This is a genomic window from Serratia sp. LSHTC3, from assembly GCF_057197125.1.
The window spans coordinates 284,635-398,172 of the sequence record NZ_JBXUNP010000004.1 but is presented as its reverse complement, the minus strand read 5'-3'; the positions used below and the strand labels follow the sequence as shown (position 1 = coordinate 398,172).

Annotated in this window: 103 protein-coding genes, 1 tRNA gene, 1 other RNA gene and 1 riboswitch (1 of these 106 only partly in view); of the genes, 49 read left to right on the top strand and 56 right to left on the bottom strand. The window is 60.4% G+C overall.

Annotated features, from left to right (window positions below):
• Positions 1-177 precede the first annotated feature (177 nt).
• The 4 genes from rplM to sspB all read left to right on the top strand — a co-directional run bounded on the left by rplM (position 178) and on the right by sspB (position 2,487).
• Positions 178-606, top strand: a complete 429-nt coding sequence (rplM, locus tag AC2CGI_RS17485; protein WP_004937079.1) for a 50S ribosomal protein L13 — start codon at positions 178-180, stop codon at positions 604-606.
• A 15-nt stretch (positions 607-621) separates the two neighbouring features.
• Positions 622-1,014 (top strand): 30S ribosomal protein S9, encoded by a 393-nt coding sequence (rpsI, locus tag AC2CGI_RS17480; RefSeq protein WP_004937080.1) that lies wholly within the window; start codon positions 622-624, stop codon positions 1,012-1,014.
• Between the two features lie 325 nt (positions 1,015-1,339).
• Complete coding sequence (gene sspA / locus AC2CGI_RS17475; protein WP_004937082.1) at positions 1,340-1,981, top strand: stringent starvation protein SspA; 642 nt, start codon at positions 1,340-1,342, stop codon at positions 1,979-1,981.
• A gap of 5 nt (positions 1,982-1,986) precedes the next feature.
• Entirely contained in the window at positions 1,987-2,487 is a 501-nt protein-coding gene (sspB, locus tag AC2CGI_RS17470; protein ID WP_004937084.1) for a ClpXP protease specificity-enhancing factor, read from the top strand.
• Between the two features lie 65 nt (positions 2,488-2,552).
• Here the strand turns inward: sspB and AC2CGI_RS17465 are convergent, their stop codons facing one another.
• From AC2CGI_RS17465 to gltB, 3 genes are all read right to left on the bottom strand, one after another.
• A complete protein-coding gene (locus tag AC2CGI_RS17465; protein WP_015379171.1) occupies positions 2,553-3,032 on the bottom strand; it encodes a hypothetical protein in 480 nt (159 codons plus the stop codon).
• A gap of 165 nt (positions 3,033-3,197) precedes the next feature.
• A complete protein-coding gene (locus tag AC2CGI_RS17460; RefSeq protein ID WP_015379170.1) occupies positions 3,198-4,616 on the bottom strand; it encodes a glutamate synthase small subunit in 1,419 nt (472 codons plus the stop codon).
• A 14-nt stretch (positions 4,617-4,630) separates the two neighbouring features.
• Positions 4,631-9,091, bottom strand: coding sequence for a glutamate synthase large subunit (gene gltB, locus AC2CGI_RS17455; protein WP_015379169.1), 4,461 nt, complete (start codon positions 9,089-9,091; stop codon positions 4,631-4,633).
• Between the two features lie 691 nt (positions 9,092-9,782).
• On the opposite strand from gltB, the gene mnmL reads away from it, so the two are divergent.
• From mnmL to mtgA, 4 genes are all read left to right on the top strand, one after another.
• Entirely contained in the window at positions 9,783-10,721 is a 939-nt protein-coding gene (gene mnmL, locus AC2CGI_RS17450) for a tRNA modification radical SAM protein MnmL/YtqA (RefSeq protein WP_076741015.1), read from the top strand.
• Positions 10,722-10,813: 92 nt separating this feature from the next.
• Positions 10,814-13,153, top strand: coding sequence for an aerobic respiration two-component sensor histidine kinase ArcB (gene arcB / locus AC2CGI_RS17445; RefSeq protein WP_076741014.1), 2,340 nt, complete (start codon positions 10,814-10,816; stop codon positions 13,151-13,153).
• Positions 13,154-13,390: 237 nt separating this feature from the next.
• Positions 13,391-14,044, top strand: coding sequence for an isoprenoid biosynthesis glyoxalase ElbB (elbB, locus tag AC2CGI_RS17440; protein ID WP_015379166.1), 654 nt, complete (start codon positions 13,391-13,393; stop codon positions 14,042-14,044).
• The gene (mtgA, locus tag AC2CGI_RS17435) at positions 14,041-14,772 is read left to right on the top strand and encodes a monofunctional biosynthetic peptidoglycan transglycosylase (RefSeq protein ID WP_484593961.1); all 732 of its coding nucleotides are present in this window, start codon (positions 14,041-14,043) and stop codon (positions 14,770-14,772) included. Before elbB ends, mtgA begins: the two co-directional genes overlap by 4 nt.
• Before the next feature lie 39 nt (positions 14,773-14,811).
• Here the strand turns inward: mtgA and dolP are convergent, their stop codons facing one another.
• From dolP to AC2CGI_RS17415, 4 genes are read right to left on the bottom strand one after another with little or no spacing between them, the layout of a single operon-like run.
• Positions 14,812-15,387 carry a division/outer membrane stress-associated lipid-binding lipoprotein gene (gene dolP, locus AC2CGI_RS17430; protein WP_004937101.1) on the bottom strand — a complete coding sequence of 192 codons (576 nt, stop codon included), beginning with the start codon at positions 15,385-15,387 and terminating at the stop codon, positions 14,812-14,814.
• Between the two features lie 9 nt (positions 15,388-15,396).
• Positions 15,397-15,987: a DnaA initiator-associating protein DiaA gene (gene diaA, locus AC2CGI_RS17425; protein WP_004937103.1), complete on the bottom strand. Its 591-nt coding sequence runs from the start codon at positions 15,985-15,987 to the stop codon at positions 15,397-15,399.
• Between the two features lie 51 nt (positions 15,988-16,038).
• A complete protein-coding gene (locus AC2CGI_RS17420) occupies positions 16,039-16,392 on the bottom strand; it encodes a YraN family protein (protein WP_015379164.1) in 354 nt (117 codons plus the stop codon).
• A complete protein-coding gene (locus AC2CGI_RS17415; protein WP_076741013.1) occupies positions 16,389-18,428 on the bottom strand; it encodes a penicillin-binding protein activator in 2,040 nt (679 codons plus the stop codon). The genes AC2CGI_RS17420 and AC2CGI_RS17415 overlap by 4 nt, the downstream gene beginning before the upstream one ends.
• A 62-nt stretch (positions 18,429-18,490) precedes the next feature.
• On the opposite strand from AC2CGI_RS17415, the gene rsmI reads away from it, so the two are divergent.
• Together rsmI and rnpB are read left to right on the top strand one after the other, a co-directional pair.
• The gene (gene rsmI / locus AC2CGI_RS17410) at positions 18,491-19,354 is read left to right on the top strand and encodes a 16S rRNA (cytidine(1402)-2'-O)-methyltransferase (RefSeq protein ID WP_015379162.1); all 864 of its coding nucleotides are present in this window, start codon (positions 18,491-18,493) and stop codon (positions 19,352-19,354) included.
• 41 nt (positions 19,355-19,395) lie between these two features.
• Positions 19,396-19,773: RNase P RNA component class A (gene rnpB / locus AC2CGI_RS17405), an RNA gene on the top strand.
• 57 nt (positions 19,774-19,830) lie between these two features.
• On the opposite strand, the gene AC2CGI_RS17400 is transcribed toward rnpB, so the two are convergent.
• Positions 19,831-20,532, bottom strand: coding sequence for a pirin family protein (locus AC2CGI_RS17400; protein WP_076741012.1), 702 nt, complete (start codon positions 20,530-20,532; stop codon positions 19,831-19,833).
• Positions 20,533-20,639: 107 nt separating this feature from the next.
• Here AC2CGI_RS17400 and AC2CGI_RS17395 point away from each other — a divergent pair, with 107 nt between their 5' ends.
• Complete coding sequence (locus tag AC2CGI_RS17395; RefSeq protein WP_004937113.1) at positions 20,640-21,536, top strand: LysR family transcriptional regulator; 897 nt, start codon at positions 20,640-20,642, stop codon at positions 21,534-21,536.
• A gap of 51 nt (positions 21,537-21,587) precedes the next feature.
• On the opposite strand, the gene AC2CGI_RS17390 is transcribed toward AC2CGI_RS17395, so the two are convergent.
• From AC2CGI_RS17390 to AC2CGI_RS17340, 11 genes are all read right to left on the bottom strand, one after another.
• A complete protein-coding gene (locus AC2CGI_RS17390; protein WP_004937116.1) occupies positions 21,588-22,574 on the bottom strand; it encodes a glutathione S-transferase family protein in 987 nt (328 codons plus the stop codon).
• Between the two features lie 70 nt (positions 22,575-22,644).
• Positions 22,645-23,040 (bottom strand): DoxX family protein, encoded by a 396-nt coding sequence (locus AC2CGI_RS17385; protein ID WP_004937119.1) that lies wholly within the window; start codon positions 23,038-23,040, stop codon positions 22,645-22,647.
• 294 nt (positions 23,041-23,334) lie between these two features.
• Entirely contained in the window at positions 23,335-23,622 is a 288-nt protein-coding gene (locus AC2CGI_RS17380; protein WP_004937121.1) for a YqjK-like family protein, read from the bottom strand.
• On the bottom strand, positions 23,619-24,020 hold the full coding sequence (locus AC2CGI_RS17375) for a phage holin family protein (RefSeq protein ID WP_015379160.1): 402 nt from the start codon (positions 24,018-24,020) through the stop codon (positions 23,619-23,621). Before AC2CGI_RS17375 ends, AC2CGI_RS17380 begins: the two co-directional genes overlap by 4 nt.
• Before the next feature lie 2 nt (positions 24,021-24,022).
• Positions 24,023-24,328 carry an ElaB/YgaM/YqjD family protein gene (locus AC2CGI_RS17370; protein WP_004937125.1) on the bottom strand — a complete coding sequence of 102 codons (306 nt, stop codon included), beginning with the start codon at positions 24,326-24,328 and terminating at the stop codon, positions 24,023-24,025.
• Between the two features lie 164 nt (positions 24,329-24,492).
• Complete coding sequence (locus AC2CGI_RS17365; RefSeq protein WP_015379159.1) at positions 24,493-24,864, bottom strand: DUF1090 domain-containing protein; 372 nt, start codon at positions 24,862-24,864, stop codon at positions 24,493-24,495.
• A gap of 243 nt (positions 24,865-25,107) precedes the next feature.
• Positions 25,108-25,482 carry an EnvZ/OmpR regulon moderator MzrA gene (gene mzrA, locus AC2CGI_RS17360; RefSeq protein WP_004937130.1) on the bottom strand — a complete coding sequence of 125 codons (375 nt, stop codon included), beginning with the start codon at positions 25,480-25,482 and terminating at the stop codon, positions 25,108-25,110.
• Positions 25,479-26,159: a DedA family protein gene (locus AC2CGI_RS17355; RefSeq protein WP_004937132.1), complete on the bottom strand. Its 681-nt coding sequence runs from the start codon at positions 26,157-26,159 to the stop codon at positions 25,479-25,481. Before AC2CGI_RS17355 ends, mzrA begins: the two co-directional genes overlap by 4 nt.
• 136 nt (positions 26,160-26,295) lie before the next feature.
• Positions 26,296-26,742, bottom strand: a complete 447-nt coding sequence (locus AC2CGI_RS17350) for a hypothetical protein (RefSeq protein ID WP_021505097.1) — start codon at positions 26,740-26,742, stop codon at positions 26,296-26,298.
• Positions 26,743-26,928: 186 nt separating this feature from the next.
• On the bottom strand, positions 26,929-27,705 hold the full coding sequence (gene exuR, locus AC2CGI_RS17345) for a transcriptional regulator ExuR (RefSeq protein WP_004937137.1): 777 nt from the start codon (positions 27,703-27,705) through the stop codon (positions 26,929-26,931).
• Between the two features lie 119 nt (positions 27,706-27,824).
• Complete coding sequence (locus AC2CGI_RS17340; RefSeq protein WP_015379157.1) at positions 27,825-29,123, bottom strand: MFS transporter; 1,299 nt, start codon at positions 29,121-29,123, stop codon at positions 27,825-27,827.
• 294 nt (positions 29,124-29,417) lie between these two features.
• Between AC2CGI_RS17340 and uxaC the strand changes: the two genes are divergently transcribed.
• Both uxaC and AC2CGI_RS17330 read left to right on the top strand, forming a co-directional pair.
• Positions 29,418-30,830, top strand: a complete 1,413-nt coding sequence (gene uxaC / locus AC2CGI_RS17335) for a glucuronate isomerase (protein WP_076741011.1) — start codon at positions 29,418-29,420, stop codon at positions 30,828-30,830.
• A gap of 20 nt (positions 30,831-30,850) precedes the next feature.
• Complete coding sequence (locus AC2CGI_RS17330) at positions 30,851-32,338, top strand: UxaA family hydrolase (RefSeq protein WP_021505094.1); 1,488 nt, start codon at positions 30,851-30,853, stop codon at positions 32,336-32,338.
• Between the two features lie 53 nt (positions 32,339-32,391).
• Here AC2CGI_RS17330 and sstT read toward each other — a convergent pair whose 3' ends face one another.
• The 7 genes from sstT to AC2CGI_RS17295 all read right to left on the bottom strand — a co-directional run bounded on the left by sstT (position 32,392) and on the right by AC2CGI_RS17295 (position 38,008).
• Positions 32,392-33,627 carry a serine/threonine transporter SstT gene (gene sstT / locus AC2CGI_RS17325; RefSeq protein WP_015379154.1) on the bottom strand — a complete coding sequence of 412 codons (1,236 nt, stop codon included), beginning with the start codon at positions 33,625-33,627 and terminating at the stop codon, positions 32,392-32,394.
• A gap of 262 nt (positions 33,628-33,889) precedes the next feature.
• Complete coding sequence (locus AC2CGI_RS17320; protein ID WP_015379153.1) at positions 33,890-34,858, bottom strand: TerC family protein; 969 nt, start codon at positions 34,856-34,858, stop codon at positions 33,890-33,892.
• A gap of 252 nt (positions 34,859-35,110) precedes the next feature.
• Complete coding sequence (locus AC2CGI_RS17315; RefSeq protein WP_075685007.1) at positions 35,111-35,842, bottom strand: glutamine amidotransferase; 732 nt, start codon at positions 35,840-35,842, stop codon at positions 35,111-35,113.
• Between the two features lies 1 nt (position 35,843).
• Positions 35,844-36,824 (bottom strand): Gfo/Idh/MocA family protein, encoded by a 981-nt coding sequence (locus AC2CGI_RS17310; protein WP_076741010.1) that lies wholly within the window; start codon positions 36,822-36,824, stop codon positions 35,844-35,846.
• 50 nt (positions 36,825-36,874) lie between these two features.
• Complete coding sequence (locus AC2CGI_RS17305; protein WP_016930176.1) at positions 36,875-37,387, bottom strand: M48 metallopeptidase family protein; 513 nt, start codon at positions 37,385-37,387, stop codon at positions 36,875-36,877.
• A complete protein-coding gene (locus AC2CGI_RS17300; protein ID WP_015379150.1) occupies positions 37,380-37,703 on the bottom strand; it encodes a HigA family addiction module antitoxin in 324 nt (107 codons plus the stop codon). The genes AC2CGI_RS17305 and AC2CGI_RS17300 overlap by 8 nt, the downstream gene beginning before the upstream one ends.
• Positions 37,704-37,717: 14 nt before the next feature.
• Positions 37,718-38,008: a type II toxin-antitoxin system RelE/ParE family toxin gene (locus AC2CGI_RS17295; RefSeq protein WP_041922289.1), complete on the bottom strand. Its 291-nt coding sequence runs from the start codon at positions 38,006-38,008 to the stop codon at positions 37,718-37,720.
• Positions 38,009-38,238: 230 nt separating this feature from the next.
• Between AC2CGI_RS17295 and rlmG the strand changes: the two genes are divergently transcribed.
• Positions 38,239-39,378, top strand: coding sequence for a 23S rRNA (guanine(1835)-N(2))-methyltransferase RlmG (rlmG, locus tag AC2CGI_RS17290; protein ID WP_015379148.1), 1,140 nt, complete (start codon positions 38,239-38,241; stop codon positions 39,376-39,378).
• A gap of 194 nt (positions 39,379-39,572) precedes the next feature.
• Here the strand turns inward: rlmG and AC2CGI_RS17285 are convergent, their stop codons facing one another.
• Positions 39,573-41,594 carry an oxidoreductase gene (locus AC2CGI_RS17285; RefSeq protein WP_484593960.1) on the bottom strand — a complete coding sequence of 674 codons (2,022 nt, stop codon included), beginning with the start codon at positions 41,592-41,594 and terminating at the stop codon, positions 39,573-39,575.
• Positions 41,595-41,901: 307 nt separating this feature from the next.
• Here AC2CGI_RS17285 and AC2CGI_RS17280 point away from each other — a divergent pair, with 307 nt between their 5' ends.
• Positions 41,902-43,521 (top strand): ABC-F family ATP-binding cassette domain-containing protein, encoded by a 1,620-nt coding sequence (locus AC2CGI_RS17280; RefSeq protein WP_044030407.1) that lies wholly within the window; start codon positions 41,902-41,904, stop codon positions 43,519-43,521.
• Between the two features lie 22 nt (positions 43,522-43,543).
• Here AC2CGI_RS17280 and pdxR read toward each other — a convergent pair whose 3' ends face one another.
• The gene (gene pdxR / locus AC2CGI_RS17275; protein ID WP_044030408.1) at positions 43,544-45,016 is read right to left on the bottom strand and encodes a MocR-like pyridoxine biosynthesis transcription factor PdxR; all 1,473 of its coding nucleotides are present in this window, start codon (positions 45,014-45,016) and stop codon (positions 43,544-43,546) included.
• Between the two features lie 121 nt (positions 45,017-45,137).
• On the opposite strand from pdxR, the gene AC2CGI_RS17270 reads away from it, so the two are divergent.
• Genes AC2CGI_RS17270 through AC2CGI_RS17260 form a run of 3 tightly spaced genes read left to right on the top strand, consistent with a single transcriptional unit; the run spans position 45,138 to position 49,170 of the window.
• The gene (locus tag AC2CGI_RS17270) at positions 45,138-46,403 is read left to right on the top strand and encodes a 4-aminobutyrate--2-oxoglutarate transaminase (RefSeq protein WP_004937164.1); all 1,266 of its coding nucleotides are present in this window, start codon (positions 45,138-45,140) and stop codon (positions 46,401-46,403) included.
• Between the two features lie 12 nt (positions 46,404-46,415).
• Entirely contained in the window at positions 46,416-47,870 is a 1,455-nt protein-coding gene (locus AC2CGI_RS17265) for an NAD-dependent succinate-semialdehyde dehydrogenase (RefSeq protein WP_021505087.1), read from the top strand.
• Between the two features lie 58 nt (positions 47,871-47,928).
• Entirely contained in the window at positions 47,929-49,170 is a 1,242-nt protein-coding gene (locus AC2CGI_RS17260) for an aromatic amino acid transport family protein (protein ID WP_004937169.1), read from the top strand.
• A 74-nt stretch (positions 49,171-49,244) separates the two neighbouring features.
• Here the strand turns inward: AC2CGI_RS17260 and yfcF are convergent, their stop codons facing one another.
• A complete protein-coding gene (gene yfcF, locus AC2CGI_RS17255) occupies positions 49,245-49,880 on the bottom strand; it encodes a glutathione transferase (RefSeq protein ID WP_004937171.1) in 636 nt (211 codons plus the stop codon).
• Between the two features lie 171 nt (positions 49,881-50,051).
• Between yfcF and AC2CGI_RS17250 the strand changes: the two genes are divergently transcribed.
• Positions 50,052-50,768 (top strand): HPP family protein, encoded by a 717-nt coding sequence (locus AC2CGI_RS17250; RefSeq protein ID WP_015379141.1) that lies wholly within the window; start codon positions 50,052-50,054, stop codon positions 50,766-50,768.
• On the opposite strand, the gene aac(6') is transcribed toward AC2CGI_RS17250, so the two are convergent.
• Positions 50,769-51,209: an aminoglycoside 6'-N-acetyltransferase gene (gene aac(6') / locus AC2CGI_RS17245; RefSeq protein ID WP_076741008.1), complete on the bottom strand. Its 441-nt coding sequence runs from the start codon at positions 51,207-51,209 to the stop codon at positions 50,769-50,771.
• 550 nt (positions 51,210-51,759) lie between these two features.
• Between aac(6') and AC2CGI_RS17240 the strand changes: the two genes are divergently transcribed.
• Entirely contained in the window at positions 51,760-52,368 is a 609-nt protein-coding gene (locus AC2CGI_RS17240) for a sce7726 family protein (RefSeq protein WP_076741007.1), read from the top strand.
• Here AC2CGI_RS17240 and AC2CGI_RS17235 read toward each other — a convergent pair.
• The 4 genes from AC2CGI_RS17235 to AC2CGI_RS17220 form a co-directional block, all read right to left on the bottom strand.
• The gene (locus AC2CGI_RS17235) at positions 52,360-53,400 is read right to left on the bottom strand and encodes a beta family protein (RefSeq protein WP_076741006.1); all 1,041 of its coding nucleotides are present in this window, start codon (positions 53,398-53,400) and stop codon (positions 52,360-52,362) included. The genes AC2CGI_RS17240 and AC2CGI_RS17235 overlap by 9 nt on opposite strands.
• A complete protein-coding gene (locus tag AC2CGI_RS17230) occupies positions 53,397-53,939 on the bottom strand; it encodes an ImmA/IrrE family metallo-endopeptidase (RefSeq protein ID WP_076741005.1) in 543 nt (180 codons plus the stop codon). The genes AC2CGI_RS17235 and AC2CGI_RS17230 overlap by 4 nt, the downstream gene beginning before the upstream one ends.
• 1 nt (position 53,940) lies before the next feature.
• Positions 53,941-54,474: a transmembrane HD family hydrolase gene (locus AC2CGI_RS17225; RefSeq protein ID WP_242517218.1), complete on the bottom strand. Its 534-nt coding sequence runs from the start codon at positions 54,472-54,474 to the stop codon at positions 53,941-53,943.
• Positions 54,475-55,050: 576 nt separating this feature from the next.
• Positions 55,051-55,126: transfer RNA gene (locus AC2CGI_RS17220), tRNA-Ile, on the bottom strand.
• Between the two features lie 146 nt (positions 55,127-55,272).
• Between AC2CGI_RS17220 and mug the strand changes: the two genes are divergently transcribed.
• Together mug and AC2CGI_RS17210 are read left to right on the top strand one after the other, a co-directional pair.
• On the top strand, positions 55,273-55,761 hold the full coding sequence (mug, locus tag AC2CGI_RS17215) for a G/U mismatch-specific DNA glycosylase (protein WP_076741003.1): 489 nt from the start codon (positions 55,273-55,275) through the stop codon (positions 55,759-55,761).
• A 15-nt stretch (positions 55,762-55,776) separates the two neighbouring features.
• Positions 55,777-56,229 (top strand): nuclear transport factor 2 family protein, encoded by a 453-nt coding sequence (locus AC2CGI_RS17210; RefSeq protein WP_015379099.1) that lies wholly within the window; start codon positions 55,777-55,779, stop codon positions 56,227-56,229.
• Positions 56,230-56,284: 55 nt separating this feature from the next.
• On the opposite strand, the gene rpoD is transcribed toward AC2CGI_RS17210, so the two are convergent.
• The 3 genes from rpoD to rpsU form a co-directional block, all read right to left on the bottom strand.
• Positions 56,285-58,126 carry an RNA polymerase sigma factor RpoD gene (gene rpoD, locus AC2CGI_RS17205; RefSeq protein WP_004937194.1) on the bottom strand — a complete coding sequence of 614 codons (1,842 nt, stop codon included), beginning with the start codon at positions 58,124-58,126 and terminating at the stop codon, positions 56,285-56,287.
• 157 nt (positions 58,127-58,283) lie between these two features.
• Positions 58,284-60,032, bottom strand: a complete 1,749-nt coding sequence (gene dnaG, locus AC2CGI_RS17200; protein WP_015379098.1) for a DNA primase — start codon at positions 60,030-60,032, stop codon at positions 58,284-58,286.
• Positions 60,033-60,168: 136 nt separating this feature from the next.
• Positions 60,169-60,384 (bottom strand): 30S ribosomal protein S21, encoded by a 216-nt coding sequence (rpsU, locus tag AC2CGI_RS17195; protein ID WP_001144069.1) that lies wholly within the window; start codon positions 60,382-60,384, stop codon positions 60,169-60,171.
• A gap of 325 nt (positions 60,385-60,709) precedes the next feature.
• Here rpsU and tsaD point away from each other — a divergent pair, with 325 nt between their 5' ends.
• Complete coding sequence (tsaD, locus tag AC2CGI_RS17190; protein WP_015379097.1) at positions 60,710-61,723, top strand: tRNA (adenosine(37)-N6)-threonylcarbamoyltransferase complex transferase subunit TsaD; 1,014 nt, start codon at positions 60,710-60,712, stop codon at positions 61,721-61,723.
• 30 nt (positions 61,724-61,753) lie between these two features.
• Here tsaD and plsY read toward each other — a convergent pair whose 3' ends face one another.
• Positions 61,754-62,392 carry a glycerol-3-phosphate 1-O-acyltransferase PlsY gene (gene plsY / locus AC2CGI_RS17185; protein ID WP_004937201.1) on the bottom strand — a complete coding sequence of 213 codons (639 nt, stop codon included), beginning with the start codon at positions 62,390-62,392 and terminating at the stop codon, positions 61,754-61,756.
• 107 nt (positions 62,393-62,499) lie between these two features.
• Between plsY and folB the strand changes: the two genes are divergently transcribed.
• Both folB and bacA read left to right on the top strand, forming a co-directional pair.
• Entirely contained in the window at positions 62,500-62,859 is a 360-nt protein-coding gene (folB, locus tag AC2CGI_RS17180; protein WP_015379095.1) for a bifunctional dihydroneopterin aldolase/7,8-dihydroneopterin epimerase, read from the top strand.
• Positions 62,860-62,992: 133 nt separating this feature from the next.
• Entirely contained in the window at positions 62,993-63,817 is an 825-nt protein-coding gene (bacA, locus tag AC2CGI_RS17175) for an undecaprenyl-diphosphate phosphatase (protein WP_015379094.1), read from the top strand.
• Positions 63,818-63,856: 39 nt separating this feature from the next.
• Here bacA and AC2CGI_RS17170 read toward each other — a convergent pair whose 3' ends face one another.
• Positions 63,857-65,101 (bottom strand): multifunctional CCA addition/repair protein, encoded by a 1,245-nt coding sequence (locus AC2CGI_RS17170; protein ID WP_004937206.1) that lies wholly within the window; start codon positions 65,099-65,101, stop codon positions 63,857-63,859.
• 122 nt (positions 65,102-65,223) lie between these two features.
• Positions 65,224-65,844, bottom strand: a complete 621-nt coding sequence (locus AC2CGI_RS17165; RefSeq protein WP_004937209.1) for a TIGR04211 family SH3 domain-containing protein — start codon at positions 65,842-65,844, stop codon at positions 65,224-65,226.
• Positions 65,845-66,122: 278 nt separating this feature from the next.
• Between AC2CGI_RS17165 and AC2CGI_RS17160 the strand changes: the two genes are divergently transcribed.
• From AC2CGI_RS17160 to hldE, 3 genes are all read left to right on the top strand, one after another.
• Positions 66,123-67,430: a CYTH domain-containing protein gene (locus AC2CGI_RS17160; protein WP_021505075.1), complete on the top strand. Its 1,308-nt coding sequence runs from the start codon at positions 66,123-66,125 to the stop codon at positions 67,428-67,430.
• Between the two features lie 45 nt (positions 67,431-67,475).
• The gene (glnE, locus tag AC2CGI_RS17155) at positions 67,476-70,313 is read left to right on the top strand and encodes a bifunctional [glutamate--ammonia ligase]-adenylyl-L-tyrosine phosphorylase/[glutamate--ammonia-ligase] adenylyltransferase (protein ID WP_076741002.1); all 2,838 of its coding nucleotides are present in this window, start codon (positions 67,476-67,478) and stop codon (positions 70,311-70,313) included.
• 77 nt (positions 70,314-70,390) lie between these two features.
• A complete protein-coding gene (hldE, locus tag AC2CGI_RS17150; RefSeq protein WP_076741001.1) occupies positions 70,391-71,821 on the top strand; it encodes a bifunctional D-glycero-beta-D-manno-heptose-7-phosphate kinase/D-glycero-beta-D-manno-heptose 1-phosphate adenylyltransferase HldE in 1,431 nt (476 codons plus the stop codon).
• 51 nt (positions 71,822-71,872) lie between these two features.
• Here hldE and ubiK read toward each other — a convergent pair whose 3' ends face one another.
• Positions 71,873-72,148, bottom strand: a complete 276-nt coding sequence (gene ubiK / locus AC2CGI_RS17145) for a ubiquinone biosynthesis accessory factor UbiK (protein WP_004937216.1) — start codon at positions 72,146-72,148, stop codon at positions 71,873-71,875.
• Positions 72,149-72,293: 145 nt separating this feature from the next.
• Positions 72,294-72,454, top strand: a riboswitch (FMN riboswitch).
• A gap of 109 nt (positions 72,455-72,563) precedes the next feature.
• Between ubiK and ribB the strand changes: the two genes are divergently transcribed.
• A complete protein-coding gene (ribB, locus tag AC2CGI_RS17140; RefSeq protein ID WP_004937218.1) occupies positions 72,564-73,217 on the top strand; it encodes a 3,4-dihydroxy-2-butanone-4-phosphate synthase in 654 nt (217 codons plus the stop codon).
• 53 nt (positions 73,218-73,270) lie between these two features.
• Here the strand turns inward: ribB and AC2CGI_RS17135 are convergent, their stop codons facing one another.
• Entirely contained in the window at positions 73,271-74,794 is a 1,524-nt protein-coding gene (locus AC2CGI_RS17135; RefSeq protein WP_076741000.1) for an alkaline phosphatase family protein, read from the bottom strand.
• 325 nt (positions 74,795-75,119) lie between these two features.
• On the opposite strand from AC2CGI_RS17135, the gene ygiD reads away from it, so the two are divergent.
• Positions 75,120-75,902, top strand: coding sequence for a 4,5-DOPA-extradiol-dioxygenase (ygiD, locus tag AC2CGI_RS17130; protein WP_076740999.1), 783 nt, complete (start codon positions 75,120-75,122; stop codon positions 75,900-75,902).
• Positions 75,903-75,950: 48 nt separating this feature from the next.
• Here ygiD and AC2CGI_RS17125 read toward each other — a convergent pair whose 3' ends face one another.
• Both AC2CGI_RS17125 and AC2CGI_RS17120 read right to left on the bottom strand, forming a co-directional pair.
• Positions 75,951-77,111 carry a glutathionylspermidine synthase family protein gene (locus AC2CGI_RS17125; protein WP_021505070.1) on the bottom strand — a complete coding sequence of 387 codons (1,161 nt, stop codon included), beginning with the start codon at positions 77,109-77,111 and terminating at the stop codon, positions 75,951-75,953.
• A 3-nt stretch (positions 77,112-77,114) separates the two neighbouring features.
• Complete coding sequence (locus AC2CGI_RS17120) at positions 77,115-77,777, bottom strand: DUF1190 family protein (RefSeq protein ID WP_015379087.1); 663 nt, start codon at positions 77,775-77,777, stop codon at positions 77,115-77,117.
• A 353-nt stretch (positions 77,778-78,130) separates the two neighbouring features.
• On the opposite strand from AC2CGI_RS17120, the gene AC2CGI_RS17115 reads away from it, so the two are divergent.
• Genes AC2CGI_RS17115 through dhaM form a run of 4 tightly spaced genes read left to right on the top strand, consistent with a single transcriptional unit; the run spans position 78,131 to position 82,436 of the window.
• Positions 78,131-79,231 carry a glycerol dehydrogenase gene (locus tag AC2CGI_RS17115; protein ID WP_075685414.1) on the top strand — a complete coding sequence of 367 codons (1,101 nt, stop codon included), beginning with the start codon at positions 78,131-78,133 and terminating at the stop codon, positions 79,229-79,231.
• Between the two features lie 50 nt (positions 79,232-79,281).
• Positions 79,282-80,352, top strand: coding sequence for a dihydroxyacetone kinase subunit DhaK (gene dhaK / locus AC2CGI_RS17110; RefSeq protein WP_015379086.1), 1,071 nt, complete (start codon positions 79,282-79,284; stop codon positions 80,350-80,352).
• A gap of 9 nt (positions 80,353-80,361) precedes the next feature.
• Positions 80,362-80,994 (top strand): dihydroxyacetone kinase subunit DhaL, encoded by a 633-nt coding sequence (gene dhaL, locus AC2CGI_RS17105; protein WP_015379085.1) that lies wholly within the window; start codon positions 80,362-80,364, stop codon positions 80,992-80,994.
• 11 nt (positions 80,995-81,005) lie between these two features.
• Entirely contained in the window at positions 81,006-82,436 is a 1,431-nt protein-coding gene (gene dhaM / locus AC2CGI_RS17100; RefSeq protein ID WP_015379084.1) for a dihydroxyacetone kinase phosphoryl donor subunit DhaM, read from the top strand.
• Here the strand turns inward: dhaM and dhaR are convergent.
• Together dhaR and hasF are read right to left on the bottom strand one after the other, a co-directional pair.
• Positions 82,433-84,382 (bottom strand): dihydroxyacetone kinase operon transcriptional regulator DhaR, encoded by a 1,950-nt coding sequence (gene dhaR, locus AC2CGI_RS17095; protein ID WP_075685412.1) that lies wholly within the window; start codon positions 84,380-84,382, stop codon positions 82,433-82,435. The genes dhaM and dhaR overlap by 4 nt on opposite strands.
• A gap of 150 nt (positions 84,383-84,532) precedes the next feature.
• A complete protein-coding gene (hasF, locus tag AC2CGI_RS17090; RefSeq protein WP_075685410.1) occupies positions 84,533-86,050 on the bottom strand; it encodes a multidrug efflux transporter outer membrane subunit HasF in 1,518 nt (505 codons plus the stop codon).
• A 347-nt stretch (positions 86,051-86,397) separates the two neighbouring features.
• Between hasF and nudF the strand changes: the two genes are divergently transcribed.
• The 6 genes from nudF (at position 86,398) to AC2CGI_RS17060 (ending at position 91,814) form a co-directional block, all read left to right on the top strand.
• Complete coding sequence (nudF, locus tag AC2CGI_RS17085) at positions 86,398-87,030, top strand: ADP-ribose diphosphatase (protein ID WP_004937242.1); 633 nt, start codon at positions 86,398-86,400, stop codon at positions 87,028-87,030.
• Complete coding sequence (locus AC2CGI_RS17080; RefSeq protein ID WP_004937244.1) at positions 87,030-87,455, top strand: DUF1249 family protein; 426 nt, start codon at positions 87,030-87,032, stop codon at positions 87,453-87,455. The genes nudF and AC2CGI_RS17080 overlap by 1 nt, the downstream gene beginning before the upstream one ends.
• Positions 87,456-87,482: 27 nt before the next feature.
• Complete coding sequence (gene cpdA / locus AC2CGI_RS17075; RefSeq protein ID WP_004937250.1) at positions 87,483-88,310, top strand: 3',5'-cyclic-AMP phosphodiesterase; 828 nt, start codon at positions 87,483-87,485, stop codon at positions 88,308-88,310.
• Entirely contained in the window at positions 88,310-88,894 is a 585-nt protein-coding gene (gene yqiA, locus AC2CGI_RS17070) for an esterase YqiA (RefSeq protein ID WP_015379081.1), read from the top strand. The genes cpdA and yqiA overlap by 1 nt, the downstream gene beginning before the upstream one ends.
• A 46-nt stretch (positions 88,895-88,940) precedes the next feature.
• The gene (parE, locus tag AC2CGI_RS17065; RefSeq protein ID WP_004937254.1) at positions 88,941-90,836 is read left to right on the top strand and encodes a DNA topoisomerase IV subunit B; all 1,896 of its coding nucleotides are present in this window, start codon (positions 88,941-88,943) and stop codon (positions 90,834-90,836) included.
• 81 nt (positions 90,837-90,917) lie between these two features.
• A complete protein-coding gene (locus AC2CGI_RS17060; protein ID WP_015379080.1) occupies positions 90,918-91,814 on the top strand; it encodes a LysR substrate-binding domain-containing protein in 897 nt (298 codons plus the stop codon).
• A gap of 8 nt (positions 91,815-91,822) precedes the next feature.
• Here AC2CGI_RS17060 and AC2CGI_RS17055 read toward each other — a convergent pair whose 3' ends face one another.
• Both AC2CGI_RS17055 and AC2CGI_RS17050 read right to left on the bottom strand, forming a co-directional pair.
• Positions 91,823-92,131, bottom strand: a complete 309-nt coding sequence (locus AC2CGI_RS17055) for a putative quinol monooxygenase (RefSeq protein WP_076740998.1) — start codon at positions 92,129-92,131, stop codon at positions 91,823-91,825.
• A gap of 33 nt (positions 92,132-92,164) precedes the next feature.
• Positions 92,165-92,746: an NAD(P)H-dependent oxidoreductase gene (locus tag AC2CGI_RS17050; RefSeq protein ID WP_049189070.1), complete on the bottom strand. Its 582-nt coding sequence runs from the start codon at positions 92,744-92,746 to the stop codon at positions 92,165-92,167.
• A gap of 325 nt (positions 92,747-93,071) precedes the next feature.
• Between AC2CGI_RS17050 and parC the strand changes: the two genes are divergently transcribed.
• The 3 genes from parC to ftsP all read left to right on the top strand — a co-directional run bounded on the left by parC (position 93,072) and on the right by ftsP (position 97,874).
• A complete protein-coding gene (gene parC, locus AC2CGI_RS17045) occupies positions 93,072-95,345 on the top strand; it encodes a DNA topoisomerase IV subunit A (RefSeq protein ID WP_004937261.1) in 2,274 nt (757 codons plus the stop codon).
• A 246-nt stretch (positions 95,346-95,591) separates the two neighbouring features.
• Positions 95,592-96,326: a 1-acylglycerol-3-phosphate O-acyltransferase gene (locus AC2CGI_RS17040; protein ID WP_004937266.1), complete on the top strand. Its 735-nt coding sequence runs from the start codon at positions 95,592-95,594 to the stop codon at positions 96,324-96,326.
• A gap of 132 nt (positions 96,327-96,458) precedes the next feature.
• Positions 96,459-97,874, top strand: coding sequence for a cell division protein FtsP (ftsP, locus tag AC2CGI_RS17035; protein ID WP_004937270.1), 1,416 nt, complete (start codon positions 96,459-96,461; stop codon positions 97,872-97,874).
• Positions 97,875-97,891: 17 nt separating this feature from the next.
• Here ftsP and AC2CGI_RS17030 read toward each other — a convergent pair whose 3' ends face one another.
• Positions 97,892-98,803 (bottom strand): LysR family transcriptional regulator, encoded by a 912-nt coding sequence (locus AC2CGI_RS17030; RefSeq protein WP_049278926.1) that lies wholly within the window; start codon positions 98,801-98,803, stop codon positions 97,892-97,894.
• 137 nt (positions 98,804-98,940) lie between these two features.
• Here AC2CGI_RS17030 and xapA point away from each other — a divergent pair, with 137 nt between their 5' ends.
• Positions 98,941-99,762, top strand: a complete 822-nt coding sequence (gene xapA / locus AC2CGI_RS17025) for a xanthosine phosphorylase (protein WP_004937273.1) — start codon at positions 98,941-98,943, stop codon at positions 99,760-99,762.
• Positions 99,763-99,843: 81 nt separating this feature from the next.
• Positions 99,844-101,094 (top strand): nucleoside permease, encoded by a 1,251-nt coding sequence (locus AC2CGI_RS17020; RefSeq protein ID WP_015379077.1) that lies wholly within the window; start codon positions 99,844-99,846, stop codon positions 101,092-101,094.
• Positions 101,095-101,128: 34 nt separating this feature from the next.
• On the opposite strand, the gene AC2CGI_RS17015 is transcribed toward AC2CGI_RS17020, so the two are convergent.
• The gene (locus AC2CGI_RS17015; RefSeq protein ID WP_033632069.1) at positions 101,129-102,061 is read right to left on the bottom strand and encodes a PfkB family carbohydrate kinase; all 933 of its coding nucleotides are present in this window, start codon (positions 102,059-102,061) and stop codon (positions 101,129-101,131) included.
• Positions 102,058-103,455: a purine-cytosine permease family protein gene (locus AC2CGI_RS17010; protein WP_004937281.1), complete on the bottom strand. Its 1,398-nt coding sequence runs from the start codon at positions 103,453-103,455 to the stop codon at positions 102,058-102,060. The genes AC2CGI_RS17015 and AC2CGI_RS17010 overlap by 4 nt, the downstream gene beginning before the upstream one ends.
• Positions 103,456-104,112: 657 nt before the next feature.
• Between AC2CGI_RS17010 and AC2CGI_RS17005 the strand changes: the two genes are divergently transcribed.
• Complete coding sequence (locus AC2CGI_RS17005) at positions 104,113-104,847, top strand: GntR family transcriptional regulator (RefSeq protein WP_004937283.1); 735 nt, start codon at positions 104,113-104,115, stop codon at positions 104,845-104,847.
• An 80-nt stretch (positions 104,848-104,927) separates the two neighbouring features.
• Positions 104,928-107,096 (top strand): YgiQ family radical SAM protein, encoded by a 2,169-nt coding sequence (locus AC2CGI_RS17000; RefSeq protein ID WP_004937285.1) that lies wholly within the window; start codon positions 104,928-104,930, stop codon positions 107,094-107,096.
• A 63-nt stretch (positions 107,097-107,159) separates the two neighbouring features.
• Here AC2CGI_RS17000 and AC2CGI_RS16995 read toward each other — a convergent pair whose 3' ends face one another.
• From AC2CGI_RS16995 to yqhD, 3 genes are all read right to left on the bottom strand, one after another.
• Positions 107,160-107,765, bottom strand: a complete 606-nt coding sequence (locus AC2CGI_RS16995) for a transglycosylase SLT domain-containing protein (RefSeq protein ID WP_004937286.1) — start codon at positions 107,763-107,765, stop codon at positions 107,160-107,162.
• A 141-nt stretch (positions 107,766-107,906) separates the two neighbouring features.
• The gene (dkgA, locus tag AC2CGI_RS16990) at positions 107,907-108,731 is read right to left on the bottom strand and encodes a 2,5-didehydrogluconate reductase DkgA (RefSeq protein ID WP_004937289.1); all 825 of its coding nucleotides are present in this window, start codon (positions 108,729-108,731) and stop codon (positions 107,907-107,909) included.
• 283 nt (positions 108,732-109,014) lie between these two features.
• Complete coding sequence (yqhD, locus tag AC2CGI_RS16985) at positions 109,015-110,178, bottom strand: alcohol dehydrogenase (protein ID WP_015379073.1); 1,164 nt, start codon at positions 110,176-110,178, stop codon at positions 109,015-109,017.
• Positions 110,179-110,404: 226 nt separating this feature from the next.
• On the opposite strand from yqhD, the gene AC2CGI_RS16980 reads away from it, so the two are divergent.
• Positions 110,405-111,292: an AraC family transcriptional regulator gene (locus AC2CGI_RS16980; RefSeq protein WP_370456137.1), complete on the top strand. Its 888-nt coding sequence runs from the start codon at positions 110,405-110,407 to the stop codon at positions 111,290-111,292.
• Between the two features lie 7 nt (positions 111,293-111,299).
• Here the strand turns inward: AC2CGI_RS16980 and AC2CGI_RS16975 are convergent, their stop codons facing one another.
• A complete protein-coding gene (locus tag AC2CGI_RS16975) occupies positions 111,300-112,328 on the bottom strand; it encodes a zinc-dependent alcohol dehydrogenase family protein (protein WP_076740996.1) in 1,029 nt (342 codons plus the stop codon).
• A gap of 108 nt (positions 112,329-112,436) precedes the next feature.
• Here AC2CGI_RS16975 and AC2CGI_RS16970 point away from each other — a divergent pair, with 108 nt between their 5' ends.
• Entirely contained in the window at positions 112,437-113,357 is a 921-nt protein-coding gene (locus tag AC2CGI_RS16970) for a LysR family transcriptional regulator (protein WP_076740995.1), read from the top strand.
• Positions 113,358-113,367: 10 nt separating this feature from the next.
• Here the strand turns inward: AC2CGI_RS16970 and AC2CGI_RS16965 are convergent, their stop codons facing one another.
• A protein-coding gene (locus AC2CGI_RS16965; RefSeq protein ID WP_004937300.1) for a DedA family protein crosses the window boundary here: on the bottom strand, positions 113,368-113,538 show its 3' end. 492 nt of this gene lie beyond the right edge of the window; the window shows 171 of its 663 coding nt (coding positions 493-663); its start codon lies beyond the right edge, outside the window; the stop codon is at positions 113,368-113,370.

The window sequence follows — 113,538 nt, the reverse complement described above, 5'->3', positions numbered from 1 at the left end:
CTATAATCTTGCGACCCCACGTTACAACAAAGTTTTTTTTCCCAAAAACTTTATAGTGCCGGCAATGGCTATTCGAAGGGGTAGGTTTGCTGGACTTGTATGGTCGTGTGAGCCTCAACTGTTTTCGAGCGTTTGGGTGTTCACCAACGTGTAACTAATTATTGGGTAAGCTTTCTAATGAAAACTTTTACAGCTAAACCAGAAACCGTAAAACGCGACTGGTACGTTGTTGATGCAGATGGTAAAACTTTAGGCCGTCTCGCTACTGAACTGGCTCGTCGCCTGCGCGGCAAGCATAAAGCGGAATACACCCCGCACGTGGATACCGGTGATTACATCATCGTTCTGAACGCTGACAAAGTTGCTGTAACCGGCAACAAGCGTACAGACAAAGTGTACTACCACCACACCGGCCACATCGGTGGTATCAAGCAAGCGACCTTTGAAGAGATGATTGCCCGCCGTCCTGAGCGCGTGATTGAAATCGCGGTTAAAGGCATGCTGCCAAAGGGCCCGCTGGGTCGTGCTATGTTCCGTAAACTGAAAGTTTACGCGGGCACCGAGCACAATCACGCGGCACAGCAACCGCAAGTTCTGGACATTTAATCGGGATTAATGGCAATGGCTGAAAATCAATACTACGGCACTGGTCGCCGCAAAAGCTCCGCCGCTCGCGTCTTCATCAAGCCGGGCAACGGTAACATCGTTATCAACCAGCGCAGCCTGGAACAGTACTTCGGTCGCGAAACTGCCCGCATGGTAGTTCGTCAGCCGCTGGAACTGGTCGACATGGTTGGCAAACTGGACCTGTACATCACCGTTAAAGGTGGTGGTATCTCCGGTCAAGCTGGCGCTATCCGTCACGGTATCACCCGTGCACTGATGGAATACGATGAGACTCTGCGTTCTGAACTGCGTAAAGCTGGCTTCGTCACCCGTGACGCTCGTCAGGTTGAACGTAAGAAAGTCGGTCTGCGTAAAGCACGTCGTCGTCCGCAGTTCTCCAAGCGTTAATTTTCGCTGCTTCGGCAGTGCGATTTACGCAAAAAACCCGGTGCTTCACCGGGTTTTTTTACGCCTGAAATCCGCCGTCCCCGACTAAAATCTGTGGCATATCAGACAATTCAACATGAATTCGCCGCACCGCCCCCACAAAACAAGCAGAATCTGGTAAACTATCATCCACTTTTGCGCCTGTTCGCCGTGCAGTTGACCTCCTGGGCCGGTTTTTTATGGGCTCGGGTCGCGCTGCGTGCTGCCGGCCTGCGGCAAGATTATTCAGGATAGCAGCCTGTCAGTTGGCTATTCGCAGTATTTTCTAGATAACTTGGAGGTTTTCATGGCTGTCGCTGCCAACAAACGTTCGGTAATGACGCTGTTCTCTGGCCCGACCGACATTTTTAGCCATCAAGTACGTATCGTACTGGCGGAGAAAGGTGTCAGCGTCGAGATCGAGCAGGTCGAAATGGATAACCTGCCGCAAGATCTGATTGACCTCAACCCTTACCAGACGGTGCCTACGCTGGTCGATCGCGAACTGACCCTGTATGAATCCCGCATCATCATGGAATACCTGGATGAGCGCTTCCCGCACCCGCCGCTGATGCCGGTTTACCCGGTTGCCCGTGGTGAGAGCCGTCTGATGATGCTGCGCATCGAGAAGAACTGGTACTCGCTGATGGACAAGATCGAGAAGAGCAGCGGCCAGGAAGCGGAATCCGCCCGTCGCCAACTGCGCGAAGAGTTGCTGGCGATCGCGCCTATCTTCGGTCAGGCGCCGTATTTCATGAGCGAAGAGTTCAGCCTGGTGGATTGCTACCTGGCGCCGTTGTTGTGGCGTCTGCCGCAGTTGGGCATCGAATTGAGCGGTGCCGGTTCCAAAGAGCTGAAAGGCTACATGACCCGCGTCTTCGAACGCGACGCCTTCCTGGCTTCCCTGACCGAAGCCGAGCGTGAAATGCGCCTGCAGACCCGGGGCTAAGCGCGATGGACATGTCTCAGATGACGCCGCGTCGCCCGTATCTGCTGCGGGCGTTCTACGACTGGCTGCTGGATAACCAACTGACGCCGCACCTGGTGGTCGACGTGACTCGCCCGGACGTGCAGGTGCCGATGGAGTTCGCGCGTGACGGCCAGATCGTGCTGAATATCGCGCCGCGCGCGGTAGGCAACCTGGCGTTGGGTAACGAAGACGTGCAGTTCAACGCGCGCTTCGGCGGCGTGCCGCGTCAGGTTTCGGTGCCGATGGCCGCCGTGCTGGCGATCTATGCGCGTGAAAACGGCGCCGGCACGATGTTCGAACCGGAAGCCGCCTACGACGAGAGCGAAGGCGTGTTCGAAGGTCTGGACAATGAGACGATCCCTTCGGAAACCCTGATGTCAGTGATCGACGGCGATCGCCCGGATACCGCGGAAGACAACGGCCCGGATGACGAACCGCCGCAGCCGCCGCGCGGTGGCCGCCCGGCGCTGCGCGTGGTGAAATAACCCCGTGAGAACAAACGAAAAAGCACCCCATGGGGGTGCTTTTTTTTTTGCCCGGCAGACGCGGGTCAGCCTTTCAACGCGGCAATGCAGGCGTCGCGCGGCGCGCTGAGATCGCCTACGCGTACGGTAGACAGGGCGTGGGTTGCGCGCTCACGGAAACTGCTGATGGCGGTGTCGCCTTGCACTTCCGGCGGTGCGGTGCAAATGTCATTGAGCGGCAGATCGTTGCCTTTGTTGAGCGCCTGCAACACCGCCGCCGGATTGTAGATCAGGGCTGCGGAGAGGGCCGATTTGATGCCGGCGGTAAAGCCGGCATTGCCGCCGCCGGCCAACTTGGGCGCCAGGGCAATCCAGCTGTCGTCCCCCAGCCGGATGCTGTTTTCCACGGCGCCGAACTGCCCGGCCTTGCCCAACTGCGCCACGACCGGCCGTGCGCCGCGCGCTTCGATATTGTAACCAACCTCCTGCGAATCCAGCGCCATGGCTGAAGCGCTGAAATTGACGGCCAGCAGCGCGCCGGCCAACAGGGAAATGGAGCATTTCATGTTCGCTATCCTTATCTCGGTGTCAGGCGCAGCCGCGCCCCGCAATGGTGCTAACTCAATACTATAGCGCGTTGAGGCGGTGAGGAGCGGGGAGGTTGTTACAAAGCGTGGCAGACTAAAAACAGAGGCCCGGCAATATGCCGGGCCTCTGATGGTACGGAAGGTTTACACTTCCAGGTAGTTCATGATGCCGTCTGCCGCTTTGCGGCCTTCGGCGATCGCCGTCACTACCAGGTCAGATCCGCGCACAGCGTCACCACCGGCGAAGATTTTCGGGTTGCTGGTCTGGAACGCGTTGTCGCTGCCTTCCGGCGCCAGGATGCGGCCCTGTTTATCCAGCTGCACGTCGTGCGCCGCCAGCCAGTCCATGCGGTGCGGGCGGAAGCCGAACGCCATCACCACCGCGTCCGCGTCGATCACGTGTTCGGAACCTGGCACCTGCTCTGCCGTCTGACGGCCGTTGGCATCGGGCGCGCCCAGCTGAGTGCGCACCATTTTCACTCCGGCCACGCGGCCGGCGCTGTTCAGTTCGATGCTCAGCGGCTGCAGGTTGAACTGGAAGTCCACCCCTTCTTCCCGGGCGTTCTTCACTTCGCGCTTGGAGCCCGGCATGTTGGCTTCGTCGCGGCGGTAGGCGCAGATGACCTGCGTTGCGCCCTGACGCACCGAGGTACGCACGCAGTCCATGGCGGTATCGCCGCCGCCCAGCACCACCACCCGTTTGCCTTCCATGCTGACGTAAGGCTCGTGCTGCTCGGTTTCATACCCCATCAGTTGCTTGGTGTTGGCGATCAGGAACGGCAGCGCGTCGTACACGCCCTGCGCCTCCTCATTCTCCAGGCCGCCGCGCATCGACTGATAGGTGCCGACGCCGAGGAACACCGCATCGTACTCGCTCAGCAAGGTCTCCATGCTGACGTCTTTACCCACTTCGGTGTTCAACTGGAACTCGATGCCCATCTCGCTGAAGATGCCGCGGCGTTTGACCATCACTTCCTTTTCCAGCTTGAAAGCCGGGATGCCGAAGGTCAGCAGGCCGCCGATCTCAGGATGACGATCGTATACGACCGCCTTAACACCGTTGCGGGTCAGCACGTCGGCGCAGGCCAGCCCGGCGGGGCCGGCACCGACGATCGCCACGCGCTTGCCGGTCGGCTGCACGTGCGACATGTCCGGCTTCCAGCCCATTTCGATGGCCTTATCGCTGATGTAGCGCTCGATATTGCCGATGGTGACCGCACCGAACTCGTCGTTCAGGGTGCAGGAGCCTTCGCACAGGCGATCCTGCGGGCATACGCGGCCGCACACTTCCGGCAGGCTGTTGGTCTGATGCGCCAGGTCCGCCGCTTCCATGATGCGGCCTTCATTGGCCAGTTTCAGCCAGTTCGGGATGTAGTTGTGCACCGGGCACTTCCACTCGCAGTACGGGTTGCCGCAGGACAGACAGCGGTCCGCCTGGGCCTTGGCCTGGGTTTCCGAAAACGGTTCATAGATCTCGACGAACTCGATTTTGCGGATCTTCAGCGGTTTCTTTGGCGGATCAACACGCTGCAGGTCGATAAATTGATAAACGTTCTGGCTCATTAATGACCTACCTCTTACTGCGCCTGCACCCGCAGCTCGGCTGCGGAACGGCTACGGTGACCCAACAGCGCTTTGACATCGCTGGACTTCGGTTTGACCAGGGCGAACTTCGGCGCCCACTCCGGCCAGTTGGCCAGGATCTCTTCCGCGCGGGAAGAGCCGGTCGCCTGCACGTGTTCGGTGATCAGGCCGCGCAGGTGCTCCTCATGGATCGCCAGCTGATCGACATCCAGCACTTCCACCAGCTCCGGGTTCACGCGCTTGCGGAACTCGCCGTCTTCGTCCAGCACGTAGGCGAAGCCGCCGGTCATGCCGGCGCCGAAGTTGATGCCGGTTTTACCCAGCACGCAGACGATGCCGCCGGTCATGTATTCGCAGCCGTTGTCGCCGATGCCTTCCACCACGGTGATGGCGCCGGAGTTGCGCACCGCGAAACGTTCGCCCGCGCGGCCGGCGGCGAACAGCTTGCCACCGGTGGCGCCGTACAGGCAGGTGTTGCCGACGATGCTGGCTTCATGGCTGCGGAAGGCGGAACCGATCGGCGGGCGCACCGCGATGCTGCCGCCGGCCATGCCTTTGCCGACATAGTCGTTGGCGTCGCCGGTCAGGGTCAGCTCGACGCCGCCGGCGTTCCAGACGCCGAAGCTCTGCCCGGCGGTGCCGGAGAAGTGCGCCTTGATCGGATCGCCTGCCATCCCCTGATCGCCGTGTACGTTGGCGATCGCGCCGGACAGCATGGCGCCCACGGAGCGGTCGGTGTTGCGAATGTCGAAGTAGAAGGTTTTACCTTGCTTCGCTTCGATGTACGGCTGCGCCTGCGCCAGCAACTCTTTGTTCAGCAGACCCTTGTCGAACGCCGGGTTGCTGCTTTCGGTACAGTACACCGCTTTGCCCGGATGCGGCGTGGCGGTTGTCAGCAACGGCGACAGATCCAGCTTGTTCTGCTTGGCGGAAATGCCGTCCAGCTCGGTCAGGAACTCGGTGCGGCCGATCAGATCCACCAGCTGGCTCACGCCCAACTGGGCCATGATCTCGCGGGTCTCACGCGCGATAAACTGGAAGTAATTCGTCACGCGTTCCGGCAGGCCGTGGTAGTGATCGCGGCGCAGCTTGTCGTCCTGAGTCGCAACGCCGGTCGCGCAGTTGTTGAGGTGGCAGATGCGCAGGTATTTGCAGCCCAGCGCCACCATCGGCCCGGTGCCGAAGCCGAAGCTTTCCGCGCCCAGGATCGCCGCTTTGACGATGTCCACGCCGGTTTTCAGGCCGCCGTCCACCTGCAGGCGGATCTTGTGGCGCAGGCCGTTGGCCACCAGCGCCTGCTGGGTTTCCACCAGGCCCAGTTCCCATGGGCAGCCGGCATATTTCACCGAGGACAGCGGGCTGGCGCCGGTGCCGCCGTCGTAACCGGCGATGGTGATCAGATCGGCATAGGCTTTCGCCACGCCGGTGGCGATGGTGCCAACGCCCGGCTCGGACACCAGTTTCACCGAGATCACCGCCTTCGGGTTGACCTGCTTCAGATCGAAGATCAGCTGCGCCAGATCTTCGATCGAGTAGATGTCGTGGTGCGGCGGCGGGGAGATCAACGTCACGCCCGGCACCGAGTAACGCAGTCTGGCAATGTACGGGGTGACTTTGTCGCCCGGCAGCTGGCCGCCTTCGCCCGGTTTGGCGCCTTGCGCCACCTTAATCTGGATCACGTCGGCGTTCACCAGGTAGGCCGGCGTGACGCCGAAGCGGCCGGAGGCCACCTGTTTGATACGCGACACCTTGTTGGTGCGGTAGCGCGCCGGATCTTCGCCGCCTTCGCCGGAGTTGGAGAAGCCGCCGAGGCCGTTCATGGCGATCGCCAGCGACTCGTGCGCTTCCGGGCTCAACGCGCCGATCGACATCGCCGCGGTGTCGAAGCGTTTGAACAGCGACTCCGCCGGTTCAACCTGATCGACCGGGATCGGTTCGCCTTTCGGCGTGATGGCCAGCAGATCGCGCAGCATGGCGACCGGCCGCTCGTTCACCAGCTTGGCGTAGGCCTGGTAGTCGCTGTACTCGCCGCTGTGCACCGCTTTTTGCAGCGAGTTCACCACGTCCGGGTTGTAAGCATGGTATTCGCCGCCGTGCACGAACTTCAGCAGGCCGCCTTGCTCCAGCGGTTTGCGTTTCAGCCAGGCGCGCTTGGAGAGGTTCTGCAGATCCTGCTGGAAGTCGCTGAAGCTGGCGCCGCCGATGCGGCTGACCACGCCCTGGAAGCACAGATCCGCCAGATCGCGGTGCAGGCCGACCGCTTCGAACAGCTTGGAACAGCGGTAAGAGGCGATGGTCGAGATGCCCATTTTGGACATGATCTTGTACAGGCCTTTGTTGATGCCGTTGCGGTAGTTCAGCATCACGTCGCGGTATTTCTTGTCGATCGCCTGGCTGTCCACCAGCTTGGCCAGGGTTTCATAGGCCAGATACGGGTAGATGGCGGTCGCGCCGAAGCCGAGCAGCACGGCGAAGTGGTGCGGATCGCGGGCGCTGGCGGTTTCAACGATCAGGTTGGCGTCGCAGCGCAGGCTTTTCTCCACCAGCCGGGTTTGCACGGCGCCAACGGCCATTGGGGCCGGTACCGGCAGGCGGCCGGGCGCGATGGCGCGGTCGGACAGCACCAACAGCACTGCGCCTTCGCGCACCTTGCGTTCCGCTTCGTCGCACAGGGCGCGAATGGTCTGCTCCAGATCCTGCTGTTGCGGGTCGAAGGTCAGATCGAGCGTCTCGGCGCGATAGTATTCGCCTTCCAGCGTGGTGAGCTGTTTGAAATCGGAGTACAGCAGGATCGGTGATTTGAAGCTCAGGCGGTGCGCCTGGCCTTCGGCTTCGCAGAACACGTTCATTTCACGGCCGATGCTGGTGGCCAGCGACATGACGTGCGCTTCGCGCAGCGGATCGATCGGCGGGTTGGTGACCTGCGCGAACTGCTGGCGGAAGTAGTCGTAAACGATGCGCGGCCGGCTTGAAAGCACGGCGAACGGGGTATCGTCGCCCATCGAGCCGGTGGCTTCCTGGCCAATTTCGCCCAGCACGCGGATCACCTGATCCAGCTCTTCACTGCTGTAGCCGAACTGTTTCTGGTAGGTTTCGAGCTGCGCGTCGTCGAGCTCGCGGCTGCCGACCTGATCGTCCGGCAGATCTTCGAACGGCACCAGGCGTTTGACGTTTTTCTCCATCCACTCTTTATACGGATGGCGGCTTTTCAGATCGTTGTCGGTTTCCGCCGAGTGCAGGATGCGGCCGCTGCGGGTGTCGATCACCATCAGCTCGCCGGGGCCGACGCGGCCTTTTTCCACCACTTCATCCGGCTGGTAATCCCAGATGCCGACTTCGGAGGCGCAGGTGATCAGCTTGTCTTTGGTGATCACATAGCGCGCCGGCCGCAGGCCGTTGCGATCGAGGTTACAGGCGGCGTAGCGGCCGTCGGACATCACGATACCGGCCGGGCCGTCCCACGGCTCCATGTGCATCGAGTTGAAGTCGAAGAAGGCGCGCAGATCGCCGTCCATGTCCGGGTTGTTCTGCCAGGCCGGCGGCACCAGCAAGCGCATGGCGCGGATGAGATCCATCCCGCCCGCCAGCAGCAGCTCCAGCATGTTGTCCAGCGAGCTGGAGTCGGAGCCGGTTTCGTTGACGAACGGCGCGGCGGCCTGCAGATCCGGGATCAGCGGCGTTTGGAATTTATAGGTACGGGCGCGCGCCCACTGGCGGTTGCCGGTGATGGTGTTGATTTCGCCGTTGTGCGCCAGGTAGCGGAACGGCTGAGCCAGCGGCCAGCGCGGCACGGTGTTGGTGGAAAAGCGCTGGTGGAACAGGCAAATGGCCGATTCCAGGCGCAGGTCCGCCAGATCGAGATAGAAGCGCGGCAGATCCGCAGGCATGCACAGGCCTTTATAGATCGTCACCAGGTTGGAGAAGCTGCAGACGTAGAAACTGTCATCCTGCACCCGTTTCTCGATGCGGCGGCGCGCCACGAACAGGCGGCGTTCCATATCGCGCGGGCGCCAGCCGGCCGGGGCGTTAACGAAGATTTGCTCGATGCGCGGCAGGGAGGAGAGGGCGATTTCACCCAGCACGTCCGGGTTGGTCGGCACTTCGCGCCAGCCGACGATCGACAGCGTTTCGTTTTGCAGCTCTTCTTCCACGATGCGGCGGCTGAGGCGCGCTTCCTCTTCATTCTGGCTGAGGAACATCATGCCGACGGCGTAGTTTTTGGCCAAACGCCAGCCGCGCTCTTCCGCTACCATGCGGAAAAAGCGATCGGGTTTTTGCAGCAACAGGCCGCAGCCGTCGCCGGTCTTGCCGTCGGCGAGGATCGCGCCGCGGTGCTGCATGCGGGCCAGCGCGTGAATGGCGGTGCGCACCACCTTGTGGCTAGGTTCGCCTTCTATGTGGGCGATCAGGCCGAAACCACAGTTGTCCCTCTCTTGGGATTTATCGTACAACATATCGTGAACCTCCCCAGGCTCTGCGTGACTCTCACAACCTACTGCGAGGGGGCTTCCCAATTTCAGGCAGAAGTCCAATCAGCAAGTTAACCCCGCCAATCTGCTTTTCCGCCCTCCATCAATGGCCTCTCGTGACGGTCTCACAAGTGGTATAGGACTTGTTTTAAGAGGGAGTCTTCAATTACTGCATAAATATGACGAGACGTTTGCCCGTCCAGAAAGCTTCCAGCGGACTTCCAACTTAGCGAGAAAGAATTCGCAGGTCAAATGTGGGCTTAAGATAGATTCTTATCGAATTGATGATGTTTATTTATTTGAAAAATAAGTGTTTTAATGCATTTTTGCACTATCATGGGGCAACGCCGATCCACTCAGAAGTGTGAGCTGTCTCACTATAGTGCAACCCCTTAATCTCTGCACCATGCTAGTGCGAGGGGTAATGCCAGAGTTTTATTCTATAAAATATTGCTTTGCTGATGTTTATGACTATTTTTCACCGTGTTGTCATATTGCCGTTAACGGTTGCGTGACGATTAGAATAATTCATCAGAATTATAGTGAATTGATTTGCATTTATGATGAATAGTTATGCCTGGTGGCGCCTTGCGGGGAAAGCGTTGATCTCTGTCATCGCGGGAAAAGCCGTTTCTTATTAGCATCGCGGCTTTGAACACAGAGAACCACCAAGATTATGCAGTTGCCGCAATTAGTCAATATGTTTGGCGCGGATCTCCAGCGCCGCTATGGCGAAAAGATCCATAAACTCACGCTGCACGGCGGATTCGGCTGCCCTAACCGCGACGGCACGTTGGGGCGCGGCGGCTGTACGTTCTGCAACGTCGCCTCGTTCGCCGATGAGGCGATGCAGCGGCAGAGCATCGCCGAACAGCTGGCGCAGCAGGCCGCGCGGGTCGATCGGGCGCGGCGCTATCTGGCCTATTTCCAGGCCTATACCAGCACCTATGCGGAGGTTGAACGGCTGGAGGCGATGTATCGGCAGGCGTTGGCGCAGAGCGCCATGGTCGGCCTGTGCGTCGGCACCCGGCCGGACTGCGTGCCGGCCGCCGCGCTGGATCTGCTGACGGGATACCGCGAGCAAGGCTATGAGGTGTGGCTGGAGCTGGGGCTGCAGACGGCGCACGATAAAACACTGAAGCGCATCAACCGCGGCCATGATTTTCGCTGTTATCAGCAGACTGCGCGGCTGGCCCGGCAGCGCGGGCTGAAGGTGTGCTGCCATCTGATCGTCGGGCTGCCGGGAGAAACCCAGCGCGATCATCTGCTCACGCTGCAGCGGGTGACGCAGACCGGCGTCGACGGTATCAAGCTGCACCCGCTGCACGTCGTCACCGGCAGCACCCTGGCGCGGGCGTGGCAGGCCGGGCGGTTGCCCGAACTGGCGCTGGAGGATTACGCCGCCAGCGCCGGGGAGATGATCCGCCATACGCCGGGGGACGTGGTGTACCACCGCCTTTCCGCCAGCGCCCGCCGGCCGACGCTGCTGGCGCCGCTGTGGTGCGAAAACCGCTGGAGCGGCATGCAGGCGGTCGGCGCTTATCTGCAACGGCACGGCGGGCAGGGCAGCGCGCTGGATGAAAAGTGGCGCTACCGCCCTGGCATGCCGCTCTGAAGTGCAATCTTTGCCACACTTCGGCGTTTGCCGCCTTATCTCACCGCTGTTTTACGGTATGATTCAAAAGATTGTGTCTGATGGGAGCCGCTATGAAGCAAATCCGGGTGTTGGCCCAGTACTACGTTGATTTAATGGTGAAACTGGGGTTGGTGCGCTTCTCGCTGCTGCTGGCCTCGGCGCTGGTGGTGCTGGCGATGGTGGTGCAGATGGCGGTGACCATGCTGCTGCGCGGCGAAGTGGAAAGCATCGACGTGGTGCGTTCGATCTTCTTCGGCCTGTTGATCACCCCGTGGGCGGTCTATTTTCTCTCGGTGGTGGTGGAACAGTTGGAAGAGTCGCGCCAACGGCTGGCGCGGCTGGTGGACAAGCTGGAAGAGATGCGCCACCGCGATCTGGAGCTCAATCAGCAGCTCAAAGACAATATCAGCCAGCTGAATCAGGAGATCGCCGACCGTATCAAAGCGGAAGAAGAGCGCCTGCAGGTGATGGAAAAGCTGACGGAAGAGATGGAGCAGCGCGAGCAGGCGCAGATTGAGCTGGGCCAGCAATCGGCGCTGCTGCGTTCCTTCCTCGATGCCTCGCCGGATCTGGTCTACTACCGCAACGAAGACAAAGAGTTTTCCGGCTGCAACCGCGCGATGGAGCTGTTGACCGGCAAGAGCGAGAAGCAATTGATCGGCCTGACGCCGTTCGACGTCTACGGCCAGGAGATCGCCGAAAAGGTGATCGAAACCGACGAGAAGGTGTTCCGCCACAACGTCTCGCTGACCTACGAACAGTGGCTGGTGTATCCCGATGGCCGCAAGGCCTGTTTCGAGCTGCGCAAGGTGCCGTTTTACGACCGGGTGGGCAAACGCCACGGGCTGATGGGTTTCGGCCGCGATATTACCGAGCGTAAGCGCTACCAGGACGCGCTGGAGAACGCCAGCAGGGAGAAGACCACCTTTATCTCCACCATCAGCCACGAGCTGCGTACGCCGCTTAACGGCATCGTCGGCCTGAGCCGCATTCTGCTCGATACCGAGCTGAACGACGAGCAGCTGAAATACCTGAAGACCATCCACGTCAGCGCCATCACCCTCGGCAATATCTTCAACGACATTATCGAAATGGACAAGCTCGAGCGGCGCAAGGTGCAGCTCGACAACCAGCCGGTGGACTTCACCGGTTTCCTGGCGGATTTGGAGAACCTCTCGGGCCTGCTGGCGCAGCCGAAAGGGCTGCAGTTCGTCATGGAGCCGCAGACGCCGCTGCCGCAGCAGATCCTGACCGACGGCACCCGCCTGCGGCAGATCCTGTGGAATCTGATCGGCAACGCGGTGAAATTTACCCAGCAGGGGCAAATTGTGGTGCGCGTACGGCGCGAGGCGCAGGAGAAGCTGGTGTTCGAAGTGGAAGATTCGGGCATGGGCATCCCGCAGGACGAGCAGGACAAAATCTTCGCCATGTATTACCAGGTGAAAGATCAGCGCGGCGGCCGCCCGGCCACCGGCACCGGCATCGGGCTGGCGGTCTCCAAGCGGCTGGCGCAGAGCATGGGCGGCGACATCACCGTGCGCAGTGAACAAGGGCACGGTTCTTGCTTTACCTTAACCATCAAGGCGCCGGCGGTGCAGGAAGCCGTCAGCGCGGCGCCGGAGGAAGAGGCGCTGCCGTTGCCGGCGCTGCACATCCTGCTGGTGGAAGATATCGAACTGAACGTGATCGTGGCGCGCTCGGTGCTGGAGAAGCTGGGCAACAGCGTCGACGTGGCGATGAACGGCCACGACGCGCTGGCGATGTTCGATCCGGACGAGTTCGATCTGGTGCTGCTGGACATCCAACTGCCAGACATGACCGGGCTGGACATCGCCCGGGCGCTGCGCGAGCGCTATGCCGGGCAGGCGCTGCCGCCGCTGGTGGCCCTGACCGCCAACGTGCTGAAAGACAAAAAAGAGTATCTCGAGGCGGGCATGGACGATGTGCTGAGCAAGCCGCTGTCGGTGCCGGCGCTGACCAAGGTCATCAAACACTATTGGGATCATCAACCTTCTCACACTTCAAAGAAAACGGAGCACAAGGCGATGCAGATTAATGAGTCGTTACTCGATACCGCGATGCTGGAACAGTACATGGATCTGGTTGGCCCGCAGCTGATCCACCAAAGTCTGGAGATGTTCGAACAGATGATGCCGGGCTATCTGGCGGTGCTGGACTCCAACATGACGGCGCGCGATCAGAAAGGCATCACTGAGGAAGGGCATAAGATCAAGGGCGCCGCCGGTTCGGTCGGTCTGCGCCATCTGCAGCAGCTGGCGCAGCAGATTCAAACGCCGACGCTGCCGGCCTGGTGGGATAACGTGCAGGATTGGGTGGATGAGCTGAAACAAGAGTGGCGCAACGACGTGCAGGTACTGCGGGCTTGGGTTGAGAACGCTGAAAAAAAATGACCCCGACCTAAGCCGGGGTGCGCGAATATTGCGCCAACACCAGGGAAATTGTGAACCTGCGTATTGGTTTCAGTGTTCTGGTCGAGCAGGTTGTTGCGAATTCCTAAACATCATACAGCCAACAACATAGCAAATGTAAGCGCTCTTGTTAGAAGATTCATTAAAATGTGTGATGTAGATTAGTGTTTGTCAACTCCGAGCACGAACCAGTTGACAGCAGCGACAGGAGTAAGAGTGATGAAAAAGGTGGGTGTAGTCCTCAGCGGCAGCGGCGTTTATGACGGTACGGAGATCCATGAAGCGGTGCTGACGCTGCTGGCGTTGGATCGTGCCGGCGCCCAGGCGGTGTGCTTGGCGCCTGATAAACCACAACGCCATGTTATTAATCACTTATCTGGTGAGGAGATGGCGGAGTCGCGCAATGTTCTGATTGAATCGGCGCGCATTGCCCGCGGTGCGGTGCAGCCGCTGGCGCTGGCGGAGGCCGCGCAGCTGGATGCGCTGATCGTGCCCGGCGGCTTTGGCGCCGCCAAGAACCTCAGCAATTTCGCCGAAGCCGGCGCGGAATGTTGGGTCGATGAAGATTTGGCGCGCCTGACGCGCGAGATGCATAAGGCCAACAAACCAATTGGCCTGATGTGCATCGCGCCGGCGCTGTTGCCGAAACTGCTGGATCAACAAGCGCGGCTGACCATTGGCAACGATCCGGATCTGGGGGAAGTGATTGACGCCATGGGCGGCGAACCGGTGATTTGCCCGGTGGACGACATCGTGGTGGACAGCGAACATAAGATTGTGACCACGCCGGCCTATATGCTGGCGCCGTCTATCGCGCAGGCGGCCCTGGGCATCGATAAGCTGGTGGCGCGGGTGCTGGAACTGGCTGAATGAGAAAATCGCTCGTCGGATGGCGGCGGCTGCGCCCGTGGTATTGGCTGAAGCGCGGCGTCATCGCGATTATCGGCCTGTGGGCGTTGGGCATTGTGCTCTTCGCCTTCCTGCCGGTGCCGTTTTCCGCCGTGATGGTGGAACGGCAGGTCAGCGCCTGGCTGAGCGGCGACTTCGGCTATGTCGCCCATTCGGACTGGGTGTCGATGGACGACATCTCGCCGCAAATGGCGCTGGCGGTGATGGCGGCGGAAGATCAGAAGTTTCCAGACCATTGGGGCTTCGACGTGGCGGCCATTGAAAAGGCGCTCAGCCGCAACGAGAAGCGCCCGACGCGCATCCGTGGCGCGTCCACGCTGTCGCAGCAAACCGCCAAGAACCTGTTTTTGTGGGATGGCCGCAGCTGGCTGCGCAAAGGATTGGAGGCCGGGCTGACGTCCGGCATCGAATTGGTGTGGACCAAGCGGCGCATTCTGACGGTGTACCTGAACATCGTCGAGTTCGGCGATGGGGTGTTCGGCGTGGAAGAGGCTTCACAGCGCTTTTTCCATAAGCCGGCCAAGCGCCTGAGCGCGGCCGAAGCGGCGCTGCTGGCGGCGGTATTGCCGAATCCGCATCGCTTCAGGGCCGATGCGCCGTCCGGCTATGTGGTGCAGCGTCAACAGTGGATCATGCGGCAGATGCGGCAACTGGGCGGGGAAGCGTTTTTACGCGAGAACAAGCTGGATTAAACGGGCGGGAACGGCACGGTGCCACTCCCGCCAGGCGGATTATTTTACGTAGGTAAAGGCGGTCGTGACGTGCTTCACGCCGCTGACCTGGCTGGCGATCTGCGCCGCCGACTGCCCTTCCTGCTGCGTGACCAGGCCCAGCAAGAACACTTCGCCGTTTTCGGTGGTGACCTTCACGTTGGACGATTTCACCGTATCGCTGGTGAGCAGCTGCGAACGCACCTTGGTGGTGATCCAGGTGTCGGAGGATGCGGTGCTCAGGCTGACCGGCGTGCCCTGACGGATTTCGTTATACACTTCGGTCGTGCCTTCCACGCCCATGGCGATCTGCTTGGCGCGCGCGGTGAGATCGGCGTTAGGCGACTGGCCGGTCAACAGCACCTTGCCCTGATAGGCGGTGGCGACCACCCGGGCATCTTTCTTCAACTGCTGGTCTTTGCTCAGGGCGCTTTCGACCCTGGCTTCCAGCGTGCCGTCATCCACCTGGGTCCCTACGCTGCGCGGATCGGTGGCGGTTTTGGTGGCGACGGCCGCACTGCCGACGACGACGCCGGCGATACAGCCTTGCAACAGCAGGGCGCTGGACAGCACTGCAAATGTGGCTTTTAGCTTCATCTCAGTTCCTTAATCGTCCTGGTGGGGGAATAACGTATTGTCTATCAGGTCGCACAGGCAGTTTACGGTCAGCATATGCATTTCCTGAATGCGCGAGCTGCGGTGCGACGGGATGCGGATTTCGACATCCTGCTGGCCGAGCAGCCCGGCCAGCTCGCCGCCGTCGTAGCCGGTAAGTGCGACGATGGTCATATCGCGCGTCACGGCCGCCTCGACCGCTTTCACAATATCACGGCTATTGCCGCGGGTGGAAATCGCCAGCAGCACGTCGCCGGTGTGCCCGAGCGCACGCACCTGCTTGGCGTACACTTCGTCGTGCAGCCGATCGTTGCTGATTGCCGTCAGCACCACGTTGTCGGCGTTGAGAGCGATGGCCGGCAGGCTGGGGCGCTCGGTTTCAAAACGGTTGATCATGCTGGCGGCGAAGTGCTGCGCGTTGGCGGCCGAGGTGCCGTTGCCGCAGCACAGGATTTTGTTGCCGTTGAGTAAGGATTGAACCAGCGTCATCGCAGCGCGGGAAATGGCGTCCGGCAGTGCTTCCGCCGCCGCGATCTGGGTTTGGATGCTTTCGGTGAAACAGACTTTAATTCTATCCAGCACGTTGTATTAATCCACTAAGTCAAAGGGCCGGTCTGCGCCGCAAAACCCCGATTAATCCGCATTGAAGGCGTTGGGTATCCATTCTAACTGGCTACCGGTAATGGCCAAAACATCAAAACGGCAAGATGATGTGTCAAAACTGGCTCCGCGCCCCGCCAGCCAGACGGCGGCGGCGTGCAGCAACCGCTGTTGTTTGCGAAAGGTGACGCTGGCGGCCGCGCCGCCGAAGGCGTCGTTGCGGCGGTAGCGCACTTCGACGAACACCCAGGTGGTGCCGTCGCGCATGATGAGGTCGAGCTCACCGCCGCGCACCGCGACATTGGCGGCGCAGAAGGTGAGCCCGGCGTGTTCCAGGTGACGGCGGGCCAGTAACTCATAGCCCGCCCCTGAGGCGCGTGGGTTCAAGAGACTGGAACGACCGTACCCTGACGGTATTGCAGCCAAGGCAGCTTACGGTTGATCACGCAGTTCGGCGACGCGCTCAGCGTACCGGTGGTGCCGGAAACCTGGAAGCCCGGCAGCTGGCGCATTTCAGCAAAGTGGTTGGCCAATGTCCAGGCATCCATCCCCATCGCATACAGGCGCACCAGCGAGTAGTCGTTGCGGAAACGCGCGCTGGCCTGCTGCAGCAGCTGAGGGTTTGAGCCGGCCAGCAGCGGAATATCGCTGAACTGCAGGCCTTCCATTTCCAGACGGAAGTCCGGGCCGGCGCCGGCCTGGTAGCTGCGCGAGCTGGCGTACATCGCCGGCTTGCCGCGCGAGCTGGTGGCCATGTCGATCATCGGTTTGATCAGCGTCAGCTGAGACTGGGTGGCGACGATGTACACCGCGTCGACGCTGCCGCTGGTGGCGGCGGGCACGTCGCTCGGCGGCGCAGGAATGGTCAGCCCGGCGATGGTGACGCTCTGCGGCGCCGGGGCGCTCGACATCGGCGTACCGGTCATGCGGATGCCGCCGCTGTTCACCATCTGGCGCAGCTCGCCGGCGGAGCCGATGTCCTGGCGCAGCACGGTTTGCCCGCCTTGCTTCTGCCATTCCTGGTTAAAGGCCCTGGCGACGCGATCGCCGAAGGCGCCGCGCGGCACCAGCAGCAGCGGTTGACGCTTCTGCTGTTCCCAGATGTGGCGGGCGGCGTCGCGGGCTTCATCTTCCGGCGACAGGGCGAAGTAACAGATGTTCAGGTTGTCCTTCGGCGTTTCCGGCTGGTTAAGCGCCAGCACGTTCAGCGTGGTGGTGCTGGCGGACAACTGATCGACGTTCTCTTTCAGCAGTGGGCCGACCACCAGGGTGGCGCCATCCTGCTGCGCCTGGCTCAGCAAGGCGGCCAGCGGCTGGCTGGTGGTGTCGTACACTTTGACCTGCGCGTTGGCGGCCTGCAGCGGCGTTATCGGCGCGCTGGACGGCGCAGCGGGTTGCGCGGCGGTGACGGCAGGCTGGCTCTCTTGGGCCGAAGGGCTGACCGCGCCGTTGGCGTTGATGTCACCCGTAGCGGCCTGATCGGCAGGCGCCGTTTGAGCCGGCGTGCTGGCCGGTTGTGCGGCTTGAGGCTGCGGCGCCGGCATGGAACCGCCGTTTTTCGCCGCTTCGAAGCCTTGCTGGATGGCGTCGGCGAACACTTTCGCCTGGCCATTCAACGGCAGCAGCAGGGCGATTTTCGAGGTGGAGGCCTGGGTGAAGTTCAGCACCTGATTCAGGCGAGCCGGCAGCGTTTTGGCCGCCGGGTTCTTCGGATAACGGTTCTGCCAGTCTTTGATGCCGGCCTTCAGCAGATCGGGATCCTGCTTGTTGTCCTGATAAACGCGCAGCAGATCCAGCCAGCCTTGCAGCACGTTCTCGTCGGCGTTGATCACCAGGCTGTTCATCTCCTGCGGCGTCAGCTGCAGCAGCGCCTGCCAGGTTTGATCCAGATTGTCCTGGTGCGCCTTGCCGGTCAGCAGCGGCTCCTGGGCGATATAGGCGCGGATCAGCGGCAGCGATGCTTTGCCCTGATTGGCGGCGATCTGCGCCTGGTAGTAGCGCACCTTCTGATTCGGCGACAGCGCGCCGCTGTCCAGGTGGCCCAGCGTGCTGCGGGCGCTGACGTAGCTCTTGTTGGCGATCTGCAGTTCGGCGGTCAGCAATTGGCGTTCGGTCTGCTGCGCGCCGCTGAGATTTTTCGGCAGTTGATTCAACTGGTCGCCGGCCTGCGGCAGTTTTCCTTCACGCAGCAAGGCGCGAATAGCAAGTAATTGCCAGTCAGCCTTGTTATCATCGCTGCTTTGCTGCAACTGCTGCAGGTAGTAATCGGAGCTGGCGCTCGCTTCGTCCTGTATATTGGCGGGCGGCGTTTGCGGGGCCCGACTTGGACAGCCTGCCAGGAAAAGGGCGGCGGCGATGACTGCGGTCAGTCGGACAGGCTTGGAACGCCCTGCTTTGGTACGAACGAATGTTGAGGAAAGCATACTGTATCCAGTGATGTTTTTTTCAAGATGCTCAATATTAAATCGGCAACCCGGATGAAACAATGAATCAACACCAACAATCAGTCATTTCTGCATCAACGCTGTATGTGGTGCCCACCCCTATCGGCAATCTGGGCGATATTACCCACCGTGCGTTAGAGGTACTGAAAAGCGTTGATCTGATCGCGGCGGAAGATACGCGCCATACCGGATTGCTGTTGCAACACTTCGCGATCAACGCGCGTCTGTTCGCGCTGCACGATCACAACGAACAGCAAAAGGCCGAGCAGCTGCTGGCGAAACTGCAGGAAGGCCAAAGCATTGCGCTGGTTTCCGACGCCGGCACGCCGCTGATCAACGATCCCGGTTATCACCTGGTGCGCCGCTGCCGCGAGGCCGGCATTCGCGTGGTGCCGCTGCCGGGCGCCTGCGCCGCCACTACCGCGCTGTGCGCCGCGGGCGTCGCTTCCGACCGTTTCTGCTACGAAGGTTTCCTGCCGGCGAAAACCAAGGGGCGCAAGGATACGCTGATGGCGCTGGCGGAGGAACCGCGCACGCTGATTTTCTACGAATCCACCCATCGTCTGCTGGAAAGCCTGCAGGACATGGTCACCGTCTGGGGCCCGCAGCGCTATGTGGTGCTGGCGCGCGAGCTGACCAAAACCTGGGAATCCATCCACGGCGCGCCGGTGGGCGAGCTGCTGGCGTGGGTGCAGGAAGATGAAGTGCGCCGCCGCGGTGAGATGGTGCTGATCGTCGAAGGCCACAAGGCGCAGGAGGATGCGCTGCCGCTCGAGGCGCTGCGCACGCTGGCGCTGCTGCAAAAAGAGCTGCCGCTGAAAAAGGCGGCGGCGCTGGCGGCGGAAATCCACGGCGTGAAGAAAAATGCGCTGTATAAGCACGCGCTGGAGCAACAACAGCCGTAAAGCGGTTGACCTGCCGCCGCCGCGACGCTACTATCCGCGCCGGAGTTGACCAGACAGTCGCCGCTTCATTGCCGTCCTCTTCGGGGAGACAGATGGAGGGGAGGAAAGTCCGGGCTCCATAGGGCAGGGTGCCAGGTAACGCCTGGGAGGCGCAAGCCTACGACTAGTGCAACAGAGAGCAAACCGCCGATGGCCCGCGTAAGCGGGATCAGGTAAGGGTGAAAGGGTGCGGTAAGAGCGCACCGCGCGGCTGGCAACAGTTCGTGGCACGGTAAACTCCACCCGGAGCAAGGCCAAATAGGGGTTCACATGGTACGGCCCGTACTGAACCCGGGTAGGCTGCTTGAGCCAGTGAGCGATTGCTGGCCTAGAGGAATGACTGTCCACGACAGAACCCGGCTTACCGGTCAACTCCCTCGACAAAAGAAAACCCCGCGCAACGCCTGTTGCGCGGGGTTTTTCGTTTTTCGGCCGGCTTACACCGGCAGGTCAATCAGCAGCGCGCGCAGCGGCGTTTCGGCGCGGATCGTCAGGCGGTTTTCCTCACGCACGAAGGCGCCGTCGCCGCAGGTCAGGCGTTGCGCTTCGTGGCGCTCGCCGGTAGCGGCGATGGTGCCGTGAATCGACTGCAAATAGGCGCGCGGCCCGTTAATCGTCAGCGTTTGTTCTTCGCCCGGCTGCAGATCGAGATGGTGGATCCAAACCTGCTGGCGCAGCTGCAGGCTGCCCTGCGCGCCGTCCGGCGAGGCCAGCAGCAGGTTGCCTGCCGGCGGCAGCGCCAGGCGCTGCACTCGCTCGTTGCTGCGTTCCGGACAGGCGTCCAACCACAGCTGCAGACGGGTGAGCGGCGTATCGCTGCTGACGTTCTGTTCGCTGTAACTCAGGCCCGGCTGGGTGGCCAACAGCAGCGCTTCGCCGGCTTTGGCGCGCGCGGTGTTGCCGTCGCTGTCGCGGTATTCCGCCTCGCCCTGCAGGATCAGGTTCAGGATATCCACGCTGGGATAGGTGCGCGGCTGGAACGACGCGCCCGGTGCTAGCACCTCCTGATTCAGCACCCGCAGTGACGCGTAGCCCATCAGTTTGGGATCGAAGTAGTGACCAAAGGAAAAGGTGTAGCGAGCCTGCAGCCAACCAAAGTCAGCTTGCCCGCATTGTTGTGCTGTTCTGCATGTAATCATGGCAATCGGCTCTCTAAATTCATTATCCAAATGGTAAGCATCTGGACGTCGGATTGTTAGCCAGTTAATCTGGTCGGCATATTCAAATTTCCTGACAGAGGGATGTGATGGCCAGAGATCGGGCGCTCACGCTTGAGGCGCTGAGAGTGATGGACGCGATCGACCGGCGTGGCAGCTTCGCCGCGGCCGCCGACGAATTGGGCCGGGTGCCGTCGGCGCTCAGCTACACCATGCAAAAATTGGAAGAAGAATTGGACGTGGTGCTGTTCGACCGTTCGGGCCACCGCACCAAGTTCACCAACGTGGGGCGTATGCTGCTGGAGCGCGGGCGGGTGCTGCTGGAAGCGGCAGACAAGCTGACCACCGACGCCGAAGCGCTGGCGCGCGGTTGGGAAACCCACCTGACCATCGTCAGCGAAGCGTTATCACCGCCGAGCCTGCTGTTCCCGCTGGTGGACAAGCTGGCGCTGAAGGCCAACACCCAGGTGTCGATTTTCACCGAAGTGCTGGCGGGCGCCTGGGAGCGGCTGGAACAGGGGCGCGCCGACATTGTGATCGCGCCGGACATGCATTTTCGCGCGTCGTCGGAGATCAACACCCGCAAACTGTACAAGGTCATGAGCGTTTATGTCGCCGCGCCGGATCATCCTATCCACCAGGAGCCGGAGCCGTTGTCCGAGGTGACCCGCGTGAAATACCGCGGCATCGCGGTGGCGGATACCGCTCGCGAGCGCCCGGTGTTGACCGTACAGCTGCTGGACAAGCAACAGCGCCTGACGGTGAGCACCATTGAAGACAAACGTCTGGCGCTGCTGGCCGGGTTGGGGGTGGCGACCATGCCGTATCCGATGGTGGAGAAAGATATCGAAGCCGGCCGGCTGCGCGTGGTGGGGCCGGAATACAGCCGCGAAGCCGACATCATCATGGCCTGGCGGCGCGACAGCATGGGGGAGGCGAAGGCCTGGTTCCTGCGCGAAATCCCGCGCCTGTTCGCGCAACGTTAACATCGGTGGGATGACATCCCCTTGCCGGGCGGCAAGGGGATTTTTTTCGCCTTAACCGAAGCGCTGGTCGCGGCCGTGCGGCTCGTCCAGATCCTGCGCCGGCCCGATGGAAATGATGCCGTGCGGGTTGATGGTGGCGTGGCTGCGGTAGTAGTGGTTGCGAATGTGCGGCAGGCTGACTGTCTCGGCGATGCCCGGCATCTGATAGATGTCGCGCAGGAAGCCGTACAGGTTCAGATAGTCGCTGATGCGGTGTTTGTCGCACTTGAAGTGGGTGACGTACACCGGATCGAAACGCACCAGCGTGGTCCACAGACGCAGGTCGGCTTCGGTCAGCCGATCGCCGGTCAGGTAGCGATGTTGCCCCAGGATCTGCTCAAGGCGCTCCAGCGCGTTGAATACCCCGTTGACCGCTTCGTCATAGGCTTCCTGGCTGGTGGCGAAACCGGCCTTGTACACGCCGTTGTTCACTTGATCGTAAATCCAGCCGTTCAGCTCATCGATCTTGCCGCGCAGATCGGTCGGGTAGTAGTCCCCAGCCCGAGCGCCGACGCCGTCAAACGCGCTGTTGAACATGCGGATGATGTCGGCGGATTCGTTGCTGACGATGGTTTGCCGCTGTTTATCCCACAGCACCGGCACGGTCACGCGCCCGCTGTAGTGCGGGTCTGCCCGCAGGTAGATCTGGTACAGGAAGTCGGCGTGATACAGCGGATCGCCGGTGGTTTCAGGAAAATCCTGGCCGAAGGTCCAGCCGTTTTCCAGCATCAGCGGGTGCACCACCGAGACCGGAATGATCTGCTCCAGCCCTTTCAATTTGCGCATCAGCAGCGTGCGGTGCGCCCAGGGGCAGGCGAGAGAAACGTACAGGTGATAACGGCCCGCTTCGGCCTGGAAGCCGCCCGCGCCGTGTTCGCCGGGCTGACCGTCGGCGGTCACCCAATTGCGAAACTGAGCGGTTGAACGTTTGAAACGGCCGCCGGTAGATTTCGTGTCATACCAGATGTCTTGCCAAACGCCATCGACGAGTTGTCCCATGGGAATCTCCTTGGTGTCCGAGTGAAAAACGACAGGGCCCGGCATGCCGGACCCTGAATGACAGTTTAGATTACCATTTCTTGTTCAGAAGACGGTCGATGCTGAAGCCGCCCGGGCCTGCGACCGCCAACACGATGAAGCCGCCGGCGATGGTCAGGTTTTTCATGAACATCAGCTGGTTTACGCCTTCCGCAAAATCAGTGTGGAACAGCAGCGCGGTCAGGATGGTGAAACCGGCAGTGAACAGCGCCACGGTGCGGGTCAGGAAGCCGAACAGGATCGCCAGACCGCCGCCAAACTCCAGCAGAATGGTCAGCGGCAGCAAGAAGCCAGGCACGCCCATCGATTGCATGTACTGTTGGGTTCCGGCATAAGCGTCACCCATTTTGCCGTAGCCTGCCACGATAAACAGGATTGGCATCAGAATACGAGCAACCAACAAACCTGTATCTTCTAATTTTTTCATCATCTACTCCAAAGTGTTTTTGTATGCCTGTTCGGCGGAAGCCATGTCAACGAGCGGTATATCAGGACATTCGCCCTGTCCGGCTCGTATCGTATTGATGGAGTGAATGTTAAGCGGGAAGTGCTCAGGTTGTTAGCAAGTAAAACTGTCGTAATTTTTCAAAAAATCTGAATCTTTAGCGTGCTAATAAACTGACGCTTGTCAGCAGGTTGCCCAGCCCTCGGGATAAACAGCGCTGTTTTAAGGGGAAAACGAGGGCAGAGCAACAGGATGTTTGAAGGAAAAACGCGGGGCTTACTTGGCGGAGAAGGTCTTTTTAAACAGTCGGATAGCGCTCCAGGCACCGAAAGCGCGACGCGACCAGCGGATCATCTTGCTGGGGTGGCGGATGCCGTACAGCGCCATGACGCTGGAACCGAGTACCAGATAGCGGCGCAGGCCAAAAACGGTCTGCCAGCCGCGGTCAATGCGTTCGGTTTTTTCCAGCCACAAAGACTTGTGTTCGGCCAGATCCAGACGCTGTTGCTGGATCTGGCGAATCAGCCTCTCTTTTTTCCATTCCAGGTAGCGGCGGCGGCTCATGGCTCGCGCTCCAGTTCGGCGCGGTCGAGCTCCAACTGCTTGCGCGTGGCGCCCAGCAGCGTGGTGCGACGGGCCTTGACCAGCGTCCAGATGGTGCCGACTACGGCGAGGAACAGCAGCACGCCGGTTGTCGCGCCCAGCGCCACCAGCCGATAGACCGGATCGATGGCCCAGAAGATCAGGATCAGCAGGCTCATCAAACCGAAGGCGGTGAACAGCAGTGTCATACCGGCCATGATCAGCAGCTGAATGAGGTTGGCTTTCTCCTCTTCCAGCTCGACGACCGCCAGCCGGACACGGGTTTCCACCATGCCGACCAGGATCGTGATGATGCGCTGACCGATATCCAGAACCCCTTTGGCGGGGCCCTGCGCGCGCACTTGCGGTTGTTCAGCCATGATTAGCGACGCGCGAGCAGCACGCCCAGCACCACGCCGACCGCCGCGCCGATACCGATGCCGGTCCACGGGTTGTCGCGCACATAGTCGTCGGCCTGGCCGGCGATCTGTTTGGTTTGCGAAGCCAGCTTGTCACCGGCGTCGCTCAGGCGAGCGCGGGTCTCTTTCAGCGCGCCTTCCGCCTTCGAACGCAGCTTCTCCAGCTCGGCTTTCGGCTTGTCGGTGGAGGAGTTCAGCACTTCCTCCAGCGTATCGGCTAAGGACTTCAGTTCAGCGCGTAAGTTTTCTGCATTTGAATCATGTGCCATGTGATTATTCCTTAACGTTTATTTCGACAGACTTTTAACATAGCGGATTTTTTCGCCGGAGCAAAGGGGTGATGGCCAGCAGATAACACCAGACATCAATTCCATATGCTTAAGAAATCCCGTGTGATGGGGCTCTCATCGATAAATCCGCTGGTGTAAAAAAATTATTCCGCCTGGGCGCGTTTCAACTCAGCTTGCGCTTCCGCCAGCTTTTGCTGCTTCTTGGCGACCTTGTCCAGCTTGCCGGTTTGCTGCGTTTCTTTCAGCTCCTGCCGGCGTTCTTCGACCTTGCGCTGTTTCTCTGCGATGTTTTTCTGGCGTTCGGCCTGCAGGCCGGCTTCGGTGCAGTGAGTCTGCACTTCGCTCAGCGCTTTTTTCAGCCCGTCCACGCGGTGGGTGTTGCCGTGTTGGGTGGCGTAGTCGATTTGCTGTTGGATGTTTTGCGCTTTGGCGGCGCAACCGCCCTCTGCGGCCGAAGCGAGGGCCGGCAGCGTGCAGAGTGGCAACAGCAGTAACAGGGAGTGGCGTAATTTCATCTTTCAGTTCCTTGTTCATGGGATGCCTGAACAGGCATCCGCTTTCCTGGCTGCCGAAGGCGGCAGCGCGAGAGGAGGGCGTTCATCGCCGGCTGAAGTTACCCTTCAGCATAGTCATGAAACCGGCGAGCCCCCAAAGAATCAGCCGTGACCCAGTGCTGACTGATTAATTCTTGAGCTAATCGATGCGAATGAAAATGAAGATTATGGCAATGAAAGGAAACCCCTTCATATGAAGGGGGATTATCCCAGATTGAGCGGGGAGCGCGCAAATTCGCGCACCCAATGCGACGGCACGGGGGACTCGCTCAATGCGATGTGGTAACCGGGTGGCAGAATGGTTTGCAAAGCTTCGCGCGCCAGCAACTGCTGCTCCGGCGAATCCAGACGGATGACCAGGCCATCGCCTTCCGGCGTAATGCTTTTGATGCGGATGCCGCGTTCATCCAGGCGCTGGTAGACATAAAAGCCGTCGGGCAGCGACAGCCCTTGCTGGCTGGCGCGGATGCGCAGCTCGCTCTCGGTGCGCACCATGCAGGGCACCAACAGCGTCGCCAACGCCAGCAGGGCGAGCGCGATCATCAGGACGTATTGCCAGCGCGGGCGCTTTGCTGTCACGCCCCTTTCCCCGGATTCTGGCTGTTGGCGCGCTTCTTGCGCCACAACACGATCAGCGAGCCGACCAGCCCGACCACCAGCAATACCAGCGGCAACATCATCAGGCAGAACATCAGCTGATCTTCATACTTGCGGAACACCGGCGTTTTCCCCAGGGCGAAGCCCAGCGTCGTCAGGATCAAGACCCACAGCAGGCCGCTCATCCAGTTGAAGAACTGGAAGCGTGCGTTGCTCAGGCCGGACAGGCCGGCGATGGTCGGCAGCAGGGTACGCACGAAGGCCAGGAAGCGGCCGACCAGCAGGGCGGAAAGGCCGTGACGGTGGAACAGGTTATGTGCACGCTGATGGTAGTGGGCCGGCAGATGCGAAAGCCAGCCTTGTACCGTTCGCGTATTGCCGAGCCACCGGCCTTGTATATAACTGACCCAGCACCCCAGGCTGGCGGCGACGGTCAGGATAACGATGGTCAATGGGAAGCCCATGGTGCCTTTGGCGATCAGCACACCGACCAGGATCAGCAGGCTGTCACCCGGCAGGAAAGCGGCCGGCAGCAGGCCGTTCTCCAAAAACAGGATCATGAACAGCAGGATGTAGAGGGTCCACACCAACGAGGGGTTCGCCAGCGTCTCAAAATCCTGCTGCCATAAGGCATGTATCAGTTCTTTAATGATGTCCATCCGGTGTTCCTAAAACGTCATTGTTTATTTTTATCTCAGCGGCGGAGCGGGCGTGAGCTGAAAGCGCGCGGCGATCCTGAGTGCTGATAACGATGAAACGGCGTTGCTTTAAGGTTTCTAAGCGGTGCGACACCGGTCATAGGTGGTAAGTCAGCGTGCCACGGTACTGCATGTTGCTTTCTTTCCAACCGGCCTGGCGACTCTGTTGCCTGGAAGCGTCCAGCATCCAGTCGACCTGGGCAAGCCGGTTGGGAGCCGGGGTGTCCTGGCGGGGGAAGCGAATTCGGTAACCCGGCTCTGCGGCCAGGGTATAGACCGGCGCCGGCAGGGAGGATGCGAGCAGCGAACCGGAGAAAGAGTGCGCTCTGGGCAGCAGCAGCGGCAACTTGCCGGGGGCTTTGCGGCGCGCTTCAGCCGGCGCCCGATACACATGATCATAGGGGGAAAGCGCCGGCTCCGCCAGCAGCGGCAGGCTGCTCAGCTCGCTGGGGGTTGGCTTGGGTGACGCCACGCATAGCTGTTGGCCGGAGACCGAACCGGTCCAGCAGAAAACAGCAATCAGCATGGCAAACAACCAGCGCATTTATTCGCGTCCCGCCCCCGCAGCAATGGGTAAAAAAGTGGGCTAACTCTACCAAAATAGCACGATTGGCAACAGGGAAATCTACGTTGCCGACGGTGAAATAGTACACGGCAAACGGCGGTTCCGGCATCGATTCAGCGGATTTTACATTACCTGACATAAGCCGACGGTTTTTGACCGCCGTGGCTATTTCGGCTCGTGGTTCACGCCATCCAGATGCACCACCGGATTCTCGGCAAACAGGTAGCGATCGGCGTTGTATTCGAAGTCATCGCTGGTGGCGTTGAACAGCATCTGTTTGGTGTTTTCCAGGTGCTGCCACATCGCCAGTTTGGCGGCGTAAGGGTCTTTGCGCATCAGCGCCTTGAGGATCTGATCGTGATCGTCACACCAGCTGGCGATCGAGCGTTCGTCGATATGCTCGTGCAGCTTTTTCCAGTAAGGGTTGTTGACCCGCTGCACCCACATTTTTTCCACGATGGTGGCCATGGCGGTGTTCTGGGTGGCCAGCGCCACCTGCACGTGGAACTTCAGATCCCACTGCGAGTCGCGGAAGCGATCCTCTTTACGGGCGTGCTCCTGGATCTCCATCAACTGCACGATATCTTGTTTGGTCACCTGGGTGGCGGCGAACTCGGCGATGTTGCTTTCAATCAGCTGGCGCGCCTGCAGCAGCTCAAACGGGCCGGCGGTGGCGAACTCGATGCTGTCGCCCGGCACCACCAGGTGCTTTTGCTGGTTGGACACCACATGGATCCCGGATCCCTTGCGCACGTCCACATAGCCTTCCACTTCCAGCATGATGATCGCTTCGCGCACCACGGTACGGCTGACATTCATCTCTTCGGCGATGTATCGCTCGGCCGGCAGTTTGTCGCCCACCGGGTAGCGGCCGCTTTCGATGCGTTGCTTAAGCTCGGCGGCCAGTTGCTGATACAGGCGTCTGGTTTCGGTGAATTCCATAGTGAATGCTCTATACGATGCGGTGGGAAGGGGCGCGTGGCCATCGGATTTGTTATACCACTTATTCGGCACCGCTGCCAGAGGAGCAAGAGGCCCGGCGCGGCGGCCGGGCGGCGGGATCAGCTGCGCGCCGGGGCCGGTTGCAGCGTGGCCGGCTGGGTTTCGGCGGCCGGACGGTTTTGCAACACCGTCCAGATGACGATGGCGCCGAGAATGTCGAAGACCGACAGCGCGGCGAACAGCGGGCTGAAGCCGAGGGTGTCCGCCAGGGCGCCGACCACCAGGGCGAACAGCGTGCTGGCGGTCCAGGCCGCCATGCCGGTGAGGCCGTTGGCAGTCGCCACCTCATTGCGGCCGAACACGTCGGAAGAGAGGGTGATCAGCGCGCCGGACAGCGCCTGATGGGCGAAGCCGCCGACGCACAGCAGCGCGATAGCCGCGTAAGGGCTGGTGAACAGGCCGATCATGCCGGGGCCGATCATCAACACCGCTCCCATCGTCACCACCAGCTTGCGTGAGACGATCAGGTTGACCTTGAAATACTTCTGGAACAGCGGCGGCAGATAACCGCCGACGATGCAGCCGAGATCGGCGAACAGCATCGGCATCCAGGCGAACATGGCGATCTCTTTCAGGTTAAAACCGTAGGCCTTGAACATGAACAGCGGGATCCAGGCGTTGAAGGTGCCCCACGCCGGCTCCGCCAGAAAGCGCGGCAGCGCGATGCCCCAGAACTGGCGGTTGCGTACGATCTGCCAGGCGGACATCTTTTTGGCGTTAGAGGTCTGGTGCTGGGCTTCCTGGCCTTCGAGGATGTAACGGCGCTCTTCCTGGCTCAATTTCTTCTGATCTTTCGGGTGTTTGTAGAACAGCAGCCAACAAATGGCCCAGATCAGGCTCAGCACGCCGGTGATGATGAACGCCATTTCCCAGCTGTGCGCCACGATGGCCCATACCACCAACGGTGGGGCGATCATGCCGCCGATCGATGAACCCACGTTGAAATAACCGACGGCGATCGAACGCTCTTTGGCCGGAAACCACTCGCTGCTGGCCTTCAGCCCGGCGGGGATCATGGCCGCCTCGGCCATGCCGACCGCGCCGCGCGCCAGCGCCAGGCCGCCCCAGCTGTTGGCCAGCGCGGTGCCCATACAGAACAGCGCCCACAGAATGGCGAACATGGCGTAGCCGACCTTGGTGCCCAGCACGTCCAGCACGTAGCCCGCCACCGGTTGCATCACGGTGTAGCAGGCGGAATAGGCGGCGACGATATAGGAATACTGTTGGGTGGTGATGTGCAGCGTATCTTCCAGCGTCGGCGCCGCGACGGCGATGGCGTTGCGGGTCAGGTAGCCCAGCACGGTGCCGATGGTCACTAGTCCAATCATGTACCAGCGTAACCCTTTAATTTTACGCATCCGAAATGTCTCCCCGTTTTAAGGTGTGGCCGTCGATGCGGCTGGCGAGACAATAACCTGTCATACAGGTTTAAAAGTTGAGTGATATCACAAAAGGAATTATTCGCCTGAGCGATACTGTCGCCGGTGAAATAGTGCGTTTACGCCGCAAATTTGCCGTAAAATTGAGCGAAAAAGGGATTGAAGGACCTTAAATCAGTAGCTCATGGGAAAAATTTGCTGGACGCTTGTGAAAATTGGTGTGATAACTTTTATGATTCGACCCCGTGCCGCACGGCAAGTAAGGAGCCCGAGATGGCGACGTTTTTGAGCGAAGATTTCCTGCTGGACAACGAATTTGCCCGGCGCTTGTATCACGACTATGCGGCGCCACAGCCGATTTTCGATTATCACTGCCATTTGCCGCCGCAGCAGATCGCGGAGAACACCCGTTTCAGCAACCTGTACGATATCTGGCTGCGGGGCGATCACTATAAATGGCGGGCGATGCGCACCAACGGCGTGGCGGAGCGACTGTGTACCGGCGATGCGGGCGATCGTGAGAAATTCGACGCCTGGGCCGCCACGGTGCCGCATACCATCGGCAACCCGCTCTATCACTGGACGCATCTGGAGCTGCGTCGGCCGTTCGGCATCACGGATACGCTGCTGTCGCCGGCCACGGCGGATGAGATCTGGCAGCGCGGCAATGCGCTGCTGGCACAGGATGAGTTTCGCGCGCGCGGCATCATGCGGCAGATGAATGTGAAAATGGTGGGCACCACCGACGATCCGATCGACGATCTGCGCCATCATCGGGCGATCGCCGACGATCGTGGCTTCGATATCAAGGTATTGCCGAGCTGGCGGCCGGACAAGGCTTTCACTGTCGATGCACCGGGCTTCAATGACTATCTGCGGCAGCTGGAGGCGGCGGCGGACACCGCCATCGGCCGCTTCAGCGCGCTGTGCGACGCCCTGTACAAGCGCATGGATCACTTCGCCGCCCACGGCTGCAAGGTGGCCGACCATGCGCTGGACGTGGTGGTGTTCGGCGAGGCCGATGAAGCGGCGCTGGATGCGATCCTGCTGCGCCGCCTGAACGGCGAGCTGCCGACGCCGGAACAGAGCGCCCAGTTCAAAAGCGCGGTGCTGCTGTTCCTGGCCGGCGAATACCGGCGCCGCGGCTGGGTGCAGCAGTATCACATCGGCGCGTTGCGTAATAACAACAGCCGCATGCTGGCCGCCGTCGGGCCGGATATCGGTTTCGATTCGATCAACGATCGGCCGCTGGCGGAGCCGCTGTCGCGGCTGCTGGATGCCCAGGCGCGGCAGGGCGGCCTGCCGAAAACCATTCTCTACTGCCTCAACCCGCGCGATAACGAAGTGATCGGCACCATGATCGGCAATTTCCAGGGGGAAGGCACGCCGGGCAAGATGCAGTTCGGTTCCGGCTGGTGGTTCAACGATCAGAAGGACGGCATGCGGCGCCAAATGACGCAGCTGGCGCAGCTCGGGCTGCTGAGCCGCTTCGTCGGCATGCTGACCGACAGTCGTAGCTTCCTGTCGTACACGCGCCATGAATACTTCCGCCGCATTCTTTGCCAGATGATCGGCCGCTGGGTGGCGGACGGCGAAGCGCCGGCGGATATCGCGCTGCTGGGCGAAATGGTGAAAAACATCTGCTTCGACAACGCCAAAGACTATTTCGCCATTGAACTGGCGTAGCCGTTATCCGGGACCGGTTTATGCAAAGTACGATAAAGATTCACGAGCAGGATAACGTGGCGGTGGCGCTGCGCGATCTGGCTGCCGGAGAGTGCGTTGAGCTGGAAGGCGCGGTCATCCAACTGGCGCAGCCGGTGGCGCGCGGGCACAAATTTGCGCTCGGCCCGATCGCCAAGGACGAGGACATCATCAAATATGGCCAGCCGATCGGCCATGCGCTCGCGGCCATCGGGCCGGGGGAGCATATTCATTCGCAAAACGCCAAAACCAACCTGAGCGATCTGGACAGCTACCGTTACCAGCCGCAGTTCCCGACGTTGCCGCCGCAGGCCGCGGATCGCGAGGTGCAGTTGTACCGACGGGCCGGCGGCGAAGTGGGGATCCGCAATGAGCTGTGGATCGTGCCGACCGTCGGCTGCGTCAACGGTATCGCTCGCCAGATCCAGCAACGCTTTTTGCAGCAAACGCAGGCAGAGGGGATCGACGGCGTGCATCTGTTCAGTCACCCGTTCGGCTGCTCGCAGCTGGGGCAGGATCATGCCAACACCCGCATCATGCTGCAGAACCTGGCGCGCCATCCCAACGCCGGCGCGGTGCTGGTGATCGGGCTGGGTTGCGAGAACAATCAGGTGGATGCCTTTCGCGCCACGTTGGGGATAGAGGACGAGCGGCGGCTGCGCTTTATGGTGTGCCAACAGCAGGACGACGAAGTGGAAGCCGGGCTGGCGCTGTTGCACGAGCTGTACCGGGAGATGCGCCACGATCGCCGCGAGCCGGGCCGCCTGAGCGAGCTGAAGTTCGGCCTGGAGTGCGGCGGTTCGGACGGATTGTCGGGTATCACCGCCAACCCGCTGCTGGGGCGGTTCTCCGATTATGTGATCGCCAACGGCGGCACCACGGTGCTGACCGAAGTGCCGGAGATGTTCGGCGCCGAGCGCATTCTGATGAGCCGCTGCCGCGATGGGGAGACCTTCGACAAAACCGTCGACATGATCAACGATTTCAAACGCTATTTCATCGCCCATCAGCAGCCGATTTATGAGAACCCGTCGCCGGGCAACAAGGCCGGCGGCATCACCACGCTGGAGGAGAAATCGCTCGGCTGCACCCAAAAGGCGGGGTTAAGCCAGGTGGTTGACGTGCTGAAATACGGCGAGCGGCTGCGCGTGCCGGGGCTGAATCTGCTCAGCGCGCCGGGCAACGACGCCGTGGCGACCAGCGCGCTGGCCGGCGCCGGCTGCCATATGGTGCTGTTCAGCACCGGGCGCGGCACGCCGTACGGCGGCTTTGTGCCGACGGTGAAGCTGGCGACCAACAGCGAGCTGGCGGCGAAGAAACCGCACTGGATCGATTTTGACGCCGGCAGCCTGATCCACGGCGTGGCGATGGAGACGTTGCTCAGTCGCTTCATCGATCTGATTGTCGAGATCGCCAACGGGCGTCCGGCGCGTAATGAAACCAACGACTTCCGCGAGCTGGCGATCTTTAAAAGCGGGGTGACGCTGTAAGGCTGACAAAAAAGGCGCTCGAAGGAGCGCCTTTTTGATGAAGCAACGCGCGATTAACGCACCTTCAGCGGATCTTCGTTCGCCAGCCGCTGGTCTTCCGCCTGGCAGGCCGCGGCGGTGAACAGCACGTCGGTGGAGGAGTTGAGGGCGGTTTCCGCCGAATCCTGCAGCACGCCGATGATAAAGCCGACCGCCACCACCTGCATCGCCACGTCATTCGGAATGCCGAACATGTTGCACGCCAGCGGGATCAGCAGCAGCGAACCGCCGGCCACGCCGGAGGCGCCGCAGGCGCAGAGGGCCGCCACCACGCTCAACAGCAGGGCGGTCGGGACGTCCACCGCGATGCCCAGCGTGTTTACCGCCGCCAGCGTCAGCACGGTGATGGTGATCGCCGCGCCGGCCATGTTGATGGTGGCGCCCAGCGGGATGGAAACCGAGTAGGTGTCCTCATTCAGGTTCAGCTTCTTGCACAGTTCCATATTCACCGGGATGTTGGCGGCGGAGCTGCGGGTGAAGAAGGCGGTCACGCCGCTCTCGCGCAGGCAGGCGAACACCAGCGGATACGGGTTGCGGCGGATCTTCCAGTAAACGATCAGCGGGTTGAGCACCAGCGCTACCAGCAGCATGCAGCCGATTAACACCATCAGCAGTTGCGCATAGCCCCACAGCGCGCCGAAGCCGGTTTCCGCCAGCGTGGAGGCCACCAGGCCGAAGATGCCGAGCGGCGCACAGCGGATCACCGCGCGCACCACCAGCGTGACCGCATGGGACATGTCGTTGATCAGCCCCTTGGTGGTTTCGGAAGCGTGGCGCAGCGCCAGCCCCAACCCGACGGCCCACGCCAGAATGCCGATGTAGTTGGCGTTAATCAGCGCATGGAACGGGTTGGCCACCACGCTCATCAACAGGCCCTTCATCACGTCCACGATGCCGCCCGGCGGGGTAATGTCCGTCGCGCCGGTGGTCAGCGCCAGCGTGGAAGGGAAGATAAAGCTGACGACCACCGCCACCAGCGCGGCGGCAAAGGTGCCCAGCAGATAGAGGAACAGGATCGGGCGAATGTTGGTCTTCTGCCCCTGTTTATGGTTGGCGATCGAGGCCATGACCAGAATCAGCACCAGCACCGGCGCCACCGCTTTCAGCGCGCCGACGAACAGGGTGCCGAGCAGGCCGACCGCCGCTGCCGCCGCCGGTGAAACCAGCGCCACCAGAATGCCGGCCACCAGGCCGACCATGATTTGTTTGACCAGGCTGCCCTGCGTGATCTTTTGTAGTAGTTTTTGCATAGTGCTTTCTTCCTGATGTTATCTGGCCGCCGCGGCGGGAACGACGCCAGGCAGCTTTATATGATTCTGTAACTAAGTGTGTTTGCCGAATCAGTATTCAGCAATCGAATGATGTTGGAAAGAGGCGAGGGTGAAATTCTGAGCGCGGATCAACACTTGATAACATACTGGTTACATTTGTGTGATCGCAATAACGTTTGGCGTTTTGGGGGAATTGCCAAACAATCACGGGGCGACTAGCGCCCCGGATAACAGATTATGGTTATTTCTTCGCCAGGCGATCGTTGCGGTGATTGACCCAGGCGTTGATCAGCAAGGTGAACGTCAGGATGCCCGCCACCACGCCGAGCGACACGCCGATCGGGATGTGGAAGAAGTCGATAATCAGCATCTTGATGCCGATAAATACCAGGATCACCGACAGGCCGTATTTCAGCATCGAGAACCGTTCCGCCACGTTGGCCAGCAGGAAGTACATGGCGCGCAGGCCCATGATGGCGAACAGGTTGGAGGTCAGGACGATGAACGGATCGGTGGTCACGGCGAAGATCGCCGGAATGCTGTCCACCGCGAAAATCACGTCGCTCAGTTCCACCAGGATCAGCACCAGCACCAGCGGGGTGGCGAACAGAATGCCGTTGCGGCGCACGAAGAAACGCTCGCCTTCCAGGCTGTCGGTCATGCGCAAGCGGCTGCGCAGCCATTTCACCAGCGGTTTGTCGCCGATCGCCGAGTCATCTTCCTTCGCCAGCGCCATTTTAATACCGGTGAACAGCAGGAAAGCGCCGAACAGATACAGCAGCCACTGGAACTGGCTGACCAGCCAGCTGCCGGCGAAGATCATGATGGTACGCAGCACGATCGCCCCCAGCACGCCGTAGATCAGCACCCGCCGCTGCAGGTTGGCCGGCACGGCGAAGTAGCTGAACAGCATCAGCCAGACGAACACGTTATCCACCGCCAGCGCTTTTTCGATCAGGTAGCCGGTCAGGAAGGCCAGCGCCTGGGTATCGGCGACGGCGCGCCCGGCGGTTTCATTCAGGTAGTACCAGAAACCGAAATTGAACAGCAGAGAGAGGCTGACCCACACCAGCGACCAGCTGGCGGCCTGCTTCATAGTCATGGTGTGCGCGCCTTTACGGCCCTGCAACAGGAGGTCGATTGCGAGCATCACGACTATAACGGCGGCGAAGCTGCCCCATAACCACGGTGTGCCAACGGAATTCATCATCAGAGGTATCCTTCAAAAACAAAAACGGCCAACGTCGGAAGACGCCAGCCGCTCTGTGAACGCTGCAAGCAAACCTCGCCTTCCGGCAAGGTCTCACTTACAACGTTGATGAAGGTGGTTACACCTTTGACATCAGGTTGCCCGGTAACCGGATGCTTGCGCATCGTAATGACGATTGACCGGCAATGAAGTTACTCCCCTTTGCAGAGCAGAAAGTAATGCAAAATGTGTCGGCGGTCAACGTGAATCGCGTTAACCGGCCATCGCTTTTTGCGCGCCGAGGCTGACGACGAATCCCTGCAGCAGCAGGCGGCTGAATGGCGTGTCGCTAACCTGTTGTTGTTGCTGTTGGTAGCGGGCCTGCTGCTCAGGATGCAGCTCGCCGAGCCACTGCAGATACTGGCTCATCACCGCGCCGTTGAATTCCGGGTGGAACTGGGTGGTCAGGGCGTGATCGCCATAGCGCAGGATTTGGTGCGCGTCCTGCTGCGAACGCGCCAGCGTCTGCGCGCCGGCGGGCGGCGTCAGCACGCTCTGCGAGTGGATCAGGTTGGCCTTGAAGCGCGGCGGCAGCAGGGTGAGCCGCCGATCGTCGGCCGCGGCGGGCAGCATTTCGATCTCCAGCGTACCCACCTCCATGCCCTGCGGGTGGTAGCCCACTTCGCCGCCGAGCGCGTAGGCCAACAGCTGGTGGCCGTAGCAGACGCCGAACAGCGGCAGTTTGATCGCCATCGCCTGGCGCAGCCATTCGGCGGCTTCCTCGCTCCACGGCAGCCGTTCGGTCACCATCGCCGGCGAGCCGGTGATGACTACGCCGCAATAGGCGGCAGGCGGCAACGGCCGTTCGCCGGCGGGCAGGTGCACGATGTGCACTCGTTCGGCGTCGATATTGCCTTGTTGCAGGAACATGCCATCAAAGTTGGCCAATTCTTGACGAATGGCCTGCGGCGCGTCGCCGGTTTGCATCACGAGCAGCGGTTTCATCTCATTCTCCGTCGGCGGGGAAGACAACGCCGGTCTGGCGGCGGATATCGGTCAGCAGGCGGGCGACGATCAGCGAATTCTCCAGCCCCGGATGCTCCACCCGGTGATTTTCCACCAGCTCGGTAAAGGCCAGCGCCTCATACAGCATGGTGTTGATGTGTTGCGGCTGGCTCAGATCTTGACGGTTGCCGCCGCGCGGCGTCAGCGCCACGCCCTGGCACTCGGAAATCTTGTCGATAATCAGCGTGCCTTCCTCCCCCTGGATCTCGCTGGGGATCGCCGAGTCGCTGACCTTGGAATGGGAAAGCGTGACGTCGAAATCACCGTAGTTCAGGCAGACGGTGCCGTGGGCGTCAACGCCGGTATCGAGCAGTGTGGCGCTGGCGAGCACCGACTGCGGCGCGCCGAACAGCGCCACCGCGCTGGCCAGGCAGTAGTAGCCGATATCCATGATCGAGCCGTTGGAGAACTGCGGGTTAAAGGTGTTGGGGTTCTCGCCGGCCAGGTAGCGCGGGTAGCGCGAAGAGTATTGGCAGTAGTTGATAAAGGCTTTGCGCAGCCGGCCGACTTTCGGCAATGCCTGCTGCAGCGCCAGAAAATTCGGCAGATAGGCGCTTTTGAACGCTTCGAACAGCACCACCTGATTTTCCCGCGCACAGGCCGCCAGCTGTTCCGCTTCGCGCTGGTTGGAGGCCAGCGGTTTTTCGCAGATCACGTGCTTTTTATGGCGCAGGAACAGCAGCGATTGCGGGCAGTGCAGGGAATTGGGGCTGGCGATATACACCGCGTCTATGGCGTCGGACTGGGCCATCGCCTCGAGCGAGTCGAAAAACTGCGTGACCTGATAGTTGGCGCCAAACGCCTGCGCCTGTTCCAGCGAGCGTGAATACACGGCGCTCAACTTGAGTTTGCCGCTTTCATGGGCGGCATCGATAAAACGTTCCGTAATCCAGTTGGTGCCGACGACGGCAAAGCGAATCATGGCGAGCTCCGGTCCAGGCTTAAAACCGCAGATTATCACGCCCTCATTCGCTATGCATATAGCTCGCCGAACAGCGAAAGGTGCGTCAGATACAGCCGGGTATCGAACTCCAACTGGTGGTAATCCGGCTCCATATGGCAACACAGGCTGTAGAACGCCTTGTTGTGATCTTTCTCTTTCAGGTGCGCCAGCTCATGCACCACGATCATGCGCAGGAACGGCTCAGGCGCGACCTTGAACACCGTCGCCACGCGAATTTCCGCCTTGGCTTTCAGCTTGCCGCCCTGCACGCGGGAGATGGCGGTGTGCAGGCCCAGCGCGTGCTTCATGACGTGGATCTTGCTGTCATAGGCCACCTTGCTCAGCGGCTGGGCGTTGCGCAGATACTGGTTTTTCAGATCGACGGTAAACTGATACAGCGACTTGTCGGTGGTGCAGTCATGCACCTGCGGATAGCGCTGCAGCAGCACGTCTCCCAGCCGATTCTGATGGATCAGTTGCTGCACCTGGCTTTGCAGATGCGTTGGGTAGCCTTGCAGGTAGGCGAGTTCGATGTCATGCATGAGTGATATTGCGTCCCAGTATTTCTTTGATTGGCCGCAGCCGCACACGTTGCGCATCGGCCTGTCTGGCTTCCCAGCGATCGTGTGCCGCCTGCAGGTTTAGCCAAAAGTCGGCGGTCGTTTCGAACAGGTCGGCAAACAGGTTGGCCTCGGCAACGCTCATGCGTCGATGCCCGTTGCACAGGCGGTTAACAGTGGCACGGGTGACGCCCAGTACCTTCGCCAGTTCTTCCTGGCCGATGCCCAACGGCGTTAAATACTCTTCCTGCAGCACTTCCCCCACCGTGGTGGGTTCGCGAGTCGTGGTTTCCAACATAGGTTCCCCCTCGTTCAGGTATCTTGGTGAGGATCGAGGTAAATTTTTTCAGCGGCATCATGCCGCCACTGGAACATCAGCCGCCAGTGCATATTGACGTGCAGACTTGACCATCCCTGAAATGGCCCGGATAGCCGCTTGTAATAGTTACCCGTGGGGTGATGCAAATCACGCTCTTGCTGCGCGGCGGCCAATATATCGAGCTTTCTGGCCAACTGCCGCTCGAGCACGCCGGGGATCAGACGGCTGCGTTTGCCTTCCAGATAGAACTGCTCCAGATAGCGATCGCGGAAAGATTTAATCATGCTTTCCCCCTTCCATAGGGACTGGCAGTGTAACATTTAAAGTTACACCTCGTCAGGTTAAAAAAACGTCGACATGGGTGCTTGGGAGGGAAAGGTTAATGTTGTTAAAGGAGAAAAGGGACGCGGGTTTTCAGATACGCGGCGCAATACGCAATTTATCCGAAAAAACATTTTACTGACGGGCGTTTTTAGGGGATAAACAGCCCAAATTTTATCAGTCAGGAGGGGCAATGAGCCAACTCGATCTGGGAACACAGCAACTTGAGCTGGAGCGTTATCCCCAACAGGAAGAATCCACCCAACTGCAGGCGTGGGAAGCGGCGGACGAATATCTGCTGCAACAGCTTGAAAACGTAGATATCGGCGGCCGCCCGGTGCTGATTTTCAACGATAACTTCGGCACCCTGGCCTGTGCGTTGCACGCGCATCGCCCTTACAGCGTCAGCGACTCGTACATGAGCCAGCTGGCGACGCGCCACAACCTCAAACTCAACGGTCTGGATCCTGAGCAGGTCACACTGCTGGACAGCCTGGCCGAGCTGCCGGCGGCGCCGGCGGTGGTGCTGATTCGCGTGCCGAAAGCGCTGGCGCTGCTGGAACAGCAGCTGCGCGCGCTGCGCCACGTCGTGACCGAAGACACGCTGATCGTCGCCGGCGCCAAAGCGCGCGACGTGCACACTTCGACGATGCAGCTGTTTGAAAAAGTGCTGGGCCCGACGCGCACCAGCCTGGCGTGGAAGAAAGCGCGTCTGATCTTCTGCCAGGCGGCGGATATCGTCCCGCCGGCGGCGGCGGAAACCACCGACTGGACGCTGGACGGCACCGATTGGCTTATCCATAACCACGCCAACGTCTTCTCGCGCGGCAGCCTGGATATCGGCGCGCGCCTGTTTATGGAACATCTGCCGCGCGGCCTGAACGGCCATATCGTCGATCTGGGCTGCGGCAACGGCGTGATTGGCCTGACGGCGCTGGCGCAAAACCCGGAAGCGCAGGTGACCTTCGTCGATGAATCTTACATGGCGGTGGCCTCCAGCGAGCTGAACGTGGAGCACAACCTGCCGCAAGAGCTGGACCGCTGTCAGTTTGAGGTGAACAACGCGCTGGCAGGCATCGAGCGTGAAAGCGTGCAGGCGGTGCTGTGCAACCCGCCGTTCCACCAGCAACACGCCATTACCGATCACACCGCCTGGCAGATGTTCTGCGACGCCAAGCGCTGCCTGCAGGTGGGCGGCGAACTGCGCATCGTCGGCAACCGTCACCTCGACTACCATCAGAAGCTCAAGCGCCTGTTCGGCAACTGCACGCTGGTGGCCTCGAACAAGAAGTTCGTGATCCTTAGAGCGGTGAAATCCGGCGCGCGTCGCTGAGCGTGAATAACAAGGGGCGCCGGGCGCCCCTCAGGCTGTAGACAAAGGGGGAAAAAGCGTGGTTTTTCCCCCTTTGTGGATATCAGCCGAAAATCAATAAATTGATTTTCCTTGTTCTCTATTCGCTGCTCTCTGCCAACCCGGCATGGGGATGAGGTTTGTCATCAATATCAGGGGCGCCGGGCGCCCCTTTTTTACAGCGCCATCGCCAACCGCGTACCCTGATCGATCGCGCGGCGGGCGTCCAGCTCGGCGGCCACGTCGGCGCCGCCGATCAGGTGCACGGTTTTCCCCATCGCCAGCAGTGGTTGCTGCAGTTCGCGGCGCGGTTCCTGCCCGGCGCAAATGACCACCGTGTCCACCGGCAGGCAGCTGTCTTGCTCGGCGCGGGTGATGTGCAGCCCTTCGTCGTCGACCAGCCGATAGCTGACGCTGTTGAGCATCTTCACGCCGCGCATCGCCAGGCTGGCGCGGTGGATCCAACCGGTGGTTTTGCCCAGGCCTTCGCCCACTTTGCTGGTTTTGCGTTGCAACAGATAGATTTGCCGGGCGGCGCGTGGCGCCTGAGGGCCTTGCTCAGCCAGCCCGCCGCGCTGTTCAAGGCGGCCATCGATGCCCCATTCGCGGTTGAATTCCGCCTGATCCAGGCTGCTGGACACGCCGTGCTGGCTGAGGTACTCGGCGGTATCGAAGCCGATGCCGCCGGCGCCGACGATCGCCACCCGCTGGCCGACCGGTTTTTTATCGCGCAGCACGTCCAGATAGCTCAGCACCTTGGCGTGCCCGATGCCGGGGATGTCCGGGGTGCGCGGCACGATGCCGCAGGCGAGGATCACCTCATCGAATTCGCTTAAATCCGCCGCTTCGACCTTGACGCCCAGCCTGACCGTCACTTCACGCAGCGCCAGCTGGCGGCGGAAGTAACGCAGCGTTTCATGGAATTCTTCCTTGCCGGGGATCTGCTTGGCTATGTTGAACTGGCCGCCGATCTGCTCGGCGGCGTCGAACAGCGTCACCTGATGGCCACGGCTGGCGGCGGTGGTGGCGAAGGCCAGCCCGGCAGGGCCGGCGCCGACCACCGCCAGTTTTTTCGGTTTTTCCGCCATCGTCAGCAGCATTTCGGTTTCGCGGCAGGCGCGCGGGTTGACCAGACAGGAAGTCAGCTTGCCTTCAAAGATCTGGTCGAGACAGGCCTGGTTGCAACCGATGCAGGTATTGATCTCGTCGGCGCGCCCCTCGGCGGCTTTCTGCACAAAGGCGGCGTCGGCGAGGAACGGACGCGCCATCGACACCATGTCGGCGCAGCCGTCCGCCAGCACCTGCTCGGCCACCGCCGGATCGTTGATGCGGTTGGTGGTGATCAGCGGGATGCTGACCTTGCCCATCAGCTTGCGGGTCACCCAGCTGAATCCGGCGCGCGGCACCATGGTGGCGATGGTCGGAATACGCGCTTCGTGCCAGCCGATGCCGGTATTGATGATCGTGGCGCCCGCCTGTTCGATCGCCAGCGCCAGCTGCTCGATCTCCTGCCAGCTGGAGCCGTCTTCCACCAGATCGAGCATCGACAGCCGGTAGATCAGAATGAATTCCGGGCCCACGGCCTGGCGCACCGCCCTGACGGTTTCGACGGCGAAGCGCATGCGGTTGGTGAAGCTGCCGCCCCATTGGTCGTCGCGCTGATTGGTGCGCGTCGTCAAGAATTGGTTGATCAGATAGCCCTCGGATCCCATCACCTCAACGCCGTCATAGCCAGCCTGCTGCGCCAGCGCCGCGCAGCGGGCGAAGTCGGCGATAGTCTGCTCGATCTCCGCTTCGCTGAGCGCGCTCGGCGTAAACGGGTTGATCGGCGCCTGCAGCGCGGAAGGGGCCACCAGCTTGGGTTGATAGCTGTAGCGGCCGGTGTGCAGGATCTGCAGCGCAATTTTGCCGCCCGCCCGGTGGACGGCCTCGGTCACCGGTCGGTGGTGAGGCAATTGCGCCTCACTGTTGAGGAGCGAACCGCCGCGAAACACTACGCCCTGTTCGTTCGGGGCAATGCCGCCGGTGACGATCAGCGCCACGCCGGCGGCGGCGCGTTCGGCATAGAACGCGGCCAGGCGCTGCGGGCCGTCGGGCAGCTCTTCCAGGCCGGTATGCATCGATCCCATCAGCACCCGGTTTTTCAGGGTGGTGAAACCGAGATCCAGCGGCGCCAGCAGGTGAGGGTAATTGCTCATTGCACTCTCCATCGGGTGAAATCAGGGCCCGTTGTTATAATTATGTGAACACAAGTGGTCGGATGAGATAAATCTAGCCGTTGTCGCGCCGCTTGGGAATCTGCGTTGCGCCGAATGTGATAGATGTCATGAATCTCAGACTCTGTTTGCATAACGAACAAAAGATCGGTTAGCCTTTACGCGTTGCAAATTCCTTCTCTCTGCGGAGCCATAACCGAAAATGAACAACCACGCCTGTTGATATCTGGTCCCACGCCGTGCGCTCTCGCGCCCTGTGGGGATGTTTTGATCTCATTCAGGAGTGCTTATGGCTCATTTAGCGCAGTCCCCTTATTTCGTTTTACATCAACTGACCTGCCAATTTGCTGACGGCGAAACGCTGTTCGGCCCGCTGGATCTCGCTTTTGATCGGTCGCGCTGCGGCCTGGTGGGGCGCAACGGCGTTGGCAAAACCCAGCTGCTGCGCCTGATCGCCGGATTGGATCTGCCGGGCAATGGACACGTTGAATCTCATGCCGCAGTAGCTTACGTTGCGCAGCAGCCGGAGATCGCGCCGCACACTACGCTGGCGCAGCTGCTGGGCTACGGTGAGGTGTTCGCCGCGCTGGCGCGTCTCGAGCAGGGGCGGCCGTTGACGGACGATATCGATCGTCTGGAAGGGCGCTGGGATCTTCACGATCGTCTGCAAAACGCCTTTGCCGCCGCCGGGTTGCCGGCCTTCGATCCGTTGCGATCCGCCAGTTCGCTGAGCGGCGGCGAGCGGATGCGCGCGTCGCTGTGCGGCGCCTTGCTCGGCGAGGCGGATTTTCTGCTGCTGGACGAACCGACCAACCACCTCGACAGCGCCGGCCGCGCCTGGCTGTATCAGCAGTTGGATCAGTGGCGGGGCGGACTGTTGATCGCCAGCCATGACCGGCAACTGCTGGGGCGCATGGAGCGCATCGTCGAACTGACGCCCGGCGCGCTGCGCAGCTACGGCGGCAACTATGAGGACTACCGGCGCCAGCGCGATACGGAGCAGCAGGCGGCGCGCGCCGATCTGGAGCATGCGCGCGAGGAGCGCCGCCGCACCCGCGCTCGCCAACAGAAAGAGCACGACATGAGCCAGCGGCGCTCGGCGCAAACGCTGCGCGTCGTCGATACGCTGAATATCGCCTCTTTCGAACGGGTGGCCTACAAGTCGGCGGCGAAGGAGAGCCTCGGCACGCTGCGCAAACAACATCAGGATCGGCGCGACAGCCTCGATGCGGCGGTGCGTGAAGCCTATCAGCGGGTGGAGGAGGAACCGCCGGTGTTGCTGGCGCTGCCGGGCAGTGAAGTGAACGCGAACAAGCAGGTGCTGGTGCTCGAGCGGCTGCAACTGCCGTTCGTCAGCGCGCCGCCGCTGGATTTGCGGATCGACGGCCCGATGCGCGTGGCGTTGACCGGCCCCAACGGCTGCGGAAAATCCACCTTACTGAAGACTCTTCTCGGGCAGCTGGCGGCGCTTTCCGGCCATTGTCATTGCCCGCTGTCGACGGCCTACCTCGATCAAACCCTGTCGCAGCTCGATCCGGGCCTGTCGGTGATGGAACATCTGGGGCTACAGGATTCGCCGCTGGCGGAAGGGGCGCTGCGCACCCGGCTGGCGCAGCTGCAGCTTGGCGCGGATCGCATCGCGTTGCCGCTGGGCTCGCTGAGCGGCGGTGAACGCTTGAAGGCGGCGCTGGCCTGCGCGCTGTGGCGGCGACAACCGGCGCAGCTGCTGTTGCTCGACGAGCCGACCAACCACCTGGATCTGGCGTCGTCGCTGGCGATCGAAACCGCGCTGGCGGATTTCCCCGGCGCGATGCTGGTGGTGTCGCACGACGAAGACTTCCTGCAGGCGCTGAGGCCGACGCACCGCCTGAACAGGCAAGCGGACGGCTGGCGGCTTCAGGCCTGGTGAGGCAGGCGGGCGGCGATCTGACCTAGTGCGGGGCGTTGATGCACGCCAGCAGCTGGGTGAAGGCGGCGGCCATTTGCTCTTCCGGCACGCAGGCAAAGCCCATCAGCAGGCCGCGCCGGCGGTTGGGCTGCATATAGTAGCGCGACAGCGGCCGCACCAGCACCCCGCGCGCGCCGGCGGCGGCGGCGATCGCCACGTCGTCGGCCTCGTCCGGCAGGTTGAGGATCAGGTGCAAGCCGGCGTTGCTGTTGAATTCGCTGAGCGCCTGCTTGCCGAGATGTTGTTCGATCAACCCGGTCAGGAAGGCGCGCCGCCGGGCATACAGCAACCGCATGCGGCGGATATGCGCCGTGTAGTGCCCCGCCTGAATAAACTCCGCCAGCGCGCTTTGGATCAGCAGGTGCCCGCCGCGGTACAGCTCGGCATGGGCGGTTTTCAGCGCCTGCACCAGCGGCGGCGGCAACACCACATAGCCGAGGCGCAGCGCCGGGTAGAGCGTTTTGCTGAAGGTGCCGATATAGATCACCGGCGCGTCGGCTTCCAGCCCTTGCAACGCCGGGATCGGCTGGCCGGAAAAACGGAATTCGCTGTCGTAGTCGTCCTCGACGATCCAAGCGCCGGCGTTGCGCGCCAGCGCCAGCAGCCGTTGGCGGCGCGCCAGACTCATCACCGAGCCGAGCGGATACTGGTGCGACGGGGTGACGAAAATCAGGCGGGGCGGCGTCGTGGGCTGCTCCGGCGGCACCAGCCCGGCCTCGTCCACCGCCAGCGGGCAGACGTTCAGCGCATTGATGCGCAGGATATTGCGGATCCCCCAATAGCCCGGCTCTTCGATCCAGGCGTCATCCCCCGGATTGCACAACATGCGCGTCACCAGATCGATCGCCTGATGGATGCCTTCAGTGATCAGGATCTGTTCCGGCGAGCAGCGTACCGAGCGCGCCACCCGCAAATACTCCACCAACGCATGCTGTAGTTCCGGGCTGCCGCCCTGATTGCTGTAGGTCAGCCGCTGCGGCGCCGGGCGGCGGCTGAGGCGCGCCTGGATCTTGCTGAACAGCTGATGAGGAAAGGCGTTGACGTCGGGCACGCCGGGAATGAATGCTCCCCACTGTTTGGGGCTGGCGCTGGCGTGGTGCAGCAGCGTGGCGCCGCGCTCCGACAGTTCGACGCGCCGCGGTTGCCCGCTGCCGTCCGCCGGGGCGCCGCCGGTGGACAGGCAGCTGTCCGGCACCGTGTCAGCGACGAAGGTGCCACTGCCGGCGCGCGCCGATACATAGCCTTCCGCCAACAGTTGTTCATAAACGGTTAACACGGTGTTGCGGGACAGGCTGAGCTCCTGCGCCAGGTCGCGCGAGGCGGGCAGGCGGCTGGAGGGCGGCAGGCTGCCGTCGAGAATGCTGGTGCGGATCGCGTTGTAAAGCCGCTTGTGCAGCTTGTCATCAGGCTGTTCGCCGAGGCGTTGCAGCAACAGATCACCACTCAATGAGCGCAATTGGATCCCTCAATTATTCGTAACTGGCACTCGATTATAGGGCCACATCCTGTGTAAATAAACGGCATTGTTTCACGAATGTGAACGAAACGTGTAACTGGCACCGACCGGAGAGAACAGCATGAAAAACGCAGAATTGAACCAACGCCGTCAGGACGCCACCCCGCGCGGAGTGGGCGTGATGTGTGGTTTTTACGCCGAGCGCGCAGAGAACGCCACGCTGTGGGATGTGGAAGGCAAAGAAGTGATCGACTTCGCCTCGGGGATCGCCGTGCTGAACACCGGCCACCGGCACCCGAAGGTGATCGCCGCGATTGAAAAGCAGCTGCAGGCCTTCACCCACACCGCCTATCAGATCGTTCCTTACGAAAGCTATGTCTCGCTGGCGGAGCGCATCAACCAGCGCGCGCCGATCGCCGGTCCGTGTAAAACCGCCTTCTTCACCACCGGCGCGGAAGCGGTGGAAAACGCGGTGAAGATCGCCCGCGCTTATACCGGCCGCCCGGGGTTGATCACCTTCGGCGGCGGCTTCCACGGCCGCACCTACATGACCATGGCGCTGACCGGCAAAGTGGCGCCTTACAAACTGGGCTTTGGCCCATTCCCCGGCTCGGTGTTCCACGGCCAGTACCCGAACGCGCTGTACGGCGTGACCACCGAAGACGCGATGAACAGCCTGGACCGCCTGTTTAAAGCGGATATCGATCCCAAGCAGGTGGCGGCGATCGTGCTGGAGCCGGTGCAGGGCGAGGGCGGCTTCAACGTGGCGCCGGCCGATTTCATGCAGGCGCTGCGCGCGCTGTGCGACCAGCACGGCATTCTGCTGATCGCTGACGAAGTGCAGACCGGCTTCGCCCGTACCGGCAAGCTGTTCGCCATGGAGCACTACAGCGTTAAGCCCGATTTGATCACTATGGCGAAAAGCCTGGCGGGCGGCATGCCGCTGTCGGCGGTGGCGGGCCGCGCCGAGGTGATGGATGCGCCGGCGCCGGGCGGGCTGGGCGGCACCTATGCCGGTAACCCGCTGGCGGTGGCCGCCGCGCACGCGGTGCTGGACGTGATTGAAGAGGAGCAACTGTGCCAGCGCGCTCAGCGCTTGGGTCAGCACCTGGTGGAAGTGCTCCAGCAGGCGCGCAAAACCAGCCCGGCGATCGCCGATGTGCGCGCGCAGGGGTCGATGGTGGCGGTGGAGTTCAACGATCCGGCTACCGGTAAACCTTCAGCCGATATCACCCGTCAGGTGCAGCAGAAGGCGATGGAGGAAGGGCTGCTGCTGCTGAGCTGCGGCGTGAACGGCAACGTGATCCGCTTCCTCTACCCACTGACTATCCCGGACGATCAGTTCACCAAGGCGATGGGCATCCTGTCCCGCGCGCTGGCCCACTAAGGAGCGAACGGCATGAAATTGAACAATCCCGAGCTGTTGCGCAGCCAGTGTCTGATCAACGGCGAATGGTGCGACGCCCTGAGCGGCAAGCGCGAAGCGGTGATCAACCCGGCCACCGGTGCCGAACTGGCCAGCATTCCGCTGGTCAGCGAAGAGGAAACCCAGCAGGCGATCGCGGCGGCGCAGCGGGCGCAAAACGACTGGAAACAGCTGACCGCCAAGCAGCGTTCCGCGCTGCTGTTGGCCTGGGCTGATAAGGTGCTGGCCGCGCAGGAAGATCTGGCGCAGCTGATGACCGCCGAGCAGGGCAAATCGCTGGCGGAAGCGCGCGGCGAAGTGACCTACGCCGCGTCGTTCATCACCTGGTTCGCCGAAGAGGCCAAGCGGGTGGACGGCGCGGTATTGCAGGCGCCTCAGGCTTCGCAGCGCCTGGTGGTGGTGAAGCAGCCGATCGGCGTGTGCGCGGCCATCACCCCGTGGAACTTCCCGGCGGCGATGATCACCCGCAAGGTGGCGCCGGCGCTGGCAGCCGGTTGCGCCATCATCGTCAAACCGGCCGAGCAAACGCCGTTGACCGCGTTGGCGTTGGCCAAGCTGGCGCAGGACGCCGGCATTCCCGCCGGCGTGTTGCAGGTGGTGACTGGGGAAGCGGCGCAGGTGGGCAAGGTGTTGTGCGACAGCCCGGTGGTGCGCAAGCTGAGCTTTACCGGCTCGACCGAGGTCGGCCGCATCCTGATGGCGCAGTGCGCGCCGAGCATCAAGAAACTGTCGCTGGAGCTGGGCGGCAATGCGCCGGTCATCGTGTTCGACGACGCCAACCTGGACGCGGCGGTGGCGGGCATCATGGCCTCCAAATTCCGCAACAGCGGCCAGACCTGCGTGTGCGCCAACCGCATCTACGTGCAGGATGGCATCTACGAGCGGCTGGCGGAGAAGCTGGTGGCGGCGGTCGAGCAGTTGAAAGTCGGCGACGGCAGCCAGGAAGGTACCACTCAGGGGCCGCTGATCGACAGCGATGCGGTGGCGAAGGTGCAGAGCCACATCGACGACGCGCTGATCAAAGGGGCGCAGATCGCCACCGGCGGTCAGCCGCACGCGCTGGGCGGCACCTTCTTCCAGCCGACGGTGGTGACCGGCGTGACGCAGAAGATGCGCTTCGCCAAAGAAGAGACCTTCGGGCCGGTGGCGCCGCTGTTCCGTTTCCATGACGAGGCGGAAGCCATCGCCATGGCCAACGACACCGAATTCGGTCTGGCCGCCTATCTGTTCACGCAGAACGCTGCGCGCCAGTGGCGAGTGCCGGAAGCGCTGGAGTACGGCATGGTCGGCATCAACACCGGGCTGATTTCCAACGAAGTGGCGCCGTTCGGCGGCGTGAAACAGTCAGGGCTCGGGCGTGAAGGATCGCGCTACGGGATAGAAGAATATCTGGAGCTGAAATACCTGTGTATCGATGTGAGCCGTTGAGCGTCAGGACGTTAACCCATCCCGGCGGCCAGCGTCGCCGGGCGATAAAGGATGATGCATGTCTGATAATATCTCTGTTTCTCCGGCGCTTGCCGCCGGGGTGCGAGCACCTGCACCCGCCAAATCGTTAAGTTTCCTCGAAGGGGTGGCGATGATCGTCGGCACCAACATCGGCGCCGGCGTGCTCTCCATCGCCTATGCCTCCAGCAAGGCGGGTTTCCTGCCGCTGCTGTTCTGGCTGGTGCTGGTGGGGAGCCTGACCACCATCACCATGCTGTACGTTGCTGAATCCACGCTGCGCACCCGCGCGCATCTGCAGCTGAGCGGGCTGGCGAAGCGCTACGTCGGCGGCCTGGGCGCCTGGTTGATGTTCGCTTCGGTGTGCGTCAACAGCGTCGGGGCGCTTACCGCCTACATGACCGGCAGCGGCAAGCTGCTGCAATCGCTGTTCGGCATCTCGCCGGCGCTGGGCAGCCTGCTGTTCTTCGTACCCGCCGCCGGCGTGCTCTATCTCGGTTTGAAAGCGATCGGCCGCGGCGAGAAGTTCATCAGCATCGGCATGGTGGTGATGTTGACCGCGCTGGTGGCAGCGACGCTGCTGAAAGACACCACCCAGATGCGCAACCTGCTGGACGGCGACTGGCGCTATATGGTGCCGGTATTCAACGTGGTGGTGTTCTGCTTCTCGGCGCAGTACATCGTGCCGGAGATGGCGCGCGGCTTTGCCGATAAGCCGGAGCAGCTGCCGAAGGCGATCATCGTCGGCATGGTGGTGACGTTCATTTTGCTGGCGGCGGTGCCGATGTCGGTGATCGCGCTCAGCGGGCTGGATGACATCTCCGATGTGGCCACCATTTCCTGGGGCCAGGCGCTGGGGCAGTGGGCGTTCTTCTCCGCCAACATCTTCGCGCTGTGCGCGATGCTGACCTCGTACTGGGGGTTGGGCGGCAGCTTCCTGACCAATATCTTCGACAAGTTCCGGCTGGGCAACGACGAGCTGCCGCTGCGCCGCTTCGGCGTGCTGCTGCTGGTGGTGGTGCCGCCGTTCGCGCTGGCCTACAGCGGGCTGGTGTCGTTCGTCAACGCGCTCTACTTCGCCGGGGTGTTCAGCGGGGTGATCCTGTCGATCATGCCGATGCTGATCCTGCGCGGCGCGCGCAAACACGGCGACCAAACACCACGCTGGCAGTGCAACTGGATCACGCATCCGCTGCTGCAGATCAGCATTGTGTTGCTGTACCTGGCCAGCGCGGTGTACGCCATCGCTTCATTGTTAGGCTATCTGCCCTCTGGATGGTGATTTGCCTTCCCTCAAGCAGTGATGTTGTTTCTCGGCATTGAGAACGGCGGCGTCGTGGCCGCCGATTTTTTTCCTCAGGCGCGCCGTTTTTCCGACAACGCCAGCCAGGCCTGCACCGACGGGCGCTGCCACTGCTTGTGCGCATAGTGGCGCACGCGCTCCGGCACCGGATCGCCGTGCATTACCAGCCGGTTGAGCATCAGCGCCAGATCGGTGTCGGCGATGCACCACTCCCTGAACAGATTGTCCTGCCCGTGGCTCAACAGCTTTTCCACGGCGGCGATCAGCTTGCGCGCGGCTTCCTGCGCGGCTTCGGACAGCGGCGGGAACTTGCCGTTGTTGAACACCACTTCGGTCGAGCGCTCGGCGCGGATCGGCAGCAGATCGCTGCGCAACCAGGCCTGGATCTCGCGCGCCTTGGCGCGCAGCTTCACGTCGCGCGGGTACACGGCGTGGGCCGGGTGGATGTCTTCCAGGTATTCGGCGATCGCCGAAGACTCCGAGAGCTGAAATTCGCCGATCGCCAGCGTCGGCACCCGGCGGGTGAGCGACAGCGCCGCGTAGGCTGCCTCTTTGTTCTCTTCTTTCGCCAGATCCACCGGCTTCACGGTGAACGGAATGCCTTTTTCCGTCAGCACGACAAAGGCGGACATGGCGTACGGGCTGAAAAATTCACTGTCGGTATAAAGCTCGGTGATCGGTTGAGACATCGGCGGTTCCTCGGGGTTAAGGGGGGAACATTCATCATTGTCGAGGGGAGGCTAAAAATCAATCTGTTAGCCTAAAAGTTCTTGGGCGGCGCGGTTTACGGCGCCGTGAGCTCCTTCAGGATGATGTGATATATTTGTTGCCAACACGTGAATTGAGCCGTATTGGGTAACATGAAGACGCAGTGGATAGAACGAGTGAAAGTGGGATGCGCGCGCCTGTGGCCGCACCCGCTGGCGGTGGGCAAACGAGAGATGCTGATTTCCAGCGTTGGCGCCGGTTTGGGGCTGATGCTCGCCGGCTGGATCAGCCACTTTATTTTGGGCGAGGTGAACCTGTGGTTTATCGCGCCGATGGGCGCTTCGGCGGTGCTGCTGTTCGGCGTGCCGAACAGCCCGCTGGCGCAGCCTTGGTCGATCGTCGGCGGCAATGCGCTGGCGGCGACGGTGGGCGTTAGCGCCGGTCTGCTGATCCCCGATCCGGGCCTGGCCTGCGGCGTTGCGGCGGCGGTGGCCATCGGCCTGATGTTCAAGCTGCGCTGCCTGCACCCACCCGGCGGCGCGGTGGCGCTGACCGCCATCCTCGGCGGCCCCGGCATTCATCAGATGGGCTACCACTTCGTGTTGTACCCGGTGCTGCTGAACTCGGTGCTGCTGGCGGCGCTGGCCATTCTGTTCAATAACCTGGCCGGGCGGCGCTACCCGCACGCGCTGGCGCCGGCGGAGGCCAAGCCGGCCAATCTGCCGATCGATGCCGTTTCCATCACCCGCGCCGATCTGCACGAGGCGTTGATGGAGGGGGATCTGTTCGATATCGATGAGGACGATCTGCAGGAGATCCTGCTGCGCGCCGAGCAGCTGGCGCATCAGCGGCAAAGCAAGATTGCCTGATCAGCCCAGCGTTTTGCGGTAAAACACCACCCGTTCCGTTTCGGCAAAGCCCAGCGCCGCATGCAGGCGCTGGGAGTCCAGATTGGCGATGTCGGTATCCGACGCCAGCTCGCTGCACCCCTGTTGCTTCGCCCACTCCTGCACCTGCGCGATCAAACGCGCCGCCCAGCCCTGGCGGCGGGCGCGTTCGACGGTGTAAATCCCTTCCAAAAACGCCACCGGCGACGATTCGCAGCCGTTGACGTAATCGTGGCGCAGCGCGACCTCGGCAAAGCCAACGAAAGCGCCGTCCAGCCCCCGCGCCATAAACGCGGTGTGGTGCGGCGAAGCCAATATTTCGCGCATCTCCGCGCGGTGCTCTTCCAACGGACAAGTGGGCCACAGCGCTGAGCGCAGCGCCAGCCAGGCGTCGAGGTTGTCGTGGTCGCAGTTGACGATCATGCGGGGGCCTTATGAGTCGGAATAAATCAGGAATGCCGAGAGGGAAGTGTGGCACGGCGGCGGGAAACAAAAAAGCAACTGATTACACTAGCGGGGATTTGATTAAAGTTCCTGCTTCAGGTTCAAGAAGGTGTCGATAACCTCGTCAGCTTGGGTAAGATACGCATAAGTTGGTTATCCGTACCAGAGCTATTCAGGATAAGAGCGAGGATGAATGTGTTTCACCATCCTTCCCAAAGTGCCGGCATATCCAGATGGAGCCAAAAAACTTACCAAACTATGGCTGAGGGCATTGCAGACGATACGGTTGTAGAATGTACAGGTGCTATATGGAAGAAGAGCGAAAGTACGTCCGTATGGTTCTGCGGGATCGGCCATTTCCAGCGACCTGTTGCTAGGAATAGACGCAGACATCATGAGAGTGATGATAGGAAAGCTTGTGAAATTTCTTAGTATTCCTTCATATGTAATACCCACTCTGACAAAAAAGCACTGTACAAATAACCAGAAAATATAAATAATATGTACACTGCTCAAATGGTGAAAGTTAATGAAAGAAATTGAGATAAAGAAGGTGCTTATAGAGCATTTAATTAATTGTGATAATAATATTATTAGTTCTGAGTTTCGTTTTGATTTTGGAACTCGTAGAGCTGATATAATCTGCATGCTTGATGACATGCTTATTGCCTATGAAATAAAAGGGGCTGGGGATAACACTGAACGTTTAGCCACTCAAATTGATAGTTACAGAAAGTATTTTGATTTTTGCTTCATAGTTTGTGAGCGTTCTAATGTGGATAGCATTAGAAAAAAAACACCTCGTAGTGTCGGAATTATTGTCATCGAAAATGAAGTTGTGACTCAAGTAAGGAAGTCTAATAAAATTAAAAAACATGATAAGATAACTTTGGCGAGCACGATAGATATAAACTATCTTCGACGACTTGTAGTTGATAAACGAGTAAAGTCGAAACATGAGCTTTGCGAGGCTCTTGCTTTACAGAAGAGTCTTGATGATATAAGAAAAATATCGAGGGAAGATGTGTTTAAAAAAATAGTTATCCCTTATAAATTATTCTTGGCGGAAATGGGAAAAATAATACATTCAGATGACATCCTTACTCTCACAAGAATGCCATCGCTAGAATTAGTCTAATAACCTAAGTCTTAGTCTTGTTCGAGATGTCATGTAATAATTCATTCTTACAGCTATCCAAAATGAAGGGCTGATCCCAGATGGCTCACCATTAGCTGCGCTAGCAATTTCTTCATCTGCCCAAGTTCCCAATGGACTATATCTTTCATCTGCAATCATTTTTTGAGCGCACAAAATATAACTTCCTGCATTTCTTCGATATCTTTTATATATAAAATCTTTAACTTGGCAAATATCTATGCGAGGGACAAAGGTCCCCCCTTTTATTTCAACTTGCTGAATGTTTATAGAGGCATAATCGCCATATTTAATGTCGAACTCTGAAGAAATATGCTCAAATATTTCTTCTTCATAGATAAGGAAGTCTCCATGATCATCTTTCCCTTCTGCAGCAGGGCTTAATGGGAATGATGTACATACAGTTACTATATCTTCAATTTTATTTCCAAACTCTTCAAGTTCTGAGCAGGCGAAGATAAATCCTTCAGCTATTGCTTCCGATTTACCTTTTATAATCTGCTCACCGTCCAAAATTACATACAATTTACAGTTTTCTGAAAGATTGTCATAAATTGGTTTTATGAATTTCTTATAGTTATCAAGGTGATACGGTAATCTTACTGCAAGGTTTTCTTTAGATTCTGACATGGTTTTAACAAAACCAGAAACTTCAGTAAAGTCATCTTCATCATATAAGTGAATCATTGGTATAATGTTCAAATCACTATATAAATTTATGAAGTATTGCCATTCATAAAATGAATTACTTTCATCTACAAGTTGTTCAAGTTGATAGTTTACGTATTTTTCATTAGATGTGACATCTAAAATAAATGGCCTTTCTCCTTGGATTTCTCTAATAGATGCCATTTTCCTATGGATATCACCATCGGGAGCAATATTTGTTCTTCTTGACTTGGTTAATTCATATATAGGTAAAATGTTATCGAAGTCATCTGAGTTTAGCTTGGAAACAGCTTTTAATTCAGCGTCGCGAGTTTTAAGTAAAGGGAAATAGCAATAATTACTCATAAATTATGTCCTTCATATCCAAGTTGTTTTGCCCTGATACGAATTGCCATAGATGAAACCTGGAAGTGCTTAGCTAAATCTTCTACTTGCTTGGAAATGTTTTTAATATACGCCTCGAAAGGCGCTTTTGGCATTAATAACTCTGCCGCAAATTTATTAGCCTCATGCTCCATCGGGTTGCTTTCTTCATTTCTGAAAAAAGTAGTATCAACAAAGTTTTCTTTCAGAATAGTATGTTTTATGTAATGCCCTAATTCGTGGGCAATTGTAAAGCGTTGCCGATGAGGGTGGTGTAATGAATTTATTGTCATAATCCATTTTCCATTTTTATCTTTCCTGAGGCTACCTGACTCTTCTCCTGTCATAGGTTCCATCCTCATCGATATTCCAAGTTTCTGAGTTAAACTAGTTACATCTAAGGGTTCGACAGTTATGCCATTGCTACTGGCGAATGATAAAAGCTCCTCAGGAGTATTCGCATTGATTTTTTCATCATTAGTATTTTTATTGTTAACACTTTTACGTTTAATAAAAGCCATTTTAATGTCCTTGTTTTAAGGTTAATGATGAGCCATCACTCTCAGATACATCTCTCTGAGAGAGCGCCTGTGCTAAAATTGAGATATGTCTTTTCATTTCAGCGCATTCGCCTTCTAGCATTTTAACTAATTCTTCTCTTTTTCTTACTTCTTCCATGTCAGAAATTAAGTTGCTTACAATTTCTATTTGTGACGTTAAGTCAAGTTGCAAGGCACCAATTTTTTGATTTACGGTTAACTCAACTTTAGTATTGGTTATATCTTTTACTTCACGATCAAATGATTTGCTTTCTATGTAGTTTTTTACCTCTAGAATAGCTTCTTCCCTAGCTTTTGCATTAGATGACTGTTTAACCATAAAAAAAGCAAACCCTCCAAGAATAGCATTTAATGCTATCAGCACAGTAATTATCGTCTGATAAAAAGTACCTTGAAAGGACCATAAATCATCAAGGCTCAATAAAGTACCGTTTGAGACTAGCTCACCAATGTTATGTAATGTAAGAGCATCCATCTGTGCATGTGGATGTTGCAAAAAGTACTGACTCTGTATACCTAGGTATGATGAAAAACCGGCTGTCAGAGACAATTGAAAAAGCAGTATCCAGACTACAATAGTAGCTATTGACGAAAATATAATAGAGAGAACAGTAATCTTTGGACTGTGATAGCAGATTTTTGTACTCTTTGGCGAACTATCTTGGGTAAAGTTTGACTCTGACATTAAGTGATATCTCTATGTTTGCCATAAAAATCGTAAAGGTAGTTAGGCAATTAGTAAGTCACCACGCTAAGATGGACGCTATGCCAACAATGGTACGAGAGTGTTCGTTTTAACATTTTTTACGAATGATGAAAATACACATCATGAATAGATCTACTCCTAATGCGATATGCGTCATCCGCTACGTAATCTGATATGTATTGGTGCAATTGCTGAGTGAAGTTGGCAACTAATCCCCCTCACTTCAATGTCTACAGCCATTTTACGGGCCTCATGCTGAAAGTTAAATGATGATATTGATGTGTCATCATTTGCCATCATTACACCTGAAAAACAAAAAAGCCACCCTGAGAGGTGGCTTAATTATATGATTTTAAAGCAAAAAATTGGTGGCCCCTGTTGGGTTTGAACCAACGACCAAGCGATTATGAGTCGCCTGCTCTAACCACTGAGCTAAGGGGCCAAGCCGCGAGATTATAGGGAATCCTTAAGCATCGGTCTACTGTTACCCGCCCGTATGTTGCTTTTCTGCGCAGTTCTAGCCTGTTGTAATTGCTGGCGGATTTTGCGATAACCGCAGTAAATCCCTGCAATGGACTCACGACACTCATGGAACTTCTGGCGCCCAACCTGCGGGTGGTGTTTTGCGGCATCAACCCCGGCCTTTCTTCCGCCCATCAGGGCTATCCTTTCGCCAACGGCAGCAACCGCTTCTGGAAGGTGATCCATCAGGCCGGCTTTACCAAGAGCCAGCTGGCGCCGGAGCAGTGGCAGCAGCTGAAGGATAATGGCTGCGGCATTACCGCGCTGGTGGCGCGCCCGACGGTGGCGGCCAGCGAGCTGTCGCGCGACGAGTTGCGCAGCGGCGGTGAGGCGCTGCAAGAGAAGATCCTGCGCTATCAGCCGCGCGCGCTGGCGATCTTGGGCAAGCAGGCGTTCACCACCGCCTTTGGGGTGAGAAACGCGCCCTGGGGTAAGCAGACGATGATGCTGGGAGAAACCGAGGTGTGGGTATTGCCCAACCCCAGCGGATTGAATCGCGCCACGCTGGAGCAGCTGACCGCCAGCTATCGCGAGCTGTTCCTGGCGCTGCAATGACATAAGGAAATTGCGATGACATCGATGATGAAAGGTTGTTTGATGGCGCTGTTATTGGTGACCGGCGCTGCACAGGCGGGGCATTCGCCGCAGGAAGCGCGCAACAAGCAGAACGTGCTGGAGTTTTATCGGCAGGGGCTGAACAACAAGGATTTTGCGGCGGCGCGGCCGTTTTTGGGCGAACAATACAAACAGCATAACCCCAATGCCAAAGACGGCGTGGCGGGTTTTCGTCAATTTGTCGAGCTGCTGAAAACGCGTTACCCCAATTCGCACAGTGAGGTGAAACAGGCGTTCGTCGACGGCGACTTCGTGATTTTGCATGTGGAGGTCAGCGGGCGCGAGGCCGGCAAGACCGCGGCGATCGTCGATATCTTCCGTCTGGACAGCGCCGGAAAGATTGTTGAACACTGGGACGTGACGCAGCCGGTGCCGGAGAAGACCGCCAGCGGCAACAGCATGTTCTGAGGCATAAAAAAACCCCGGCAGGCCGGGGTTTTTGTTTTGGGTGCGGCAGCCGGACTTAATCGTCCAGGAAGCTGCGCAGCACTTCGGAGCGGCTTGGGTGACGCAGCTTGCGCAGCGCCTTGGCTTCGATCTGACGAATACGCTCACGGGTAACGTCAAACTGCTTGCCAACCTCTTCCAGCGTGTGGTCGGTGTTCATGTCGATGCCGAAACGCATGCGCAGCACTTTCGCTTCGCGCGCGGTCAGGCCGGCCAGCACGTCGTGGGTGGCGGAACGCAGGCTTTCCGAGGTCGCGGAGTCCAGCGGCAGCTCGAGGGTGGTATCCTCGATGAAGTCGCCCAGATGCGAATCTTCGTCGTCGCCGATCGGCGTTTCCATCGAGATTGGCTCTTTGGCGATCTTCAGCACTTTGCGGATCTTGTCTTCCGGCATCAGCATGCGCTCGGCCAGCTCTTCCGGCGTCGGCTCGCGGCCCATCTCTTGCAGCATCTGGCGCGAAATACGGTTGAGCTTGTTGATGGTCTCAATCATATGCACCGGAATACGGATGGTGCGCGCCTGGTCGGCGATGGAGCGGGTGATAGCCTGACGGATCCACCAGGTGGCGTACGTCGAGAACTTGTAGCCGCGGCGGTATTCGAACTTGTCTACCGCTTTCATCAGGCCGATGTTGCCTTCCTGGATCAGATCCAGGAACTGCAGGCCGCGGTTGGTGTATTTCTTGGCGATAGAAATAACCAGACGCAGGTTGGCCTCAACCATCTCTTTCTTAGCGCGGCGAGCTTTCGCTTCACCGATCGACATGCGACGGTTGATGTCTTTGACCTGCTCGATGGTCAGGCCGGTTTCTTCTTCGATCTGACGCAGTTTCTGCAGGCTGCGCTGCACGTCTTCAGCAACGTCTTTCAGCTTTTCCGACCATGGCTTGGCCATCGCCAGCGCCGCTTCGAACCAGGAATCGCTGGTTTCGTTGCCGGCGAACAGGGTGACGAAGTTTTTCTTCGGCATTTTGCACTGTTCAACGCACAGCTTCATAATGATGCGTTCCTGGGTGCGAACGCGGTCCATCATGGTGCGCATGCTGTTGACCAGGAAGTCGAACTGTTTCGGCACCAGGCGGAACTGCTTGAACACTTCAGACAGCTTCAGGATCTCGTCCGCGGCGCTGGCGTGGCTGCGGCCGTTTTTCTTGATCACCAGGCGGGTCGCTTCATACTGATCGCGCAACTCGGCGAACTTCTGACGCGCCAGCTCAGGATCGATGCTGTTGTCGTCTTCGGTGTCGTCGTCTTCGTCGTCTTCATCTTCTTCGTCGTCGTCTTGCTCTTCGCTCGACAGTTCAGAACCGATGTGAGTGGCGGTTGGGGCGATGTCCTCTTCCGCGTTAGGATCGACGAAGCCGGTGATCAGATCGGACAGGCGCGCTTCACCCGCTTCGACGCGATCGTACTGCTCAAGCAGGTAGGTGATGGCTTCCGGGTATTCGGCAACCGAGCACTGTACCTGGTTGATGCCGTCTTCGATGCGCTTGGCGATGTCGATTTCGCCTTCGCGCGTCAGCAGTTCGACGGTACCCATTTCGCGCATGTACATGCGCACCGGGTCGGTGGTGCGGCCGATTTCGGATTCCACGCTGGACAGAACCTGTGCGGCGGCTTCTTCCGCATCTTCGTCCGTGCTGTTCGAGTTTTCGGCGAGCAGCAGGTCATCGGCGTCCGGTGCTTCTTCCATCACCTGGATGCCCATGTCGTTAATCATCTGGATGATGTCTTCGATCTGATCGGAGTCGACGATATCTTCCGGCAGATGGTCATTGACCTCAGCATAGGTCAGATAGCCTTGCTCCTTACCACGGGTGACAAGTAGCTTCAGCTGTGACTGCGGGTTTTGCTCCATAAGACGGTATCCACACTTCAGAGTATTTAGGTTGGTGTCGGTCGGCGAAACCGCCAACAATAGCATTTGGGGCGTTTTCGTTATCGCCGCGGCCCACTATGGCGGCACTGTGCAGGGCTCTGCCCTCGCAATTATCGGCACTTAAGCCGTTTGGTATTCAGTTTTTCTTCGCTAAAACCTGGTTGAGAGAACGGACTTCTTCACGTTCCTCCGCGCTCAGACCGCGCGTTCTGGCCTGGGCGATCAGCGTTTCCAGCCGTTGCTCGAGCACCGAGTCGTACAGGCTGGCCAACGTATCCAAAAAGGTCTGCTCGACCATGTCCTCAACGATCATATGGTTCCAGGTCGCCAAGGTTTCAAGCTGCTGGCTGAATTTGTTGTCGCGATACAGCTCCAGCAATTGCCCGGTCGTCAGGCCCGGCTGCGCCAAACAGGTCTGCACCAGTTCGACGAACAGCGGCAATCCCGCCTGTTTGGTCTGCTCCAACCCTTCCAGCGAAGGGATAAGTGTAGCCAACTGCGGATTTTGCACCAGTAACCCTATCAGTATACGCATGGTTGTGCGTTTTAGCTGGGGCGCCTGATAAGGATTCGCATTTTCAGCCTGCTTGGGCATCAGCTTGTCGAGCTGGCTGTCGTCCAGCAGCCCCAGCTTGTTGCCGAGCTCCTGGCGCAGGTACAAGCGCAACGTTTCGCCCGGCACCTGAGTAATCAGCGGCAGCGCCAGCGTGCTCAGCTTGGCGCGCCCGTCCGGGCTGCTCAGATCCACCTGCGGCAGCAGGCTTTCGAACAGGAACGTGGACAGCGGCTGCGCCTGCTCCATTCGCTGTTCGAAGGCTTCTTTGCCTTCCTTGCGCACCAGCGTGTCCGGATCTTCGCCGTCGGGCAAAAACATGAACCGCAGCTGGCGCCCGTCATTCAGGTACGGCAGCGCGGTTTCCAGCGCCCGCCAGGCCGCTTCGCGGCCGGCGCGGTCGCCGTCGTAACAGCAGACGACGTTGTCGGTGGCGCGGAACAACAGCTGAATGTGTTCCGCCGTCGTCGAGGTGCCGAGCGAGGCGACGGCATAGTCGATGCCGAATTGCGCCAACGCCACCACGTCCATATACCCTTCCACTACCAGCAGCCGCTGCAGGGTAGGGTGGTTCTGCTGTGCTTCATACAGGCCGTACAGCTGGCGGCCCTTATGGAAAACTTCGGTTTCCGGCGAGTTCAGGTACTTCGGCATACCGTCGCCCAGCACGCGGCCGCCGAAGGCGATCACGCGCCCGCGCTTGTCGCGGATGGGGAACATCACCCGTTCGCGGAAACGGTCGTACGAACGCCCCTGATCGTTAGTCACCAGCATGCCGGCATCGTTCAATGCGCGGCGCGAGTCGGCGTCGCGGCCGAAACGCTTCAGGGCGTTGTCCCATCCCGCCGGCGCGAAGCCGATGGCGAAATGGCGAATAACGTCGTCACTTAACCCGCGCTGCTGCAAATAGTTGCGCGCCGGCGCCCCGGAGGACTGCTGCAATGACTGTTGATAGAACGCGCTGAGCTGTTCCATCAGTTGGTACAGGCTCTGGCGCTGATGGCGTTCGATCTGGGTTGGCCCGGTGCCCGCTTCGTAAGGCACTTCCAGCCCGTGCATGGTCGCCAGTTCTTCGATGGTTTCGACAAACTCGAGTCGGTCGTAATTCATCAAAAAGTCGACGGCGTTGCCGTGCGCACCACACCCAAAACAGTGATAAAACTGCTTTTCGCCATTAACGGTAAAGGAAGGCGTCTTTTCGTGGTGGAACGGACAGCACGCGTGATAGTTCTTGCCTTGCTTCTTGAGCTTCACGCGGGCGTCGATCAAATCGACGATGTCGGTGCGAGCCAGCAAGTCATTGATAAATACGCGCGGAATTCGTCCAGCCATAAGCCCTTACTTCATTAGCCTATAAACGAGAACAAGCCGCGCATTCCTTTCGGAAAGCACGGCCTTCGTATGCAACTACTCGGTCTGCGCGATTTTGAAAATCAGAAATTCACGCGGTGGGGTTGCCCCCGAAGAATTAATACAGACGAGTGCGGCGTGCGTTTTCGCGAGCCAGTTTCTTCGCGTGACGTTTCACAGCAGAAGCTTTAGCGCGTTTACGTTCGGTAGTTGGTTTTTCATAAAACTCACGACGACGAACTTCAGCTAAAACACCTGCTTTTTCGCAAGAGCGTTTGAAACGACGCAGAGCAACGTCAAATGGCTCGTTTTCACGTACTTTAATTACCGGCATGTGCCTCTCACCTCAATAAAATTCGGTTTGTTGCTGGCCAAGCGCCAGCCTTTTCAAAATGGTGCGGAATTTTACTCCAATGGATGCTGCTTTGTAAAGCATCACAGCAAATTGAAACCCGCGTCGCTCTGCCGCAACGTGCGCAATTTTGCACCGGGCGCTGATTATAGACTAATCAGAAAAAAATGCTCGTGTTTAATCGCTCAGGCATTTTCTGGATGAATCATCGACATAGGCGCAAGCCGGTGACAAGATGCGCCGCACCGGCGGTAAATGCGGCGGAATGTGGTAGACTGGCGGCCGCACGTGAATGATGGGAAATGTAATGCGAGTACTGGGTATAGAAACGTCCTGCGATGAAACCGGAATTGCAGTGTATGACGATCAAACCGGTTTGTTGGCCAACCAATTATACAGCCAGGTGAAGCTGCACGCCGACTACGGCGGCGTGGTGCCGGAACTGGCCTCCCGCGATCACGTGCGCAAAACCGTGCCGCTGATTCAGGCGGCGCTGAAAGAGGCCAACCTGACCCCGGCCGATATTGACGGCGTGGCTTATACCGCCGGGCCGGGCCTGGTGGGGGCGCTGCTGGTCGGCGCAACCGTGGGGCGCGCGCTGGCGTTCGCCTGGAACGTGCCGGCAGTGCCGGTGCACCATATGGAAGGCCACCTGCTGGCGCCGATGCTGGAAGACAACCCGCCCGCGTTCCCGTTCGTCGCGCTGCTGGTCTCCGGCGGCCACACTCAACTGATCAGCGTCACCGGCATCGGTGAGTATGAACTGCTGGGCGAGTCGATCGACGATGCCGCCGGCGAAGCGTTCGACAAAACCGCCAAGCTGCTCGGCCTGGATTATCCCGGCGGGCCGATGCTGTCGAAGATGGCGCAGCAGGGCACGGCGGGGCGCTTCACCTTCCCGCGGCCGATGACCGATCGTCCGGGGCTGGACTTCAGTTTCTCCGGGCTGAAAACCTTTGCCGCCAACACCATTCGCTCCAACGGCAACGACGATCAGACGCGTGCCGACATCGCCCGCGCCTTCGAGGATGCGGTGGTGGATACGCTGGCGATCAAATGCAAACGCGCGCTGGAGCAGACCGGCTTCAAACGCCTGGTGATGGCCGGCGGCGTGAGCGCCAACCGCACGCTGCGCGCCAAACTGGCGGAGATGATGCAGAAACGCGGCGGGGAGGTGTTCTATGCCCGCCCTGAATTTTGCACCGACAACGGCGCGATGATCGCCTATGCCGGCATGGTGCGCCTGAAGAGCGGCGCCAACCCGGCGCTGAGCGTTTCGGTGCGGCCGCGCTGGCCGCTGGCGGAACTGCCTGCGGTATAAAGCAAAGGGCCGGATTATCCGGCCCTTCTGTTATTCCTCTCTCGGCTGGTCGCCGTTATCCGCGTCGTTTTTCTTCTTGCGGAACTTGCCCCAGATCTTGCCTTCCTGGCCGCGCCACAGGCGCTGAATATTGTCGTGATGCCGCATCAGGATCAGGCAGGAGAGCATCGCTACCGGGAAGGTGAACTGCGGTTTGAACCACCAGACGTAGAACGGGGCGATCAACGCGCTGACGATGGCGCCGAGCGAAGAGTAGCCGCTGAGCAGCACCGTCAACAGCCAGGTGCCGGTCATCAGGCCGGTCAGATCCCAGCCGATAGGCGCGATGGCGCCAAACGCCGTCGCCACGCCTTTACCGCCGCGGAAGTGGAAGAACACCGGATAGATGTGCCCCAGACAGGCGGCGATCGCCGTCAGGCCCAGATACAGCGGCGGCACATCGAGTTTGTAGGCCAGCCAGACCGGCAGCATCCCTTTCAGAATATCGAACACCAGCACCGCCGCCGCCGCCAGCCGGCCGCCGATGCGCAGGACGTTGGTCGCCCCGGGGTTTCCTGAGCCATGTTCACGCGGATCCGGCAGCCTGGCGATCCGGCAAACCAGGATCGCGCTGGAAATCGAGCCGCACAGATACGCGAAGATAATCATGCCAAGCGCGGTAGCACTCATAACGCGGTTCCGTTTAATAATGGTCGTTTTACTCGCAACATCTATGGATAATACGCACATTCCGCTGGAAGTGGTATCCGGCAAGGCCAAAAACAGAGAATGACGTGATGGATATCGTATTTATTGAAGAGCTTACCGTAATTACCACCATTGGCGTTTATGAGTGGGAACAGGGCATTCGTCAGAAGCTGGTGTTCGATATCGAAATGGGCTGGGATAACCGGCCGGCCGCCGCCAGCGACGATGTAAATGACTGTCTGAGCTATGCCGATGTCAGCGACGCCGTGATCCAGCATGTTGAATCGAACCGGTTCGCGCTGGTGGAGCGCGTGGCGGAGGAAATATCCGAAATTTTGCTTCAGCGCTTCAATTCCCCGTGGGTCCGTATTAAGGTCAGCAAACCGGGCGCTGTAGCACATGCCAATCGGGTCGGCGTGATCATTGAGCGCGGCACTCGTCCCGCATGATTTTATGTCATCTGCTTGCAACGAAAGACCGTTAATCTGGTCTTAATCCTGAGAATTGTTTTAGCGGCATTGTCTTTTAAGCACTGCCGCTTTTTTATGTGATGGCCGTTATTTTATGGGGTGAGCGAAGCACATGGCTGACATGCATTCACTGTTTATTGCGTTTGTTCTTGGGGTTGTCGAAGGGTTAACCGAATTTCTGCCGGTGTCTTCCACCGGGCATATGATTATCGTTGGCGAGTGGCTGGGTTTTACCGGCGACAAAGCCAAAACCTTTGAAGTCATCATCCAACTGGGGTCTATCCTGGCCGTGGTGGTGATGTTCTGGCGCCGGTTGTTCGGCCTGATCGGCATCCATTTCGGCGGCAAGCCGGTGGAGCACGAGGGCAAAACCAGCGGCCAACTGAAGCTGGGGCATATCCTGCTGGCGATGATCCCGGCGGTGGTGCTGGGTCTGGTATTCCACGATGTGATTAAATCGCTGTTCGCGCCGAAAAACGTGATGTACGCGTTGGTCGTCGGCGGCCTGCTGTTGCTGGCGGCGGAATGGCTGAAGCCGAAGACACCGAGAGCGGAAGGGCTGGATGACATCACCTACCGCCAGGCGTTCATGATCGGCTGCTTCCAGTGCCTGGCGCTGTGGCCGGGTTTCTCCCGTTCGGGGTCCACTATCGCCGGCGGTATGCTGGTGGGCGTAAACCGCTATGCGGCGTCCGAGTTCTCCTTCATCCTGGCGGTGCCGATGATGATTGGCGCCAGCGGTCTGGATCTGTACAAGAGCCTGCACTTCCTGACCTGGGGTGATCTGCCGATGTTCGCCGTCGGTTTCGTTACTGCCTTCGTGGTGGCGCTGATTGCGATCAAGACCTTCCTGTCGCTGATCAAACGCATCTCGTTCGTGCCGTTTGCCATCTACCGCTTTATCGTGGCGGCCGTGGTTTACATGGTATTCCTGTAAGCCCGATGGCAAGAAAAAACCCCGCTCTGCGGGGTTTTTTTATGCCTGATCGTTGAGGATGGTTTGGTTGAGTTTCCAGTCGGCCAGCGCCTGCTGGCGACGGCGTTTGAGCTCATCGCGGATCGCGGTGCCCTGCAGCCCGCTGGCTACCACCTCTTTAATAGATACCGCGTTCGCCACCTGATACGCCTGGCGCAGATAGTCGCCCTGAGGATAAGGATTCTCCTCAAAGCCGGTGCGGCCGCGCGCGTCCGCTTCGCTGGTCAGGATCATCTGCTCCAGCCTTTGGGGCTTGCGCCAGACGTCGATGGCGTCGAACAGCTTCAGCAGGGTCTCCGGCCGCAGCTTGTTCACGGTGTGGATCAAATCATGGTACTCGGCCACCAGCTTGCTCAGATCGCGCACCGGATTGGGCACCCGCAGCCGTTGACATAGCGCTTCGACCAGCCGCACGCCCGCCGGGCCGTGGCCGTGGTGATGCGGCCAGAACTCTTTTGGCGTCAATCCTTTGCCGAGGTCATGACACAGGGTGGCGAAGCGCACGTCCACCTCGGGAGTGAGGCGGGCGGCCATCGCCAGCGCCATCAGCGTATGTACGCCGGTGTCGATCTCCGGATGCCATTTGGCGGGGGCCGGCACGCCGAACAGCGCGTCGATTTCCGGGAACAGCACCGCCAGCGCATCGCAGTCGCGCAGCACCTGAAAATAGACCTGCGGGCTCTGGCTTTGCAGCGCCTTTTCGGTTTCCTTCCAGACGCGTTCGGCGGTCAGCGCGGCCAGTTCACCGCTGTGCGCCATCCGGCGCATCAAGGCCAGCGTTTCGTCGGCGATGCGAAAACCCAGATGGGCGAAGCGAGCATTGAATCGCGCCACGCGCAGCACGCGCAGCGGATCTTCGCCGAACGCGTCGGAAACGTGGCGCAGCACGCGCGCCTGCAGATCGGCCACGCCGCCGTAGGGGTCAATCAGTTCCCCTTCGGCGGAACGGGCGATGGCGTTGAGGGTCAGATCGCGCCGCAGCAGATCTTCTTCCAGCGTGACGTCCGGCGCGGCATAGCAGGTAAAACCGGTGTACCCCTGGCCGGATTTGCGCTCGGTGCGCGCCAGCGCGTACTCCTCGTGGGTATCGGGATTGAGGAACACCGGAAAATCTTTGCCGACCTGCTGGTAGCCCAACGCCAGCAGCTCCGCCGGCGTGGCGCCCACCACCACCCAATCATGATCGACCACCGGAATGTTGAGCAGGCTGTCGCGAACGGCGCCGCCGACCAGATAAATCTGCACTGTTGACTCCTGAATATCGTGTAAGGCTCTGTCTATCAGATTACATGAATTGGCCGCGGGATGTCGGCGCCAATGAAAAAGGCGCCCGCAGGCGCCCAAACTCAAACTGAACGATACTGAGATCAGTTCATCCAGCGATTGTTGTTCTTGCGACGCGGGATCAGGTGCGGCAACAGCAGACCCAGCAGCAAACCGACGCCGGCGACGCCGCCGCCGTACATGAACCATTGCAGGATAATGGTGCGCTGCTTGTCGTCGAGCTGCAGGTTAACGGCGTTGACCTTCTTCTGCGCGACCACCAGCTGGTTTTTCAGATCCTGGTTTTCCTTCTGCAGGCTGCTGATGGTGCTGTCGCTGCCTGCGACTTTTTCCTGCATTTCCGCCGTGCGCTGGTTCCAGGTGTTGTCGATGTTGGCGAGCTTGTCGGTCAGGGTTTTCACCTGCTGTTCCAGCTCCGGCACGCGGGTGCGCAGGCTTGGCGTCTGGCTGAGTTGGTCGAGCGGGATCCAGGTGGTGCGGCCTTTCGGATCGCGGATCTGGCCGTAGTTGGTGCTGTCGTTGACGCTCAGCAGGGTCACTTCTTCACCGGCGTTCAGAGTGCCGACAATACGGTACTGATTACCTGGGCCGCTATGGACGTAAGTGCTTAACTCATCGGAGATATAGCGTTTATCTTCGGCATGTGCGGCCCAAGTGATGCTGAAGCTCAGCGCGGCAAGGAAAATCAGGCGTAATTTCTGCATTAGTTCATCGTTTCTGGGTGAATTTATGGAACGATAGTAGAGGGTTCAGTCTGACGACGCAACGCCAAAACCGGAATGAGAACTATCTTACTGTGGCTGATTCTGTGAGTTGCGCAGCGTTTTATAACGTAACAGGTTTTTTCTACAGTTAGCAGGGTTAAGGCGCCGGGAATCGCGGTAAGATAACGGCAACTGTGCGTCAGTGGGCAGCATACGGCGGGCCGAGCGCGCCGCGCTGAAACCGACGCGAATGCGTAACTTATTGGTGTTAAAGAATTATGACCGTTGAAATTGAACTGAAATTCATCGCCGCGCCGCAAGCGGTGGCCGCTCTGCCACACTGGCTCGCCGCCTGGCCGCATCAGCATTCCGCGCCGCAAAAGCTGACCAACATTTACTTCGAAACGGCCGACAACTTCCTGCGCAGTCACGACATGGGGCTGCGCATTCGCGGTTTCGACGATCGCTATGAGATGACCATCAAAACCGCCGGTAAAGTGGTGGGCGGCCTGCACCAGCGCCCGGAATACAATGTCGCTATCGCCGAGCCGCAGCTGGCGTTGGCGCAGTTTCCTGCCGACATCTGGCCGCAGGATTGCGATATCGCGGCGCTGCAGCAGGCGTTGCAACCGCTGTTCCGTACGGATTTCGTGCGTGAGAAGTGGGTGGTTACTTACGGCCAAAGCGAGATAGAGATTGGCCTGGATCAGGGAGAAGTGCGTGCTGGTGGCCTCAGCGAAGCCCTGAGCGAGATAGAACTGGAGCTGCTGAAAGGCAATACCGCCGATCTGCTGGCGTTGGCCGGTGAGCTGGCGGCGCACGACGGGCTGCGTCAGGGCAGCCTGAGCAAGGCGGCGCGCGGTTACCACCTGGCGCAGGGCAATCCGCCGCGTGAGGTGCGCCCGCTGCGGGTGCTGAAGCCGGCGGCGAAGGCGACCGTGGAGCAGGGGATGATCGCCGCCTTCGAGCTGGCGCTCAACCACTGGCAGTACCATGAAGAGCTGTGGCTGCGCGGCGACGCGCAGGCGCGCGCTTCGGTGATTGAGGCGGTTGGCACGATCCGCCAGGCGCTGGTGATCTTCGGCGGCCTGGTGCCGCGCAAGGCCAGTGCCGATCTGCGCGCCCGTCTGACCGAGCTCGAACCGCTGTTGGCGGACAAAACCGCGCAACCGGAGATCCTGTGTTACAGCGCGGTCTACCTGCAATGTAAGTTGGCGCTCACATCATGGTTGGTGCGCGGCGCCTGGCGGCCGTTTATCGACGCCAAAGCGCAGGCCAAGCTGGACGGTTCTTTCAAACGCTTCAGCGACATCATGCTGGGGCGCAGCGGCGCGGAGCTGAAAGAGGCCTTCAGCCGTACGCTGAACGAAGATGAATATCAGGAACAATTGCCGCGCCTGACGCGTCAGATTTCGGCGCTGGTCCTGCTGTCGGGCGCTTACCCCGACGAGCAGACCGGGCCTTATATCGACGCCTGGCGTGAGCTGCAGGCGGCGCTGAGCGAGCGCCGCCAGGGCTGGTATGAAGCCAGCCGCAAACAGGCCTTATCGCATGCGCCATTCTGGTTAAACGGCGCGCTTCGTTAATCCAGCCGGCCCGCCAGCCGCGGGCCGCAGAACGGGTCATACACTATGTCGCCACTTTCAGCCGCGTTACAGGCTCAGGCACAGCAGGTTGTGCAGCGTTTTCAAGAAGTTCACGGCGCGGACTGCGCCTTTAGCGAGCAGGAGCAGTGGGTGCTGGCGTCGAGCGATTTCGTCAGCGACGCGCTGCTCGCCCAGCCGGCCTGGCTGGCGACGCTGCGCGAACAGCCGCCGGCACCCGGCGAGTGGCAACACTATGCCGCCTGGCTCCAGGACGAGCTGGAAGAGGTGCGCGACGAAGCGCAGCTGATGCGTACGCTGCGTCTGTTTCGCCGCGAAACGCTGGTGCGCATCGCCTGGGCGCAGGCGCAGGGGCTGTGTTCGACCGAAGAAACGTTGCTGCAGCTGAGCGGGCTGGCGGAGACGCTGATCGTCAGCGCGCGCGACTGGCTGTATCAAACCTGCTGCCGCGAATGGGGCACGCCGTGCAACGCCGCCGGCGAGCCGCAGCCGCTGTTGATCCTCGGCATGGGTAAGCTGGGCGGCGGCGAACTGAACTTCTCATCGGACATCGATCTGATCTTCGCTTACCCGGAAAATGGTCAAACCCAGGGCGGGCGACGCGAGCTGGACAATGCTCAGTTCTTCACCCGCCTCGGCCAACGGCTGATCAAGGCGTTGGATCAACAGACCATCGATGGCTTCGTCTATCGCGTGGACATGCGGCTGCGGCCGTTCGGCGACAGCGGCCCGTTGGTGATGAGCTTTGCGGCGCTGGAGGATTACTACCAGGAACAGGGGCGCGACTGGGAGCGCTATGCGATGGTGAAGGCGCGCCTGATGGGCGGGGCGGAAGACGCCTACAGCCAGGAGCTGCGCAAAACGCTGCGGCCGTTCGTGTTCCGCCGCTACATCGATTTCAGCGTCATTCAGTCTCTGCGCAACATGAAGGGCATGATCGCCCGTGAAGTGCGGCGGCGCGGCCTGAAGGACAACATCAAGCTGGGCGCCGGCGGCATTCGCGAAATCGAATTCATCACCCAGGTATTCCAACTGATCCGCGGCGGCCGTGAACCGGCGTTGCAGGGGCGTTCACTGCTGCCGACGCTGCAGGCGGTGGGCGAGCTGGGGCTGCTGGAAAGCGAGCAGGTGCGGGCGCTGAGCGCCGCCTACCTGTTCCTGCGGCGGCTGGAGAACCTGCTGCAGGCGATTGGCGATCAGCAAACACAGACGCTGCCGCAGGAGGCGCTCGATCAGGCTCGGTTGGCCTACGGCATGGGGTTGGCGGATTGGCCGGCGCTGATGGCGGCGCTGGACGCGCACATGCAGGCGGTGCGCGCGGTGTTCGACGACCTGATCGGCGACGATAGCCCGGATGTCGGCGAAGATCCTGACTACCAGCACTACCACAGCCTGTGGCAGGACGCGCTGGAGGAGAACGAGCTGGCGCCGCTGACGCCGCACCTCGATGAAGAGGGGCGCCGACAGATGCTGCGCACCATCGCCGATTTCCGCCACGACGTCGACAAGCGCACTATCGGCCCGCGCGGCCGCGACGTGCTCGATCAGCTGATGCCGCGCCTGCTGGCGGAGGTATGCCCGCGCCAGGACGCCCCGACCGCGCTGGTGCGGCTGGCGCAGCTGCTGCTCAGCATCGTCACCCGCACCACCTACCTCGAGCTGCTGGTGGAGTATCACGCGGCGCTCAGCCATCTGATCCGCCTGTGCGCCGCGTCGCCGATGGTCGCCAACCAGCTGTCGCGTTACCCGCTGTTGCTGGACGAGCTGCTGGATCCGGCCACGCTGTATCAGCCGGTGGCGCTGGACGCCTACCGCAGCGAGCTGCGTCAGTACCTGCTGCGGGTGCCGGAAGACGATGAAGAGCAAAAGCTGGAGGCGCTACGCCAGTTCAAACAGGCGCAGCAGCTGCGCATCGCCGCGGCGGATATCGCCGGGGCGCTGCCGGTGATGAAAGTGAGCGATCACCTGACTTATCTGGCTGAGGCGATCATCGACGCGGTGGTGCAACAGGCCTGGAGCGACATGGTGGCGCGCTACGGCCAGCCCACCCATTTGCAGGAGCGGGAGGGGCGCGGCTTTGCGGTAATCGGCTACGGCAAACTGGGCGGCTGGGAGCTGGGGTACAGTTCCGATCTCGATCTGGTATTCCTGTTGGATTGCCCGCCGGAGGTGATGACCGACGGCGATCGCTGCATCGACGGCCGCCAGTTCTACCTGCGGCTGGCGCAGCGGGTGATGCATCTGTTCAGCACCCGCACCTCCTCCGGCATTCTGTATGAGGTGGACGCGCGCCTGCGGCCTTCCGGCGCCGCGGGGATGTTGGTCAGCACCGTCGAGGCATTCGCCGACTACCAGCAAAACGAAGCCTGGACCTGGGAGCATCAGGCCCTGGTGCGCGCGCGCATCGTGCACGGCGATCCGGCGCTGCATCAGCAGTTCGACGCGATCCGGCGCGAGATCCTGTGCAAAACGCGCGATGCGCAGGTGCTGAAGCGTGAAGTGCGCGAGATGCGCGAAAAGATGCGCAACCATCTCGGCAACAAGCAGCGCGATCTGTTTGATATCAAAACCGATGAGGGCGGCATTACCGACATCGAATTTATCGCCCAATATCTGGTCTTACGCTATGCGCCGGGTGAACCGCGGCTAACGCGTTGGTCGGACAACGTGCGTATCTTCGAGCTGATGGCCAATTACGACATCATGCCGGAAGAGGAGGCGCGTGCGCTGACCCAGGCCTATGTCACCATGCGCGACGAGATCCACCACCTGGCGCTGCAGGAACATTCCGGCAAGGTCGGCAGCGAGCTGTTTGCCGCCGAGCGCGAGCAGGTGCGCGCCAGCTGGGCCAAATGGCTGGATTAATACCTTTTTGCGGGTATTCCGGCGGTCTGTGGTAATATCTGCGCCACTAAAATTTTGTTCTTTTTTGGAGTTATCGGATGAAAGTTACGCTGCCTGATTTTCGCCGCGCCGGTGTGCTGGTGGTCGGTGACGTCATGTTGGATCGCTATTGGTATGGGCCGACCAGCCGCATTTCACCGGAAGCCCCGGTGCCGGTGGTCAAGGTCGATACCATCGAAGAGCGTCCCGGCGGCGCGGCTAACGTGGCGATGAACATCGCTTCGCTGGGCGCCACTTCCCGTCTGGTGGGCCTGACCGGCATCGACGATGCGGCGCGGGCGCTGAGCGCCAAGCTGAATGAAGTCAACGTGCGCTGCGACTTCGTCTCGGTGACGACCCATCCGACCATTACCAAGCTGCGCGTACTGTCGCGCAACCAGCAACTGATCCGTCTCGACTTCGAAGAAGGCTTCTCCAACGTTGATCCGCAGCCGATGCTGGAGCGCATTCAGCAGGCGCTGCCGCAGATCGGCGCGCTGGTGCTGTCCGATTACGCCAAGGGCGCGCTCAGCCAGGTGCAGGGCATGATCCAACTGGCGCGCGCCGCCAAGGTGCCGGTGCTGATCGATCCGAAAGGATCCGATTTCGAGCGCTATCGCGGCGCGACGCTGCTGACGCCGAACCTGTCCGAGTTCGAAGCGGTGGTGGGCCACTGTAAGGATGAAGCGGAACTGGTGGAACGCGGCATGAAGCTGGTAGCGGATTTCGAGCTGTCGGCGCTGCTGGTTACCCGCTCCGAACACGGCATGACGCTGCTGCAGCCTGGCGTTGAGCCGCTGCACTTGCCGACCCAGGCGCAGGAAGTGTTCGATGTGACCGGCGCCGGCGACACCGTGATCGGCGTATTGGCCGCCTCGCTGGCCGCCGGCAATTCGCTGGAAGAGTCCTGTTTCCTGGCCAATGCCGCCGCCGGCGTGGTGGTGGGCAAGCTCGGTACGTCTACCGTGTCGCCGATCGAGCTGGAAAACGCGGTGCGCGGCCGCGCCGAAACCGGCTTTGGCGTGATGACCGAAGCACAGTTGAAAAACGCCGTGGCGCAGGCGCGTCAGCGCGGCGAGAAAGTGGTGATGACCAACGGCATCTTCGACATTCTGCATGCCGGCCACGTCTCCTATCTGGCCAACGCCCGTAAGCTGGGCGATCGCCTGATCGTGGCGGTGAACAGCGACGCCTCGACCAAGCGTCTGAAAGGGGAGAAACGCCCGGTCAACGCGCTGGAGAACCGCATGATCGTGCTGGGCGCGCTGGAAGCGGTGGATTGGGTGGTGCCGTTCGAGGAGGACACGCCGCAGCGCTTGATCGCCGACATCTTGCCGGATCTGCTGGTGAAAGGCGGCGATTACAAGCCGGAAGAGATTGCCGGCAGTGCGGAAGTGTGGGCCAACGGCGGCGATGTCAAAGTGCTGAACTTTGAAGACGGCCTGTCGACCACCAACATCATCAAAGCGATCAAAGACGGGCGCGGCTAACGTCGGGCAACCTAAAGATCAAGGGCGCGCGGTGCGCGCCCTTGGCGGGAATTATTCGTCTTCCTGCTTGGCGGCCGGCGCCGCGCTCAGCTTGCTTTCCAGCTCGGCCATGCGCTGCTCCAACAGCGCCAGCTTCTCGCGGGTGCGCAACAGCACCTGAGTCTGCACGTCGAACTCTTCGCGGTTAACCAAATCCAGACGGGTCAGCTGCGACTGCAGCACCTGACGGATTTTTTTCTCAACGTCTTCCCCGAATTCACGAACGCCTTTAGGCATGGACTCATGAACCTGGCGTGCGATTTGTTCGATTTTTTTCGGGTCAATCATGGCGTATCCCTTTCAGAGTTTAATAGCTGCCGCTTAGTGTAATGCGAGTTGCCCGCCGGATAAACCATTAAGCGCATTCGCCGTACGTGGCCGAATTGTGCTTTTGCCAATTGCCCTGTCTACCCATTAGCGTTATAGTCATCTTGCTTATTCTCAGGGCGGGGTGAAAGTCCCCACCGGCGGTAAATCACCTTCTACGGTGAAAGCCCGCGAGCGCTCAGCCAGCCTGTAAAGGCCGGTTAGAGGTCAGCAGATCCGGTGTAATTCCGGGGCCGACGGTTATAGTCCGGATGGGAGAGAGTAACGGTATCTGCCGGGCATGCGCCCGCTTGCGTTATTTTTTTAGCTATTGCTAGCTACTCCTCAAGATCGCCCTGGTTCTGGTAATCCATAATTTTTAATGAGGTTTTTTACCATGAATCAGACGCTACTTTCAGACTTCGGCACGCCAACAGAACGCGTTGAACGCGCGATCGACGCACTGCGCAACGGGCGCGGCGTAATGGTGCTCGATGATGAAAACCGTGAAAACGAAGGTGACATGATCTTCGCCGCGGAAACCATGACCGTTGAGCAGATGGCGCTGACTATTCGCCACGGCAGCGGCATCGTGTGCCTGTGCATCACCGAAGAACGCCGTCAGCAGCTTGAGCTGCCGATGATGGTGACCAACAACTCCAGCCAGTTCCAGACCGCCTTCACCGTGACCATCGAAGCGGCGCAGGGCGTGACCACCGGGGTTTCCGCTTCCGATCGCCTGACCACCATCCGTGCGGCGGTGGCAGACAGCGCCAAGCCGAGCGACCTGAACCGTCCGGGCCACGTGTTCCCGCTGCGCGCGCAGCCGGGCGGCGTGCTGAGCCGCCGCGGCCACACCGAAGCGACCATCGATCTGGTTTCCATGGCCGGCTTCAAACCCGCCGGCGTGCTGTGTGAACTGACCAACGACGATGGCAGCATGGCGCATGCGCCGGAAGTGATTACCTTCGCCAAACAGCACGACATGGTGGTGCTGACCATCGAAGATCTGGTGGCCTACCGCCAGGCGCACGAGAAAAAAGCCAGCTGATCGCCGGCCGCTTTCAACGATAAAAAAGCCGCGTAAAGCGGCTTTTTTTGTGGCTAGCGTTTTGACAGGCGTTCGCCGATGCGGCTGGCGTAATTCATCACATGGAAGGTGTAGTTCTCCTCCACCGTGCCCTGGAACAGGTGCGCCCAGGGGCCGATGGCGTAGATGCCGAGATCTTCCCCGCCGTGCGTCTCGCTGTTCAGCGGCACCAGCGCCGGCTGAATAAAGTCAGGCGCGGTGGCCTGTTCCATGGTTAATGCCGGGCGCTCGGTCAGCGGGATTATGCCGCCGGGGCCGTTGGCGAAGCCGACGGTGGTGTAGGGCTTGCCGTCGCTGCCCAGCCGCGGTTTGCCGTCGACGCCGACGGAAATGCCGAGGATAGGATTGCCGCGCTTGGCATAGCCGGCGATGGTCAGCGTGTGGCTGTGATCGCCGGTCACGATCACCAGCGTGTCGTCCAGATTGACCTTATCGATGATGGTTTTCACCGCTTCGTTCAGCGCGACCGCGTCGCTCAACGTGCGGTAGGCGTTGCCGTTATGGCTGCCGTGATCGATGCGTCCACCCTCGACCAACAGCAGGTAACCTTCGGGATTCCTGGCCAGAATATCGATGGCCTTGCCGGTCATTTCCGCCAGTGAGGGTTCTCCCGCCGCGTCTTGCCGCCGATCGTGCTCGAAGTTCATGTGCGACGGTTCGAACAGGGCCAACAGGTGGTCGACTTTGGTCGGATCGATTTTGTCGAACTGCGCCTGATTCCAGACGTATTGCCCACGCTCGCCGTAGCGTTGCATCCAGACCTGCGTCAGGTCGCGGCCGTCCTTTCTGGCGCCTTTCTTGCCGGGATATTCCGGATCGCTCACGCTGTCGGGCAGAAAGTTGGCGCGCCCGCCGCCCATCGCCACGTTCAGGCCGTTGCCGTACTTCATTTCCACCAGCTGGCGCGCGATGTCGCGACAGCCTGCGGCCAGGGCATCCGCCGGCATTTTGGCGTCAGATTCCCAGTCGCGATTGGCGATATGGGCATAGGTGGCGCCCGGCGTGGCGTGGGTAATGGTCGCGGTCGTCACGGCGCCGGTGGACATGCCGAGCGTTGCGGCCATCTCCCACAGCGTGGTGACGGCCTTGGTTTGCTGATCCTCGCAGTTGTTGAGGGTAGCCGTATGGTTGAGGCCCATCAGATCGTTGATGGTTTTGACGCCGGTGGTCATCGCTACCGCGCTGGGCGCAGAGTCGGTGATCTGGGCGTCGGCGGAATAGGTTTTGGCCGCCGCCAGATAGGGGAAGGCCTCCCAGGCCAGCACGTTGGATTCGCCATCCACGCCGCGCTGCTGCCCTTCAAAAATGCGGGCGGCGGTCACGGTGGAAAACCCCATGCCGTCACCGACGACCAGAATGACGTTTTTGGCGCGGTTGGTGTTTGGCGTTTGCTTCAGCCGCTGTTGCAGCTGAGTTTGCGCCTGAAGGAAGTAAGGATCTTCGCGCTGCGTCAGCTGCGCGTTGTCCGCCGCGCCGGTGCTTGCCGTCCAGCCGGCGAGTAAGAATATGGAAAGCGTCAGGCGGGTGAGTCTGAACATGAATTCCTCCTTGGTGAGACGTGATTCCCGTAGCGCCGACGGGCTGCCAACACCCTGTCGACTGACAGAGGAGTGTATCGAATGTGTTAACAAAAAATACACAAATTGTTCACAAATTAGATCTGTGTGGCAGTAATGCCATGGTATTCACGGAATTTATTAATTAATTGAAAAATATGTGTTTTTTAACTTTCTGTTGGCCGGTGCATTTTTGCGCTTTTTAATTCAAATTTATTGAATATCTTCATCACGGTTATCCGGCTGTGTTGCTGCGGCAAAGCGCGTAATGTAGCGGCATAGCACAATTTGAACTAAGGATCCCTCTATGAACACCTCTCGTATGCCGGCACTGTTTCTTGGCCACGGTAGCCCGATGAACGTGCTGGAAGACAACCGTTACACCCGGGCATGGCGTGCGTTGGGTGAGTCATTGCCGCGCCCGAAGGCGATCGTGGCGGTTTCCGCGCATTGGTATACCCGCGGCACTGCGGTCACCGCGATGGAAAAACCCAAAACCATTCACGACTTTGGCGGGTTCCCGCAGGCGCTGTTTGATACCCGCTATCCGGCGCCGGGCTCTCCCGCGCTGGCCGCGCAGCTGCAGCAAATTCTGGCGCCGGTGCCGGTAACGGCGGATCTCGGCGAGTGGGGATTGGATCACGGCACCTGGGGTGTCCTGATCAAGATGTATCCCGATGCTGACATTCCGGTGGTGCAGCTTAGCCTCGACGGCACGCAGCCGGCGGCCTATCACTATGAGCTGGGCCGCAAACTCGCCGCGCTGCGGGACGAGGGCGTGATGATCGTCGCCAGCGGCAACGTGGTGCACAACCTGCGCATGGTGAAATGGCAGGGCGATACCAGCGCCTACCCGTGGGCGGAATCTTTCAATAACTTTGTCCGGGATAACCTGCGTTATCGGGGCGATAACCATCCGCTGGTGGATTTCATGCGCCATGAGGGGGCGGCGCTGTCGAATCCGACGCCGGAACACTATCTGCCGTTGCTGTATGTGCTCGGCGGCTGGGATGGAAAAGAGGCCATCAGCGTGCCGATCGACGGTATCGAAATGGGGGCGCTTAGCATGCTGTCGGTGCAGGTGGGCTAAAGAAAAAACGCCAGTCAGCGACTGGCGTTTTTACCTTCAGCGGGGCGATCAGCCGAGGATGGTGTGCGGATAGAAGCGCGACAGATCCTGCGTGATCAGTTCGCGATCTTCGCGCAGGCCGATGCCGCAGGGCTGATCGTTCACCAGCCAGCTGCCGATCAGCGTGTAGCTGTCTTCGAACTTCGGCAGCGGATGGAACTGTTGCACGATCATGCCTTCTTCACCGTACGGCCCATCGACGCGCGCCACTTCCTGACCGTTTTCGACGATCTGGATATTGGCGCCTTCGCGCGAGAACAGCGGTTTGGTGACGTAATGATCCATCGGCGGATGATCGTCTTGCGCGAAATAAGCCGGCAGCAGGTTAGGGTGGTTCGGGAACATTTCCCACAGCAGCGGCAGCAGCGCCTTGTTGGAGATGATGCTTTTCCAGGCCGGCTCCAGCCAGCGCACGCCGGCGTCTTCCAGCTTGGTGGAGAACATCTCGCGCAGCATGAATTCCCACGGATAGAGCTTGAACAGGTTGCCGATCACCTGATCCTGCAGATCGGTGAATTGACCTTTCTCGCCAAGGCCAATCTCTTCCATGAACAGGAACTCGGTCGGCAGACCGGCTTCCTGCGCGCAGTCCTGCAGATATTGCACCGTGCCGCGATCTTCTTCGCTGTCCTGGCAGCACGCCAGGTGCAGCAGGCCGAAGCCGTGATGCGCTTTCAGCTCGGCGAAACGCTCGATCAGCTTCTCCTGCAGGCTGTTGTACTGATCCGATTGCGGATCCAGCTTGCCGGCATTGATCTGATCTTCCAGCCACAGCCACTGGAAGAAGGCCGCTTCATACAGCGAGGTCGGCGTATCGGCGTTGTTCTCCAGCAGCTTCGGCGGGTTGACGCCGTCGTAGGCCAGATCGAGACGCGAATACAGCGACGGCTGGTTGGTGCGCCAGGAGCTGCGCACGAACTCCCAGGTGTGTTTCGGGATGCAGAACTTGGCCATCAGCTCGTCGCTGCCGACCACTTTCTCCACCACCTGCAGGCACATCTGATGCAGCTCGGCGGTGGCGCTTTCGATCTCTTCAATCTGCGCCAGCGTGAACTGGTAATAGGCGTCTTCACACCAGTACGGCTCGCCGTACATGGTGTGGAAACGAAAACCGAACTCGGTCGCTTTTTCACGCCAGTCCGGGCGCTCAGTAATAGCAATACGTTTCATGCATCAACCGCCCATGCTGCGAGAGCCGGAGTTGGAGGTGGCACTGCTGCGCTGCATGCTGGTCTGCTTGGCCACGGTCTCGCCGAAACCGCCGCGGGTAACGGTATTGGTGACCGCAGGCTTCGGCGCCATGGCGGTTTTCGGCACCGTCATGGTGCGGCCGCCGGCGGTGGCCGGGCCGTAGCTCTTGCCGCTGGCGTCGACAAACTTGCCGTTCGCCGGGCTGGCGGCATTCTTGGAGGTGAACAGCGGCTGCTGCGCGAAGCCGGAACCGCCCATCAGGCGGCCCATCATGTAGCCCGCCATCAGCGGCATCCAGAAGCTGCCGCTGCTTTGTGATTCCGCCGCCATGCCGGCCTGTGCCGGAGCCTGGGTACACTGCGCTTCGCCGAACTCGGCGACGCAGTCTTCGCGAGTGGCGTATTTCGGCGCGGTTTTCGCCGCTTCTTTCAGGGCATTGTTGTAGGAGGTGGTGCACTGCTCGCTCATCGAAGGATTGGCGCGCGAACAGTCATCGGCATTCTGATACAGGGAGACCGTTTCATCGCTCTTCTCGCAGCCGGCCAGCATAAAGACGGCGCTGATCGCCAAAGCCACGGGCGCGACACGGTAGCTGCGCCAGGATTTGCGGAACGTCTCTTGGTTGATGTTTTTTGTCCGTTTCATCGTTATCAATCCCATCATGCGGGCTGTTTTCGCCCTTTCCCAGTAGTGGCGCTAAGGATAGGGGAAACATGGTCAAAATTAAAGCTGAAACGCCCGCAGAATCCACTCTTTACGCAGTTATACGTTGGGGTGTGCGCCAGTTCGCTTTCGCGGCGAAAAAACGCGCGTTAGCGTTTCATCATGAAACGTTGTCGCTATGATGATGTTCCATAATGGAACAAAAATCGCGTGACTCGCCAGGCGGGCGACAGGCGCTCATAGTCGAAGCACAACAACAAGCCGGCGGCGAAGCCGGCGCGTCATCACCTGATATCTGAACGTTACCATCGCCAACTCCCTACAAGGATCCGGTTATGTTGAGAATCATCCAGTCACCAGGCAAATACATTCAGGGCGCCAATGCGCTGTCCGCCGTCGGCGAATACGCCAAATCCCTCGCCGACCATTATTTCGTGATCGCTGACGACTTTGTGATGCAGCTGGCGGGCGACACCCTGATGGGCAGCCTGCAGCAGCACGGCGTGAAACATCATGCGGCCCGCTTCAACGGCGAGTGCTGCCGTAAAGAGATAGACCGCCTTGGCCGCGAGCTGCAGACCCACGGCTGCCGCGGGGTGATCGGCGTCGGCGGCGGCAAGACGCTCGACACCGCCAAGGCCGTCGCCCACTACCAACGGCTGCCGGTGGTGCTCATTCCCACCATCGCCTCCACCGATGCGCCGACCAGCGCGCTGTCGGTTATCTACACCGAACAGGGCGAATTCGCTGAATACCTGATCTACCCGCGCAACCCGGACATGGTAGTGATGGACAGCGCCATCATCGCCAAAGCGCCGGTGCGCCTGCTGGTAGCCGGCATGGGCGACGCGCTCTCCACCTATTTCGAAGCCCAGGCCTGCTTCGACGCGCAGGCCACCAGCATGGCCGGCGGCAAATCGACGCTGGCGGCGCTCAGTCTGGCGCGGCTGTGCTACGACACGCTGCTGGCCGAAGGGGTGAAGGCCAAGCTGGCGGTCGAAGCCGGCGTGGTGACGGAAGCGGTGGAACGCATCATTGAGGCCAATACGTATCTGAGCGGCATCGGCTTCGAGAGCAGCGGGCTGGCGGCGGCGCACGCCATTCACAACGGTTTCACCGTGCTGGAGGAGTGTCACCACCTGTATCACGGCGAAAAAGTGGCGTTCGGTACCCTGGCGCAGCTGGTGCTGCAGAACAGCCCGATGGCGCAGATTGAAACCGTGCTGGCGTTTTGTCATGGCATCGGCCTGCCGATCACGCTGGCGCAGATGGGCATTACCGGCGACGTGGCGACGAAGACGATGGCGGTGGCCGAGGCCAGCTGCGCCGCGGGTGAAACCATTCACAACATGCCGTTCAAGGTCACCCCTGCCGGGGTGCAGGCGGCGATCCTGACGGCGGATAGGCTGGGCGCCGCCTGGCTGCTGCGTCATTGATACCGTTGGGGCGCGGTGCGCCGCGCCCCTGGCTTACAGAGGAAACCATCGTGAAAAAACTGATTAATCAGGTCGAGTCGGTGTTGGAAGAGCAGTTGCAGGGGCTGGCGGAAGCTCACCCCGAGTTGCTGGTGCACGCGGATCCGGTGTTCGTGACCCGCGCCGACGCGCCGGTGGCGGGCAAAGTGGCGATCCTGTCCGGCGGCGGCAGCGGCCATGAGCCGATGCACTGCGGCTTCGTCGGTGAAGGGATGCTCGACGGCGCCTGTCCGGGCGAGATTTTCACCTCGCCGACGCCGGATAAAATGTACGAGTGCGGTCAAGCGATCGACGGCGGCGCCGGGGTGCTGCTGCTGATCAAGAACTACACCGGCGACGTGCTCAACTTCGAAACCGCCACCGAGCTGCTGCACGACAGCGGCGTCGCGGTGGCGACGGTGCTGGTGGATGACGACGTGGCGGTCAAAGACAGCCTGTTTACCGCTGGGCGGCGCGGGGTGGCCAACACCGTGCTGATGGAGAAACTGTTGGGCGCCGCCGCGGCGCGCGGCGACGATCTGGACAGCGTGGTGACGCTGGGGCATCGCATCAACAACCACGGGCATTCGATCGGCATCGCGCTGGGCGCCTGTACCGTGCCGGCCGCCGGCAAGCCGTCGTTCACCCTGGCGGAGAACGAAATGGAGTTCGGCGTCGGCATTCACGGCGAGCCAGGCATTGCGCGCCGCCCGTTCACCACGCTCAACGCAGCGGTGGACGACATGTTCCATACGTTGATCGACCACGGCCACTATCAGCGCGCGATCCGCGTCTGGGATCGTCAGCAGGGCGAGTGGCGCGACGAGATGCAGACCAAGCAGCCGTTGACGCGCGGCGATCGGGTGATCGCGCTGGTCAACAATCTGGGCGCCACGCCATTGTCTGAGTTGTATGGCGTGTACCATCGGCTGGCGGAGCGCTGTGCCGAGGCGGGCATCATCATTGAACGCAACCTGGTGGGTTCTTATTGCACCTCGCTGGATATGCAGGGGGTATCCATCACGTTGTTGAACGTGGACGACGAGCTGTTGTCCTTGTGGGATGCGCCGGTGAAAACGCCTGCGCTGCGTTGGGGTTGCTGAGGAGGAATCATGGCGTTGACCAAACAACAGGTTGTCGATTGGCTGATGCGTTGCGGCGAGGTGTTCAGCCGGGAGCGCGATTTTCTGACCCAGTTGGACACCGAGATCGGTGATGCCGACCACGGTTTGAACATGAATCGCGGTTTCAATAAGGTGGTGGAAAAACTGCCGTCGGTGGCGGACAAAGACATCGGTTTTATCCTGAAAAACACCGGCATGACGCTGCTGTCGAGCGTGGGGGGCGCCAGCGGTCCGCTGTTCGGCACCTTCTTCATCCGCGCGGCGCAGGCGGCGAACGCCAAGCAAAGCCTGGATCTGACGGAGCTGCATCAGGTGATGCAGGAAGGGGTTGAAGGCGTGGTGATGCGCGGCAAAGCGGAGCCGGGCGACAAGACCATGTGCGACGTCTGGTGGCCGGTGGTGGAAAGCCTCGGCCAGTCCGCGCAGCAGAACCTGAGCGTGGCGGAGGCGCTGCAGCGCGCCGCCGACAGCGCCGAGCGGGCGGTGGAGAGCACCATCACCATGCAGGCGCGCAAGGGGCGGGCCAGTTACCTGGGCGAGCGCAGCATCGGCCACCAGGATCCCGGCGCCACTTCGGTGATGTTGATGATGAAAACGCTGGCCGAGGTCGCCGGCAGTTAGCAGGAGGCGAGATGATTAATATCGTGGTGGTTTCGCACAGCGCGTTGCTGGCGCGCGGCGTTGAGCAGTTGGCGCGGCAGATGATGCGCGGCGACGGCTGCAAACTAGCGCTGGCGGCGGGTGTGGATGACGAGCAGCACCCGATCGGCACCGACGCGGTCAAAGTGATGGAGGCGATCGAAGCGGTCGCCGACGGCGATGGCGTTCTGGTGCTGATGGATCTGGGCAGCGCGCTGCTCAGTGCCGAAACCGCGCTCGATCTGCTGGACCCGGATCTGGCCGCCAAAGTGCGGCTGTGTGCGGCGCCGCTGGTTGAAGGCACGCTGGCGGCGGTGGTTGCCGCCAACTCCGGCGCCTCACTGGAGCAGGTGGTAGCGGAGGCGCAGGGGGCGCTGCAGGGCAAACAGGCACAGCTGGGCGAGGCTTCACCTACGGCGAAAACCGTGGCCTTGCCGCTGGCGCAGGGCAAAAGCGCAACCTGGACGGTGCAGAATCCGCACGGGTTGCATGCGCGCCCGGCGGCGCGGCTGGTCGAGACGCTGGCGCCGTTCAAGGCCGAGCTGGTGCTGGAAAAGCAGGGGCAGTGCGTCGATCCGCGCAGCCTCAATCAGCTGGCGCTGCTGCAGGTGCGTCACGGCGACACCATCCGTTTGATCGCCGACGGCGCGCAGGCGGACGAGGCGCTGGCGGCGTTCAAAGCGTTGGCGGAGCAGCATTTTGGCGAGACGGTCTCCGAGCGGCAGCAGCCTTCGCTGCACGGTATTCCGGTGGCGGAAAGCGTCACCAGCGGGCCGGTGTTCCAGGCTTACAGCTTCTGGCCACCCACGTCCGAGCGGCGCATCGGCGCGGACGAGGTATTGGGCGAACAGCAACGCCTGCGGGAGGCGCTACAGCATACGCTGAGCGATCTGAACCGGCTGGCGGAACGCACCGGCACGCTGATCGGCAAGCCGCAGGCGGCGATCTTCGGCGCCCACAGCATGCTGCTGGACGATCCGGATCTGCAGCAGGCGGCTTACACCCGCATCGCGCAACAGCTGTGCAGCGCCGAGCAGGCCTGGCGACAGGTGCTGGAGGCGATCGCCGAAGAGTACCGCGAGCTGGATGACGACTACATGCGGGCGCGCGAACTGGACGTGCGCGACATGCTGCGCCGCACGCTGTGCCATCTGCAGGGGCTGCCGCTGCCGGTTATTGCGCTGACAGAACCGTCAATATTGGTGATGGACGAACTGATGCCTTCGGAGGTGGTGATGCTCGACAGGCGGCTGGTGCTCGGCATCTGTCTGAGTGGCGGCAATGCCCTGTCGCACAGCGCCATTTTGGCGAAGGCGATGGGCATTCCGATGGTGGTCGGCATGCAGGATTGCCTGAGCAAAACCCGCAGCGGGCAGAAGGCGATGCTGGACGCCGCGCGCGGGGTATTGCAGCTCAGCCACTAGGCGCGCAGCTTGAACTGGCGGATGTCGATCCCGTGCTGTTTGATCTTCCGCCACAGCGTGGTGCGGCCTATGCCCAGCAGCTGCGCCATTTCCGTCAGCTGGCCGCGGCTGACGGTCGCTGCGCGCAGGATCGCCTGGCGTTCCATGTCTGTCAGCGTCAACAGCGGTGCGCCGGGCTGCGGATCGCTTTCCAGCAGCGACGGCTGGCCGAGCAGGTGCGCCGGCAGATCCGCCAGCTGGATGTGGTGGCCGTGGCAAATCATCGCCGCGCGCTCCACCACTCCTTTCAGCTCCAAATCGTTGCCCGGCCACAGGTAGAGAGCCAGCTGGGCCATCACTTCGTCATCCACCCGAAAGCGACACTGGAAATGCTGCTCCAGCGTGCGCAAATGGTGTTTGACCAGCAGCGGAATATCGCTCAGCCGCTGGCGCAGCGGCGGGATCTGGATCTCGAACGCCTGCAGGCTGTAAAACAGCTGGCGGCGGAAGCGGTTTTGCTGCACCAGCAGCGGCAGATCGGCGGCGCTGCCGGCGATCACCCGCACATCGACCGGGATCACCCGGCTGGAATTGAGGCGGATCACCACGCCGGTTTTCAGCACCTGCAGCAACGCCGACTGCATCTCCGCCGGCAGGTATTCGATCTGTTCGAGGTACAGCGTACCGCCGTTGGCCAATTCGAATTTGCTGAGCTGGCCCGCCTCTTCTTCGCTGGCGTCGCTGCCCAGCAGCTCACGCAGCCCCTGCGCCTGCGGCAGCAGTTGGCAGTTGAGGGCGATATACGGCCCGGCGGCGCGTTCGCCGGCGTTGTGGATGGCCTGGCTGAGTAGCTCTTTGCCGACGCCTTCCTCCCCGCGCAGCAGGATCGGATGCTGGCCTTTGGCCGCCTGCTGGCCGTAACGGATCAGCCGCCGCATCTCCAGCGAGGCGGAGGGCATCTGCTCGAAGCTGTGGCTGACGCGCCCCAGCTGGCTGCTGACATATTGGCGCAGCCGTTCGAGCGGGTGCAGCAGGGCGATGAAACTGCAGCGATCGCCGTCGAAAATCGGCTTGAGCGTCAGCAAGGCGGCGATAAATTGCCGCTGGCTTTCGAAGGTGACTTCGACGTGTTGCAGCGGTTGCCGATCGGCGATGGCGCGCTTGAGCAGAGCGGGCAGCGTCAGCAACTGCGCCAGCGGTTTGCCCTGGCTCTGCTGCTCGTCCAGTTTTAGCAGGCCGGCGGCGCGCTGGTTGATGTATTGCAGGTAGCCGCGATGATCCCAGGCCATCACGCCGTCGTCCACGCCATCCAGCAGGCCGTAAAGCTGGTTCAGATGGCGGTTGGATTCCGCCAGCAGGCCGTCGGCGTTCAGCGAATTGCCTATTTCGCGGGCGATGGCCAGCGTCAGCGACAGATCGCCGGCGGCGCTGTCGGCCAGCAGGCAACCCAGGGCGATCGAGCCGCGCTGGCGGCCGCTGTTGTCGTAGACCGGCGTGGCGCAGAACGACCAGCCGTGCAGCGCCCGGCGCACGTGTTCTTCACCGCTCACCCGCACCGGGTGGCCTTCCGCCGCCGCCAGCGCCGGGGCATTGGTGCCGATCTGTCCCTCGGCCCAGTAAGCGCCGGGGGCGAATCCCAGTTGCTGCAGAGTCTCCCAGGTTTGGGCGTCGCCGCAGTGCCACAGCATGCAGCCGCTCTCGTCGAGGATCATCAGCAGGCAACGCCGCGGCTCCATGTATTCGCAGGCGTCTTCCAGTGCCGCCTGGCCGAGCGTCAGCAGATCGTTCTTGCGGCGGCAAATCGATTCGAAGGTGGCGCCCTGCGCGCGGTGCGGCGCTTGCCAGACATCAGGCTGCATCAGGCTGCGGCAGCGCAGCCAGGAGGCGTAAACCGCCTGTGCCGGGCGCAGCGGCGGCGGCAATTCGCCGTCGTTAATCAGACGCTGCCAGCGTGAATCGTTGTCCATCGAACCTCATCCAGACTGCGAAAACGAGAGTGACGATGATACCACCTGACGCGGCGGCGGCTGTGAGGCGGCGGGCAGAAGTGGTGAAATCGAGGCAAAAAAAACGGGGCGCGGCGCAGGCCGAACCCCGTGTTTGTCAGCGTGCGCGCATCAGTTGCGGAATGGGTTGCCGCTGTGGCGAGCCGGTTGGCTGGTGGTAACGGCCGGCGCGGATGCGCGAGTGGCCGCCGGTACCGGCGCCGCGGTCTGTTGCATCGGCGCATTGTCCTGATAGCCGTCTGCATAGGCGTCCTGCGCGCGGTTTTGCGGTGCGACGGCGTCAGGCGCGGTCGATACCGGCTTGCCCAACGCGCCGTTCAGCAGCAGCAGATCGTTCTGGTTCAGCGTGCCGAGCGCCGACTTGATGTTCAGCTGGTTGATCAGATAGGTATAACGCGCGTCGGACAGCTGACGTTTGGCGTTATACAGCGTGGTGGTGGCGTCCAGCACGTCGACGATGGTGCGGGTACCGACCTGATAACCGGCTTCCATCGCGTCCAGGGAGCTTTGCGCGGAGATCACCGCCTGTTTGTAGGCGTTGATGCTGCTGATCGAAGCGTTAACGTTGTTGAACGACGAACGAACGGTCTGCACCACGCTGCGGTGTGAGCTTTCCAACTGCTCGCTGGCGCCGACAAAGCCGTACTGCGCTTGTTTCACCTGCGAATTGGTCGCGCCGCCGCTGTACAGCGGCAGGTTGAAGCTGATGCCGACCTTATTTTGGCCCGCATCGGAGTCGCTGTAGCGTGCGGCATTCGCGCCACCGGTATTGGAGCCGTTGTATTTGGTATTGCTGATGCCGGTTGACGCGCTGACGTCAATCGTCGGCATATAGCCGGTTTGGGCTGCGCGGATTTGCTCGCGCGCCAGATCCTGGCTCAGACGGGCGGACAGCAGGCTCAGGTTGCGCGCTTCCGCTTCTTTCAGCAGGTTGTTCACCGCTTCCGGGCGCTGGGTGCTGAAGCGATCGGTGTTCAGCGAGGCCAGTTCGGGGTAGAAGGTGCCGGTGACCTGACGCAGCGTTTCCAACGCGTTGTCCAGATCGTTGCGGGCGGAGACTTCCGCCGCCAGCACGGTGTCATAGTTCGAGCGGGCGTTCTGCACGTCGGTGATCGCCACCAGGCCCACGTTGAAGCGCTGGGTGGTTTGATCCAGCGTGCGGTATACCGCGTCTTTCTGCGCCTGGGTATAGGACAGCGTATCGATCGCTTTCAGCACGTTGAAGTAAGCGGTCGCCGTGTTGAGAATAAGCTGCTGTTCCGCTGTCTGGAAGGTAACGTCGGAGATGCCGGCGGTCTTTTCCTGCAGCGTCAGCTGGCGCCATTTCGACATGTCGAAGATGGTTTGCGTCAGCGCCAACGAACCGCTGGTCACGTTGCTGTTAACGCCATTGCTGTCACGATAGCCGTTGGTGTAATCGTAACCTGCGGTTAAACCGAGCTGCGGCAGCAACGGGCTGCGCGCTTCATTGATCTTTTCGAATGCGGCGTCGCGGTCAGCTGCACTTTTGCGCAGATCCGGGTTACTTTCCCTGGCCTGTTTGTAGACCTGCAGCAGGTTCTCTGCCTGGCTCATTGCACTGAAGCCGCCCAGGCTCAGTCCGATAAGAAGGGGGAGCAGTTTCTTCATTTGCATTCCTTGTTGTGCAGCAATATTGCTATGTTAGCGCTGACGATAGACGAAATAGTTGCCGATTCTAGCAGAGTCTGAGGTACGCATCAGGTGGCTGAATGTGCCATCTCACGTAACTTTTACCTTTCAGACCGCCCATTTACCTTGGCGTACTGCCCGGGCCGACTGCAGCTGATATTATGGCTGACAATCCGGATTGTTTCCCGCTATTACCTGCGAGCGCACAAACGTGCCGCATCCGGCGGCGAAAAACAGCCTAACATAAAGCCGCGGCGGAGAGTCCCGCTGTTTCTGTCATCAAAACCGTTTATTTTATCGGCATACTCAAGCAGGAGAATTCGCGCATGAACCGTTCGCAGCCATCGCCCGTTACTTTCGATAAAAAAGATGTAGAAATTATTGCACGCGAGACGCTGTACCGTGGTTTTTTTTCACTCAATTTATACCGGTTTCGCCATCGGTTGTTCAATGGCGAAATGAGCCCTGAAATCACGCGTGAAATTTTCGAACGCGGCCATGCGGCGGTGCTGCTGCCCTACGATCCGGTGCGCGACGAGGTTGTGCTGATTGAACAACTGCGCATCGCCGCGGTCGATACCAGTAATTCGCCCTGGCTGCTGGAAATGGTGGCGGGTATGATCGAAACCGGTGAAAGCGTCGAGGACGTGTGCCGCCGCGAAGCGCAGGAGGAGGCCGGCGTGGTGGTCGGGCGCTGCAAACCGGTGCTGAGCTATCTGGCCAGCCCCGGCGGCACCAGCGAACGTTTGTCGATCATGGTCGGCGAAGTGGACGCCGGCACCGCCGAGGGCATCCACGGCCTGGCGGAAGAACATGAAGATATCCGCGTTCATGTGGTCAGCCGCGAACAGGCTTACCGCTGGGTTGAGGAAGGCGCGATCGATAACGCCGCATCAGTGATTGCATTGCAATGGCTGGCGTTGCACCATGAATCGTTAAGAAAAGAGTGGGCCAACTAATGAAACAGCGCTATACCCCTGATTTCCCCGAAATGATGAGATTGTGCGAAACCAACTTCGCGCAATTGCGCCGCTTGCTGCCGCGCAACGACGAAGCGGGCGAAACGGTGACTTATCAGGTGAACGGCGCCGGCTATCGTTTGACCATCGTTGAGTCCACGCGTTACACGTCGCTGGTGGAGATCGAGCAGATCTTTCCGGCGGTCAGCTACTGGAGCCTGCCCGCGATGACGGTGCGGTTGTACCATGACGCCATGGTTGCGGAAGTGTGTTCCAGTCAGCAGATCTACCGCTTTAAAGCGCGTTATGATTATCCTAATAAAAAGTTGCATCAACGCGACGAAAAGCATCAAATTAACCAGTTTCTTGCTGATTGGCTGCGCTACTGTTTGGCGCATGGAGCGATGGCGGTTCCGGTTTGTTAGACAGACTGAAATAACAAAGGACACCATTTGGAAAGCCTGTTTAAACTGCCCGTGGCGAGTGGGGCCGCGGTCAGGATTCTACAAATAACAGATACCCACCTTTTTGCCGGCGAACACGAGACGTTGCTCGGCATCAATACCTATCGCAGCTATCACGCGGTGCTGGACGCCATCCAGGCGCAGCGCCGCGACGTCGATTTGATCGTCGCCACGGGAGATTTGGCGCAGGATCATTCGCAAGAGGCGTACCGCCACTTCGCCGCCGGCATCGCGCAACTGCCGGCCCCCTGCGTGTGGCTGCCGGGCAACCACGATTTTCAACCGGCGATGGTCGACGCATTGGCCGCCGCGGGCATCGCGCCTTCCAAACAGGTGCTACTGGGCGATAACTGGCAAGTGCTGATGCTGGACAGCCAGGTGTTCGGCGTGCCGCACGGCGAATTGAGCGAATACCAGCTGGAGTGGATGGAGCGCTGCCTGCAGGCTCACCCCGAGCGCTATACGCTGTTGCTGCTGCACCATCATCCGCTGCCTTCCGGCTGTACCTGGCTCGATCAGCACAGCCTGCGCAACCCGCATATGCTGGGCGCGATCCTGCTGCGTTATCCGAAAGTGAATACCGTGGTGTGCGGGCACATTCACCAGGATCTGGATCTGGAATGGCAGGGGCGGCGCCTGTTGGCGACGCCGTCTACCTGCGTGCAATTCAAGCCGCACTGCACGAACTTCACCATTGACGACGTTTCCCCCGGCTGGCGCTACCTCGATCTGCTGCCGGACGGTCGCGTCGAGACGCAGGTGTTCCGCCTGGAAAACGACGACTTCCGCCCCGATATGGACTCGGATGGATACTGATGCCTTCGACACTGCTCTACCTGCACGGTTTCAACAGCTCGCCGCAGTCGGCCAAGGCGGTGGCCTTCAAGGCCTGGCTGGCCGAACACCATCCCGATATCGAGATGTTGGTGCCGCAGCTGCCGGCCTTTCCGGCGGAGGCCGCCGAGATGCTGGAAAATCTGGTGCTGGAACGCGCCGGGCAAACGCTCGGGCTGGTCGGCTCATCGCTGGGCGGCTATTACGCCACCTGGCTGTCGCAGTGTTTTTCCCTGCCGGCGGTGGTGGTCAACCCGGCGGTCAAGCCGTTTGAGCTGCTGGTCGACTACCTCGGCGCCAACGAGAACCCCTACACCGGCCAGCAATATGTGTTAGAGTCTCGGCACGTTTACGATCTGAAAGTGATGCAGATCGATCCTTTGGAGTCGCCGGATTTAATCTGGCTGCTGCAGCAAACGGGCGATGAAATTCTCGATTACGGCCAGGCAGTGGCGTATTACACCGCGTGTCGGCAAACGGTGGAGTCGGGTGGAAACCACGCCTTCGTCGGTTTCGAGCACTACTTCCCCCAGATTGTGGATTTTTTAGGGCTAAACGCGGTCTGACGGGCCGTTCCGGCACCTCCCTTTAACCACGAAAAAATAATCAACGATGACTCAATCCAGCTATAACGCTGATGCCATTGAAGTACTCAGCGGTCTAGAACCAGTGCGCCGTCGTCCCGGCATGTATACCGACACGACGCGCCCAAACCACCTCGGCCAAGAGGTGATCGATAACAGCGTCGACGAAGCGTTGGCCGGCCACGCCAAGCGCATCGACGTGATCCTGCACGCCGATCAGTCGCTGGAAGTGATCGACGACGGCCGCGGCATGCCGGTGGACATCCACCCGGAAGAGGGCGTGCCGGCGGTTGAGTTGATCCTGTGTCGGCTGCACGCCGGCGGTAAATTCTCGAATAAAAACTACCAGTTCTCCGGCGGCCTGCACGGCGTGGGCATCTCGGTGGTCAACGCCCTGTCGAAGCGGGTGGAAGTCAACGTGCGCCGCGACGGCAACGTTTACAGCATCGCCTTCGAAAACGGCGACAAAGTGCAAGATCTGACGGTGACCGGCACCTGCGGCAAACGCAACACCGGCACCAGCGTGCACTTCTGGCCCGACGAACAGTTCTTCGACAGCCCGCGTTTCTCGGTATCGCGCCTGACTCACCTGCTGAAAGCCAAAGCGGTGCTGTGCCCCGGCGTCGAGATCTATTTCATCGATAAGGTGAACAACACCGAGCAGCGCTGGTGCTACCAGGACGGCCTGACCGACTACCTGATGGAAGCGGTTAACGGCCTGATCACCCTGCCGGAAGCGCCGTTCGTCGGCAACTTCGCCGGTGACACCGAAGCGGTGGACTGGGCGCTGCTATGGCTGCCGGAAGGCGGCGAGCTGCTGACTGAAAGCTACGTCAACCTGATCCCGACCATGCAGGGCGGCACCCACGTCAACGGCCTGCGTCAGGGGCTGCTGGACGCGATGCGCGAGTTCTGCGAATTCCGCAATATTCTGCCGCGCGGCGTGAAGCTGTCGGCGGAAGATATCTGGGATCGCTGCGCCTACGTGCTGTCGGTGAAGATGCAGGATCCGCAGTTTGCCGGGCAGACCAAAGAGCGTCTTTCCTCGCGTCAGTGCGCGGCCTTCGTTTCCGGCGTGGTGAAAGATGCCTTCAGCCTGTGGCTGAACCAGAACGTTCAGGCGGCGGAACAGCTGGCCGAGCTGGCGATCTCCAGCGCCCAGCGCCGTCTGCGCGCCGCCAAGAAAGTGGTGCGCAAGAAGCTGACCAGCGGGCCGGCGCTGCCGGGCAAGCTGGCGGACTGCACCTCGCAGGATCTGGCCATGACCGAACTGTTCCTGGTGGAAGGGGATTCGGCGGGCGGATCGGCCAAGCAGGCGCGCGATCGTGAATATCAGGCGATCATGCCGCTGAAGGGCAAGATCCTGAATACCTGGGAAGTGTCCTCGGACGAAGTGCTGGCCTCGCAGGAAGTGCACGACATTTCCGTGGCGATCGGCATCGATCCGGACAGCGAAGATCTCAGCCAATTGCGCTACGGCAAAATCTGCATCCTGGCGGATGCGGACTCCGACGGCCTGCATATCGCCACGCTGCTGTGCGCGCTGTTCGTGCGCCACTTCCGTTCGCTGGTGAAAGGCGGCCACGTCTATGTCGCCATGCCGCCGCTGTATCGCATCGATCTCGGTAAAGAAGTGTTCTACGCGCTGGATGAAGAAGAGAAAGCCGGCGTGCTGGAACAGCTGAAGCGCAAGAAGGGCAAGCCGAACGTGCAGCGCTTTAAAGGGCTGGGCGAGATGAACCCGCTGCAGCTGCGCGAAACCACCCTCGATCCGAACACCCGCCGTCTGGTGCAACTGACGGTGGCGGAGGATGATGTCGATCAGACGCTGGCGGTGATGGACATGCTGTTGGCCAAGAAGCGTTCGGAAGATCGCCGCAACTGGTTGCAAGACAAGGGCGACATGGCCGAATTGGCGGTCTGAGCCTGACCCTGGCCCGGTGAAACGCCGGGCTGGCTTCCCGCAGGGCGTTCATGCGGCGCCCGATAACCTGGGCCGGAATGCATGAAGATCACGCTCGAAGAATTGCTGGCGTTCACCTCGGTGGTCGACAGCGGTTCTATCACCGCCGCCGCCGATCGGCTCGGCCAGACAACATCCGGCATCAGCCGCGCGCTCAGCCGCCTGGAGAATAAGCTCGATACCACCCTGATGCGCCGCACGACGCGTCGTTTGGAGCTGACCGAAGAGGGGCTGAGCTTCCTGAACCATGCGCGTACGATCATCAGCTCGGTGGAAAATGCCGAAGAGCAAATGGCGGTGCGCCGGCAAATGCCCGCCGGGCGGCTGCGGATCAATGCGGCCGCACCTTTTATGGAGCACGTCATCGTGCCGCTGGTGGCGGGATTCAGAGAACGTTATCCGCAAATTTCGCTCGAGCTGAACACCGACAACCTGATTATCGATCTGCTGGAAAAACGCACGGATATTGCCATTCGCATCGGGGCGTTGCGTGATTCGACCATTCATGCGCGCGCGCTGGGAGCCAGCCGGCTGCGCATCCTCGCCAGCCCGGCTTATCTGCAGCAGCACGGCACGCCGCAGAGCGTGGAGGAGTTGCATCGGCATTGTCTGCTCGGTTTTACCCAGCCGGAGTCGCTGAACCAGTGGCCATTGCGCTATCGCCAGGCGCCGCATTTCGCCATCACGCCGACGATCTCTGCGTCCAGCGGTGAAACGCTGCGGCAATTGGCGCTGCAGGGCGAGGGGATCGTACAGCTGGCAGACTTTATGACCCGTCGCGATCGGGAAGCCGGCAAGTTGGTGACGTTGCTGGAGCAGGAGACGCTGGACGTGCGCCAGCCGATCAACGCGGTGTATTACCGCAATACGCAATTGGCGGCGCGCATCACCTGTTTTCTTGACTACGTCAGCGCGCACATCGACGCGCAGACGTTATAAGGCGGAGCTTACAGGGCGTTTTCCAGGATGTAGATCTCGGTGTCCAGCACGCTGTCCTTGATGGTCTCGCGGTGTTTGAGCATGTGCTCAATGGCCAGGTGTTTTTCCAGATGCGTCATGCTTTCCCATTTCTCCAGCATGAACACCGAATCCGGCGACCGTTTCTGCCAGGGGGCCTGGGTATTGCTGTCGACCATCGGCGTATATTCGCCGCAGCCGTCTTCCGCCAGCACCAGCGGCACCAGTTTTTCAATGGCTTGCAGTACGGTGGCGCGGTGGCCGGGTTTCACTTTGATTTCTGCGATTACGGTGATCATGTCTGCCTCGTTGATGAGAATGTTCTGCGTCAGTTAAGCAAAAATTTTCGCCAAATGCTCGCGATAACGTGCGATGTCCGCTTCGATATCCGGTTGTTTTATCACGTTATTGCAGATAAAGGTCGGCAGCGCTTCCATTCCCAGGAACTGGTTGGCCTTGTGGAAGTGCAGGTAAACGCCGTCGACGCCGACGCCGTGGAAGAACTGATCGGGATCGGTGAAAGCCTCCATCGGGGCGTTCCAGGTCAGGCTCAGCAGGTATTTTTTGCCCTGGATCAGGCCGCCGGAGCCATATTTTTTGCTTTCGTCAGAACGAGAGCGCCCGTCGTTGGCATACAGGCTGCCGTGACCGGCGGTGAACACTTCATCGATGTATTTTTTCAGGATCCAAGGTTCGCCCATCCACCAGCCCGGCATCTGATAGATGACCGCGTCGGCCCACAGGTATTTCTGTACTTCGGCTTCGATGTCATAGCCGTCGTCGACCACGGTGACCTGCACATCGTGCTGCAGATCGCGCAGGAAGCTTTCCGCCACGTCGCTCAGGGTTTGGTTGAGTTCGCCGTTGGAATGGCCGAATTGTTTTTTAGCGTTGATAATCAGGATATTGCTCATCTTTCGCGGCTCCCGTCAGTGTTAAGATATGGCATGCTTCCCGCGGAAAAGGCGGAAACCATCTCGCTGGTGACGAGTGTAATCGTGAGTCAGGCAAGTAAAAATGCGATCCAGCGCACAACAGTGTTGACTGCCAGTCAATAAAGAGGCCGCCAGGTAGCGAAATTTTGCATAAACCGCATCGCGCAATCGGCCGTCGCCGGCGATCCTTGCGCCAACTGTGACAGCTACCCCGCAGATGGGTTACTATCGCGGGCAGAATCGACAAGCGATGCCTTTTGTCGTCCAAGGGATTGCCAAGCCACGGTCTGAGGATAATTGAGTAATGAGTGATCTGACTCATGACGGTGTAGAGCGTTTACCGCTGCACACATTCACTGAAAACGCCTATCTGAACTATTCCATGTACGTCATCATGGATCGGGCGTTGCCGTACATTGGCGACGGTTTGAAGCCGGTACAACGCCGCATCATCTACGCCATGTCTGAGCTGGGGCTGACCAACAGCGCCAAATTCAAGAAATCCGCCCGCACCGTGGGCGACGTGCTGGGTAAGTATCACCCGCATGGCGACAGCGCGTGTTATGAAGCCATGGTGCTGATGGCGCAGCCGTTCTCGTATCGCTATCCGCTGGTGGACGGTCAGGGGAACTGGGGTGCGCCGGACGATCCCAAGTCGTTCGCGGCGATGCGTTATACCGAATCGCGCCTGTCCAAATACGCCGAGGTCTTGCTGGCCGAACTGGGCCAGGGCACGGTCGACTGGATCCCGAACTTTGACGGCACGCTGCAAGAGCCGAAGATGCTGCCGGCGCGTCTGCCGAACATCCTGCTGAATGGCACCACCGGCATCGCGGTCGGCATGGCGACCGACATTCCGCCGCACAACGTGCGCGAAGTCGCCGCTGCGGCAGTGGCGCTGCTCGACAAGCCGGGCGCCTCGCTCGATGACCTGCTCGAGTTCGTGCAGGGGCCGGACTTCCCGACCGAAGCCGAGATCATTACCCCGCGCGATGAAATTCGCAAAATTTACCAGAGCGGCCGCGGCTCGGTGCGCATGCGCGCCGTGTGGAAGAAAGAGGACGGCAGCGCGGTGATCACCGCCTTGCCGCATCAGGTCTCCGGCGCCAAGGTGCTGGAGCAGATCGCCAGCCAGATGCGCGCCAAGAAGCTGCCGATGGTCGAGGATCTGCGCGATGAATCCGACCATGAAAATCCGACGCGTCTGGTGATCGTGCCGCGTTCCAACCGCATCGATCTGGAGCAGGTGATGAATCACCTGTTCGCCACCACCGATCTGGAACGCAGCTACCGCATCAACATGAACATGATCGGTCTGGACAACCGCCCGCAGGTGAAAGGGCTGGTGGAGATCCTCACCGAATGGCTGGCCTATCGTCGCGATACGGTGCGCCGCCGCCTGAACTACCGCCTCGAGAAGGTGCTCAAGCGTTTGCATATCCTCGAAGGTTTGCTGGTGGCGTTCCTCAATATCGACGAGGTGATCCACATCATCCGCAGCGAGGATGAGCCGAAGCCGGTGCTGATGCAGCGTTTCGGCATCTCCGATACCCAGGCGGAAGCGATCCTCGAGCTGAAACTGCGTCACCTGGCCAAGCTGGAAGAGGTCAAGATCCGCGGTGAGCAGGACGAGCTGGCGAAAGAGCGCGATCAACTGCAGGCGCTGCTGGCGTCCGAGCGCAAGCTGAATACGCTGATTAAGAAAGAGATCCAGGCCGACGCGCAAACCTACGGCGACGATCGCCGTTCGCCGCTGACCGAGCGCGCGGAAGCCAAGGCGATGAGCGAGCACGACTTCGTGCCGTCCGAGCCGGTGACCATCGTGCTGTCGGAAATGGGCTGGGTGCGCAGCGCCAAGGGCCACGACATCGATCCGACAGGGTTGAGCTACAAGGCCGGCGACAGCTTCCGCGGCGCGGCGCGCGGCAAGAGCAACCAGCCGGTGGTGTTTATCGACTCTACCGGGCGCAGCTATGCGCTCGATCCGATGACGCTGCCATCGGCGCGCGGGCAGGGCGAGCCGTTGACCGGCAAGCTGACGCCGCCGCCGGGCGCCACCATTGAGCAGGTGCTGATGGCGGCCGACGATCAAAAACTGCTGATGGCCTCAGACGCCGGTTACGGTTTCGTTTGCACCTTCAACGATCTGGTGGCGCGCAACCGCGCCGGCAAGGTGATGATCACGCTGCCGGACAACGCCAGAGCGCTGCCGCCGATGGAGATCCACGGCGCAGACGATATGCTGCTGTCGATCACCGCCGCCGGGCGCATGCTGATGTTCCCGGTCGCCGATCTGCCGCAGCTGTCGAAGGGCAAGGGCAACAAGATCGTCTCCATTCCGGCGGCGCAGGCCGCCGCCGGTGAAGACAAGCTGGCCTGGCTGTTCGTGCTGCCGCCGCAGGCCTCCGTCACGCTGCACGTCGGCAAACGCAAGCTGACGCTGCGTCCGGAAGATCTGCAGAAGTTCCGCGCGGAGCGCGGCCGTAAGGGCACCCAGCTGCCGCGCGGCCTGCAGCGCATCGATCGCGTCGAAGTGGATGCGCCGGTGCGGGCGTCGGGCGGCGACAGCGAAGAGTAAGCGTTGGCGCCGGCGTTAACGGGCGGTCGCAGCGAGCTGTGGCCGCCTTATTTATTTTTGCTGGCGTTTATTTTCCAAATAGTTAACATTTCTGCGCATAAAATTATTGTGCGTACTGCCGCCTGGCAGGAAAATAGCGAGAAATGCAGGCGACATCGGCGTGCTTACCGCCTGGCCGGCAAATAATGAGTAAAGGAATCTGCGCAGCGAAGTAAACTGCGTTGGCAGTGTGCTAATGAGGTTGTTATGTTATTGATTTTGCGTGCCGTTCTCGCCACTCTTTTCTGTATTCTGGTGTGTATTTTCGGTTCTGTTTATTGCTTGTTCAGCCCGCGCAACCCTCGCCATGTGGCGACCTTCGGCCATCTTTTCGGCCGCCTGTCGACGCTGTTCGGCATCAAGGTTGAAACCCGCGTGCCGGCCGATGCGGCCAACAATGGCAACTGCATCTATATCGCCAACCACCAAAATAACTACGACATGGTGACGGCCTCCAATATCGTGCAGCCGCGCACCGTGACCGTCGGTAAAAAAAGTCTGGTGTGGATCCCGTTTTTCGGCCCGCTGTATTGGCTGACCGGTAATCTGCTGATAGATCGTGATAATCGCGCCAAGGCGCACGGCACCATCGCCCAGGTGGCGGAGCAGTTCAAAAAGAAAGACATTTCGATCTGGATGTTCCCGGAAGGGACCCGCAGCCGCGGTCGTGGGCTGATGCCGTTTAAAACCGGCGCCTTCCACGCGGCCATTGCCGCCGGCGTGCCGATTGTGCCGATCTGCGTATCGACCACCAGCGGTAATATAAATCTTAATCGCTGGAATAACGGTCATGTGATCGTCGAGATGTTGGCGCCGGTGGATACCAGCAAATACGGCAAAGAAAACGTGCGCGAGCTGGCGGCCCATTGCCGCGAGCTGATGGAGGCGAAAATCGCCGAATTGGACGCCGAAGTCGCCCAGCGCAACGCCGCCAAAAAATAAGAGTCTACCGGCTTCAAAGAATAGGATTTTAATTGGCGTTCAGCGCCGTTAACGCCTGAACGCCTGCTAATCTTGATTGGCGGGCGTTTGGGTTTTGCACACGGTTTAGTTATTGCTTTTCATGGAGAAAATATGTCACTCAGTCGACGTCAGTTTTTACAGGCATCGGGCCTGGCGCTGTGCGCGGGCGCCGTGCCGCTGAGGGCTGAGGCGAGCGGAACGCAGACCCCGTTACCCATTCCCCCGCTGCTGGAGTCTCGCCGCGGTCAGCCGCTGTTCCTGACCTTGCAGCGCGCCCATTGGGCGTTTATGGATAACCGTAAAGCGGCGGTGTGGGGCATCAACGGCATGTACCTGGGGCCGACGGTGCGGGTTTACAGCGGTGACGACGTCAAACTGATCTACAGCAACCGCCTGCAGGAGCCGGTAGCGATGACCGTCAGCGGTCTGCAGGTGCCAGGCACGCTGATGGGCGGCGCGCCGCGCATGATGTCGCCTAACGTCGACTGGTCGCCGGTGCTGCCCATTCGTCAGGCGGCGGCCACCTGCTGGTACCACGCCAACACGCCGAACCGTATGGCGCCGCACGTTTACAACGGGCTGGCCGGGCTGTGGCTGGTGGAAGATGCCGTCAGCAAAGCGCTGCCGCTGCCCAACCACTACGGCGTCGACGATTTCCCGCTGATCATTCAGGACAAACGCTTCGATAACTTCGGCACACCGCAATACGATGCACCGTCGCAGGGCGGTTTCGTCGGCGATACGCTGTTGGTCAACGGCGTGCAAAACCCGTATGTCGACGTGTCGCGCGGCTGGGTGCGTCTGCGCCTGCTTAACGCCTCCAACGCGCGCCGCTATACCCTGCAGCTCAGCGACGGGCGGCCGTTCAACGTGATTGCCAGCGATCAGGGCTTCCTGCCTGCGCCGGTCGCGGTGCAGCAGCTGTCGTTGGCGCCTGGCGAACGCCGGGAAGTGCTGATCGACATGTCGAAGGGCGAAGAGGTGACCATCACCGCCGGTGAAGCGGCGGGCATCATGGATCGCCTGCGCGGCCTGTTCGAGCCGTCGAGCATTCTGGTGTCCACCCAGGTGCTGACGCTGCGCCCGACCGGCCTGCTGCCGCTGGTGACCGACAACCTGCCGATGCGCCTGCTGGCGGATCAGCTGTTGGACGGCAGCGCCAGCCGCACCCGCGACTTCCGCCTGGGCGACGGCGGCGTCGGCATCAACGGCGCGATTTGGGACATGAACCGCATCGACGTACAGGCGCAGCAAGGCACCTGGGAACGCTGGAACATTCACGCGGATACGCCGCAGGCGTTCCATATTCAGGGCGTGCAGTTCCTGATCAAACGCGTCAACGGCGCGCAGCCGATGGCGGAAGATCGCGGCTGGAAGGACACCGTCTGGGTTGATGGCGACGTCGAGCTGCTGGTGTATTTCAACCAACCTACCTCCGAACACTTCCCGTTCCTGTATTACAGCCAGACGCTGGAGATGGCCGATCGCGGCACCGCCGGCCAGCTGATGGTGCAGCCGACGATGTAATCTGCGCTGTGGGCCGCTTACGGCGCCCGCAGCATTTCCAGGAAGGCCTGCACCACCGGCGTGACGCTGTCGGCGCGATACACCGCGTATAAATCCGCCGGCGGCGCCTGTTGCAGCGAGCAAAAGCGTACGCCGGGCCACGGGATGCGGCCGTAGCTGTCCGGCAGCAGCGTGATGCCGCAGCCTTCCGCCACCAGCGCCAGCAGAGTTTGCGGTTCATTGACCTGATAAGCGACGTCCGGCAGAAATCCCTGCTGCAGACACAGATTGTGCAGATACAGCCCCAGGCTGGCCTCATGCGGCGGCAGCACGATGAAGCTGTCGTTCTGCAGCGCCGCCAGCGGGATATTTTCCTGCTGCGCCAGCGGATGATCGAGCGGCAACACCACGGCGATGCTCTCGCTTGCCAACCGTTGGCAGGTTAACCCCGGCAGCGTCTGCTGCTGCGCCTCTCGCCAGACCCCGATGTCGATATGCCGCTTTTGCAGCGCGGCGATTTGCTGGCTGGGCGTCAGCTCGTTCAACGACCAGGTGACGCCGGCGCTCCGCTCGCTGAACCGCCGCAGCGCCGCGATCAGGCCGCCCCAGGCCGAAGTGCCGACCATGCCGACCACCATGTGGCCGCCTTCGCCACGCCCCATCTGTTGCACCTGATGCAACGCGCTGTCGGCCTGATCCAGCAGCCGCTCGACGTTGCGCAGCAGCGTGCGGCCGGCCGGCGTCAGCGTCATGGAGCGGGTGGTGCGTTTGAACAGCACGACGCCAAGCTGGCTCTCTAGCTCCTTGATGTGCTTGCTGAGCGGCGGCTGTGACATATTCAGCCGCCGCGCTGCCTGGGTGAAGTTCATCTCTTCAGCCACCACGCGGAAATAGTGCAGCAGGCGGAAGTTAATCCGGCCGGGATCGGGCAGGGCTTGGGGCGGGTTCATCCGGGGTATCGCCTCCTTGTGACGCAGCTCAACTTATAGGTAAATGGAATAAATCGGCCGCCAAGAATGTATTGGTCTCGGCCGCGCCTCGCTCTCTACTATGGGGCTTATTATCCCCCGCTGAAAGAGAGAATACGATGTTTAATCAAGAAGATGCTTTTACCTGCGCCGATGTCGTCCGCGCACGCCTGCCGGGTTTCCAGCCGAAAGCGGCCTTGATTCTCGGCTCCGGGCTCGGCGCTCTGGCGGAGGTGATGACCGAAACCGTCACCCTCGATTACGCGGAGCTGCCGGGCTTCCCGGTGAGCGGCGTCGCCGGACACGCCGGGCAACTGGTCGCCGGCAAGCTGGAGGGCGTGCCGGTATTGTGCATGAAAGGGCGCGGTCATTTCTATGAAGGGCGTGGCATGCAGGTGATGACCACCGCGGTGCGCACCTTCAAACTGCTGGGTTGCGAATTCCTGCTGGCGACCAATGCCGCCGGTTCGCTGCGCCGTTCGGTGGCGCCGGGCAGCCTGGTGGCCATTACCGATCACATCAATTTCATGCCGGAATCACCGCTGGTCGGCGCCAACGACGATCGCTTCGGGCCGCGCTTCTTCAGCCTGGCGAACGCCTACGATCGCGATCTGCGCGCCCGGCTGGCGGCGGTGGCCGAAAGCGCGGGCATCCCGCTGGCGGAAGGGGTATTCGCCGCCTACACCGGGCCGAACTTCGAAACGCCGGCGGAGATCCGCATGATGCAGACCCTGGGCTGCGACGTAGTGGGGATGTCGATCGTGCCGGAGGTCCTGACGGCGCGCCACTGTGGCCTCAAGGTGCTGGTGGTGTCCGCGATGACCAACTACGCCGAAGGGCTGTCGGATACGCCTCTTTCTCACGAACAAACGCTCAGCTGCGCGGCGCTGGCGGCGGACGATTTCATGCGCCTGATCCGCGAGCTGTTCAAAACGCTGTAACACCGCAAGCAAACCGGCGGCGGGCTGCAGGGGGCCCGCCGCATCAATCATCGTTGAAAGCATAATAACAAGGTGATGGCGATGGCGATAAAAACACGATTGAAGGTAATGATTTTCCTGCAGTTCTTTATCTGGGGCGCCTGGCTGGTGACGCTGGGCTCCTACATGATCAACACGCTGCATTTCAGCGGCATGCAGGTGGGGATGGTTTACAGCGCCAAAGGCATTGCGGCGCTGATCATGCCGGGCCTGGCGGGCATCATCGCCGACCGTTGGATGAAGGCCAACTACCTGTATGCGCTTTGCCACCTGCTCGGGGCGCTGGCGCTGTACTGCGCAGCGCAGGTCGAGCAACCGATGCTGATGTTCTGGGTGATGCTGTTCAATGCCATGGTCTATATGCCGACCATCGCGCTCTCCAACGCCATTTCCTATTTTTGCCTGGAGAAACACGGCTTTGACACGGTGAGGGACTTTCCGCCGGTGCGGGTGTACGGCACCGTGGGGTTCATTCTGGCGATGTGGTTGGTCGGTTTCAGCCGCATCGAGCTCAGCAACCTGCAGTTGTATCTGGCATCTGCGGCCTCGCTGCTGCTGTCCGCCTACTCGCTGACGCTGCCGCGCTGCCCGACCAACCGCGCGGCCGAGTCGAAGAGCTGGGTGAGCGTGTTGGGGCTGGATGCGCTGGTGTTGTTCCGCCAGCGGCGCATGGCGCTGTTTTTCCTGTTCGCCATGTTGCTTGGCGCTGCGCTGCAGATAACCAATACCTTCGGCAACCCGTTCCTGCACGATCTGTCGCTCAATCCGCTGTATCAGGACAGCCTCAGCGTCCGGTATCCGGCGGTGCTGCTGTCGCTCTCGCAGATCTCTGAAGTGTTCTTTATCCTCACCATACCCTTCTTCCTGCGCCGTTACGGCATCAAGCAGGTGATGCTGATCAGCATGGCGGCCTGGACGCTGCGCTTTCTATTCCTGGCGTACGGCACGCCGGTCGGCTTTGGTTTCGTGCTGCTGTTGCTGTCGATGATTGTCTACGGCTGTGCGTTCGACTTCTTTAATATCTCCGGCGCCATCTTCGTCGAGAAGGAGGCCGATCACCGCATCCGCGCCAGCGCGCAGGGGCTGTTCATGACCATGGTAAACGGTTTGGGCGCCTATCTGGGGGCGCTCGCCAGCGGTGAGGTGGTGGACTTCTTCAGCCATGACGGCGTGAAAGACTGGCAGAGCATCTGGCTGGTGTTTGCGCTGTATACGCTGGTGCTGGGGATTGTGTTCGCGTTGAGCTTCAACTATCGCCACCTGCCGCAGGAGAACGCGGCGGCGGCGCAGTGAGGCAGAGGGCGCGGCTTTGCTGCGCCCTGAAACGTCAGGCCTGCGGGAAGCGCTGCTGCAGCTGCTGCTGGTCCGGCGGATTGGCGGCCCCGAGGCTGGCCACCACGCAAGCGGCGACCCGGTTGGCCAGATCGACCGCCTGCGGCAGCGGCCAGCCGGCGGACAGGCCCGCCAGCAAACCGGCGCAGTGGGCATCGCCCGCGCCGATGGTGTCAACGACCTCTACCGGATAGGCCGGAACGTGCAGCGGCGGCGTACGGCCGTCGCAGATCCATGCGCCGTCGCGATCCAGGCGGCAAATCAGCGTCAGATTACGCGCGGCGGCATAGCGCTGTGCGGCCTCCACGGCGTCGCCGGCGCCGCACAGCGTGGCCACTTCGTCGCGGTTAAGCGTCAGCAGGGTGTGGCTGTCGCTGAGCATGGCGAAGAAATCTTCGCTGAGCTGGGCGATGCGCGGGCCGGGATCGATCAGGCGCGGTTGGTCGAACGGCATGCGCGTCAGCCACTCGCGCAGCGCTTCGCCGTTTTCGCCCGCCAGCTCGTAGCCGCTGGCGTAGATCAGCGTGTGTTCCGTCAGCGGCAGGGTCGCCAGCTGCGCTTTATTCCATTGGCTTTCGCAACCGGAAACCGTGATAAAGGTGCGTTCGCCGTCCGGTTCCACCAGCGCCAGGCACCAGCCGTTGTCCATCTGGCCGTGGCGCAACAGCACCTCCAGCCCCAGTTCGCCCATGGCGGCTTCGATCGCCGCGCCCCATTCGCCGTTGCCGACCGGCATACCGTTGATCACCGGCACTTCAAGGCGCGTCAGCGCGCGCGCTACGTTGAACGCGCAGCCGCCGATTTGCCGCGCCTGCGGCTGGGCTTCGATATCTTCGCCGCTGGTCGGCAGGCGGGGCAGCGTCATCACCAGATCGCCGACCGCGCCCCCCATCACCAGGACAGGTGTTACAGCTTCCCACTCATTCATTGATGTTCTCTGCGTTGGGTCAGGTACAGACCGTAAGCGATCAGACTAACCGCAAACGACACAAACAGCCCCAGGCTGGAGTCGGCGAACAAGCCTTTGGCCAGCGGGCCGTCGATAAAACCGGTTTTGGTGACCAGCAGGCCGCACAGGGCGCCGAGGAACCAGCAGAACAGCGGGGCTTTGCGCACGCCGCGGTTCTGGCCATGCAGGCCGTACAAAGCGTTGCCATCATACCCGTGGCGGCGGCGCAGGCACAGGTAATCGAGCAGGAAAATCGCCTCCCAGGCCGCCAGGAACACCCCGCAGAACACCAGGAAGGAGATGAACGGCCCCATGAAATCCCCGGAGATGAACAGGACATACAGGGCGATGCCCAGCACCACTACGGCGTCGATCGATACCGCCAGCCACTGTTTGACCTGCACGCCGATGGTCAGCAGGTTAAGGCTGGCGGAATACAGGCTGAGCACCGCGATGGTGACGATGCCGGCGGTGGCGGCCAGCAGATAAGGGATGGCCATCCAGGCGGGCAGCACGGAGCCTATCAGCGCGATGGGGTTGGCGGCGCTGGCCAGATCGGGGAGCTGCACGGAAAGCAGAATACCGGCCAGCATCAGCAGCATTAGCGGCAAACAGGCACCGCCCATCACCGCGGCGAAAATGCCTTTGCTCGACGAGCTCGGGCTTTGATAGCGGCTGTAATCGGCGCCGGCGATTGCCCAGCTGATGCCGGTGCCGGCGGCGATCACCGATACCGCCGGCAGGAAACCGGTCAGCCAGCTGCCGGATGGCAGCGCCAGCACCTGGCTCCACTCGGTATTGAACAGGATATAGAGCACCACGATCAGCGTCATGGTGCCGAAGATGCGGCTGAACCAGCTTTGCATCCAGACCACGGTATTTTGCCCCAGCAGGCTGACGACGACAGTGAGCCCGCCGAACAGCAGCAGGCTGAGCGCGGTCAGCAGGTGGCTGGTTCCCAGTCCGAAGGCCTCGAACAGCGCCGCCAGCGTCAGGGTGCCGGTGATCACGTTGACCGCTTCCCAGCCCATTAGGTTGATCCAACTGAACAGGGTGGGCGCCACGTTGCCCTTCAGCCCGAAAATCACCCGCGAGAGCGTCAGCGTAGAGGTGCGCCCACGCTTGCCGGCGAAGCTGGTGAGGCCGACCAGCACGAAGCTGGCGACGCCGACCAGCGCGGCGAGTACCGATTGCAGAAAGGATAAGCCGAAGCCGACGATGATGGCGCCGTACACCACGCCGAGAATACCGATATTGGCCGCAGACCAGATCCAAAACAGCTCGATGGGCTTACCGGTCTGTTCCGCGTCCGGCACCCGGTCGATACCGGTGCTTTCTACCTTCCATGCTTCATTGCGATTGATATCGGTCATAGCAAATGATCCCTGTTGCGCAGGGCCGCGAGGGCCGCCGCAGTTGACTGAAAATCGATTCCGTTGGCGCGGTTGAGGCCGGCTATCCCGTTGTCGGTGAGGACGCCGATTCCGCGCAGTGTGTAGCGGCTGATGCCGCCGGGTCTGTCAAAATGAGGGCGGTATCCGCCTTATCGGGTGAGGCACGTCGGCCGCACGGCGCCAATGAGTGTAGTCAAAGAGTGGGTCTGCAGCGGGGTTTGGCGAAGCGGGAACCTTTCTATTTGCCGACATCGATCCGGTTCGCCCACCGCGCGGGGATCCTGTGATGCGGCGATGAGCAGTGAGCAAGCTATCCATTAGCTACGTTGCTTATTCTCGGCCGTTTGTGCTGACAGTATAGGCCCGCTACCGACCATCAAGGGTATCCTTTAGGGCTGGCAGCGGGTTTTTTATTGTTTTTAAAGTGGGTCCCTGGTGTTGGTGCGATTGATGTATCAACATCAATAAGCACAGATTACGCGCGATCTAGATTCAATGAAAGTCCATTAGGCAAAAATTGTGATGCCACTCTGAAAACATTAGCGATATTTTAGTTAAGGTGAGGGGCTTATCGCTGGATCGGCGATAGGATAAAAACGAAATCCAGACAAATGGCATAGGTAAGAGGGCGGGCGAATGACGGATTTTATGGCCTGGCTGCGTGGCCATCTGGCCCAGGGGGCGGTAGCGCCGCGTTATATTCAGCTGGCGACGGCGATAGAAACCGCGATCAGGCAGCAGGTGTTGGCGGCGGAGGCATTTCTGCCGCCGGAACGGCAGATGGCGGAAGGTTTGGCGCTGTCGCGTGTCACCGTCAGCAAGGCGATGAAGCTGCTGGAGGAGAAGGGGCTGATTTCGCGGCAGCAGGGCGTTGGCACCCGCGTGGCGATGCGCATCGGCTATTCCCTCGATAAGGACAGCGGGTTTACCGCTCAGGCGCTGCGTCATGGCAGCCGCGTCAGCAATCGATGGCTGCTGCGCACCCGAGTCGGCGCGCCGGCCAAGGCCGCGGCGGCGTTGGGGCTGGCGGAGGGGGATGAAGTTATCAAACTGCGGCGGTTACGCTTGCTGAACGGCAGCCCGGTCTCGCTGGAAACCACCTATATACCACCGCGCTTCTTGCCCGAACCGGCGCAGCTGGAACACTCGCTGTATGCGTTATGGCAATCGCGCGGCATCGTGCCGGAGGATAAACACTTTCTGTTGAAGGCAGTGTCCTGCAGCGACGAGGTCGCCGAACTGCTCAACGTGCCGTGCGGCGCGCCGTTGTTGCACATCATCCAAACCAGCCGCAACGCTCAGGGTGAGGCGCTGGAGTTCAGCGATATCTTGTGCCGCAGCGACGTTTATGAATTCGAAGTGAACGGTTAGCGAAATAACCATGCTCTTTTTGCCACTAGTGCGTATAATCGCCGCCCGGCGATTAATTAACCTGTAAAAAGAGCAGCAGAATGAGCACCACCAGCCTGATCCAACCCGATCGTGAACTGTTTTCCTATAAGCCTTATTGGGCCGAATGTTTTGGCACCGCGCCGTTTTTACCGATGTCGCGGGCAGAGATGGATCAACTGGGCTGGGACAGCTGCGACGTGATCATCATCAGCGGCGACGCCTACGTCGATCACCCAAGCTTCGGCATGGCGATCATCGGCCGCATGCTGGAAGCGCAAGGCTTTCGCGTCGGCATCATCGCGCAGCCGGACTGGAGCAATAAAGAAGATTTCATGCGGTTGGGGAAACCGAACCTGTTCTTCGGCATCACCGCCGGCAACATGGACTCGATGATCAACCGCTACACCGCCGATCGCAAACTGCGCCACGACGATGCCTATACCGCCGGCAACGTCGGCGGCAAGCGCCCGGATCGCGCTACCCTGGTCTACAGCCAGCGCTGCAAAGAAGCCTATAAAGACGTGCCGATCGTGCTGGGCGGCATTGAAGCCAGTCTGCGTCGCATCGCCCACTACGATTACTGGTCTGATACCGTGCGCCGCTCGGTGCTGGTGGACTCCAAAGCCGACATGCTGATCTACGGCAACGGCGAGCGTCCGCTGGTGGAAGTGGCGCACCGTCTGGCCGCCGGTGAGAAGATCGGCGATATCCACGATATCCGCAATACTGCGGTGATGCGCAAAGAAGCGCTACCGGGCTGGAGCGGCGTGGATTCCACCCGCCTCGACAAGCCGGGCCGCATCGAACCTATCCCGAACCCGTACGGCGAGGATCTGCCGTGCGCCGACGGCGCCAAGCCGAAAGAGCCGGAAGCCAAGCCTGTCACGGTGCGCGCCGCCAAACCGAAGCCGTGGGAGAAGACCTACGTGCTGCTGCCGTCCTTCGAGAAAGTGAAGGGCGACAAGGTGCTGTATGCGCACACCTCGCGCATTTTGCACCATGAAACCAACCCAGGCTGCGCCCGCGCGCTGATGCAGAAACACGGTGACCGTTATGTGTGGATCAACCCGCCGGCGATCCCGCTGACCACGCCGGAGATGGACAGCGTCTTCGCCCTGCCTTATCAACGCGTACCGCACCCGTCCTACGGCCAGGATCGCATTCCGGCCTATGACATGATCCGTTTCTCGGTGAACATCATGCGCGGCTGCTACGGCGGCTGTTCGTTCTGTTCGATCACCGAGCATGAAGGGCGCATCATCCAGAGCCGTTCGGAGGATTCGATCGTTCGCGAAATCGAAGAGATCCGTGACAAGGTGCCGGGCTTTACCGGCGTGATCTCCGATCTGGGCGGCCCGACCGCCAACATGTATATGCTGCGTTGCACCAACCCGCGCGCTGAGCAGACCTGCCGCCGCGCCTCGTGCGTGTATCCGGAGATCTGCACCTATATGGATACCAACCACGAGCCGACCATCAAGCTGTACCGCCGCGCGCGTTCTCTGGAGGGCATCAAGAAGATCCTGATCGCTTCCGGGGTACGTTACGATCTGGCGGTGGAAGATCCGCGCTATATCAAGGAACTGGCGACCCACCACGTTGGCGGCTACCTGAAGATCGCGCCGGAGCACACCGAAGAAGGCCCGTTGTCGAAGATGATGAAACCGGGCATGGGCAGTTACGATCGCTTCAAGCAGCTGTTTGATCACTATTCGAAGCTGGCGGGCAAAGAGCAGTACCTGATCCCATACTTTATCTCGTCGCACCCGGGCACCCGTGATGAAGACATGGTGAACCTGGCGCTGTGGCTGAAGAAGAACCGTTTCCGCCTCGATCAGGTGCAGAACTTCTATCCTTCGCCGATGGCCAACTCCACCACCATGTATTACAGCGGCAAAAACCCGCTGAGCAAGGTGGGGTACAAGAGCGAAGATGTGGTGGTGCCGCGCGGCGATCGCCAGCGCCGCCTGCATAAGGCGCTGCTGCGTTACCACGATCCGGCCAACTGGGCGCTGATCCGCGCCGCGCTGGAAGAGATGGGCCTGAAGCACCTGATCGGCAGCCGCCGCGATTGTCTGGTGCCGGCTCCGAGCATCGACGAGCAGCGCGAAGCGAAACGGCTGCAGCGCCATACCCGGCCGGCGCTGACCAAACATACCGATATCAATCGGCAGCGCACGCCATCCAACCGGCCGCCGCGCAAACCGATTCGCAAAGCCAAGCCGTAACGGCCGCACCGCGTGCGTAAACAAAAAGGAGAACCCCCGGGTTCTCCTTTTTACTTTTGAGCGTCACAGCTGCTCGTAGGCGGCTTCCACTTTCATCAAATGGCGCGGCGCCTGCGGCGCGGGATGGTATTTGCGCACGTGCCAGTTAAAGGCCTCCGGCGACAGGTTGTTGATCATCGCGATGGCCTGCTGACGGTTGCTGGAGAAGGTGCGCAGCAGCGCGCCGGTGCCGTTGACGTAGGCGATGATGGTGGCGTAGCGCAGCGTGACGGGATTGGCGATCCCTTTAAGCTGTTGTTTTTGCAAGGTGGCCAGATAGGCGGCGCCGAGATCGATATTGGTGTCGGGATCCCGCAGGTCATCGTCGTCCGGGCAGCCGCGTTTGCCTTTGTAGCGATAGGCATCGCAGCCGGCGGTATCGGCTTTCAGCTGCATCAGGCCGATCGCATTGGATCTGCTCACTGCGGAAGGGTTGAAGCCGGACTCCACCTGGATCATGGCGGTGATCAGCTTGGCGTCCACGCCGTATTCGCTGGCGGCGTCTTTAATGGCGCTGTCGAAGGCGTGGCGATCGTAGCTGACGCGCTGTTTCTTGCCGGCGCAACCCGCCAGCACCAGCATGATGCAAAGCATGCCCAGCCGTGACCCGTGTGAGAAAGAAAATTTCATGGTGCTCCGTGCTTGTCTGTTTTTTTAACGGCGTGAACCGGCGGCTGGAGCCTCCGGCGTCGTCATCATAACGTCAGGCGGCGCAAGGGAGCAATGTGCGGGAAGGAAAAGCCCCCTCCGGCCGGAGAGGGCTTGAGGGGGTTACAGGGTATCCGGATCAGGCCCCAGGCGGTTGCCGACGTCCAGCTTGGCGATCTCGCCCAGCTCGTCCTTATCGAGTTTGAAATCAAATACCTCGAAGTTTTCGCGGATACGCGACGGCGTGACTGATTTCGGGATGACGATAAGACCGCTGTCCAAGTGCCAGCGCACCACAATCTGCGCCGGGGTTTTCTCGTATTTCTCGGCCAGCGCCTTGATCAGCGGCTGGTCGAACACCCCTTCACCGCCTTGCGCCAGCGGGCTCCAGGATTCGGTGGCGATGTGATGGGTAGCGTTCCAGGCGCGCAGCTGGCGCTGTTGCAGCAGCGGGTGCAGTTCGATCTGATTGACCACCGGCGCTACGTTGGTTTCATCCAGCAGGCGCTGCAGGTGCGGCGTATGGAAGTTGCATACGCCGATGCTTTTCACCAGGCCTTGCTCGCGCAGTTTGATCAGCTCGCGCCAGGCGGAGACGTATTGATCCTGCTGCGGGCGCGGCCAGTGGATCAGATACAGATCCACATAGTCCAGCTTGAGTTTTTCCAGGCTGGTTTCCAGCGCCGCCAGCGGATCGCCCTGATCGTCGTTCCACAGCTTGGTGGTGATGAACAGGTCGCTGCGCGGCAGCGAGCTGGACTGCAGCGCGGCGCCGACGCCTTCCTCGTTCTTGTAGATCGCGGCGGTGTCGATGGAGCGGTAACCGATCTCCAGCGCTTTGCTCACCGCGCGGGTGGTCTCTTCAATACTCGCCTGCCAAACGCCGAGACCCAACTGCGGCATCAGATTACCATCGTGGAGTTTGATGATGGGTTGTTGCGTTGTCATGCGCATCTCCTTGTGTACGGATTGCGGCGCCTGCGGCGCCGAAACGGCTATAGATAAATTCTAGTTGGCAAAATGGGCGGTTGCCGGGTTTGCCAGCCTAATTTCAGCGGTGGCGGGAGGGCTATTTTTTCCCGCTCTCCCTGCGAATGAGCGGTAAGACGAGTGGTGCGAAACGATCGGCGGCGCTGAAGCGCCCGACTGCGCCCGGTGATCGGCCGGGCGCAGGATGCGGCGAAAATGGCTGGCGGAGACTAAAGCCTAGCAAAAAATCGCCGTTTTGCGATTAACGCGCCGCTTCATAAATGCGGCGGCTGACGTCCAGGGTGATGTCCTGATGCTCCCCCAGGGCGGTCATGCCGTGCTGATGGAGCTTGTCGAGCAGCGCCGGAATGCTGCTGCCGTCGAGCTGATAATCCGCCATGCGGGTCGGCACGCCCATCTGCTCGAAGAAGGCGCGGGTGGCGGCGATGGCGCCGTCGATGCGGCTGTCTTCGCTGCCTTCGCGCAGGCCCCAGACGCGGTCAGCATACTGCAGCAGTTTTTCGCGCTTCTGCGCTTTCTTCTCGTGCAGCAGCGCCGGCAGCACGATGGCCAGCGTTTGCGCGTGGTCGAGATCGTGCATGGCGGTCAGCTCATGGCCCAGCATGTGGGTCGCCCAGTCCTGCGGCACGCCGGCGCCGATCAGGCCGTTCAGCGCCATGGTGGCGCTCCACATCACGTTGGCGCGCACCGCATAGTTCTCCGGCTCGGCCAGCGCGCGCGGGCCGTCTTCCAGCAGGGTCAACAGCAGGCCTTCGGCGAAGCGATCCTGCACCTTGGCGTCGACCGGATAGGTCAGATACTGCTCCAGGGTGTGCACGAAGGCGTCGACCACGCCGTTGGCGATCTGGCGCGGCGGCAGCGAGTAGGTTACCACCGGATCCAGCACGGCGAAGCGCGGCTGCACCAGCGGTGAGAAGAAGTGCTGCTTGTCGCCGCTGCTTTTGCGGGTGATCACCGCGCCGCTGTTGGACTCGGAGCCGGTGGCCGGCAGCGTCAGCACGCAGCCCATCGGCACCGCGTCGGCGATGTGGCTGCCGACGGTCTGCAGAATGTGCCAGGCGTCGCTGCTGGCGGTATAACGGGCGGCGGCGGCGATGAACTTGGTGCCGTCAACCACCGAACCGCCGCCGACCGCCAGCAGGAAATCGATGTTTTCCGCTTTCACCACCTCGACCGCTTTCATCAGCGTTTCGTAGGTCGGGTTCGGCTCGATGCCGGAGAACTCCCGCACGTCGCGGCCGGCCAGCGCGCTATGCACCTGATCCAGCACGCCGTTTTTCTTCACGCTGCCGCCACCGTAGGTGATCAGGATGCGCGCGTCCGCCGGGATTTGGCTGGCCACTTCGGCAATTTGCTCCTTGCCGAACAGGATTTTGGTTGGGGTATGCAAAATGAAGTTGTGCATGGTTGATTTCTCTCTTTCTGTCAGGCGGGCGCCAAAGCGGCGCAAAGGTGTCTGGCCCGTATTGTCAGGAACCGGGCGGCAACGCACAATGCACATTCCTGTTTGGTTCTTGCCTATTCCTACAAGTCACTGTAGAAATGGCGAGTTTTAAATTATGATTTATGCCGAATCGTTCTGACTGTAAGAGGGTGTTTCCGTGATTGAAATCGATGCGCTGCGCAGCCGCATGGCGCGCCAGTCGATGGCTATCGCCAGCGGCAACGGCTACACGCCGTCGCCGGTGCCGCGGGTGAAGATTTTGTATGTCGATCGCCACAGCCCGCGTCAGCCGGTGATGTATGAACCGGGGATCGTCATCGTTTTTCAGGGGCACAAGGTCGGTTATTGCGGCAATAAGAAGTTCCAATACGATCCGCGCAACTACCTGCTGATGACGGTGCCGCTGCCGTTTGAATGCGAAACCTTCGCCAGCCCGGAACTGCCGCTGGTTGGGTTGGCGGTCAATATCGATACCCAAATGCTGCAGGACTTGCTGATCGACATCGGCGATGACGACTACCTGATGCAACCGCGGGCGGAGAGCAACGGGGTGAACCTGGCGGAAATGACGGAAGAGTTGCTGTGCGCCACCGAGCGTCTGCTGGACGTGATGGCCAATCCGCTCGACGCCCGGGTGCTTGGGCCGCAGATCGTACGGGAGATTCTCTATTATGTGCTGCGCGGCGCCTGCGGCGCGTCGCTGCAGGAGTTGGTCAATCGGCATACCCACTTCAGCCAGATCGCCAAGGCACTGCGGCGTATCGAACATCAGTATGCCGACAGCATCAACGTCGAGCAGTTGGCCAGCGAGGTCAACATGAGCGTCTCGGCGTTCCATCACAACTTCAAGGCGGTGACCAACACTTCGCCGCTGCAGTACGTGAAGTCGTACCGGCTGCATAAGGCGCGCCTGTTGATGGTGCATGACGGTCTGAAGGCCAGCACGGCGGCGATCCGCGTCGGCTACGAAAGCGCGTCGCAGTTCAGCCGCGAGTTCAAACGGCTGTTCGGCATGACGCCGAGCGATGAAGTCGCCCGGCTGCGCGAGGCCAACCCGCTGCTGCTGGAGGGCTGAGCCGCGTTTATGGGGTTAAGACGATCTTGCCGAATGGCCCGCGATCGAGGTGATCCAACGCCTGAGACAGCTGATCGAAGCAGTATACCTGGTCGATCACCGGCTGCAGGTTGACGGCGTCCACGGCGCGCACCAGGTCTTCCAGCGCGCGGCGGTGGCCGACGCCGATGCCCTGAATCACTGCGGATTTTAATAGCAGTGGGCCGGCGGGAGCGGAAATCTCGTTGCCTTCCAGGATGCCGATTACCGAGATGCGTCCTCCCACCGCCACGGCGCGCACCGAGTTGCCGAGGTTGGTGCCGCCGACGGTGTCGATCACATGGTCGATGCCGCGATCCTGCGTCAGCGCATAAATCGCCTCCACCCAATCGCCGTCCAGCCGGTTGATGCCATGATTGGCGCCCAATGCCAGGGCTCGCGCCAGCTTTTCATCGCTGCCGGAGGTGACATAGACCTCCGCGCCGTGGGCTTTGGCGATCTGCAGCGCGAACAGCGCCACGCCGCCGGTGCCTTGCACCAGCACCGTATCGCCGGCATGCAGTTTGCCTTGTTCCACCAGCGCGAACCAGGCGGTCAGCCCGGCGCACGGCAGGGTGCTGGCCTGGACGTCGTCCAGCGACGCCGGCGCCGCTACCAGCCAGTCTTCATGCAAAATCACGTATTCCGCCAGCACGCCCTGATAAAAACCGCCGAGGGTGTGGTAAGGCACCCGGCGCGCATCGCCGTAGGGTTTTTGCTCGCCGTCGAGCCAACCGGGGCTGAAGGTGGAAATGACGCGCGCGCCGGGCTGAAAGCGGCTGACGCCGGGGCCGATGGCATCGACCTCGCCGGCCATGTCCGAGGCGGGCGTGAACGGCTGCGGCAGCGTGAGCCCCATGCCGCTTTCTATCATCAGTTTGTCACGGTAATTGAGTGAGATAGCCTTCACTTTCACTCTGATTTCGTGCGGCCCCGGCTGTGGGATGGCGCTTGCGCTCAGCTGCAGGTGCTCACGCCCCAGGGCGCTCATCGTCCAGTGTTGCATTGTATTGGTCATGATGTTCTCCAAAGTCAGCGATTAACAGACCTGCCGATAATATCGTTGATGAAGGTTCGCCAGTGGCGATAAGATTTCCGCAGATTGTTTCTTTCAGAGCGACAAATCATGAGCGATCGGTTGAGCGGCATTTCGGTATTCGTTACCGCCGTGGAGGCGGGCAGTTTTGCAGTGGCGGCCAGTCGGCTGCATCTTTCGCGTTCGGCGGTCGGCAAAACTATCGCCCGGTTGGAGCAGCGGCTGGGGGTGCGGCTGTTTCATCGCACCACGCGCAGCCAGAGCCTGACCGACGACGGTGCGCTGTTCTACGAGCGCTGCCTGCGGGCGCTGGAGGAGATCCGTGGCGCGGAAACGCTGCTGGAGTCGGGCAAGCGGCAGGTCAGCGGTCGGCTGCGGGTGTCGATGCCGGTGCTGTTTGGCCGCATGTGCATTGCGCCGCTGCTGACCGAACTGACGCGCGAGCATCCTGGGTTGGAGTTGGAGCTGTCGTTCAGCGATCGGGTGGTGGATCTGATTGAGGACGGCTTCGATATGGCGATCCGCAACGGTACGCTGGCCAACAGCAGCGGCTTGGTGGCGCGCCGCATCGGCGATCACCGTATGACGCTGTGCGCCTCGCCGGCCTATCTGCAGCGGTGCGGCGAACCGCACAGCATCGAGCAACTGGCGCAGCATGAGGCGGTGACCTATATGCGCGCCGGCGCACGGCGCAACTGGCTGGTATTGGATAGCGACGGCAAGCCGCAGGACGTGATGCCGAACAACCGGCTGCAAATGGACGACCTGCAGGCGATTGCGGATGCGGCGACGGCGGGTTTCGGCATCGCCTGGCTGCCGTGCTGGCTGGTGCGTGAGCAGTTGTTGAGCGGGGCACTGGTGCGCTTGCTGCGCGATCGGCCGGGCGCCGCCTTTGAAGCGCATGCGGTGTGGCCGCACACGCCTCACCTGCCGCTGAAGGTGCGGCTGGCGGTGGATACGCTGGTGAGCAAACTGCCTGCCAGTCTGGCGTTGGTCGAGAAGGCGCTGTAGCGCGCCCGATTCAGGAAGAGGCGGCGCGTTTTTTACGCCAGATCACCAGCATGGCGCCCAGCAGGCCGACAAACAGCAGCAGCAGCGGCAGCAGCATCAGGCCGGTCATCACCTGGCTTTCGTAGCGTTTCACCAGAGGGATTTGGCTGAACGCGTAGCCGAGGCCGACCAGCGCGCAGAC

Coding starts and splice junctions, on each gene's coding strand:
- AC2CGI_RS17160 (WP_021505075.1), top strand. CDS start 66,123: ATGACCGTTGAAATTGAACTGAAATTCATCGCCGCGCCGCAAGCGGTG.
- ftsP (WP_004937270.1), top strand. CDS start 96,459: ATGTCACTCAGTCGACGTCAGTTTTTACAGGCATCGGGCCTGGCGCTG.
- AC2CGI_RS17055 (WP_076740998.1), bottom strand. CDS start 92,131: ATGATCACCGTAATCGCAGAAATCAAAGTGAAACCCGGCCACCGCGCC.
- AC2CGI_RS17310 (WP_076741010.1), bottom strand. CDS start 36,824: ATGATTCGCTTTGCCGTCGTCGGCACCAACTGGATTACGGAACGTTTT.
- AC2CGI_RS17365 (WP_015379159.1), bottom strand. CDS start 24,864: ATGAAATTACGCCACTCCCTGTTACTGCTGTTGCCACTCTGCACGCTG.
- AC2CGI_RS17355 (WP_004937132.1), bottom strand. CDS start 26,159: ATGGACATCATTAAAGAACTGATACATGCCTTATGGCAGCAGGATTTT.
- AC2CGI_RS17080 (WP_004937244.1), top strand. CDS start 87,030: ATGAAACAGCGCTATACCCCTGATTTCCCCGAAATGATGAGATTGTGC.
- sstT (WP_015379154.1), bottom strand. CDS start 33,627: ATGCAAAAACTACTACAAAAGATCACGCAGGGCAGCCTGGTCAAACAA.
- AC2CGI_RS17300 (WP_015379150.1), bottom strand. CDS start 37,703: ATGTTGGAAACCACGACTCGCGAACCCACCACGGTGGGGGAAGTGCTG.
- mnmL (WP_076741015.1), top strand. CDS start 9,783: ATGCAGTTGCCGCAATTAGTCAATATGTTTGGCGCGGATCTCCAGCGC.
- AC2CGI_RS17370 (WP_004937125.1), bottom strand. CDS start 24,328: ATGGCACATGATTCAAATGCAGAAAACTTACGCGCTGAACTGAAGTCC.
- sspB (WP_004937084.1), top strand. CDS start 1,987: ATGGACATGTCTCAGATGACGCCGCGTCGCCCGTATCTGCTGCGGGCG.
- AC2CGI_RS17390 (WP_004937116.1), bottom strand. CDS start 22,574: ATGGGACAACTCGTCGATGGCGTTTGGCAAGACATCTGGTATGACACG.
- rpoD (WP_004937194.1), bottom strand. CDS start 58,126: ATGGAGCAAAACCCGCAGTCACAGCTGAAGCTACTTGTCACCCGTGGT.
- xapA (WP_004937273.1), top strand. CDS start 98,941: ATGTTTAATCAAGAAGATGCTTTTACCTGCGCCGATGTCGTCCGCGCA.
- rlmG (WP_015379148.1), top strand. CDS start 38,239: ATGAGCCAACTCGATCTGGGAACACAGCAACTTGAGCTGGAGCGTTAT.
- bacA (WP_015379094.1), top strand. CDS start 62,993: ATGGCTGACATGCATTCACTGTTTATTGCGTTTGTTCTTGGGGTTGTC.
- ribB (WP_004937218.1), top strand. CDS start 72,564: ATGAATCAGACGCTACTTTCAGACTTCGGCACGCCAACAGAACGCGTT.
- parC (WP_004937261.1), top strand. CDS start 93,072: ATGAGTGATCTGACTCATGACGGTGTAGAGCGTTTACCGCTGCACACA.
- AC2CGI_RS17115 (WP_075685414.1), top strand. CDS start 78,131: ATGTTGAGAATCATCCAGTCACCAGGCAAATACATTCAGGGCGCCAAT.
- AC2CGI_RS17340 (WP_015379157.1), bottom strand. CDS start 29,123: ATGCGTAAAATTAAAGGGTTACGCTGGTACATGATTGGACTAGTGACC.
- AC2CGI_RS17230 (WP_076741005.1), bottom strand. CDS start 53,939: ATGGCTTTTATTAAACGTAAAAGTGTTAACAATAAAAATACTAATGAT.
- AC2CGI_RS17380 (WP_004937121.1), bottom strand. CDS start 23,622: ATGAGCCGCCGCCGCTACCTGGAATGGAAAAAAGAGAGGCTGATTCGC.
- AC2CGI_RS17315 (WP_075685007.1), bottom strand. CDS start 35,842: ATGAAACCGCTGCTCGTGATGCAAACCGGCGACGCGCCGCAGGCCATT.
- yqiA (WP_015379081.1), top strand. CDS start 88,310: ATGCCTTCGACACTGCTCTACCTGCACGGTTTCAACAGCTCGCCGCAG.
- AC2CGI_RS17305 (WP_016930176.1), bottom strand. CDS start 37,387: ATGCATGACATCGAACTCGCCTACCTGCAAGGCTACCCAACGCATCTG.
- rplM (WP_004937079.1), top strand. CDS start 178: ATGAAAACTTTTACAGCTAAACCAGAAACCGTAAAACGCGACTGGTAC.
- AC2CGI_RS17210 (WP_015379099.1), top strand. CDS start 55,777: ATGACATCGATGATGAAAGGTTGTTTGATGGCGCTGTTATTGGTGACC.
- AC2CGI_RS17320 (WP_015379153.1), bottom strand. CDS start 34,858: ATGATGAATTCCGTTGGCACACCGTGGTTATGGGGCAGCTTCGCCGCC.
- AC2CGI_RS17240 (WP_076741007.1), top strand. CDS start 51,760: ATGAAAGAAATTGAGATAAAGAAGGTGCTTATAGAGCATTTAATTAAT.
- AC2CGI_RS17120 (WP_015379087.1), bottom strand. CDS start 77,777: ATGAAACGGACAAAAAACATCAACCAAGAGACGTTCCGCAAATCCTGG.
- rsmI (WP_015379162.1), top strand. CDS start 18,491: ATGAATCAACACCAACAATCAGTCATTTCTGCATCAACGCTGTATGTG.
- AC2CGI_RS17000 (WP_004937285.1), top strand. CDS start 104,928: ATGAGCACCACCAGCCTGATCCAACCCGATCGTGAACTGTTTTCCTAT.
- dolP (WP_004937101.1), bottom strand. CDS start 15,387: ATGAAGCTAAAAGCCACATTTGCAGTGCTGTCCAGCGCCCTGCTGTTG.
- AC2CGI_RS16995 (WP_004937286.1), bottom strand. CDS start 107,765: ATGAAATTTTCTTTCTCACACGGGTCACGGCTGGGCATGCTTTGCATC.
- AC2CGI_RS17400 (WP_076741012.1), bottom strand. CDS start 20,532: ATGATTACATGCAGAACAGCACAACAATGCGGGCAAGCTGACTTTGGT.
- hasF (WP_075685410.1), bottom strand. CDS start 86,050: ATGAAGAAACTGCTCCCCCTTCTTATCGGACTGAGCCTGGGCGGCTTC.
- hldE (WP_076741001.1), top strand. CDS start 70,391: ATGAAAGTTACGCTGCCTGATTTTCGCCGCGCCGGTGTGCTGGTGGTC.
- AC2CGI_RS17005 (WP_004937283.1), top strand. CDS start 104,113: ATGACGGATTTTATGGCCTGGCTGCGTGGCCATCTGGCCCAGGGGGCG.
- dhaM (WP_015379084.1), top strand. CDS start 81,006: ATGATTAATATCGTGGTGGTTTCGCACAGCGCGTTGCTGGCGCGCGGC.
- rpsI (WP_004937080.1), top strand. CDS start 622: ATGGCTGAAAATCAATACTACGGCACTGGTCGCCGCAAAAGCTCCGCC.
- AC2CGI_RS17270 (WP_004937164.1), top strand. CDS start 45,138: ATGAAAAACGCAGAATTGAACCAACGCCGTCAGGACGCCACCCCGCGC.
- AC2CGI_RS17285 (WP_484593960.1), bottom strand. CDS start 41,594: ATGAGCAATTACCCTCACCTGCTGGCGCCGCTGGATCTCGGTTTCACC.
- yfcF (WP_004937171.1), bottom strand. CDS start 49,880: ATGTCTCAACCGATCACCGAGCTTTATACCGACAGTGAATTTTTCAGC.
- AC2CGI_RS17280 (WP_044030407.1), top strand. CDS start 41,902: ATGGCTCATTTAGCGCAGTCCCCTTATTTCGTTTTACATCAACTGACC.
- dnaG (WP_015379098.1), bottom strand. CDS start 60,032: ATGGCTGGACGAATTCCGCGCGTATTTATCAATGACTTGCTGGCTCGC.
- AC2CGI_RS17015 (WP_033632069.1), bottom strand. CDS start 102,061: ATGAATGAGTGGGAAGCTGTAACACCTGTCCTGGTGATGGGGGGCGCG.
- AC2CGI_RS17415 (WP_076741013.1), bottom strand. CDS start 18,428: ATGCTTTCCTCAACATTCGTTCGTACCAAAGCAGGGCGTTCCAAGCCT.
- AC2CGI_RS17010 (WP_004937281.1), bottom strand. CDS start 103,455: ATGACCGATATCAATCGCAATGAAGCATGGAAGGTAGAAAGCACCGGT.
- AC2CGI_RS17460 (WP_015379170.1), bottom strand. CDS start 4,616: ATGAGCCAGAACGTTTATCAATTTATCGACCTGCAGCGTGTTGATCCG.
- AC2CGI_RS17350 (WP_021505097.1), bottom strand. CDS start 26,742: ATGCGCTGGTTGTTTGCCATGCTGATTGCTGTTTTCTGCTGGACCGGT.
- AC2CGI_RS16980 (WP_370456137.1), top strand. CDS start 110,405: ATGGCGCGCCAGTCGATGGCTATCGCCAGCGGCAACGGCTACACGCCG.
- rpsU (WP_001144069.1), bottom strand. CDS start 60,384: ATGCCGGTAATTAAAGTACGTGAAAACGAGCCATTTGACGTTGCTCTG.
- dkgA (WP_004937289.1), bottom strand. CDS start 108,731: ATGACAACGCAACAACCCATCATCAAACTCCACGATGGTAATCTGATG.
- plsY (WP_004937201.1), bottom strand. CDS start 62,392: ATGAGTGCTACCGCGCTTGGCATGATTATCTTCGCGTATCTGTGCGGC.
- AC2CGI_RS17375 (WP_015379160.1), bottom strand. CDS start 24,020: ATGGCTGAACAACCGCAAGTGCGCGCGCAGGGCCCCGCCAAAGGGGTT.
- AC2CGI_RS17050 (WP_049189070.1), bottom strand. CDS start 92,746: ATGAGCAATATCCTGATTATCAACGCTAAAAAACAATTCGGCCATTCC.
- dhaR (WP_075685412.1), bottom strand. CDS start 84,382: ATGGACAACGATTCACGCTGGCAGCGTCTGATTAACGACGGCGAATTG.
- parE (WP_004937254.1), top strand. CDS start 88,941: ATGACTCAATCCAGCTATAACGCTGATGCCATTGAAGTACTCAGCGGT.
- sspA (WP_004937082.1), top strand. CDS start 1,340: ATGGCTGTCGCTGCCAACAAACGTTCGGTAATGACGCTGTTCTCTGGC.
- AC2CGI_RS16975 (WP_076740996.1), bottom strand. CDS start 112,328: ATGACCAATACAATGCAACACTGGACGATGAGCGCCCTGGGGCGTGAG.
- AC2CGI_RS17135 (WP_076741000.1), bottom strand. CDS start 74,794: ATGTTCAGACTCACCCGCCTGACGCTTTCCATATTCTTACTCGCCGGC.
- AC2CGI_RS17250 (WP_015379141.1), top strand. CDS start 50,052: ATGAAGACGCAGTGGATAGAACGAGTGAAAGTGGGATGCGCGCGCCTG.
- AC2CGI_RS17295 (WP_041922289.1), bottom strand. CDS start 38,008: ATGATTAAATCTTTCCGCGATCGCTATCTGGAGCAGTTCTATCTGGAA.
- AC2CGI_RS16970 (WP_076740995.1), top strand. CDS start 112,437: ATGAGCGATCGGTTGAGCGGCATTTCGGTATTCGTTACCGCCGTGGAG.
- elbB (WP_015379166.1), top strand. CDS start 13,391: ATGAAAAAGGTGGGTGTAGTCCTCAGCGGCAGCGGCGTTTATGACGGT.
- ubiK (WP_004937216.1), bottom strand. CDS start 72,148: ATGATTGACCCGAAAAAAATCGAACAAATCGCACGCCAGGTTCATGAG.
- AC2CGI_RS17020 (WP_015379077.1), top strand. CDS start 99,844: ATGGCGATAAAAACACGATTGAAGGTAATGATTTTCCTGCAGTTCTTT.
- glnE (WP_076741002.1), top strand. CDS start 67,476: ATGTCGCCACTTTCAGCCGCGTTACAGGCTCAGGCACAGCAGGTTGTG.
- AC2CGI_RS17385 (WP_004937119.1), bottom strand. CDS start 23,040: ATGAAAAAATTAGAAGATACAGGTTTGTTGGTTGCTCGTATTCTGATG.
- gltB (WP_015379169.1), bottom strand. CDS start 9,091: ATGTTGTACGATAAATCCCAAGAGAGGGACAACTGTGGTTTCGGCCTG.
- AC2CGI_RS17030 (WP_049278926.1), bottom strand. CDS start 98,803: ATGAACCCGCCCCAAGCCCTGCCCGATCCCGGCCGGATTAACTTCCGC.
- dhaL (WP_015379085.1), top strand. CDS start 80,362: ATGGCGTTGACCAAACAACAGGTTGTCGATTGGCTGATGCGTTGCGGC.
- AC2CGI_RS17260 (WP_004937169.1), top strand. CDS start 47,929: ATGTCTGATAATATCTCTGTTTCTCCGGCGCTTGCCGCCGGGGTGCGA.
- yqhD (WP_015379073.1), bottom strand. CDS start 110,178: ATGCACAACTTCATTTTGCATACCCCAACCAAAATCCTGTTCGGCAAG.
- uxaC (WP_076741011.1), top strand. CDS start 29,418: ATGGCGACGTTTTTGAGCGAAGATTTCCTGCTGGACAACGAATTTGCC.
- AC2CGI_RS17265 (WP_021505087.1), top strand. CDS start 46,416: ATGAAATTGAACAATCCCGAGCTGTTGCGCAGCCAGTGTCTGATCAAC.
- AC2CGI_RS17330 (WP_021505094.1), top strand. CDS start 30,851: ATGCAAAGTACGATAAAGATTCACGAGCAGGATAACGTGGCGGTGGCG.
- AC2CGI_RS17060 (WP_015379080.1), top strand. CDS start 90,918: ATGAAGATCACGCTCGAAGAATTGCTGGCGTTCACCTCGGTGGTCGAC.
- ygiD (WP_076740999.1), top strand. CDS start 75,120: ATGAACACCTCTCGTATGCCGGCACTGTTTCTTGGCCACGGTAGCCCG.
- AC2CGI_RS17235 (WP_076741006.1), bottom strand. CDS start 53,400: ATGAGTAATTATTGCTATTTCCCTTTACTTAAAACTCGCGACGCTGAA.
- AC2CGI_RS17125 (WP_021505070.1), bottom strand. CDS start 77,111: ATGAAACGTATTGCTATTACTGAGCGCCCGGACTGGCGTGAAAAAGCG.
- mtgA (WP_484593961.1), top strand. CDS start 14,041: ATGAGAAAATCGCTCGTCGGATGGCGGCGGCTGCGCCCGTGGTATTGG.
- mug (WP_076741003.1), top strand. CDS start 55,273: ATGGAACTTCTGGCGCCCAACCTGCGGGTGGTGTTTTGCGGCATCAAC.
- AC2CGI_RS17040 (WP_004937266.1), top strand. CDS start 95,592: ATGTTATTGATTTTGCGTGCCGTTCTCGCCACTCTTTTCTGTATTCTG.
- AC2CGI_RS17465 (WP_015379171.1), bottom strand. CDS start 3,032: ATGAAATGCTCCATTTCCCTGTTGGCCGGCGCGCTGCTGGCCGTCAAT.
- tsaD (WP_015379097.1), top strand. CDS start 60,710: ATGCGAGTACTGGGTATAGAAACGTCCTGCGATGAAACCGGAATTGCA.
- AC2CGI_RS17165 (WP_004937209.1), bottom strand. CDS start 65,844: ATGCAGAAATTACGCCTGATTTTCCTTGCCGCGCTGAGCTTCAGCATC.
- arcB (WP_076741014.1), top strand. CDS start 10,814: ATGAAGCAAATCCGGGTGTTGGCCCAGTACTACGTTGATTTAATGGTG.
- nudF (WP_004937242.1), top strand. CDS start 86,398: ATGAACCGTTCGCAGCCATCGCCCGTTACTTTCGATAAAAAAGATGTA.
- exuR (WP_004937137.1), bottom strand. CDS start 27,705: ATGGAATTCACCGAAACCAGACGCCTGTATCAGCAACTGGCCGCCGAG.
- folB (WP_015379095.1), top strand. CDS start 62,500: ATGGATATCGTATTTATTGAAGAGCTTACCGTAATTACCACCATTGGC.
- AC2CGI_RS17395 (WP_004937113.1), top strand. CDS start 20,640: ATGGCCAGAGATCGGGCGCTCACGCTTGAGGCGCTGAGAGTGATGGAC.